General features: G+C 40.9%; 92 protein-coding genes, 1 rRNA gene and 1 other annotated feature (1 of these 94 running past the window's edge). Of the genes, 21 read left to right on the top strand and 72 right to left on the bottom strand.

The genetic code is table 11. From position 1 onward, the window contains the following. The 5 genes from BUF11_RS15005 to BUF11_RS24415 all read right to left on the bottom strand — a co-directional run. A 16S ribosomal RNA gene (locus BUF11_RS15005) occupies nucleotides 1-101 on the bottom strand; the annotation flags it as partial. Nucleotides 102-742: 641 nt separating this feature from the next. Further along, on the bottom strand, nucleotides 743-994 hold the full coding sequence (locus BUF11_RS15010) for a hypothetical protein (protein WP_073589682.1): 252 nt from the start codon (nucleotides 992-994) through the stop codon (nucleotides 743-745). Between the two features lie 38 nt (nucleotides 995-1032). Then, nucleotides 1033-1893: a GNAT family N-acetyltransferase gene (locus BUF11_RS15015; protein WP_084558687.1), complete on the bottom strand. Its 861-nt coding sequence runs from the start codon at nucleotides 1891-1893 to the stop codon at nucleotides 1033-1035. Between the two features lie 602 nt (nucleotides 1894-2495). Further along, nucleotides 2496-2897, bottom strand: a complete 402-nt coding sequence (locus BUF11_RS15020) for a hypothetical protein (protein WP_073589684.1) — start codon at nucleotides 2895-2897, stop codon at nucleotides 2496-2498. Between the two features lie 465 nt (nucleotides 2898-3362). After that, the gene (locus BUF11_RS24415) at nucleotides 3363-3503 is read right to left on the bottom strand and encodes a hypothetical protein (RefSeq protein WP_175562077.1); all 141 of its coding nucleotides are present in this window, start codon (nucleotides 3501-3503) and stop codon (nucleotides 3363-3365) included. A gap of 195 nt (nucleotides 3504-3698) precedes the next feature. Between BUF11_RS24415 and BUF11_RS15025 the strand changes: the two genes are divergently transcribed. Next, nucleotides 3699-4067 carry an SHOCT domain-containing protein gene (locus BUF11_RS15025; RefSeq protein ID WP_073589685.1) on the top strand — a complete coding sequence of 123 codons (369 nt, stop codon included), beginning with the start codon at nucleotides 3699-3701 and terminating at the stop codon, nucleotides 4065-4067. Between the two features lie 84 nt (nucleotides 4068-4151). On the opposite strand, the gene BUF11_RS15030 is transcribed toward BUF11_RS15025, so the two are convergent. The 6 genes from BUF11_RS15030 to BUF11_RS15055 all read right to left on the bottom strand — a co-directional run bounded on the left by BUF11_RS15030 (nucleotide 4152) and on the right by BUF11_RS15055 (nucleotide 9207). Further along, on the bottom strand, nucleotides 4152-4514 hold the full coding sequence (locus tag BUF11_RS15030; protein ID WP_073273854.1) for a type II toxin-antitoxin system PemK/MazF family toxin: 363 nt from the start codon (nucleotides 4512-4514) through the stop codon (nucleotides 4152-4154). 114 nt (nucleotides 4515-4628) lie between these two features. Continuing rightward, on the bottom strand, nucleotides 4629-5825 hold the full coding sequence (gene alr, locus BUF11_RS15035; RefSeq protein ID WP_073589686.1) for an alanine racemase: 1197 nt from the start codon (nucleotides 5823-5825) through the stop codon (nucleotides 4629-4631). A gap of 35 nt (nucleotides 5826-5860) precedes the next feature. Next, complete coding sequence (locus BUF11_RS15040) at nucleotides 5861-7471, bottom strand: bifunctional ADP-dependent NAD(P)H-hydrate dehydratase/NAD(P)H-hydrate epimerase (protein ID WP_073589687.1); 1611 nt, start codon at nucleotides 7469-7471, stop codon at nucleotides 5861-5863. 19 nt (nucleotides 7472-7490) lie between these two features. Further along, on the bottom strand, nucleotides 7491-7856 hold the full coding sequence (gene acpS / locus BUF11_RS15045) for a holo-ACP synthase (protein WP_073589688.1): 366 nt from the start codon (nucleotides 7854-7856) through the stop codon (nucleotides 7491-7493). A 6-nt stretch (nucleotides 7857-7862) separates the two neighbouring features. After that, a complete protein-coding gene (locus BUF11_RS15050) occupies nucleotides 7863-8474 on the bottom strand; it encodes a hypothetical protein (RefSeq protein ID WP_073589935.1) in 612 nt (203 codons plus the stop codon). A 43-nt stretch (nucleotides 8475-8517) separates the two neighbouring features. After that, a complete protein-coding gene (locus BUF11_RS15055; protein WP_073589689.1) occupies nucleotides 8518-9207 on the bottom strand; it encodes a redox-sensing transcriptional repressor Rex in 690 nt (229 codons plus the stop codon). A gap of 268 nt (nucleotides 9208-9475) precedes the next feature. Between BUF11_RS15055 and BUF11_RS15060 the strand changes: the two genes are divergently transcribed. Beyond that, a complete protein-coding gene (locus BUF11_RS15060; RefSeq protein ID WP_073589936.1) occupies nucleotides 9476-11404 on the top strand; it encodes an ABC-F family ATP-binding cassette domain-containing protein in 1929 nt (642 codons plus the stop codon). Nucleotides 11405-11469: 65 nt separating this feature from the next. Here the strand turns inward: BUF11_RS15060 and BUF11_RS15065 are convergent, their stop codons facing one another. From BUF11_RS15065 to BUF11_RS15080, 4 genes are all read right to left on the bottom strand, one after another. Next, nucleotides 11470-12744: a DUF4026 domain-containing protein gene (locus BUF11_RS15065; protein WP_073589690.1), complete on the bottom strand. Its 1275-nt coding sequence runs from the start codon at nucleotides 12742-12744 to the stop codon at nucleotides 11470-11472. 148 nt (nucleotides 12745-12892) lie between these two features. Beyond that, nucleotides 12893-13561: a GntR family transcriptional regulator gene (locus BUF11_RS15070; RefSeq protein ID WP_073589691.1), complete on the bottom strand. Its 669-nt coding sequence runs from the start codon at nucleotides 13559-13561 to the stop codon at nucleotides 12893-12895. A 10-nt stretch (nucleotides 13562-13571) separates the two neighbouring features. After that, nucleotides 13572-14732: an isocitrate/isopropylmalate family dehydrogenase gene (locus tag BUF11_RS15075; protein WP_073589692.1), complete on the bottom strand. Its 1161-nt coding sequence runs from the start codon at nucleotides 14730-14732 to the stop codon at nucleotides 13572-13574. 44 nt (nucleotides 14733-14776) lie between these two features. After that, complete coding sequence (locus BUF11_RS15080) at nucleotides 14777-16150, bottom strand: beta/alpha barrel domain-containing protein (RefSeq protein ID WP_073589693.1); 1374 nt, start codon at nucleotides 16148-16150, stop codon at nucleotides 14777-14779. A gap of 320 nt (nucleotides 16151-16470) precedes the next feature. Here BUF11_RS15080 and arcC point away from each other — a divergent pair, with 320 nt between their 5' ends. Continuing rightward, nucleotides 16471-17403: a carbamate kinase gene (gene arcC / locus BUF11_RS15085; RefSeq protein ID WP_073589694.1), complete on the top strand. Its 933-nt coding sequence runs from the start codon at nucleotides 16471-16473 to the stop codon at nucleotides 17401-17403. An 85-nt stretch (nucleotides 17404-17488) separates the two neighbouring features. Here arcC and BUF11_RS15090 read toward each other — a convergent pair whose 3' ends face one another. Beyond that, a complete protein-coding gene (locus BUF11_RS15090) occupies nucleotides 17489-19282 on the bottom strand; it encodes a heme NO-binding domain-containing protein (protein ID WP_073589695.1) in 1794 nt (597 codons plus the stop codon). 170 nt (nucleotides 19283-19452) lie between these two features. On the opposite strand from BUF11_RS15090, the gene asnB reads away from it, so the two are divergent. After that, nucleotides 19453-21306 carry an asparagine synthase (glutamine-hydrolyzing) gene (asnB, locus tag BUF11_RS15095; protein ID WP_073589696.1) on the top strand — a complete coding sequence of 618 codons (1854 nt, stop codon included), beginning with the start codon at nucleotides 19453-19455 and terminating at the stop codon, nucleotides 21304-21306. A gap of 97 nt (nucleotides 21307-21403) precedes the next feature. Here the strand turns inward: asnB and BUF11_RS15100 are convergent, their stop codons facing one another. The 24 genes from BUF11_RS15100 to BUF11_RS15225 form a co-directional block, all read right to left on the bottom strand. Then, nucleotides 21404-23104: a methyl-accepting chemotaxis protein gene (locus BUF11_RS15100; RefSeq protein WP_073589697.1), complete on the bottom strand. Its 1701-nt coding sequence runs from the start codon at nucleotides 23102-23104 to the stop codon at nucleotides 21404-21406. Between the two features lie 174 nt (nucleotides 23105-23278). Beyond that, nucleotides 23279-24184 (bottom strand): MetQ/NlpA family ABC transporter substrate-binding protein, encoded by a 906-nt coding sequence (locus tag BUF11_RS15105; RefSeq protein ID WP_073589698.1) that lies wholly within the window; start codon nucleotides 24182-24184, stop codon nucleotides 23279-23281. A gap of 2 nt (nucleotides 24185-24186) precedes the next feature. Next, the gene (locus BUF11_RS15110; RefSeq protein ID WP_073589699.1) at nucleotides 24187-24879 is read right to left on the bottom strand and encodes a methionine ABC transporter permease; all 693 of its coding nucleotides are present in this window, start codon (nucleotides 24877-24879) and stop codon (nucleotides 24187-24189) included. Next, nucleotides 24879-25694, bottom strand: coding sequence for a methionine ABC transporter ATP-binding protein (locus BUF11_RS15115; RefSeq protein WP_073589700.1), 816 nt, complete (start codon nucleotides 25692-25694; stop codon nucleotides 24879-24881). The genes BUF11_RS15110 and BUF11_RS15115 overlap by 1 nt, the downstream gene beginning before the upstream one ends. 324 nt (nucleotides 25695-26018) lie before the next feature. Continuing rightward, nucleotides 26019-29555, bottom strand: coding sequence for a pyruvate:ferredoxin (flavodoxin) oxidoreductase (gene nifJ, locus BUF11_RS15120; protein WP_073589701.1), 3537 nt, complete (start codon nucleotides 29553-29555; stop codon nucleotides 26019-26021). Nucleotides 29556-29697: 142 nt separating this feature from the next. Further along, nucleotides 29698-29892 (bottom strand): CDIF630_02480 family spore surface protein, encoded by a 195-nt coding sequence (locus tag BUF11_RS15125; RefSeq protein WP_073589702.1) that lies wholly within the window; start codon nucleotides 29890-29892, stop codon nucleotides 29698-29700. Nucleotides 29893-30116: 224 nt separating this feature from the next. Beyond that, complete coding sequence (locus BUF11_RS15130) at nucleotides 30117-33038, bottom strand: EAL domain-containing protein (protein WP_073589703.1); 2922 nt, start codon at nucleotides 33036-33038, stop codon at nucleotides 30117-30119. A gap of 205 nt (nucleotides 33039-33243) precedes the next feature. After that, on the bottom strand, nucleotides 33244-34002 hold the full coding sequence (locus tag BUF11_RS15135; protein WP_073589704.1) for a tRNA threonylcarbamoyladenosine dehydratase: 759 nt from the start codon (nucleotides 34000-34002) through the stop codon (nucleotides 33244-33246). 67 nt (nucleotides 34003-34069) lie between these two features. Then, on the bottom strand, nucleotides 34070-34708 hold the full coding sequence (locus BUF11_RS15140) for a DUF3793 family protein (RefSeq protein ID WP_073589705.1): 639 nt from the start codon (nucleotides 34706-34708) through the stop codon (nucleotides 34070-34072). 157 nt (nucleotides 34709-34865) lie between these two features. Then, nucleotides 34866-35384 (bottom strand): peptide-methionine (S)-S-oxide reductase MsrA, encoded by a 519-nt coding sequence (gene msrA, locus BUF11_RS15145; protein WP_073589706.1) that lies wholly within the window; start codon nucleotides 35382-35384, stop codon nucleotides 34866-34868. 51 nt (nucleotides 35385-35435) lie between these two features. Beyond that, a complete protein-coding gene (locus BUF11_RS15150; RefSeq protein WP_073589707.1) occupies nucleotides 35436-36113 on the bottom strand; it encodes a GntR family transcriptional regulator in 678 nt (225 codons plus the stop codon). Nucleotides 36114-36123: 10 nt separating this feature from the next. Further along, nucleotides 36124-37731 (bottom strand): mannitol dehydrogenase family protein, encoded by a 1608-nt coding sequence (locus BUF11_RS15155; RefSeq protein WP_073589708.1) that lies wholly within the window; start codon nucleotides 37729-37731, stop codon nucleotides 36124-36126. A gap of 15 nt (nucleotides 37732-37746) precedes the next feature. After that, complete coding sequence (gene uxuA / locus BUF11_RS15160) at nucleotides 37747-38823, bottom strand: mannonate dehydratase (protein ID WP_073589709.1); 1077 nt, start codon at nucleotides 38821-38823, stop codon at nucleotides 37747-37749. A 189-nt stretch (nucleotides 38824-39012) separates the two neighbouring features. After that, nucleotides 39013-40251, bottom strand: coding sequence for an exosporium glycoprotein BclB-related protein (locus BUF11_RS15165; RefSeq protein WP_073589710.1), 1239 nt, complete (start codon nucleotides 40249-40251; stop codon nucleotides 39013-39015). 155 nt (nucleotides 40252-40406) lie between these two features. After that, a complete protein-coding gene (locus BUF11_RS15170) occupies nucleotides 40407-41405 on the bottom strand; it encodes a LacI family DNA-binding transcriptional regulator (RefSeq protein WP_073589711.1) in 999 nt (332 codons plus the stop codon). Nucleotides 41406-41425: 20 nt separating this feature from the next. Then, complete coding sequence (locus BUF11_RS15175) at nucleotides 41426-42286, bottom strand: DMT family transporter (RefSeq protein ID WP_073589712.1); 861 nt, start codon at nucleotides 42284-42286, stop codon at nucleotides 41426-41428. Between the two features lie 74 nt (nucleotides 42287-42360). Then, the gene (locus BUF11_RS15180; protein WP_073589937.1) at nucleotides 42361-44058 is read right to left on the bottom strand and encodes an amylo-alpha-1,6-glucosidase; all 1698 of its coding nucleotides are present in this window, start codon (nucleotides 44056-44058) and stop codon (nucleotides 42361-42363) included. A 94-nt stretch (nucleotides 44059-44152) separates the two neighbouring features. Next, complete coding sequence (locus tag BUF11_RS15185) at nucleotides 44153-47203, bottom strand: glycoside hydrolase family 2 TIM barrel-domain containing protein (protein ID WP_073589938.1); 3051 nt, start codon at nucleotides 47201-47203, stop codon at nucleotides 44153-44155. A gap of 14 nt (nucleotides 47204-47217) precedes the next feature. Then, nucleotides 47218-48039 (bottom strand): carbohydrate ABC transporter permease, encoded by an 822-nt coding sequence (locus BUF11_RS15190; RefSeq protein WP_073589713.1) that lies wholly within the window; start codon nucleotides 48037-48039, stop codon nucleotides 47218-47220. After that, complete coding sequence (locus BUF11_RS15195; protein ID WP_073589714.1) at nucleotides 48036-48941, bottom strand: carbohydrate ABC transporter permease; 906 nt, start codon at nucleotides 48939-48941, stop codon at nucleotides 48036-48038. The genes BUF11_RS15190 and BUF11_RS15195 overlap by 4 nt, the downstream gene beginning before the upstream one ends. 39 nt (nucleotides 48942-48980) lie before the next feature. Continuing rightward, nucleotides 48981-50210 (bottom strand): ABC transporter substrate-binding protein, encoded by a 1230-nt coding sequence (locus tag BUF11_RS15200; RefSeq protein WP_073589715.1) that lies wholly within the window; start codon nucleotides 50208-50210, stop codon nucleotides 48981-48983. Between the two features lie 399 nt (nucleotides 50211-50609). Continuing rightward, entirely contained in the window at nucleotides 50610-52925 is a 2316-nt protein-coding gene (locus BUF11_RS24950; protein WP_139243427.1) for a collagen-like protein, read from the bottom strand. Between the two features lie 147 nt (nucleotides 52926-53072). Next, nucleotides 53073-54839, bottom strand: a complete 1767-nt coding sequence (locus tag BUF11_RS15220) for a methyl-accepting chemotaxis protein (RefSeq protein ID WP_073589716.1) — start codon at nucleotides 54837-54839, stop codon at nucleotides 53073-53075. Between the two features lie 180 nt (nucleotides 54840-55019). Next, complete coding sequence (locus tag BUF11_RS15225) at nucleotides 55020-55433, bottom strand: Hsp20/alpha crystallin family protein (protein WP_073589939.1); 414 nt, start codon at nucleotides 55431-55433, stop codon at nucleotides 55020-55022. 488 nt (nucleotides 55434-55921) lie between these two features. Between BUF11_RS15225 and BUF11_RS15230 the strand changes: the two genes are divergently transcribed. Further along, nucleotides 55922-56878, top strand: coding sequence for a S8 family peptidase (locus BUF11_RS15230; RefSeq protein WP_073589940.1), 957 nt, complete (start codon nucleotides 55922-55924; stop codon nucleotides 56876-56878). Between the two features lie 177 nt (nucleotides 56879-57055). On the opposite strand, the gene BUF11_RS15235 is transcribed toward BUF11_RS15230, so the two are convergent. The 5 genes from BUF11_RS15235 to BUF11_RS15255 form a co-directional block, all read right to left on the bottom strand. Then, on the bottom strand, nucleotides 57056-59383 hold the full coding sequence (locus tag BUF11_RS15235) for a fibronectin type III domain-containing protein (protein WP_073589717.1): 2328 nt from the start codon (nucleotides 59381-59383) through the stop codon (nucleotides 57056-57058). 317 nt (nucleotides 59384-59700) lie between these two features. Further along, the gene (locus BUF11_RS15240) at nucleotides 59701-60255 is read right to left on the bottom strand and encodes a rubrerythrin family protein (protein WP_073589718.1); all 555 of its coding nucleotides are present in this window, start codon (nucleotides 60253-60255) and stop codon (nucleotides 59701-59703) included. A gap of 95 nt (nucleotides 60256-60350) precedes the next feature. Then, the gene (locus BUF11_RS15245; protein WP_073589719.1) at nucleotides 60351-61193 is read right to left on the bottom strand and encodes a 2-oxoacid:ferredoxin oxidoreductase subunit beta; all 843 of its coding nucleotides are present in this window, start codon (nucleotides 61191-61193) and stop codon (nucleotides 60351-60353) included. Between the two features lie 4 nt (nucleotides 61194-61197). Continuing rightward, a complete protein-coding gene (locus BUF11_RS15250) occupies nucleotides 61198-62856 on the bottom strand; it encodes a 2-oxoacid:acceptor oxidoreductase subunit alpha (RefSeq protein WP_073589720.1) in 1659 nt (552 codons plus the stop codon). Between the two features lie 251 nt (nucleotides 62857-63107). Then, a complete protein-coding gene (locus tag BUF11_RS15255) occupies nucleotides 63108-63650 on the bottom strand; it encodes a hydrolase (RefSeq protein WP_073589721.1) in 543 nt (180 codons plus the stop codon). Between the two features lie 308 nt (nucleotides 63651-63958). Between BUF11_RS15255 and BUF11_RS15260 the strand changes: the two genes are divergently transcribed. Then, a complete protein-coding gene (locus tag BUF11_RS15260; RefSeq protein ID WP_073589722.1) occupies nucleotides 63959-64177 on the top strand; it encodes a hypothetical protein in 219 nt (72 codons plus the stop codon). A gap of 164 nt (nucleotides 64178-64341) precedes the next feature. Here the strand turns inward: BUF11_RS15260 and BUF11_RS15265 are convergent, their stop codons facing one another. Further along, nucleotides 64342-64575, bottom strand: coding sequence for a hypothetical protein (locus BUF11_RS15265; protein WP_073589723.1), 234 nt, complete (start codon nucleotides 64573-64575; stop codon nucleotides 64342-64344). Between the two features lie 316 nt (nucleotides 64576-64891). Here BUF11_RS15265 and aroC point away from each other — a divergent pair, with 316 nt between their 5' ends. The 7 genes from aroC to BUF11_RS25225 all read left to right on the top strand — a co-directional run bounded on the left by aroC (nucleotide 64892) and on the right by BUF11_RS25225 (nucleotide 71175). Next, nucleotides 64892-66007 (top strand): chorismate synthase, encoded by a 1116-nt coding sequence (gene aroC, locus BUF11_RS15270; protein WP_073589724.1) that lies wholly within the window; start codon nucleotides 64892-64894, stop codon nucleotides 66005-66007. Next, nucleotides 66007-66540, top strand: coding sequence for a biotin transporter BioY (locus BUF11_RS15275; RefSeq protein ID WP_073589725.1), 534 nt, complete (start codon nucleotides 66007-66009; stop codon nucleotides 66538-66540). The genes aroC and BUF11_RS15275 overlap by 1 nt, the downstream gene beginning before the upstream one ends. A 200-nt stretch (nucleotides 66541-66740) precedes the next feature. Continuing rightward, nucleotides 66741-67280 carry a cupin domain-containing protein gene (locus tag BUF11_RS15280; RefSeq protein ID WP_073589726.1) on the top strand — a complete coding sequence of 180 codons (540 nt, stop codon included), beginning with the start codon at nucleotides 66741-66743 and terminating at the stop codon, nucleotides 67278-67280. Between the two features lie 75 nt (nucleotides 67281-67355). Next, a complete protein-coding gene (gene potA / locus BUF11_RS15285; protein WP_073589727.1) occupies nucleotides 67356-68435 on the top strand; it encodes a spermidine/putrescine ABC transporter ATP-binding protein in 1080 nt (359 codons plus the stop codon). Beyond that, on the top strand, nucleotides 68425-69243 hold the full coding sequence (locus BUF11_RS15290) for an ABC transporter permease (RefSeq protein WP_073589728.1): 819 nt from the start codon (nucleotides 68425-68427) through the stop codon (nucleotides 69241-69243). Before potA ends, BUF11_RS15290 begins: the two co-directional genes overlap by 11 nt. Continuing rightward, nucleotides 69237-70031 carry an ABC transporter permease gene (locus BUF11_RS25220; RefSeq protein WP_073589729.1) on the top strand — a complete coding sequence of 265 codons (795 nt, stop codon included), beginning with the start codon at nucleotides 69237-69239 and terminating at the stop codon, nucleotides 70029-70031. Before BUF11_RS15290 ends, BUF11_RS25220 begins: the two co-directional genes overlap by 7 nt. A 64-nt stretch (nucleotides 70032-70095) precedes the next feature. Beyond that, entirely contained in the window at nucleotides 70096-71175 is a 1080-nt protein-coding gene (locus BUF11_RS25225) for an ABC transporter substrate-binding protein (protein ID WP_073589730.1), read from the top strand. A gap of 70 nt (nucleotides 71176-71245) precedes the next feature. On the opposite strand, the gene BUF11_RS15305 is transcribed toward BUF11_RS25225, so the two are convergent. From BUF11_RS15305 to BUF11_RS15320, 3 genes are all read right to left on the bottom strand, one after another. Then, a complete protein-coding gene (locus tag BUF11_RS15305; RefSeq protein ID WP_073589731.1) occupies nucleotides 71246-72205 on the bottom strand; it encodes a D-2-hydroxyacid dehydrogenase in 960 nt (319 codons plus the stop codon). 27 nt (nucleotides 72206-72232) lie between these two features. Continuing rightward, complete coding sequence (gene trpS, locus BUF11_RS15310; RefSeq protein WP_073589732.1) at nucleotides 72233-73243, bottom strand: tryptophan--tRNA ligase; 1011 nt, start codon at nucleotides 73241-73243, stop codon at nucleotides 72233-72235. A 96-nt stretch (nucleotides 73244-73339) separates the two neighbouring features. Beyond that, nucleotides 73340-73585, bottom strand: a binding site (T-box leader). 63 nt (nucleotides 73586-73648) lie between these two features. Further along, nucleotides 73649-74266: an HAD family hydrolase gene (locus tag BUF11_RS15320; protein WP_073589941.1), complete on the bottom strand. Its 618-nt coding sequence runs from the start codon at nucleotides 74264-74266 to the stop codon at nucleotides 73649-73651. 154 nt (nucleotides 74267-74420) lie between these two features. On the opposite strand from BUF11_RS15320, the gene BUF11_RS15325 reads away from it, so the two are divergent. The 3 genes from BUF11_RS15325 (at nucleotide 74421) to BUF11_RS15335 (ending at nucleotide 76182) form a co-directional block, all read left to right on the top strand. Beyond that, entirely contained in the window at nucleotides 74421-74900 is a 480-nt protein-coding gene (locus BUF11_RS15325) for an S-ribosylhomocysteine lyase (protein WP_073589734.1), read from the top strand. 172 nt (nucleotides 74901-75072) lie between these two features. After that, on the top strand, nucleotides 75073-75879 hold the full coding sequence (locus tag BUF11_RS15330; protein ID WP_073589735.1) for a hypothetical protein: 807 nt from the start codon (nucleotides 75073-75075) through the stop codon (nucleotides 75877-75879). A 24-nt stretch (nucleotides 75880-75903) separates the two neighbouring features. Then, nucleotides 75904-76182, top strand: coding sequence for a hypothetical protein (locus tag BUF11_RS15335; protein WP_084558693.1), 279 nt, complete (start codon nucleotides 75904-75906; stop codon nucleotides 76180-76182). A 319-nt stretch (nucleotides 76183-76501) separates the two neighbouring features. Here BUF11_RS15335 and BUF11_RS15340 read toward each other — a convergent pair whose 3' ends face one another. From BUF11_RS15340 to BUF11_RS15350, 3 genes are all read right to left on the bottom strand, one after another. Continuing rightward, nucleotides 76502-78088: a L,D-transpeptidase family protein gene (locus tag BUF11_RS15340; RefSeq protein ID WP_073589737.1), complete on the bottom strand. Its 1587-nt coding sequence runs from the start codon at nucleotides 78086-78088 to the stop codon at nucleotides 76502-76504. Between the two features lie 108 nt (nucleotides 78089-78196). After that, on the bottom strand, nucleotides 78197-79951 hold the full coding sequence (locus BUF11_RS15345) for an ABC transporter ATP-binding protein (RefSeq protein ID WP_073589738.1): 1755 nt from the start codon (nucleotides 79949-79951) through the stop codon (nucleotides 78197-78199). Beyond that, nucleotides 79948-81765 (bottom strand): ABC transporter ATP-binding protein, encoded by a 1818-nt coding sequence (locus tag BUF11_RS15350; RefSeq protein ID WP_084558714.1) that lies wholly within the window; start codon nucleotides 81763-81765, stop codon nucleotides 79948-79950. Before BUF11_RS15350 ends, BUF11_RS15345 begins: the two co-directional genes overlap by 4 nt. A 276-nt stretch (nucleotides 81766-82041) precedes the next feature. On the opposite strand from BUF11_RS15350, the gene BUF11_RS15355 reads away from it, so the two are divergent. Together BUF11_RS15355 and BUF11_RS15360 are read left to right on the top strand one after the other, a co-directional pair. Further along, entirely contained in the window at nucleotides 82042-84846 is a 2805-nt protein-coding gene (locus BUF11_RS15355) for a cation-translocating P-type ATPase (protein WP_073589739.1), read from the top strand. A 79-nt stretch (nucleotides 84847-84925) separates the two neighbouring features. Further along, nucleotides 84926-85132: a hypothetical protein gene (locus tag BUF11_RS15360; RefSeq protein WP_073589740.1), complete on the top strand. Its 207-nt coding sequence runs from the start codon at nucleotides 84926-84928 to the stop codon at nucleotides 85130-85132. 66 nt (nucleotides 85133-85198) lie between these two features. Here BUF11_RS15360 and eno read toward each other — a convergent pair whose 3' ends face one another. After that, nucleotides 85199-86509 carry a phosphopyruvate hydratase gene (gene eno, locus BUF11_RS15365; RefSeq protein WP_073589943.1) on the bottom strand — a complete coding sequence of 437 codons (1311 nt, stop codon included), beginning with the start codon at nucleotides 86507-86509 and terminating at the stop codon, nucleotides 85199-85201. Nucleotides 86510-86699: 190 nt separating this feature from the next. On the opposite strand from eno, the gene BUF11_RS15370 reads away from it, so the two are divergent. Beyond that, nucleotides 86700-88205 (top strand): carboxypeptidase M32, encoded by a 1506-nt coding sequence (locus tag BUF11_RS15370; protein ID WP_073589741.1) that lies wholly within the window; start codon nucleotides 86700-86702, stop codon nucleotides 88203-88205. A gap of 268 nt (nucleotides 88206-88473) precedes the next feature. After that, nucleotides 88474-89850, top strand: coding sequence for an argininosuccinate lyase (argH, locus tag BUF11_RS15375; protein ID WP_073589742.1), 1377 nt, complete (start codon nucleotides 88474-88476; stop codon nucleotides 89848-89850). A gap of 50 nt (nucleotides 89851-89900) precedes the next feature. Here the strand turns inward: argH and BUF11_RS15380 are convergent, their stop codons facing one another. From BUF11_RS15380 to pgmB, 12 genes are all read right to left on the bottom strand, one after another. Then, nucleotides 89901-90533: an SdpI family protein gene (locus BUF11_RS15380; RefSeq protein WP_073589743.1), complete on the bottom strand. Its 633-nt coding sequence runs from the start codon at nucleotides 90531-90533 to the stop codon at nucleotides 89901-89903. Beyond that, nucleotides 90526-90915, bottom strand: coding sequence for an autorepressor SdpR family transcription factor (locus BUF11_RS15385; protein WP_330393898.1), 390 nt, complete (start codon nucleotides 90913-90915; stop codon nucleotides 90526-90528). The genes BUF11_RS15380 and BUF11_RS15385 overlap by 8 nt, the downstream gene beginning before the upstream one ends. A gap of 5 nt (nucleotides 90916-90920) precedes the next feature. Then, nucleotides 90921-92492 (bottom strand): hypothetical protein, encoded by a 1572-nt coding sequence (locus BUF11_RS15390; RefSeq protein WP_073589744.1) that lies wholly within the window; start codon nucleotides 92490-92492, stop codon nucleotides 90921-90923. A gap of 18 nt (nucleotides 92493-92510) precedes the next feature. Beyond that, the gene (locus tag BUF11_RS15395) at nucleotides 92511-93218 is read right to left on the bottom strand and encodes an ABC transporter ATP-binding protein (protein WP_073589745.1); all 708 of its coding nucleotides are present in this window, start codon (nucleotides 93216-93218) and stop codon (nucleotides 92511-92513) included. A gap of 200 nt (nucleotides 93219-93418) precedes the next feature. After that, nucleotides 93419-94729 carry an LCP family protein gene (locus tag BUF11_RS15400; protein WP_073589746.1) on the bottom strand — a complete coding sequence of 437 codons (1311 nt, stop codon included), beginning with the start codon at nucleotides 94727-94729 and terminating at the stop codon, nucleotides 93419-93421. A gap of 286 nt (nucleotides 94730-95015) precedes the next feature. Continuing rightward, on the bottom strand, nucleotides 95016-95288 hold the full coding sequence (locus BUF11_RS15405) for a metal-sensing transcriptional repressor (RefSeq protein WP_073589747.1): 273 nt from the start codon (nucleotides 95286-95288) through the stop codon (nucleotides 95016-95018). Nucleotides 95289-95306: 18 nt separating this feature from the next. Next, the gene (locus tag BUF11_RS25260; protein WP_073589748.1) at nucleotides 95307-95537 is read right to left on the bottom strand and encodes a heavy-metal-associated domain-containing protein; all 231 of its coding nucleotides are present in this window, start codon (nucleotides 95535-95537) and stop codon (nucleotides 95307-95309) included. Between the two features lie 145 nt (nucleotides 95538-95682). Beyond that, nucleotides 95683-97962: a heavy metal translocating P-type ATPase gene (locus BUF11_RS15415; protein ID WP_073589749.1), complete on the bottom strand. Its 2280-nt coding sequence runs from the start codon at nucleotides 97960-97962 to the stop codon at nucleotides 95683-95685. A 438-nt stretch (nucleotides 97963-98400) separates the two neighbouring features. Next, nucleotides 98401-100461 (bottom strand): methyl-accepting chemotaxis protein, encoded by a 2061-nt coding sequence (locus BUF11_RS15420; RefSeq protein WP_073589750.1) that lies wholly within the window; start codon nucleotides 100459-100461, stop codon nucleotides 98401-98403. Nucleotides 100462-100479: 18 nt separating this feature from the next. Then, nucleotides 100480-101103 (bottom strand): discoidin domain-containing protein, encoded by a 624-nt coding sequence (locus BUF11_RS15425; protein ID WP_073589751.1) that lies wholly within the window; start codon nucleotides 101101-101103, stop codon nucleotides 100480-100482. A 25-nt stretch (nucleotides 101104-101128) separates the two neighbouring features. Then, a complete protein-coding gene (locus BUF11_RS15430) occupies nucleotides 101129-102694 on the bottom strand; it encodes a glycosyl hydrolase family 28 protein (protein ID WP_073589752.1) in 1566 nt (521 codons plus the stop codon). 21 nt (nucleotides 102695-102715) lie between these two features. Continuing rightward, nucleotides 102716-103366 carry a beta-phosphoglucomutase gene (gene pgmB, locus BUF11_RS15435; RefSeq protein WP_139243429.1) on the bottom strand — a complete coding sequence of 217 codons (651 nt, stop codon included), beginning with the start codon at nucleotides 103364-103366 and terminating at the stop codon, nucleotides 102716-102718. Between the two features lie 117 nt (nucleotides 103367-103483). Here pgmB and BUF11_RS15440 point away from each other — a divergent pair, with 117 nt between their 5' ends. Then, nucleotides 103484-104500, top strand: a complete 1017-nt coding sequence (locus BUF11_RS15440; protein ID WP_073589754.1) for a LacI family DNA-binding transcriptional regulator — start codon at nucleotides 103484-103486, stop codon at nucleotides 104498-104500. A 45-nt stretch (nucleotides 104501-104545) separates the two neighbouring features. On the opposite strand, the gene BUF11_RS15445 is transcribed toward BUF11_RS15440, so the two are convergent. The 7 genes from BUF11_RS15445 to BUF11_RS15475 form a co-directional block, all read right to left on the bottom strand. Continuing rightward, nucleotides 104546-106711: a glycosyl hydrolase family 65 protein gene (locus BUF11_RS15445; protein ID WP_073589755.1), complete on the bottom strand. Its 2166-nt coding sequence runs from the start codon at nucleotides 106709-106711 to the stop codon at nucleotides 104546-104548. A gap of 15 nt (nucleotides 106712-106726) precedes the next feature. Then, nucleotides 106727-109021, bottom strand: a complete 2295-nt coding sequence (locus tag BUF11_RS15450; protein ID WP_073589756.1) for a glycoside hydrolase family 65 protein — start codon at nucleotides 109019-109021, stop codon at nucleotides 106727-106729. Between the two features lie 3 nt (nucleotides 109022-109024). Further along, nucleotides 109025-109903, bottom strand: coding sequence for a carbohydrate ABC transporter permease (locus BUF11_RS15455; protein ID WP_073589757.1), 879 nt, complete (start codon nucleotides 109901-109903; stop codon nucleotides 109025-109027). 12 nt (nucleotides 109904-109915) lie between these two features. After that, nucleotides 109916-110833: a carbohydrate ABC transporter permease gene (locus BUF11_RS15460; RefSeq protein WP_242952385.1), complete on the bottom strand. Its 918-nt coding sequence runs from the start codon at nucleotides 110831-110833 to the stop codon at nucleotides 109916-109918. A 92-nt stretch (nucleotides 110834-110925) separates the two neighbouring features. Continuing rightward, on the bottom strand, nucleotides 110926-112395 hold the full coding sequence (locus tag BUF11_RS15465; protein WP_073589758.1) for an ABC transporter substrate-binding protein: 1470 nt from the start codon (nucleotides 112393-112395) through the stop codon (nucleotides 110926-110928). Between the two features lie 257 nt (nucleotides 112396-112652). Beyond that, a complete protein-coding gene (locus BUF11_RS15470) occupies nucleotides 112653-113483 on the bottom strand; it encodes an undecaprenyl-diphosphate phosphatase (RefSeq protein WP_073589759.1) in 831 nt (276 codons plus the stop codon). A 127-nt stretch (nucleotides 113484-113610) separates the two neighbouring features. After that, nucleotides 113611-115343, bottom strand: partial view of a DNA internalization-related competence protein ComEC/Rec2 gene (locus BUF11_RS15475; protein ID WP_073589760.1) — the 3' portion only. 691 nt of this gene lie beyond the right edge of the window; 1733 of the gene's 2424 nt are visible here — the last part of the coding sequence; its start codon lies beyond the right edge, outside the window; it ends in the stop codon at nucleotides 113611-113613.

Genomic DNA, 115343 nt, shown 5'->3' on the forward strand with positions numbered 1-115343 from the left:
AAGTTTCCATCCGAAAACTTCCACTCTTAACTCCGTTCGACTTGCATGTGTTAAGCACGCCGCCAGCGTTCATCCTGAGCCAGGATCAAACTCTCAAATTAAAGTTTAATCATTTCAGAATTAACATTGGCTATTTAGAAGCTTTGGTTTATAACATAAACCAAACTTTAAACAATCGTTAATTTCCGTTAGTCTGTGATGCAAATCACACACTACTTTACTGTTTTTTTAGGTCGTATCATTTCTGATACTGTTCTTTTTCAAAATCCAAAGCCGAAGCTTTCTATTTTGAATGAAATTTTAAAGAAAATTTCAGGGTTGTTTCACTGTTCAGTTATCAAGGTTCTTGTGTTTTGCTGTCGTTTCCGACAACTTTTATATCATATCACATTATTATACATGCGTCAACAACTTTTTATCATTTTTTTATTTAATGCCTTAATATATCATTTAAGATAAAAGCCTCATTAAATACCATATAGCACTTACGTGATATAAGATGTAAGCCTGATGTCCTTACCAATCAACTTCCTAAGTAATCACCTATCATTTCTATATTACATCCTTTATATAACTTTGTTGAAAATACAATTTAATTTATCATCCGTATTAGGATATTACTTTCGACTTTATATAGAATTTCGTATCATTTTTGGTAAGATATTGTATGAAGTAAGCACTCCAAACAGTTGTACTGATTTTCCAGACAATTATTTAAAATACCCGGACTTAAATTTTAATCTCATTCGTATTTTGCTTTGTTATCTTTTTCATTGCCACGTTTAAAGTTTCCTGTTATTTTTGCAAGTATTAATTGAACTTCTTTTAAGTCCACATTTTGTATCCTTGCCAAAAAACGTTCGCTTTCTTTTCCTCTTAATAGGCTGACCTGTTTACCATTCCAATAGATAAGTACCTTTTTATCTTTTGTTATTTTATAAGAAAACGGTTCTTTATCCAAAATATTACGTTTATCTATTTCGCTATTATTCATATTCTTCTTCCTTCATAAAATAAACTAATTGAAAAGATTCATTTTATTATGTAAGCACAATTCACCTGATTTAATTTAAAACCAATGGAATAGTACAAGGATAATGCATTCTGGTTTATTTGATCCACTATGAGATTAAGTCTTTCTTTGTTATAGGAATCAAATGCTTTCTTTATCATGCTGTTAAGAAGTTTTCTTCCGTATCCTTGATGCCTGTATTTTTCTTTTACTGCAAGCACCTCAATTGTTCCATTAGAAGTACCATTATAATTTCTTAATACACAGTAGCCGACTAATTCATTTTCCTTTATGATACAGCATACTTCACGAGACTTTCCCAAAGATTCTATTATTCCCTTGCCGCTTATATATACTCCTGGAAATATTGTATCGTGCAGGTTTATCAGCTGCTCCTTATATTCTTTCGAATATTCTGTGAGTTCCTGGCTTATCTCGCCATTTTTATATTCCTTTTTCTCTATATAAAGTGTATATTCATTACCGGTACTTAAAGCATTTAACTCTTCCATAAAATGAATACACTCTTTATTCTCTGAACCGATATAAAAGGTATATTTATAATCTAAAGGTAACTGATTCCTTAAAAACTGAAATAATTCATGGAAAATACCATTATAAGATTCTGCGGTAAAAGGGCCAATACAATCTACATTTTCCCTCTCTTTATCCACATATCCTCCGATAAAGCCTTTCAATAGATTATCTTGGAAGTAACCTGCATAGATAGAATCGCCTGAATTCATACCATTTTCAAAATCACCTTTTATACTGATACGTTTGCTGGGACAAAATGCAGAAAAATACTCCGGTTCATTATTTTTCAAAAATGCCAAATCCGTCATCTGCTCTAAATCCTCTAATCTGCAGCACCTAATCATATCATTTTCACATCCGTTCCGTTAATATTTTAAAATAAAATTTGATTACCCTATCATAACAGCTATTATATACTCCTTTTTTATTATTAAATAGGTTTAATATGAATATATTAGTTTTCAGTATACTCTGCTGACTAAGTAGAATATTCCAACTCCAAGGATATATATATTTCTTTTTATTTTTATACTTTGTTCAGAATCTCGTCACAAAGTGTACACACTTTTGCTCTATATTAGTAATTGGATAGTGAATAAAAACACTTTCTACTCCCACCCTATTATACGCAAGGAAACGCCTGATATCCGGTCTTTTTAAGACTTGATTTCAGGCGTTTTCTCTTTGTGTTTTTTGAATTTTTTATTTTGATTATTTTTACTGTTGAAGTTATTTAATAAATCCTTTTTACATAAATGCTATGCCTATGTATTTTCAATCGTTTCGTCTGCAATATAATCTATTCTACACATTATACATCTTTCTTTTCTTCATCAAAAAAAAGCAACCGCCTGGAGGGAAGCTGCTATGGTTATAACAGTAATATATTTTTATAAATTAGCATTTTATCTGCTCCTATAAATCTATTATGATAAACATCGAATTATTACCTCGACGTAATTACAGTTGTTATGATGCCTGCTATACTTACTATTACACTAATTGATATGCCAATCCAGAATTTATATTGTTCTAACGTATGTTTGAAAATGTCACTTTTAAAATCATTAATGTTTTTTTCAAGCTCATTAATTTTACAACTTTGTAAATTTATATCATCCTTTATTTCAAGACGCAGCTTGTCAATTTTATCAATAACTTTTTCATAATCATTCATGCCAACACATCCTTTATTATATAATTCCTTGTCACTTATTTCATTAATACTTATCTTATTATTATGTTTTTTCGTTTTTGTACCTTTATTTATTTTTACATCTTCAGGATTATGGTGGTGTTTTTCATAGGCTTTATATTTTTTGGCTAAAGTAGCTTGGGCATAATCCATATGGCAGTTTCCTCCTATTATTTGTTATACAATATATTTCCATTTTTTACTATTTATTCTAGTTTAATATACGCAACTTAATATTAATTGTGCTAGTTTGGAAAATCTTGATTTTTCAAACTAAGATATATTTCATTTCTTCTCTTATGAGTATTGGAAGTCTGTCAACTTTGCCTATTGCAAGAAAGAGTCTGGCTTGCCGGACTCTGGCGCTGATGCGCCGTCACGCAGTGACAACTTCCTTGGCGCATCATGTGCATCCCGACCGTAGGACTTTTTTTATCTTATAGGGCGTTATTTCCTATAAGATAAAAAGAGCATCCCACTATAAGCAGGATGCCCTCATTCACTGTATACGTTTTACAAAACTATCTCTAAGGTCTATCATTCCATTGCCTCAATTAGCATGGCTGGCCAGGCTTTCACCATTAATGATATTTTGATAGTACAAGAACCTTAAATACTCTATTGTTTATAATTCCGGTTTTTATTTATATAAATCTTTAAAGCTACTATAGCAAGAACCAATGCATAAATTACAAGTCCAACAAGAACTGCAATAATGATCAATTGAATAATCCATATACCCAGAATTCCAGTCATCATTCCTTTCCCTCCTTTTTCTTATTTTCACTGCCCTTCTTTCCTTATTATACAGAAAACAGTTTATTTATTCAACTTATAAGCAGATTAACGGTTTTTAATACAATTTTAAGTAGTCTTTTATCGTTTATTATTGTATAATTCATGTAAATGCTTTACAGTTGTTTTGCCGGGAAAATTATTTTATGGAGGATGATTATGAATAGACGCGTACGTGTTAAACCGGGCAAGGGCCAATCACTGGCCGGCTTTTTTATTGGGATTATATTTTGCATGATAGGTCTTTTTATGGCAATACCCACCTTTGGCCCATTTGGATTTCTTTGGACCTTCATAGCTGTTATCATTACTATTACAAATGCATATAATGCCTTTTCTGATAAAGGCGTAGCTTCCCATGAAATAATAATTGATGATATGGAGAATTCCCTTGATTCCTCTGCACGTACATCTGCTAATCTCTCTGTTAAAGACCGTCTGACAGAATTACAGGATCTCTATGATAAAAATTTGATAACTTCCGAAGAGTATCAACAAAAACGTAAGGAAATATTAGACAAACTCTAAAGGGATAATAAAAAACCGCTCTGCATCCTGCAAAGGCAGGCTATACAGAGCGGTTATAATTTTTTGTTTTCTCTTTTTGGTTTTTTATTCAGGTTTGATGTATGTATCCAAAGCAAAACTTATTAATAGCGCTCGATTTATTTTTTTTAGCACGTCTTGGTCCAGATGACATACCTTTTCTTTCAACCTTGATTTGTCAATTGTTCTTACTTGTTCCAGCAAAATAACGGAGTCTTTTATAATTCCATATTTATCCGCATCAATCTCCACATGAGTAGGGAGCTTTGCTTTATTCATTTTTGAAGTTATCGCTGCACAGATCACTGTGGGGCTGTGCTTGTTTCCAGTGTCATTCTGTATTATCAGGACTGGTCTTACTCCTCCCTGTTCAGAGCCTATTACTGGTCTTAAGTCAGCATAAAAGATGTCACCACGTTTAATAATCACTTTTTTCACTCTCCATTTTATGGCTTTAGTCTTATTATTTCCCAATTCTGACCGGTGTATTCCATAAAATATTCTCTTATTGTGATTATTTCTGCTTCTGCTTTCTCCGTTAGATTAAATCCCAATATTCCAAACTTTATTGTTACGGTAATATATACGCGGGATTCGCTTGCCAACATTACAAATAAATTCATAATTAAAAGAATAAGACATATTTGCCACTTCCTCAACCGATATGAACTCATCCTTATCCCTTCCGATTAAGGTTACAGTATCACCTTGATTTACATCCGGAATATTTGTAACGTCTACCATAAATTGATCCATACATACTCTTCCAATAATAGGAGCCGACATGCCATGAATCAAAACTCTCCCCTTAGAAGAAAGCTGCCTCGGATAACCATCCCCATATCCTACCGGTATGGTTGCTATTCTGGTTTTGCCTCCCGTTATATAAGTACTTCCATAGCTAACCCCTACCCCTGCATCAACTTCTTTCACATAGCTGACATGGGATTTGATTTCCATAGCAGGCTTCAGCTCTAATACATCTTTATTGACATCCTCAGAAGGGTACAGCCCATAGGTGGAAATTCCGCTTCTTACCATATCAAGTCTGGCTTCCGGAATATCAATAATGGCAGCACTGTTTGCTATGTGCCTTATAGGTATATTAATTCCTTCTTCCTTCAATTCATCTATAAAATCAAGAAATCTCTTTAACTGCCTGTTGGCTGAAGTCTTATCCGTCTCGTCTGCACAGGCAAAATGAGAGAATATACCTTCTACCTCAATACCCTTTAACTGCGAAATTTCTTTGATTTCCTGTATGCTTTCTTCATCATCAAAGAATCCGATTCTGCTCATACCGGTATCCAGCTTTATATGAATTTTTGCTGTTTTACCCTGGCTTAATGCTTCTTCGGATAAATCCTTTGCTGCACTATATTGGAATATGGTCTGGGTGATGTCATACTCTACCAGCTTCTTATACTGACCCTTAGGTGTATACCCCAGTATCAGAAGCGGCTTATCAATCCCTGCTTTCCTAAGCTCAATACCTTCCTCCAATATTGCAATGCCAAAGCAGTCTACCGCCATATCAGAAAGAGCCTTAGCTATGGGGACTGCGCCATGCCCATATCCATCCGCCTTTAAGATAACCATCAGCTTAGTCTTATCATCCAACAATTTTCTTGTATTGTCTATATTACTGCATATGGCATCTAGATCGATATTTGCTGCCGCTCTGTAATATTTTGAATGAAATTCTTCAATTGAAGTCAAATCGATATTTCCTGCTGTCATATGTTCCTCCATCTACTTCTGCCTACGCAGAATCTTTATTTCCTGCTCATTACTTTCGAAATATAATCGCTTATATCCGTAGCCATCAATGAATACTCTCCCAACTCTTCACAGGCAAAATCCCCTGCCAGACCATGAACATATACTCCAAGTGCTGCTGCCGTATATTCTTCAAGTCCGCCTGCAATCAAGCCTGCTATAACGCCCGTTAATACATCCCCGGAGCCTCCGGTTGCCATTCCGTTATTTCCTGACATATTAATATACTGCTTACCTGCAAAGGCTACTACTGTTCTCGCATCCTTGATTGCATATATCATATGGTTTTCTTCCATGCATTGATTCGCTGTCTTTAATAATTCCTGCTGAATCCTTTCTACTGAAACTGCAAGAAGATAACTTAATTCCTTTAAGTGGGGAGTTATGATTGCCTTATCCGGCAAGATGCTCTTCAAATACCTGATTCTGCCGAATAATAGAACTTCTTCCCTTTTTAAATCTCCGGGAGAAAAATCCTGTTCTTTCTGCAAGGCATTTATTCTTTGTCCTAAGAGCCAGATGGCATCGCCATCAATTATAAGAGGAACATTTACGTTTTCCAAAACCAGTTCCAAAAGCTTTTCTGCTTCTTTCTTTCTTCCAATTCCCGGACCAATTACGAGAACATCCGCCCATGCCAGTTCTTCTTTCAGGGCATCAAGCTGCGGTTTTGTAAGCTCTCCATCGGGATAGGTGCACAGCAAAGCTTCCGGCAAAGCAGTCTGAAGGCTTATGCGGTTCTTTTCATTTGTCATAATCTTAACAAGTCCTGCTCCTGTCTTGTAGGCAGCTTTTGCAGAAAAATAAGCTGCTCCTGACATATTGGCAGAGCCTGCTATCACTAATACTTTTCCGTAACTTCCTTTGTTTGAATATGCCCTCCGGCAGGGAAGCAACTTCAAATCTTCTTTTTCATACGTAAAATATTTTAGATTTATCCCAAGCTTTTCTTCTCCTGCAAAACCTATATCCTCAACGGTTACTTCACCTGCATAGTTACAGCCGGGATACATCACCATTCCTATCTTTTGATATCCAAAGGTGATTGTGCTGTCCGCTATAACAGCTGTTCCCATGGGAAAACCGGAATCACCGGAAAGCCCCGAAGGAATATCCACTGAAAATACTTTCCTTTTAGCTGAAAAATTTATCTTATCAATGATGTCCTTATAGATGCCTGTAACTTCTCTATTCAATCCCACGCCAAAAATAGCATCTATCAGAATCGTACTTTCATCAATAGTATATTCTGCGGAATTCAGATTGCTAATCATCGGCACACCAAAATTCACAGCAATTTCTGACTGCTGACAAAATAAAGCAGATGCTGACTTCTTATCACCTATCACATGGATTTTCACATCATGTCCCTTACAGGAAAGAATCCTTGCCGCAGCGATACCGTCTGCGCCGTTATTTCCCGTCCCGCATATCACAAGAACTTTATTGGTTTTATAGACACTCTCCGATGCTTTTATATATTCTTCCACTGCTTCTGCTACTTTTAAAGCAGCCCGTTCCATCAGTACAATGGCAGGAATCCCCATGTCTTCTATGGTTTTTTTATCAATTTCTTTCATTTCACCTGAACTGACCAGATATTTCATATAAACTCCCATTGCATGCCTATTCTGCGTTCTCTCCAACAACAAAGGCACTGACAAGTTCGCTGGTATTCGTTATTGTTACCAGAATCCTTTTTAAGTCCATCTTATCCGCTAATTCTCTTGCGCCATTATGAAGGTTTACATAAGGCTTTCCTAAATTATCCCGCAATACTTCAATATCCAAAGGGTTAACACCGTAAAAACCTGTTCCAAACATTTTGGATACTGCTTCTTTCACAGCAAAGTTCCCGGCAAGTTTTATCCTATCTTTAGATGCCAGCTCCAGCTCCAAGGATGTATATATTTTCTTTCGAAAAGCTTCTTTTTCACAGGCTTTTATTACCCTTTTTATTTCAATTAAATCTGTGCCGATGCCAATAATCATGGTAAATTATTTTCCTTTTTTGATATCTTCATCCAATTCCTGCAATAAATCCGGTCCCAGCATATCATGCATATAGTTGTATATATCCGTATTTTTCATTTCCATATCCTGCTTTTCCAGGATCTTTACCTTGAGCTGTTCTCTTATGGACTGAATCCATTGATTTATTTCAGCAATTTTTTCTGTATTGTCACTTAACCTTTTATAGCAAATAGCTGTACTTTCTATAATCAATTCCTCATTGGCATCTTTTATCTGATAGGGTAAGTCAATAAGCTGGTTTTCAGCATCCTTTATCTTATCCCCAATTTCTCTGATAAGCCTTTGATTCTGGTCCAGCTTCTTTTCCTTTAATTTACCTTCCTTGGTATCATTAACATCCATATGGGTTATAATTTCACCCATCAGCTGGTTCTTTAATTTTTTTAAATCTTTTAAGTCGTTGGTCAGCTTCCCCTGCTGCTTCATTAACTCATTAAGCTTGCTCTCCAGGACTTTTACCTGTGCAGGCTTATCATAATCCGGGAACAATTGATGCCATCGCTCATCCAGAACTACAATCGGTATTTTTTTTCCCTTAAAAATTTTAGCAAAATCCACTTCTTCTTTTTTTCTCATGTATACTCCCATCACTCCTGCATAGCTTAGACAATGCGGTCAATCACTGTCCATCCTCCGGTGCTGCTGTCCCTGCCTTCCTGTCTTCCTCATCCCCGCTCTCTGTTTCCATATCTTTAAGCGTATAGGATATACGCATCAGACTTTCCGCCAGATGCACGTTTTCTACAATTACATCAGAAGGAAGATTCAAATCCACCGGTGCAAAGTTCCATATTGCCTTGATTCCAAGTTCCGCAACTATCTTTGCCGTCTGAGGAGCCTTTATCTTAGGTATTGTAAGCGCTGCTATATGAACCTTATTTTTCTTCACAAAATCTTCCAGATTGTCCATCAGCTGAATCTCGATACCTCTTATTGATATTCCTTCAAGCCTGGGATTCACATCAAAGATTCCCTTAATATAAAAGCCTCTTCTTTCAAAGTCCGTATAATTTGCCAAAGCCTGTCCCAGATTACCTGCTCCGATTATAATTACATTATACCTTCTGTCAAGCCCCAGTATCTTGGCAATCTCCGAGTACAAATATTCTACGTTATAGCCATACCCCTGCTGCCCGAATCCGCCGAAATTATTTAAATCCTGTCTTATCTGGGAGGCAGTTACGTTCATTCTTTCACTTAACTCCTTCGATGATATACGCACCACGTCGTTTTCCAACAACTCGCCTAAATAGCGGTAATATCTGGGTAAACGCTGTATTACAGCTAATGATATTTCTTTCCCTTGCACTTATAACCCTCCTTTAGATTAATATTATAAAACATTTTGCCCTAAACTGCAAAAATGGCACCTATAAATATATAAAATATTTTATAGGTAACCTGCCGCTTTTCCTATGTTAAAGAGGATATTGAAACTCCATAATTATTCATCCTAATAAGTTATTATATGTGAATGATATTTATTTGTCAAATACTGATTCCCTTTCATTTGCTTGACTTTTTACAGGTGTTCCAGTATCATTCTAAATAGAAATCCAAAGAGAAAGGCAATGAAAATGATTTTAGCATGTAAAAATATTTCCAAAAGCTTTGGAACGGACCAAATTCTTAACAGCATTTCTTTTCATGTCAATGAAAGAGAAAAGGCTGCTGTTATCGGTATAAATGGAGCAGGTAAATCAACCCTTTTTAAAATTATTATGGGAGAGCTTGCACCGGATGATGGAGAAATCGTCTTTGCTAAAGGCTGTACGGTGGGCTATCTTGCACAGCATCAAGGACTGTCTTCTGAAAATTCTATCTATGATGAAATCCTGACAGTAAAAAAAGAAGTTATTGAAATTGAAAACTCCATAAGACAGTTAGAAACCTCCATGAAAGGTGTTTCCGGCAGTCAGTTAGACCAGATGCTCGCAAGCTACACAAGGCTTACTCATGAATTCGAATTAAAAAACGGATATTCTTATAAAAGTGAAGTTGTCGGTATTTTAAAAGGCTTAGGTTTTACGGAAGAAGAATTTTCAAAGCCTGTAACAACCCTTTCCGGCGGTCAAAAGACCCGTGTTGCTCTGGGAAAATTACTCCTTAGCAAGCCGGATTTGATTCTTCTGGATGAGCCTACCAACCATCTTGACATGGAATCCATTGCATGGCTCGAAACTTTCCTTTTGAATTATCCCGGTTCTGTGGTTGTAATTGCCCATGACCGCTATTTTCTCGACAAAGTTGTAACAAAAGTCGTAGAACTGGAACAGGGCAAGGCCATCTCCTATGATGGCAGCTATACGGCTTATGCCGAAAAAAAGGCCATGCTTCGTGATGCTATGTATAAGCATTACTTAAACCAGCAAAGAGAAATCAAGCATCAGGAAGAAGTTATTGCAAAGCTTCGCTCCTTTAACCGGGAAAAATCCATCCGCAGGGCGGAAAGCCGGGAAAAGATGCTTGAAAAAGTGGAAAGGCTGGATAAACCCGTGACATATGAGCCTCAGATGAACATTACATTAGAGCCTCATGTCATAAGCGGAAATGATGTATTAAAGGTGGAAGCCCTGTCAAAATCCTTTGGTAATCTAATGCTATTTAAAGATCTTAACTTCGAGATTAAGCGCAGCGAAAAGGTTGCTATAATCGGCAATAACGGTACCGGTAAGACTACTCTGCTTAAAATCATAAACGAACTGCTTTTTGCTGACTCCGGCAAGGTAACACTTGGCTCTAAAGTCAAAATCGGTTATTACGATCAGGAACATCAGGTGCTGGATTCGGACAAGACTCTTTTTGATGAATTAAGTGACGCTTACCCGGATATGGATAATACCTCCATCCGGAATATACTGGCTGCCTTTCTTTTTACCGGGGATGATGTATTTAAGAGAATCAAGGACATCAGCGGCGGAGAAAAGGGCCGGGTATCTTTGGCAAAGCTGATGCTTTCGGAAGCAAATCTTTTGATACTGGATGAGCCTACCAACCACCTTGATATTACCTCCAAGGAAATTCTTGAGAATGCCATTAACAGTTATACCGGAACCGTACTCTATGTTTCCCATGACCGTTACTTTATCAACAAGACTGCCACCAGAATTATGGACCTTACCGGCAATATCCTGATAAATTATATCGGCGATTATGATTATTACCTTGAGAAGCGCGAAGAGCGTATTGCCCTTGAATTCGGGGGTACAAAAAGTGAAGAAGGTTCAAACAAAGGCGGCAAAGAGACGGACGAATCCATAAATAAGCTTGACTGGAAACAGCAAAAGCAGGAACAGTCTAACATACGCAAGCGCCAGAATGACTTAAAGAAAACCGAGGATGAAATACACCGGCTGGAGCTTCGCAATGAGGAAATTGATATGCTCCTTACACAGGAATCGATTTATACCAACCCGGACGAACTTGTCAGGCTGACTAAGGAAAAGAAAACTATTGAAGCAAGATTGGATGAACTACTGCAAATCTGGGAAGAATTAGCCGAATAAATAAAGGGGTATGGCAGTGAATCTCATACGAGTTCTCTGCCATACCCTTTTTCTTAATATCTTTATTATTGCATTTCAAACAAATAGGCATCATCAGGTGATAATCTGCGTTCAGGGGTAAAGATTAACCAGTCAGTAATATCTTCCATATCATAGGTTCCCACACTTCCCGTATGCATATCTTTTACATAATACGGCTCCTGTGTCAGTTCTCCCGTCACCTTATTTCCATTGAATTCGAGAAGCTCAAACCAAATATGCTCATGAAAATTATCCTCGTTCTGAAATTCCTCATCAACAATCAGGCCGATTTTAACAAGTATATGATTCTCTTCCTGCTCTAATGCTTTCCTGACATAATTGATCCTTTCAATTGCAAGGCTTCGCATTCTGGCTGTTTCGGCATTGGTTATCATATAAATCGGATTATCTTTTAGCACCTCGTCATAAATGGAAACAGGGTTGTACTTTTTCTTTTTATAATCCGCTTCGGTGTGATAGACAAATATTGCACTCGTATAACCGTTATGGCTTTCCTTCCGGTCGTTTTTGCCTCCAAGGATGTCTTCATCATATTCCTTAAGGGCCTCTGCCCAGGGAATCAATGTAATTATCATATAAATATCCTCGGACAGTCTTGCCAGATATAACGGCTCTTTCTCCTTAATGGGTTCTTCTGCTTCCAACAGTCTGTTAGCGGCAGTCTCAATGATATTATAGTGACTGTTATAGGTAATTTTCGTAGAATGAAGCACTTCCAGTTCTGTTATTCCGCAGCGGTTCAGTCCATGAGTGTGAAGCCAAACTTCATCCTCATCTGAAACAGCCTGTACTGTATAGATATACCTTGGGGCCGGTGGCACCTTGGAAGCTGCCGCCATAGCCACCCATCTGCCGGAAAGAATTTTTTCAGAGCTGATATCAAGTAAAGCCAGCATATCCGGTAACATACTATGCATGATCTTTAACTGCAAATGATAGGATTCCAGACTGTTCTCACCAAAAAGCATCTCAACTGTAATACCTGATTCGGCTAACGCAAGCTTTTTCATATCCACATCGGGAAACAGATGCTGCTGCCTGTAGAATTCGGGCAATACAAAGCTGTCGGGGTATAGGAGAAGCTGAAATTCCTGTTCCCTGTATTCTATTACCAGTGACATCTTATAATCTTCTTTCTTACGGGATATAATATGTATCTCCGGCACTGCATCAAGGCGGCTTAAGAGGATTTCCTGATCTTCTATATCCTCCTTTTCCGGAATTGCAAGCATCATGCTTAAATTGTCAGGCTGTATTTTCTTTTCCAGTTTCTTGTTGAATAAATCAAATAATCCCATTCCATGCTCCTTTTCTTTTGTTTCTATATTTGACTATATAACAAGATTATAACAAAAAGAGAGAGGCTGCAACAGCCTCTTCTCTCACTTTTATAATTCATTGCCAGACAGGATTTCCTGCTGAAAGTCTTCCTCGCATATCCTGGAACTACAGCCCTCTTTCACTGATGTTTCGGATTGTACTCATAATATGTTCATGTGCCAGCATCTCTGCTTTTTCGCCGTCCCTCTGGCGGATAGCATCCAATATGGCAGTATGCTCTTTATTGGAATTAGCAGCCCGCATGTCAGAGGCCAGGGTTATCTTCCGGATTCGCTGCACATAGTGGTGAAAATCCGATAAAATGTGGTTTAATATCTTGCTGTTGGATGCCTCATAAATCAGCTGGTGAAATTTATTATCCAATTCCACTATCTGTTCATGATGCTCCTTTTTGGCATGAAATTCAGAAAGATAAACAACCTCCTCCAACGCATCAATCTGCTCCTGGGTTATGTATTCACAAGCCCATTTTGCGCATAGTCCTTCCAGATAAGAACGGATGATATAGATGTCATGGATATCTTTCTCCGAAATCCCGTTAACATAAGCTCCCTTATTCGGTATGATGTTAACAAGTCCCTCCAGCTCCAGCTGCCTTAACGCTTCTCTTACCGGAGTACGGCTGACACCTAATTCCTGTCCAATGGTTGTTTCTTTCAATTCATCATTCTGCTTATATTTACCTGATAATATATCTTCCCTGATTTTTGTAAATACTCTGCCTCGAAGGGAATATTTATCCGTATTGTCGTTATGAACATCTTTTTCGTCCACAAGGTTCCTCCTAAAGCTTTTCAATGGTCTCCATTAGATACTCAGCAAACTCTGCACTGGTTGCACCGGTATTTCTTCCTGTGATAACTAACTTCCTTTCCGTTATAGTACAGATATCAAGAGCTTTGTAGAGCTTATCCGCTTCCTCCTGATAACCGATGTGGGATAACAGCATGGCGCCGGCCCTGATTACACTGCAGGGATCTGCATAAATCTCTCTTCCTTCATCTACCATTCTGGGTGCTGAACCATGAATGGCTTCAAACATCGCATATTCCTTACCGATATTGGCACTTCCTGCTGTTCCGACACCTCCCTGGAATTCAGCCGCCTCATCCGTAAGAATATCCCCGTAAAGATTCGGAAGCACAAGCACCTGAAAATCTCTTCTTCTTTTTTCATCTACCAGCTTGGCAGTCATAATATCAATATACCAGTCATCTGCTTCTATGCCGGGATATTCTTTTGCTATTTCTTTAAATATATCTAAGAACTTGCCGTCTGTCGTCTTAATGATATTTGCCTTGGTTACTGCCGTTACTCTTGTTTTGCCGTTTGCTTTTGCATATTCAAAAGCAGCTCTTATAATTCTTTCTGTTCCCTGGCTGGTTACAAAGGTAAAGTCAACTCCTAAATCTTCTGTGACAGGAAATCCTTTACTGCCCACGGCATAAGCACCCTCCGTATTTTCGCGGAAGAAGGTCCAGTCGATTCCCTGCTCCGGTATACGGACCGGACGCATATTGGCGAACAAATCCAGTTCCTTTCTCATAGCAACATTGGCACTCTCAACATTCGGCCAGGGATCTCCCTTTCTGGGTGTTGTAGTAGGTCCTTTTAATATTACATGGCAGGCCTTTAATTCTGTTAATACATCTTCCGGAATTGCTTTTAAGGTCTCTGCTCTGTGTTCAATTGTTAATCCGTCTATCACTTTAAATGCAACTTTTCCCTTCTTAACTTCCTCCCTTAAGAGAAATTCCAATACTCTCTCTGTCTGACCCGTGATAGCAGGACCTATTCCATCACCGCCGCATACGCCGATAATTATTTGATCCAGTTCTTTATAATTGACAAAATCAGCTTGCTGCTTCATTGCCTCAACACGTGCTAACTGTTCCTCTAAAAGTTTTCCGAATTTTTCTTTTGCTGCCTGTATGTACTCTGTCATTATACACCATGCCTTTCTTCTATTGGTTTTGTAATTTTGTTCCCTTATTTTTCCTTGATCTCATTAATAACTGCTATAAGCTCCTCATCGGTTATAACTGTAACACGTCCGCCGTCATATTCTTTATCAACCCATTCCTTTACTTTAACAACCAACGGATCATTCTTATCGACAGCTTCGCTTCCTTTGAGCCTAAAATAGCTGTTAATCCAGTGAGCAATTCCTGCAAGACCTGATGTATTGGATACTGACACTAATACGGGTCTGTTCAAAAATTTCTCTGTATCAAATATATTATATATTTCTTCATTTTTCAATAGCCCATCCGCATGAATTCCGGCTCGGGTTACGTTGAAGTTCTTTCCGACAAAGGGAGTTCTCTGGGGAATCTTATACCCTATTTCCCTTGTAAAATACTCTGCAAGTTCGGTAATTACCGTTGTATCCATTCCGTCCAGGGTTCCTTTTAGCTGCGCATATTCAAATACCATGGCTTCTAATGGTGTATTCCCGGTACGTTCGCCAATACCAAACAGGGAACAGTTTACCCCACAGGCACCATAGAGCCATGCGGTAGTAGAATTCGTAACTGCCTTATAAAAATCATTGTGCCCATGCCATTCCAGTAACTGTGAAGGGATACCGCCATGGGTGACAAGGCCATAAATAATTCCCTGAACCGATCTTGGAATTACTGCACCTGAAAAATTAACTCCATATCCCATAGTATCACAAGCCCTTATCTTAACCGGAATCTTATACCTTTCTCCCAACTGCATAAGTTCCATGCAAAATGGAATAACAAATCCGTGGATATCCGAACGGGTAATATCCTCTAAGTGGCATCTTGGAGCAACACCTGTTTCAAGACATTCCTGGACAATGTTTAAATAATGGTTCATGGCCTCTCTTCTTGTCATCTTCATCTTATAGAAGATATGATAATCAGAGCAGCTTACCAGGATTCCGGTCTCCTTCATTCCGATATCCTTGACCAATTGGAAATCTTTTTTACTGGCTCTGATCCAAGAGGTGACCTCCGGAAACTGGTAGCCCTTCTCCATGCATTTGTATACTGCATCCCGGTCCTTTTTACTGTAAAGAAAAAATTCACTCTGCCTGATAATTCCTTTCGGTCCTCCAAGCCTGTGAAGATAATCAAATATCGTAACAATCTGTTCTGTAGAATAAGGAGCCCTGGACTGTTGTCCATCGCGGAAGGTAGTATCCGTTATCCATATTTCTTCCGGGAAATTATGAGGTACTATTCTGTCATTGAAAGCTATTTTGGGTATCTCATCATAGGGAAATAAATTCCTGAAAACATTTGGCTGTTCTACATCAACGAGAGTATATAGATGCTCTTCCAGTTGAAGCAGATTATTGTGGCGGTTCATAAATACTTTCCTGTTTTCCATCGCTTCACTCCTCATTCCTTTATATCTTAAGTCATTATTTTGCCTTATTGTATACAATTATACTTGTGTTGTCAAGTACAGATTTTTCAATGCAATTAGATGATGTGTCATCACGTTACCATATTAAACTATCATATTTTTACTCGAAACGCAAGAAATCATTTATTGTAATTTATTATGAATAGTAATAAGTTTTATTAACAGTTCTTTTCGCTTTTCTTTTTTTGGGAAATATAATATAATAAGGGCATCTATCATTTTGCAGAAGCTTAAAAAGACCAGTGCTTCTGCTACTAATTCTTTAGAAAAGAGGTACTGTTATGCCAAAGAAGAGAATAGTCGTTGCCTTGGGCAGAAATGCTTTCGGCGAAACGTTTCCTGAACAGCAGAAGGCAATTAAAAAGGCAGCAGGAGCAATTGCGGATTTGGTTGAAGATAATTATGATATTGTTATAACTCACAGCAATGGTCCCCAGGTGGGCATGCTCCATACTGCCATGACAGAATTTGCGAGGCTGGATAACCACTATACAGTGGCTCCCATGCCTGTATGCAGCTCCCTAAGTCAGGGCTATATGGGATATGACCTTCAGAACATACTCCGTACGGAATTATTAAACAGAGGCCTTTACAAGCCGGTTGCCACCATCATCACACAGGTAAAGGTAGACCCCTTTGACGAAGCCTTTGCAAATCCCACCAAAATCATAGGACGGTACATGTCCGAAGAGGAAGCCGAAAAAGAAAAAAAGAAGGGGAACCATGTTATAAAAGAAGAAAAGGGATACCGCAGAATCATTGCTTCTCCCAAGCCCCTTGAAATCTATGAGATTGATTCCATCAATGCTCTGCTGGCAGCAGGCCAGGTGGTAATTGCGGCAGGCGGCGGGGGCATTCCCGTACTGGAACAGGGTACTGTCTTAAAGGGTGCAAGTGCAGTAATTGAAAAGGATGCCACCAGTGCATTGCTTGCCGAAGCAGTAGGTGCACAGGTGCTTCTGTTCCTGACAGGCGTGGAGAAGGTTTCTTATGCCTATGGCCAGGCGAATGAGCATCCATTGGACACACTGACTGTCTTGGAAGCACAGGAATACATGAAAGATAATATATTTGAAGCAGGTTCCATCCTGCCTAAAGTTGAGGCTTCCGTTAAATTCATATCCGGCGGTGATGACAGAAAAGCTGTCGTTACCCACATCAGCAAAGCTCTCGATGCCATACACGGAAAGACCGGAACCCATTTTATCAAATAACATCTTCAAAACTATATAAAAAAGACCTTAGCATCTTAAGAGACATTCTCTCCTAAAGTGCTAAGGTCTTTTATTAATTCATAATTTATATAATATAGTTGCTTAAATCTTCCTGGAAATTCTGTATCATGGTATCAAATACTGTAATTTGTTCCGTAAGCTTTTTAATCTGCTCTACATAAACGGTTACGTTGGAATTTGCCTCCTGGGTGGATGCGGAATTTTCCTCTGCAATGGCCGCCAGGTTCTGGATACCATCAAAAAGTACGGTTATGTTATCTGCCTCTGATTTTAATTCCGTGGAATTCTTAATGAGAAATTCGGATACCACTTTCAGATTCTGGTTCATCTGGCTGGACTTCATAACGGCATTTGTCAGCTTGGTATTCTCACTTTCCAATACCATGTACTGGGTGTCTATGCCCTCTACCACAACACCGATACTGGAAGCAAAGTTCATAAGGCTTTCGTTTATCTGCTTTACTGCCTGGTTGGTTTCTTCCGAAAGTTTTCTGACCTCTTCTGCTACAACGGTAAAGCCTTTTCCTGCTTCTCCTGCCCTTGCTGCTTCAATAGATGCATTTAAAGCCAGCAGATTTATCTGCTTTGCAATTGCAGCTACAATCAATACGATTTGAGTGATATCATCTGCATTGTTCTTTAAATCCGTACTTTCCTTTTTGATGTTGCTAAAGCTGTATAAAACATTCGTAATCTGTCCAGCCGTAGCCTGTACATTCTCAAAGCTTTCCTCAATACCGGTAACTGCCTCTTCAATCTGTGTTTTATTCTTCTGTCCATCATTGGAAATACCTGTTACATTCTGAACGCTTCCGTCCAGGATGGTTATGGCCTTTGTGGTATCCTCTGCCTGGGTAATGGCAGCCTGTGCAACCTGGTCAAGAACAGCTGTGATATCGTCCGAGGTATTCTTCATGGTTCCGGCAATCTCTGAAACTGACTTATTAAAGGTGTACAATTCGTCTACAATTGCATTAAAGCCAATGAAATCCTTCTGGATATTTCTCTTGATTTCATTTATCTGCTCCATATAGGTTTCATATTCATCCCCTGATTCTAAAACAATGGACTCTACAAATTTACGGCCGCTTAGGTTTTTAAGTTCCTGTATAATCATCTTTTTCGGACGGTTTAAGAGACCACTTGACAATACTGAAATTACGAATGCCACCGCAGCTATTACCACTGTTTTTAGCCAGCCCTCTGATAATAAAAGAGAGGAAGCAGCAACAACTACCGTATTGACAACTGCAGCTTTTGCACCTGTATTTTTTATAAAGCCTAAAGATAGGAGTTTGTTGATACGGTACTTTTTAGTAGACTGGATTTCCTTCTCAAAGGTTATTTTTAACTGTGTTTCTTCTTCCTTCTGATACAGGATTTCAATATTGGCGTTTTCATTAAAATGCTTGATAGCGCCTTGTGTCAAACCAATAAGATAGTCAACCATTCCTCTTTTAGAACGGTATGTAAATAATATTTCATGGGAAGAGATGGGAACTACATCAAGGAGGGGAGGCTTTGCTCCTCGGAAACGCTTCATTACTATTATATGGACATCATTCATAGATTTCAGGAACTGGTAAGCAGATTCATGACGGAAAAATCCCGGGTAGTTCTTGCTGAAGGTTTTTATATTCTCTTCACCCATGGTATTCCAAATTTCTTTTGTTGTTTTGCCTAACTGGTTTCCGATATGATCGACAATTCCTCTTGCTACTCTGTCTTCAACGTCCTCAAAGGGCGTAAATATATGGTCATTCGAAAGGTTAAAATTCTTCAAAGCATTATTTACAACCTCATTGCCATACAATTTTCTGCAGGATTGCACCCAGGATGAAACAACTGTACCTTTCATAAATTTCCTCCTTAAAAAGATATTTTATTCTCAAATATAGCACATTTCCCTATTTTATCCGAATAACTCCTTTCATTATAAAACATCTTTTTCAGAAACACAATATGGCAAAGTATCATACTTTTTTGTTATGCATAGAATAACTATTATGATTAAGGATGGTGGCAAAATTGTGCGGTATAGCAGGTTTTTGCAGCTTCAAGGAGAATTACACCAGCAGATCCGCTAAATGGCAGAATATTCTGGCAAATATGAAAAACTGTATTAAGCACAGGGGTCCTGATGAAGATGGATACATGCTGGATGAACATACCGGTTTTGCCCATGCCAGGCTCTCCATTATCGACCTGACAAACGGCAAACAGCCTATGAGCAGAAAGATTGGGAACCGGTTATATACGATTATATATAACGGTGAACTCTATAATACCGCCGAATTACGGGAGAATTTAGAGCTTAGGGGATGGCGCTTTCAGACCACCAGCGATACAGAGGTTATTTTGGTGGGAATTATTGAGTACGGAAATGACTTTGTAAAGGAATTAAACGGTATCTTTGCATTTGCTATCTGGGACTCCTATAATGAAACCCTAAGCATCTTCAGGGACCGCCTGGGAATAAAACCTCTTTTTTATACCGTAACAAATTCTGTCTGCGTGTTTGGCTCGGAATTAAAAGTGCTCTTTGAATATCCCGGAATAAGCCCCATAGTTGACCGTGACGGTCTTTGTGAGGTATTTGGCCTTGGTCCTGCCAGAACTTATGGAAACGGCGTATTTAAAGACTGCAAAGAAGTCCTTCCGGGCTACTATAATGTGTATACCCGTGACGGCATGAAAATGTACCAATACTGGAAACTGACCAGCAGGCCCCACACGGATTCCTACGAGGAAACCATTGAAAAGACCGCCTTCTTGCTAAAAGATTCCATTATAAGACAGATGGTATCGGATATTCCTATCTGCACCTTTCTCTCCGGCGGTGTTGACAGCAGTATTGTAACCGCAGTCTGTGCCAGTGAGCTTAGTAAAAGAGGGGAAAGACTTAATACCTTCTCCTTCGACTTTGCCGGTAATGATAAATATTTTAAGGCAAATGATTTTCAGCCCTCCAGAGACCGTCCTTATGTAGATTTAATGGTGAAACATTTCAACACTAATCACACTTATTTAGAATGTGATAATATCAAGCTTGCGGATGCCCTGTATAAAGCAGTGGATGCAAAGGATCTGCCCGGTATGGCAGATGTGGATTCCTCCTTGCTGTACTTTTGCAGCGAAGTAAAAAAATATAATAAAGTTACTCTAACCGGTGAATGTGCCGATGAAATCTTTGGCGGGTATCCCTGGTTTCACAGTAAAGAAGCCTTTGAAGCCCATGCCTTTCCCTGGTCCAGAAATATTCTCCCCAGAACGCAGCTATTAAAGGATGACCTTCTGAAGGATCTTAATCTTGAGGATTACATCAATAAAACCTACGAAGCTTCCGTCTCTGAAACTCCAAAACTTTCCTCTGAAAGCCCGGAAGAGAGCAGGCGCAGAGAAATCTCTTATCTTAATATTAAATGGTTTATGGCAACTCTTTTAGACCGCATGGACAGAACCAGTATGTTTTCAGGCCTGGAAGCCAGGGTCCCTTTGGCAGACCATAGAATACTGGATTATGTCTGGAATGTCCCCTGGGATATCAAATGCCGGAATGGCGTAGTAAAGCATCTGCTCCGGGAATCTGCCAAAGGTCTTCTTCCGGATGAAGTACTCTACCGCAAAAAAAGCCCCTATCCCAAAACCTATAATCCCCACTATGAAGGTATCCTTGCTGACCGCCTTGGAGAAATACTAAAAGATCCTTCCTCTCCTATTAACCGGTTAGTCGATAAGCAAAAAATCGCAGACTTTCTCTCCACTCCTTCCGATTATGGAAAGCCCTGGTTTGGCCAGTTAATGGCAGGTCCGCAAATGTTAGCTTATCTTCTGCAGATTAATTATTGGCTTGATAAGTATAAGATTACACTTGCCATTTAAAATACTTAGATTAAAAAGAGCTTCTAAGATTAGAGTGCTGCCGTTTGTTAACACACTCTTTTCTTAGAAGCTTTTTTATTAAAAGCGTTTCATGCCGTTAGGCTTTTACCTTAAAGAAAGCAATTAATTTATTTAAGGTATCTGCGCTTTTCTCATTTAACTTTACCTGCTCTAAAACCTCCGCGGTTTTTTCAGCAATGGAAGAAGATTTTTCAGCAATATCGGAAGCTCCCTTTGCTCCTTCATTGGTCGCCAGTGTTACCTCTTCAATGGCAGTCCTTATATATTGTATGGATTGCTTTAACTTTTCTGTTGTATCTGTTAGCTCTGATACCATCCCTTCGACGGTATTAGCATCCATATCATACTGTTCTCCGATACGGACCGTATTTTCATAGTCCTTGATCACCTGATTATCCACAAAGTTTAAGATATTCTGTGAATCCATTACCAATTCTTCCACCGCATCTGCTACCAGAGAGGAGATTGATTCTATCTTTGAAACAGCTGCCTTGGAATCCTCTGCTAATATACGAATCTGCTCTGCAACAACCGCAAATCCTTTTCCGGCTTCACCTGCTCTGGCAGATTCAATGGATGCATTGAGTGCCAAAAGGTTCGTCTGGGACGTAATGGAGAGAATTGTCTGGGATAAAGACTTGATTTCTTCAATTGCCTTTGTCTTTTCTATGGAATTTCTAAGCTTCTTATTGGCAGCATCATATGCTGTAACTGCTGTCTGCTGGGAGCCTAAAGCCGATCGCTTTAATCCGTCTGCTCTTCCTTTGATCTGCACGGATACCGTAAGGCCATTTTCCAGCTTCTCTGCTACGGAAATAATCTCACCTTCTATATCTCCTGCCGTATTGCTGATTTCCTGAACAGATGCGGCTGTTTCTTCCATTCCTGCTGAGAGTTCCTCTGTTGTGGCAGAAATATTTTCAATATCATCATAAACATTGTTAGCGCTGGTTACCATGCCATCAATGGATTCCTTTATCTTTCTGCTTTCAGTATGAATATTCTCCAATATTTTCAGTATGTTCTGCTGCATACGGGTAAATGAACGGTTGATATCACCGGACTCATCACGCCGCAGCATCTGCTTCTCCGAAAAGATTCCCGTCAGATCGCCTTCTTCTATTTTGGACATGCTTTCTTTGATCTTAGAGAAACTTTTGGATATAAAATGCCCCAATATGTAAGAAACCACAAATCCCGCTACCAGCATTATTCCAAGTATTGCAATGATATGAACTGAACTGCTTAGCAAATGTTTATCGATATCCTTTGTATAAATACCGTTAAACCACATACCAACTACATTGTTATTCTCATCCAGTATAGGTACATAATAGGCATAAGCTTCTTTTTTCAGGATGACTGCTTTATCGGAATATATTTTTTTATCCTTAATTACAGTCTCGGCAACATTATCAGCTGCCTTCGTCCCAACTACCCTGCTGCCGTCAGCATCCTTTATTGTTGTTACCGCCCTGGTATCTCCTGCAAAAAGAGTATACATTACTCCTGTTTCCTGGGATAACTTATCCAGAAGTTCTGTATTGTCATTCATCAGGGTATCTCCCTTATAAATCTTGTCACCATCTGTATGCCACTGCCCCGGTATCTCACTGTCCAAAAGAAGCAGCCCGCTGGCAGAGTTGCTGGCCAGTCTTTCCTTAATCTCCTCCAGTACTACATCCTTAACCGTCATTCGAAAGAAAATACCTACAGTCGCAATAAAGCAAAGTAACACCGCTGCTGCTGCAATTGATATCTTATGTTTTATCTTCATAAACCGTCTACGCTAATATCCTAACGTTTTTCCTTTCATAGATTTTTGCTATGCACCTATTATACCTCGGTACAGGTGACAAAACAATCCTTAAAACGATAAAATGCAGCCGGATTTATGCAAATTCCGACTGCACTGTATATTATCTTAGTATTTCTTTCTTTTCTTCTTTCTTTAAAATACCGGCACTACTGCTCCCTGCCATTTATCCTCAATGAATTTCTTGGTTTCTTCCGAGGTAACCGCTTTGATAAGAGCTTTTGTCTTATCGGATTCTTCATTTCCTTCTTTTACTACGATTACATTTGCATATGTTTTTGCTGCATCTGAGGAAGCATCTTCTACTAACAGGGCATCCGTTGAAGCGGAAAGTCCTTCGCTTAAAGCATAATTTCCGTTAATAACAGCAGCATCCACATCCTGTAATACCTTTGCAGTCTGTGCGGCTTCAATTTCAACAATCTTTAGCTTTTTAGGATTTTCAGTAATATCCTTTATAGTAGCGTCCAGTCCGATATTTTCCTTTAATTTAATAAGACCTGCTTTTTCTAATAAAAGTAAAGCTCTTGCTTCATTAGTGGTATCATTGGGAACTGCAATTTGCGCTCCTTCAGCCAGGGCATCAAGAGTCTTTGTCTTGCCGGGATAAATTCCAAGAGGCTCAAAATGTACGTTTGCCACTGCCTTTAAATGTGTACCGTTCTTGGAATTGAAATCATCAAGATAGGGTACATGCTGGAAGAAGTTAGCATCCAGGCTTCCGTCCTCAGTAGCTACATTAGGCTGTATATAGTCGGTATACTCAACTACCTTAATAGAATATCCCTGTTCTGCAAGAGAATTCTTCACTGCATCGGAATTTAAAATGGTGGCATGAGGTTCAACAGTAGCTCCAACTACTATTTCTGTTAATTCTTTCTGGTCTGCTTTCTGATCATCAGAAGTTGTTTCTTTTGTAGGTTCTGCAGTAGGGGTGCTCTCTGATCCGGCCGTATTATTCTTTGTTCCGCAGCCTGCAAGTAAGGTCCCCACCAATAATAAACTTAATACAGATGCTGCCAGTCTTTTCGCTTTTTTCATAATCAATTCTCTCCTTTTCCTCTTTTATCAATCTTCTTGGACAAAAAATGTCCCATACTTTGGATTATCTGAACCATAATGATGAGCAGAATAATAGTTGCAACCATAACATCTGCCTCATATCTGTAGTAGCCGAATCTTAATGCGATATCTCCTAAGCCTCTTCCTCCTACGGCTCCTGCCATTGCTGTGTATCCTACCAGGGTTATCGTTGCAAGTGAAGCTCCCATAATGAGCGAAGGCAATGCTTCCGGAAGCAGTACTTTGTATATTATCTGCAGGGTGTCAGCTCCCATTGCTTTAGCGGCTTCAATCACACCGGCATCCACCTCTCTTAGGGAATTCTCCACCATTCTTCCTACAAAGGGTGTCGCTGCAATGATAAGAGGTACTGTTGCTGCCTCGGGCCCTATGGTAGTTCCCGCTATTATTCTGGTAACAGGCATAACCGCTACCAATAATATAATAAAGGGAATGGATCTGCCTATATTGATGATAAAGCCTAATATACTGTTAAGTACCGGAAGCGGGCGAATCCCGCCTTTTCTTGTTACTTCTGTCAAAATCCCAATGGGAATACCCATTATGTAAGCTGCTGCCACTGAGGCAAAGACCATAAAAAGAGTATCTAAAATTCCTTGAAAAAGCATACTTCCATAGTCGGAATACAACGTCTTTAGTACCTGAATATCCATTATTCTTCCCCTCCCCCTAATAACTGTGCTACAATTTCCGATGAGGTATCACTAAACACCTCTCTGGTATAACCGGAGGCTACAATCTCTGATTTGTCCAGAACAGCAACTTTGTTGCATATCTTTTGCACCACATTCATTTCATGGGTAATCATAATGATGGTAACTTTAGTCTCCTCATTAATCCTCTTTAGCAGCTTTAGTATGGATTCCGTGGTTCTGCTGTCAAGAGCGGAGGTTGCTTCATCACACAGAAGGATGGAAGGATTTGTAGCAAGTGCTCTTGCAATTGCTACCCTTTGACGCTGTCCGCCGCTTAGTTTGGAAGGATATTCATACTTTTTCTCCTCTAAGTCTACCAGCTTAAGTAATTCATCTACCCGTCTTCCTATTTCTTTTTTCTTAAGGCTCCTCTTCTTAAAAAATCCAAGTTTTTTGTAGTCCTCATCGGATATACCGGGAATCTTATAATCCTTTACCCTTGTTATTTCAAGGCCAAAGGCAATATTTTTGCTTACATTCTTTTGCATCAGCAGATTAAAATTCTGAAAGATCATTCCGATTTGTTTCCGAAGAGAGAGTAACTCCCTGCCTTTTTTCTTAGTTATATCCACTCCTTCAATAAGAATGCTTCCTCTGGTAGGCCTTTCCAGCAGATTCAAGCATCTGATAAAAGTACTTTTACCGGCCCCGCTCATTCCTATTATTCCAAAGATATCTCCATCTTCAATTACCAGATTAACGTCATTTAGAACTGTAAGCTTTTTATTCTTAGCAATTGAAAATTCCTTTGTTAACTGTTTTACTTCAATCATACCTTCACCTGTGTTTTGTTTATTTCATACTTTTTTGATATGATTTGTATGAATAATTTATACTACCTTTCTCTTAATTTGTCAATAGCTTCTTTTTTAATATTCAAAAGTTTTTTTGCATCAATATGCAATAACATATGCAGTTATACTATAGCACCCTGCTCTCTGTCAAGTTCTACTGTAATTTTTACGCAACAATCCCATAGAGGAAACTACTGGAAAGAAAGAGTCAGGCTTTTTATCTTAATAGAACATAATTTCCTAAGATAAAAAAACTGCACCATAATACGGTAATAAACCCGCTATGGTGCAGTAAAACAATAATCAAACTTTAAGGTCTGCCAGGGTCCGGTAAGTCAGATAGCGCTCTCTGGCCTGTTCCTCTGCCTTCTTAAACAAATCTTCCGATTCCTTGGGATAAGCCTTTACAAGGGAACTGTAACGCACCTGCCCCATAAGGAAGTCTCTAAAGTTCCCTGCCGGTTCTTTGGAATCCAGAAGAAAAGGATTCTTACCCTCCTTCTTAAGCTCGGGGTTATAACGGTACAGATGCCAATAGCCTGCCTTTACAGCTTCTTTTACTGTCTCCATGCTCTTACCCATTCCCACCTTTATACCATGGCTGATGCAGGGTGAATAAGCAATGATAATGGAAGGTCCTTTATAGCTTTCTGCTTCCTTTATTGCCTTTAACAGCTGGTTGTTATCCGCATGGATTCCTACCTGGGCAACATAGACATTGCCATAGGTCATCATCATTCTCCCCAAATCCTTTTTACCGGATTTTTTACCGGAGGCTGCGAACTTGGCAACAGCTGCCACCGGAGTAGACTTAGATGCCTGACCGCCGGTATTGGAATAGACTTCGGTGTCAAATACCAATACATTGATATCCTCACCGGAAGACATAACCTGATCAAGTCCGCCATAGCCTATGTCGTATGCCCAGCCGTCACCTCCTACAATCCAATGGGAACGCTTAATCAGATAATCCTTTTTCTCAAGAAGCTCTTCTATCAGCTTTTCTTTTTTCTTATCGGCACTTTTATATCCTGACAGCTCCTTTAAGAGCTTCTCACTGGCAGTTTTGCTGATTTCACCGTCTTCTCTGTAGTGAATCCAGTCATTAATCAATTCCTTGAGATTATCCTCGATACCGGTATCTAAGAGTTCTTTCATCAGACACTCTAGTTTGTTACGGATTTGCTTATTACCCAAATACATACCAAAGCCATATTCCGCATTATCCTCAAAAAGGGAATTGGCCCAGGCCGGTCCTCTTCCTTCTCTGTTTGAAGTGTAGGAGGTACTTGGTGCAGATGCTCCCCAGATAGAAGAACAGCCTGTTGCATTGGCAATCATCATCCTGTCACCAAAGAGCTGTGTAATCAGCTTAATATAAGGAGTTTCACCGCAGCCGGCGCAGGCTCCCGAAAACTCAATCAAGGGCTGCTTGAACTGACTCTCCTTTACGCTGTTTCCCAGAGGAAGGTCACTTTTATGACCCACTTCATAAAAGGCATATTTCCAATTGGGAACCTGTGTCCCTGTCTGGGTGTCAATTGGCTTCATAACCAGGGCCTTCTCTTTTGCAGGACAGATATCCGCACAATTGCCGCATCCGGTACAATCCATGGTACTTACCTGTATACGGAAAGAATAATTCTCCAAGCCTTTTCCCGTTGCCTTAATGGCGGTATAGTCCTTTGGAGCATCCTTCATTTCTTCCTCTGTCATCAAAAAAGGCCTGATAACCGCGTGGGGACAAACCAAAGAACACTGGTTGCATTGGATGCAGTTTTTATCAATCCATTCCGGTACATTAACGGCAATACCACGTTTTTCAAAGGCTGTGGAGCCATTTGGGAAGGTTCCGTCCTCTCTTCCGGCAAATGCACTGACAGGTAAGGCATTCCCTTTCTGCTCCTGCATGGGACGCATAATATCACGTACGAATTCCGGTTCCTTCTCTGCTTCTTCCCTTTCTTCTGCAGCATCCTTCCAGCTCTTTGGTACTTTTACTTCATGAATTCCTAATACTCCTTTATCAATGGCTGCATGGTTCATAGCCACAACCTGTTCTCCTTTTTTACTGTAGGAATAGGCTGCCGCATCCTTTAATTTCTTTACAAATACCTCTTCCGGAAGTATATCGATGAGTTTAAAGAAGGCTCCCTGCATTATCATGTTAATGCGGTTGCCAAGGCCAATTTCCGATGCAATGCTTACCGCGTCAATGGTAAAGAACCTGACTGCCTTTTCCGCCAATACTCTTTTAACTCTGGCAGGCAGCATTTCTTCCAATTCCTCATCCTTCCACCGGCAGTTCAGAACAAATATGCCTCCTGGCTTTAAGTCGCTTAGCATATCATATTTATTGATATAAGACTGGTTATGGCATGCCACATAATCTGCATGGTCTACCAGATAGGTGGATTTTATCGGGGATTTGCCAAATCTTAAATGGGACATGGTAATACCGCCGGATTTTTTGGAATCATAGTCAAAATATGCCTGGGCATTATAATCCGTGGAATTTCCGATTATCATAATTGCCTGTTTGTTGGCTCCCACGGTACCGTCCGAACCCAGTCCCCAGAATTTACAGGACTTTCTTCCTTCCGGTTCTGCCAGGAATTTCGGTATCAGGGGAAGAGAAGTTTCCGTAATATCATCTGTAATACCAATCGTAAAGTGGTCCTTTGGATTTTCTGCCTTCAGGTTTTCAAAAACAGCTGTAATGTCGGCAGGTCCTGTATCCTTCGAGCCAAGACCAAAACGTCCGCCAATAATAAGTGGTTTATCCGGTCTGTCCGAAAAGCTGGCACAGATATCCATATAAAGAGGTTCATAAAGTGCTCCGGGCTCCTTTGTCCTGTCAAGCACCGCAATCTTTTTGACCGATTTCGGGATACAGCCAATTAGATGCTTCATGCTAAAGGGTCTGTAGAGGTGTACTTTCACAAGCCCGTATTTTTCACCTTTACTGTTGTGATAGTCAATCGTCTCTTCTATGGTCTGAGTCACAGAGCCCATGGCAATAATAATACACTCGGCATCTTCCGCCCCATAATAATCAAATAAACCGTATTTACGTCCGGTCAATTTTGCCGTTTTCTCCAGGTATTCTTCTACTACAGGAATCAGATTGTCATAAAAACTATTGCTGGATTCTCTTCCCTGAAAATAAATATCCGGATTCTGGGCTGTTCCTCTGGTAACCGGATGATTGGGGGAGAGAGCCCTTTCCCTGAATTCCTTTAAAGCTTCCATGTCCAGAAGGGAAGCATAATCTTCATACTCCAGCGCTTCCACTTTCTGAATTTCATGTGAGGTCCGAAATCCGTCAAAGAAATGTACAAAGGGCAGCCGTCCCTTAATAGCCGCAAGATGAGCAACCGGTGCCAGGTCAATCACCTCTTGTACGGAGCCGCTTGCCAACATAGCACACCCTGTCTGCCTGACTGCCATAACATCCTGATGGTCTCCAAAAATACTTAAGGCATGGGCTGCCAATGCTCTTGCACTGACATGAAAAACACCGGGGAGTAATTCTCCAGCCGTCTTATACATATTCGGAATCATAAGCAGCAATCCCTGAGACGCCGTAAAGGTTGTTGTCAGGGCACCCGCTTGTAAGGAACCATGAAATGCACCGGCAGCACCTGCTTCCGATTGCATTTCTACTACATTTACATTTTGGCCGAAAATATTTTTTCTTCCCTTTGCCGCCCAATCATCGGTAACTTCCGCCATGTTAGAGGATGGGGTTATGGGATATATTGCCGCTACATCGGTAAAAGCATAGGCTGCATAGGCGGCGGCTGTATTACCGTCCACAGTCATTGATATTTTAGACATTTTTACACCCTTTCTATCTTTCTATTTTTTTCATTTTACATTAGCTCACATTGCATAAATCGTCTGCTTGCAGATGATTTACTGCCTCAAATCAGGGTGTGAAACGTTTTTCATTTCACACTATGCATTATTAACTGCAAATTTATAACTGGCTTCCGTTATCGACCCAATTCTTTGCCTTCCCCACTTCGTATTCCGAAGGGATAGACACATTACTGTCGTCTATTATTTTTTCTTCATTGGCCCAGGCTGCTGTTTCTTCACTGTTTGTGGCTTTTACCTTATCCAATCTTTTATTCTGTAACGAGTTTAAGGCGTCTTTTTTTTTCTCCTGCATAGTTTTCTCCTTTTCCATATTGTGATACAGTTATAAATTAACCAAATTGCTTTAAAATATACAAAGATAACCAATTATAGTTGTTCAGAACAAAGAATCCCGCAAGAGGGCTTTTTATGCAATAGGATGTAATTTCCTATTGCATAAAAAAGCTGCTGCAAAGGTCATGGAAATGATCCTTGCGGCAGCTGATTAACCCACCTGTACAAACTTTATTGTACCTTTTATCCTATAAAATTATGATTATATATTTTTTCAATTTCCTGGCTGGCAAGAGGTTTGCTGAACAGATATCCCTGAATAAGGTCGCAGCCGCCTTCCTTCAGTCTGTGATACTGATAGGTCTCCTCAATGCCCTCTGCCGTTATAATCAGGTCCAGGCTGTGCATAAGACCAATCAGGCTGCTCATCACACTGCTGTTATCCAGATTTATAAATTTCTCACACAAAGACTTATCCAGCTTGATTTTGTCCACAGGAATAAATGTGAGATAATTAAGGGAGGAATACCCCGTTCCAAAATCGTCCATGGCAATCCTTATCCCCAGACTCTTTAACTCATTTAAAAATGCCAGTGTATTTTCCGTCTCTTCCACCAGTATGCTTTCTGTAATTTCAATTTCCACATACCTCGAATCTATCTGGTATTCCTCCAGAGTACTGCTTAGGAAAGAAATATACTCCCTGTCACTAAGCTGCTTCCCTGAAAAATTAATCGCAACCGGTTTTAAGGGATATCCTTCATCCCGCCATTTGGCCATTTGCCTGATGGCTTCCTTGGTTACCCATCTGCCGATTTCAATAATTAATCCGCTCATCTCCGCCACTTCAATAAATTTTGCCGGTGATAAATTCCTGTCCTTTAAGCGAAGAAGTGCCTCGAATTCATCAATCTTTCCCGTAACTACATTTATCTGCGGCTGATATACAAGACGCAAGCCATCTTCTCTTAGAGCATCCCTTAAGATATCCTCAATTTCAGCCCTGCTTCTGATATCCTCCATAATCTTATCACTGTAAAACATATGGCTGCCCTTGCCGTTGTCTTTTACGTAATACATAGCAGTATCCGCATTGATCAACAAACGTTCCATATCAGAACTGTCTTTCGGGAAAACAGTCACTCCAATACTGAACTTCACGAAATGTTCTTTTCCCATAAGCCTTATTGGTTTAGCAAACAGTTCTTTTAATTTTAAAAGATAGCCCTCTGCCAACTGTTCATTTTCAGCACCGGTTATCAGTATTAAAAATTCATCTCCGCCAAAACGGTAGGCCCAGACGTTATCAGTTACAATTGTATTTATGCGTTCTGCAATTGCTGACAGCATCCTGTCTCCATAGAGATGCCCCATGGTATCATTAATAACTTTAAAATTATCAATATCAAGCAGAAGTATGGCACCGCAGGATTTTAGCTCCAATTCTGACTTTATCTTATCCATAAAGCTTACCCTGTTTGGAAGATTTGTCATATAGTCATTGCGGGCCAGATAGTTGATATACTCCTCCTGCTCCTTTATTTTCGTAATATCTATCAGCAACCCGTTAAGTGACATTACAGTCCCTTTTAGGTCATGGATTCCTCTGCCGCTAATCATCACCCATCTTTTTTTATTTTCACTGTTATACAGCATAAGCTCCATATAAATCTTATCAGTCTCGCCCTTAATATACCGTTCATATTGTGACAATATATTATCCCGGTCTTCCTCGCATAAAAACTTTTCAAGGAAAATGTCAATATTCTTTATCTGCGCAAGCTGTGGATTAATACTATTTATAAATTCTTCGGATATCGAAAGGGTTCTTAGGGTAACGTCATATTCCCAGACTGCACTGCCGGTACTTTCAACAGCAATGCTGTACTTCTGATTCAGTATTTCGATATTCTCCATATGCCGCTGGGAAAGATCATACTGTCCTCTTAACTCTTCTTCCGATGCTGTCAGTTCTTCATAAGTCTGAACCAGCTCTTCATGGCTTTCCTGTAATAATTTATCCATTTTTCTTCTTCTGATATTATCCGTACTAAGCAATATGATAACCAGAGTAAAAAGAGAAGCTATCACAATAATATTTGCAGTAAGCACCGGGTGCTGCTCAATAAAAGTAGCATTTTTCCCTATTATTGTGGAGTCCTTGGGAAGACTATGTAATGGTATGTTAAATTTTTTTAAAACCTTATAATCAAAGACATAATAATTGGGACTTTTGTAGATAACCGGAAGTGAGTCAACAGGCGTTCCCTCAAAAACCTTTTTAAGAAGATTTGCCGCTTTTTCACCGGAATGATAATAAGAATGCATTTTCCCGCCCAGTATTCCATTGCCGACCCCACCGACCTCTGCCCGGATAATGGGAATACTGGCCGCTTTGCTTAAGATTGCCGAAGCTTCCGGTATGGTCATATTGGCACCTGTTTTATCCGTATACATACTCAAATATAATAAAATAGTATCCTGCCCCAGCTTGCCAACTTGCTCTCCAACCTCTGCAAAGGTATGCTCTGCTACATTTATCTCTTCAAACGCAAGTTCCGGAAATTCATCCTTTAAAGAAATAAACTGATTTTCATCACCGATTCCTGTTAGCGTATTATCAACAATGGCAACAACCTTTTTTGCTTTTTTATTCAGCTTTAATCCCAGACTGATATTATCCTTAATCGAAAGCTCTTCTACGATTCCTGTTATATTCGTTCTCTCTTCTGCCTCTTTGACTCTGTTCATATCATTGACACCAAAAAAGGTTATGGGAATACCAGAGAACAATTCCTGCTGATAATCCATAACAAATTGCAGTGCATAATCATCACCTACAATAATACCATCATAGGCAGGAAGGTCTTCAATCTTATATTGAAGAAGGTCATGGAACAACTTTCTGCTCTGCTCGGTAACAAAACGCTTGGAATCCATATATTCAAAATCAATACTATATTCCTCTTCCGGGAATATTGAACGGATTCCTTTAATCTGATCGGGAACACTTGGAAAATTTTCATTATAAGAGCTTATAAAAAGTATGTTCTTCCCTTGCCTGTCAGTGGCAGAATATGCAGTTAAACTGCTGTACCCCCAACAAATAATCAGCGTCAGCAGTATACAGACTGTAACGTATAATAGCCGCTTTATCTTATGCATAGATTCCCCTCTATTTATTCCACAAACTGTAATTTTACCTATTATAACACATATTGACTGTTTCTGCTATAGTTTACTGTATTTTTCTCAAGGAGCAAATTTTTATATATGAATTGTTTGTCTTTTTGGTAAATTAAATACAATTCAGACTATTTATTAGAGTAAAAAAACTACAGTAACCAAAACAGCATACTGTAGTTTTTATTTATCGTATTCCTGTTATATCCTTTATTACTTCTCCGGCAATTATAAGCCCGGCCACAGACGGGACAAAGGCATTGCTTCCCGGAATCTGCCTTCTCTCGGTACATTTCCTCTGGGCCCCCGGAGGACAGATGCAGTTGCTTCTGCAGCTGATAGACATATCTTCTAACGGCTTCCTGGCAGGTTCCTTGGAATAAACAACCTTAAGTTTTTTGACTCCTCTAATCTTTAATTCTTTTCTCATAACCTTTGCCAGAGGACATACACTGGTTTTATAGATGTCTGTCACCTCAAACATGGTTGGATCTAATTTATTTCCGGCTCCCATGCAGCTTATAATGGGCACACCGCTGTTATCTGCCCTTAAAACAAGCTCAATCTTGCCGGTTACCGTGTCAATAGCATCAACAATATAGGTGTATTCCGAAAAATCATACTGTTCGGCAACCTCCGGAGTATAAAAGGTCTGATGAGTATTTACTACTGCCTCAGGGTTAATCTCCAGTATCCGTTCCTTCATAACTTCAACCTTATACTTCCCCACAGTCTTTCTGGTAGCAATAATCTGACGATTAATATTTGTCAGGCACACTTTATCATCGTCAAAAAGGTCAAAAATACCTACGCCGCTTCTTGCCAGGGCCTCCGCCGTATAACCTCCGACCCCGCCGATGCCAAAAATCGCAACTCTTGCGTTTTTAAGCCTTTCCATACTGTCTTTGCCAAATAAAAGTTCTGTTCTTGAAAATTGGTTTAACATTTCCTGCTCCGTTCTGCAAAATCATAAAAAATGTCGCCATTCGACCTGAATTATGATAGCATTAAACTTAAGCCCTGTCAATTCCTCCTTTTAATTCCGACAGTGGTCTTCCGGAAAAAAATAATTTCATTGCATCCCCTCGTATTCTGGAAAAGACTGCAAATAGTTTTACTGCTTCTTCTGCATTCCGGTAAACCTTCCAATAGCCGCACAGAATATAATTCTCACCGTTATTTCTGATATACTCCTCCACATCAGCTGCCGGATATCCCAGAATAATACCGATTTCATGAGGAAAATCCTTCGTAAGTCCCAGGTTCTTGTTCCGTTGGTATCTGCCATACCTTTCTTTTAAACACTCTAAAGTTTCCTCCGGATAACAGTCATCAAGCTTGTATCCTTTACCCAGAAACAGAGGATTATCTATATTTCTTAGCAGAACCTCATAAAGCAGCACCTTGTCATATACTATTATATAAATATCATTTTCCCCTTCATAAAGTATACGGTATTGACAGCCAAAACTCTCTATTTCCCTTATAAGTGCCTTAAAAAAATTGTCTCTGCTGTCAATATACCTCTTACGGAAACTAACCAGACTGGACGGCTTCATTTTAACAAGGGTGGGCATACAGCAATTGGCCAGAGTAAAAGCCACATAAGAAGAAGTTCTGTCCTCACCCATAATAAAAATATCTTCGCTCATAAAATTCTCCCTAAGTTGTTTATTGATAACCGTTCTCATATAATTGTATTCTGTAAAGGCTTTTACAGTCAACATCATTTTTGAGAACTATTATCAATACTATAGGATTTGTAACTTTTATGAATTTTATGAAATGAAATATTTTATTATCAAGTCTCTATTTTGTTGCCATTCTCGCCTTTTCAAATTTATCAGGTCTAATATGGCAATAGCCATTCGGATTCTTATCCAGGTACTTTTGATGGTATTCTTCTGCCATGTAATAATTTTTTAAAGGCTGTACTTCAATCGCAATGGGCTTATCATATTTTTTCTGCAATTCTTTAAGGGATTCCCTGATTACCGGCAAATCCTCTTCGTCCACATAATAAATCCCGGTGCGGTACTGGCTTCCTTCGTCTGCTCCCTGCTTATTAACAGAGGTTGGATTTATAACGTCATAATAAAGCTCCAGAATAAATGCCAAATCTATTTTTTCAGGGTCATAAACAACATGAACTGTTTCGGCATGTCCTGTATTGTTATTGCATACTTCCTGGTACGTAGGGTTTTCTGTATTGCCGTTGGCATATCCTACGCTGGTATTTGTTATCCCCTGTATGCCGGAAAGATACTTCTCCGTTCCCCAAAAGCACCCTCCTGCGAGGTATATTTCTTTATTTGATATATCAGCCATAATAACTCCTTCTTTCTGCATTATTTGTAGGCTTTATTATAACACAGAAGATTAACTTTTATAATATTCTCCATAATTCTTCCTCAACGTCTCTTCATCAAGCTCATAACGGGAAAGATGCTTTGTTATGACCTCTCTTGCAGTCTGCTTGTCCCTAAGTTTTATAGCCTCCACCAGGGATTTGTGGTCTTTAAGAATCTTAGAGTCCTTTACTACTGTCAGGCTAAGCCTTCTGACTCTGTCAAAATGAGTCATCATTCCCGTCAGTAAATTATAAGTAAATTGTTTCTTGCATATCTTGAAAAGGATTTCATGGAATTCATTATCCAGCTCAAGAAGCTTATTCTCCCAGTCATTCCCCTGGTATACCTCCTGAAGCCTTATATTTTCTTCCAATGCTTTGATATCCTTTTCTTCGGCCCTGTCACAGGCCTCTTCTGCAATGGCTGCTTCCAGCAAAAGCCTTACAAATCTCGCTTCTTCCACCAGATCATGATTTATCAATGAAATATAACTTCCTTTTTGAGGATATATCTCAACTAAATTTATCTTACTTAATTCAATCAGCGCCTCCCTTACAGGCGTTCTGCTAGTGCCAAGTTCTTTTGCCAATTCATTTTCACTTACCAGGCTGCCCGGAACCAGTTCCAAAGATATAATATTGTGCCGGATAACCCTTAAGGCATATTCCCTTGCCGTTTCTTTTGTGTATCTTTCCAGTATTTCCATTTTCCCTTACCTATTCCTGTCTAAGATATTTTTTCAATGTACTGCGGATGGCATGCTGCCCTTCCTTCATTTCACTAAAATAGCCCTCTATCCGTTCTCCCAGGCCTACCTGATACAGATTAACACCAAAGATATCTTCTCTGCCCAATAATTGCTTTAAAAGGTCATGGACATTTTCCTCTTTTCCAAGCTTAACGCCCTGAAACAGAGGGGTAACGGAAACAAGAACCGGGTCTGCACTTAAGGTAAATGGATTTCCTTCATCGTCAATCCCCATCAGATACCGGCACCAGCCAGCAAGAACCAGCGGGATAAAGGTAAGAGAGGCCGCCTTTTTTTTCTCCCCATATGCCTTGATCGTCTCTCCAAAGCGAATGCCTAATTTTTGCGAAGTATCACAGGCTATTCTTTGGGGTGTATCAGGAATGAACGGATTGGGCAGACGTTTTGTTAAAACTTCTGAAAGAAACTGTTCCGGCCTTATGATGCCCGGATCTTTCACTGCCGGCAGCCCTTCTTCATATCCAATCTTATAGACAAGTGCCTTAAGTTCTTCATCCTTCATTTCTTCACTGATTTTTTGATAGCCTAAAAGGCATCCGAATATGGCAAGAGCCGTATGCAGTGGATTGAGGCAGGTGCACACCTTCATTTTCTCTACCTTATCCACAATATCTCTGGTTGTAAATATGACTCCTTCCATCTCCAAAAATGGCCTTCCGCCGGCAAAATCCTCTTCAATAACAAGGTACTGCGGCTTTTCGGCATTGACAAAAGGGGCACAGTAGGTGTTCCTTTCCGTAGTACAGGCCGCAATATCCTCAACCCCTGTGTTTAACAAATATTCTTCCACTTCTTTTGACGGACGGGGTGTAATTTTATCAATCATAGTCCATGGGTAAGTTACTTTCTGTTTCATATACTCTAAAAATCTGGCATCCACCCTGCCGCTTTCTATCCATTTTTCCGTAAGCAGAAGTACCGCTTCCTTTAATCTTGTCCCATTATGAGAGCAATTGTCCATACTCACAAGCGTCAATGGCAATTCCCCTGCCATAAACCTTTCATAGCAAAGCGCCGTAAGTTTCCCCATATAGCTGACTACCTGAAAGGGTCCATGTTCAAAATCTTCAATAACCTCTTTTGTATATTCCCTGTTCCCGTTAATAAGGCTATAACCCTTTTCTGTTATGGTGAAGGAAGCCATCTTAAGGCTCGGTGCCCGAAAGATTTCCGTTAACCTGGACCAATGTGCTGTATTTGCGGTATCCATGCAAAGAGCCTCTGCCACACTGGCAATGACTGTCTTTTCAATGCTGCCGTCAGGATTTAAGGCTGCAAGAATACTTAAATTATCATGTTGTTTATATATCCTTTCAATGATCTCATAATCAAAGCCTTCCGCTACTATAATACCGGTCTTTTGTACTCCTTTGTTTAAAAGTTTCTGGCAGATGCAGGCAGGAAAGGCCCTGAATATGTTTCCGCCTCCAAAGTGAATCCATTCAGGATTATTTCTGGTTTCAAAATGCATTTCTGCAATGTTAAACCAAGGCAGTTCATAGCCTTTCTCCTTCCATATCCCACTTTGCTTTAATTCTTCAAGGTTAAGTTTCATTTAACTATCCTCCTCTCAAACAGATTCTGATTCTTCTTTTTCTGCTGCTTCAATTAAACCATTCAAATAGCAGGCACCAAGTGCCCTGTCATATAAGCCATAGCCCGGCATGGATTTCTCTCCCCATATGCTTCTTCCGTGGTCAGGACGCACCGGTCCGCAAAAGCCGCTTCCATAGAGGGTTTTTACAATAGCATACATATCGAGAGAGCCGTCTCTTGATAAATGGGCCGCCTCATCAAATTTTCCAGCTGAAAGATGTCTTATGTTCCTTAAATGGGCAAAATGTATTCTTCCCTGTGCTGCCTTAATAATATCACATATATCGTTTTCTCTTTTTGAGCCAAGAGAGCCTGTACACAGAGTAATGCCATTGAATTCACTGTCCACCGCCTTTAGTATACGCAGGATGGATTCCTTTCCGGTTACAATCCTGGGGAGCTTGAATACCGGCCATGCAGGGTCATCCGGATGAATTGCCATATGGATTCCATATTTTTCACAAACCGGCCGGATTGCTTTCAGGAAATATACCAGGTTATGAAACAGTTTCTCATCATCAACCTCCCTGTACTGTTTAAACAGTTCCTTGACCTTCCCAAGCCTCTCTGGCTCCCAGCCGGGTAGAATAAACCCATTGCTTTTCTTTTCGATTGCCCCAAACATTTTTTCAGGGTCAATGGCATCAATGATATCCTGGTCATAGGATAATACGGTGGAACCGTCTTCTCTTTTTTTAGCAAGATCTGAACGGGTCCAATCAAATACCGGCATAAAATTATAGCAAACCATTCTTATGCCGCTCTCTCCCAGGTTTTTCAAGGTTTCTATATAATTATCAATATAATAGTCCCTGCTCTTATCTCCTGTCTTAATTGCGTCATGGATATTAACGCTTTCAATTCCGCTTATCTTTAATCCAATCTCATTAACCTCTGACTGTAGCTTTAAAATCCGCTCCAAAGGCCAGACTTCTCCGGCAGGAATATCATATAATGTCGTTATAACTCCTTCTACTCCCGGTATCTGTCTTATCTGTTCTAATGTAACAGAGTCAAATTTCTTTCCAAACCAGCGTAAAGTCATTTCCATTCCGGCTACCTCCAAATTAATATACTTGTATACTAGTATATGTATTTATTGCCATATTGTCAAATACTTTCTTAATGTATGTTATAATGAAAACATTCATCAATATAAAAGGGATACCTGCCGAAAGAATGCATTGATTCTAACGACAGTATCCCTTTTATATCTGATTAGGAGGCTATAAAATTAATTTTATGAAATGCCAAGCCCTGCACTTGCATAACCTACGATAGTTGTAGCAATTCCTGCACCGGCAACAACAGATGCGGAGAATATGAGCAGTAATCTTGTTTCTGCTGCTACAGGTATAGACAGGCCTGTGGTAATTCCACTGACTCTATCTCCGATAGATATTATACCGGTAAGGGTTGGTGTCAGCTGTACTGTTGCTCCTGGTATAGCAGTAAATTGGTTATTAGAAGATGATGCACTGTACAGCTGTGCGGTAATCTGGACTGTAGTGCCAATCAAGCTGACGCCTGCATCCACACTAAAATATGCTGCCAGAGAGTTTATTGTTCCATCTCTAGGCATTGAAAATGCAAAATCAGTAATATTAGTAGTATCAATTATACCATTAATTATCTGAATTCCTGTAGCTGAATTTCCAAAACCGACTGCTGCTGTGGTACCAATTAATCCACCGAGTATTGTCGTCAATGCAACAACATTACCGGATGCATAAGGTATAATAGTACCTGCTCCTGGAGTACCTGGCGCTCCGGTAGCTCCGGTTGCCCCTGTGGCTCCTGTGGCTCCGGTAGCTCCTGTGGCTCCTGCCGGTCCTGCTGGTCCTGTAGCTCCTGCCGGTCCTTGCGGTCCCTGCGGTCCTGTGGCTCCGGGGGCTCCTGCCGGGCCTGCCGGTCCTGTGGCTCCGGTGGCTCCGGTAGCTCCTGTAGCTCCTGTAGCTCCTGTAGCTCCTGTCGGTCCCTGCGGTCCTGTAGCTCCGGTGGCTCCTGCCGGTCCTTGCGGTCCCTGCGGTCCTGTAGCTCCTGCCGGCCCTGCCGGTCCTGTAGCTCCAGTTGCTCCCGTTGGTCCTGCCGGTCCTATCGGTCCTACTGGTCCTTGTGGTCCTATCGGTCCTACCGGTCCTACCGGTCCTACTGGCCCTGTAGCTCCTGTAGCCCCGGTGGCTCCGGTGGCTCCCTGTGGTCCCTGCGGTCCTATTGGTCCTTGTGGTCCTTGTGGCCCTCGTGGTCCTGTGGCTCCCTGTGGTCCTTGTGGTCCTATTGGTCCCCTAGGTCCGGGCGGTCCAGGAGGTCCGGGCGGTCCGGGCGGGCACGGCGGCGGGCACGGTGGTCTGCATGGATCCGGATTGCAGCAATTTGGCCTTCCAGGGTTCCATGGTCCATAAAGATTTGCGGCACTTACAATCATGTCGTCTTGGCTATCAGTAAAGGATTTGCTTTTTGACGAATCTTTACTATTCATGCAAAAACTCCTCTCCAATGAAATAGGATTTTGAAATCCTACATTATATATATGACAAATTCACTGATATGTTCCTGCTATTCTACACAATTCGCCTTTTCCTAATCTTCCAAATAAAATTTTGCTGATTGTACAAGAAAGCCCCCCAGGAGGCTTTATGCTTCTCTGGGCGGCTTACAGCTTTCTCTCTCTATTAACTTTGTAGGTATAGTAACCATCTTACAAATTTCCCGTTCCGTTTCAATTCGCTCCATCATCAGGGAAACCGCTGTTTCTCCCATAAATTCCATGTATAAGCGTACGGTTGTAAGGGGAGGAACCATATACTTTGTTGTTGCCAAATCATTAAATCCTACGATACTAATATCCTCCGGAACTTTTAACCCCAGCTCATTTGCCGCCTTATAACAGCCGACCGCAAGGGAATCATTTGCAACAAAAACAGCTGTAGGCGGTTCTGTAAGGGCTAAAAGCTCTTTTAGCAAAGTGTATCCAAACTTCGGATTATATTCTCCAATCTTAACATATTCTTCCCGGTAAAGTCCCAGCTCTTTCATGTATCGTTCATAGAGCCTCTTTCTTATATCATCAACACTGTTTCCCTGGGCGTCAGTCTCATGTCCTCCGATAAAAGCAATCTTTCTATGCTGCATGCCGCTTAAGTAATCCAGAACTTTTCTGGTGGCCCGCTCAAAATTTATGACTACCGAATCAAATTTGGATTCATCAGGAGAACTGTCTACAAATACCACAGGCTTATGAAAGCCTTCTATCTTTTTCACCATCTGTCTGTTAAAGGTTCCAAGGCAGATGATGCCATCTACATTTTTTAAGCTTTCTTCTGTATCCTCTGCCGTCACCGTCCGGCGCTTCTGGTTCTTGGAGGCAATTTCCTTCTCAATTGCCACTCTGACATACAGGTAATAGGTATCTGCTAACTCCTCTTCAATGGAGTAGCTGTAGTATACACCAATATTGAGCTTTTTCTTGCGTTTTTTCTTTTCCTTTACAATATAGTCTAATTCTTCCGCGGCCTCAAAAACCTTCTGTTTTGTTTCATCAGGAACATTTAATGTCTCATCGTAGTTTAATACACGTGAAACCGTTGAAATAGATACTCCCGCTTTTTCTGCTATGTCCTTAATTGTTGCCATATATATCACCCCTGATTATTTCATTTTCTTATGAATTTCGGTTTTGTTTCTGCAATAATAACCGCTGCAAGTATCAGCAGGCAGCCGGCAACCATTTTTAGTGTTATCCTTTCATGGACTATCAGAATAGAGAACAGCGTTCCGAATACAGATTCCATGGACAGAATAACGGCAGCTTTGGTTTCAGTCGTATATTTTTGTGCCACCGTTTGCAGGAAAAAGGCTATAGTTGTTGAAAAGACGCCCAGATATATAACACTGATAAGTCCATTGCCGCTCACAGAAAAATTGATACCCTCTACCGGTAATATTACAATAAAAGACAACAAAAATGCAACCAGCATTTGTATGGCAGTAAGTACCAGTACATCATACTTCTGTGCAAATTCTCCGGTATAAAATATATGGAAGGCAAAGCAAAGGGCACAAAGAAGAGTAAGGGCATCCCCAAAGGAAAGGCTTAAATTCCCTCTTAAAGAGAGTATGCCGATTCCTGTAATTGCCATAACGGCACCGGCACTGCTGTAACGATCCACCTTTTTTTTGTTGAGCAGGAAAGCAATAAACGGTACTATCACCACGTTGGTTGCTGTTAAAAAGGCATTCTTGGATGGTGTGGTATATTTTAACCCAAAGGTCTGGGCCACAAAGGCTGTAAATAAAATAATACCAAGAATTGTCCCTGCTATGATTTCCTGTTTTCTAATACCTTTAAACCTTTTAAAGGCAATAGCTCCCATTAGGACAGCTCCAATAAAAAAGCGGATGCATAAAACTTGCAAAGGTGTCATTGTCTCAAGTGCTATATTATTGGCTACAAAGCCGCTGCCCCAGATAATAGCTGTAAGCAGCAGCCCCAAGCTGCCAAGGTGCTTCTTCATTCTAACCTCTTTCCTGAATATCCTATCTCTGATTGGATATTCGTTAATTGGTAGTTGAAAATTTATTTTTCAACCTAACCTCTTTCCTGAATATCCGGATATTCTTTTAGTAATTGCAGAAAAACACAGGAAGTCCAGGAAAAGGCAGGATCATCATAGCCCTTTCCGTTAACCGGATCATAATTTTCCGCCATGAGTCCAATACGTGCAAGCTTTACGAACTTTTCAGCAAGCCGCCTTGCAAACTCTTCATAGCCGTTTTCCCGCAAAGCATCCAGCATAATATACGTAACCGGTGCCCATACAGGTCCAAGCCAATATCCCCCTTCTTTATAGAAGGGACTTGCAAGGCTTTCTGTGCATAATCCGTAAACAGCCTCAAACCTTTCCTCCAAATCCAAAACCATCCGGTCAAGAATTTCTCCCGGCAGACGGTATCCAATAACAACCGGCAGGTACAAAAGCAGGCTGTCTCCCTGTGTGATAGGCTGCCCGGTAGTAACGGAGCGTGCAATGAATTTTCTTCCATTATATAATCTCTTCATCAAAGTGTCAAAGAGCCTGTCTGCAGTTTCTTTAAAATAATTTTTATCTTCTTCCTTACCAAGCTCTGCTGCCATACCGCTTAAAATATCCATCTGCCGAATCAAATAAGCTGTAAGGTCCGGTGCCTCCACCGGTACTCCCTGATGGAACACAGATGCATTATCCCAGCCGGAATCATTTCCGTGATTGTATTCCGGCAGTGCCCCTTCCTGTTTGATACGGCAGTTCACCCAATACTCTGCCACCTTTTTAAAGCTTTCATAGGATTCTGTAATTCTTTCCTTTTCATCAAAGTAGCCGTTATTCTTTCGTATTTTCTGAAAGGTCCAGGCGTGGATGGGAGGCTTGCAGCAGCTGTAGGAATAAAACCTGTCATTTACATAATCGGGATAACAGCCGCTTACATCCTGTATTCCGTAGAAAACTTTCAACTGGCTGTAGGCTAACTCCGGCTGTTCATAGCTTAAAGGCAGTGCTGAAAAGCAATTGTCCCAGCTCCATATATTAAACATCCAGTTCTTGGAGCTGTACATAGAAGGCTCTTTTAGCACTCCTTCCCTGCCTATAAAATTAGTCCAGGAAAGATAACGGGCAAGAGCGGTCTCTTCCTCGTATACTCCCGGGATACCGGGCATGGAATTCTGCCATCTTTTGTACTCCTCCTTAAGACATTCCTGTACCTCTTCAAAAGATGGATACTCCTTCTTCTTCCAAACCGTACGGTAATTCTCAAGGACAATATATCCGGCCTCTTCTTCCGGTGTAAACAGCATCCCGGCTCCTTCTGTCCCTGTCATCTTCCATGTGCCGTAACTCTTTGCATATCCCTCTTCTACTGTAAAGAGGATTCTTCTCTCCTTGGAATATAAGGTATGTTCCCACTTATTTTTGCCGTAAGGAACAAGGCTGTCGTATTTTCCTCCCAGGGCTTTCAGATAAAGGGACATACCGCTAAGCTTTATGTGTACGGTGTTTTCTTTTCCAAACACGATGGACACACTTCTTTTTTCTTCATCCTTCTGCCGGAATATGAGCAGGGTTTCTGTGGCTTCTACTTCAATAGCAGCGTTTTCCGCTTCCGGGAATAGGATCTCATAAATATTGGAGACAGCTTCATCTCCTCCATGAAGATCTCTAAGATACCACCGGCCGCTGCTTTCTTCTTCCGATATGGCAAAGTAAGAGCCAAAGCGGCTGAAGGGAATTTTTCTGATATCAAATTTCATAATAGCTCCCATGGCATAAATCACCTGCTTGCAGATGATTTATTGCCTCAAATCAGGGTGTGAAATGCTTTTTATTTTTCACACTACCTCTCCGTTAAAAGTATATCTTCTTGCTTTCTGCTATCTCATCAAATGCCTTCACCTTAGAGAATTCCAGATGTATCTTAAAATCCTCAAGCGCTGTCCTGTAAGGTTCCAGCTGTTCCTCTCCGCAGCTGTTGCTGCCAAGTCCCGATTGCCTGTAATCTATATTCACAACAACATCATCACTTTTCTCAATACATCCAATATGTGCTGCCTTTTCCAGAGCTTCTTTTGTATAGTCATGTACATTGATGCCCACAGGACCTGCAGCTTTTATTAACAGACCTTCCTTACCGTCCGTTAAACTGAACCACTTGACCTGTTCCCTGTGCCCATTCTCCTGGGGATATGCGTAATCCGTATGGAAGCTGCCGACATTTCCTCTGTAGACCCCCATAAAGGCTGCCTTGGCACTGTCACAGTAATTCTCTTCATAGCCCTTACCATACCAGGCCACTTCCGTAAGCTTTGGCGTATGAAAGACTATTCCGATTCTTGGAAGCATGGAAGGGAATATTTCGCCTTCCTTTCTCACTTCTCCTGTTAGCTTTAATTCTAACTTTCCGTCACTGTGGAGGTGATAGCGGTATATTAAATAGTACCCCCAGGATTGATTTAAGCAGGAGAAATACTTATAGAAAGTTACCACAACATTCTCTTTCTTTTGCTCTATCTGCATGGCCTCTAACTGTTCACTGGACAGTTGAAGAAAATACTTGTTTCTCCAATCCTCTTTCTTGTACATGTCATTATCAATAATAGCTCTGTCAACCGTCAATTCCGGTCCCTTATTAACCAGTTCCCTGCCATATGCCTTGTAGGATACCAATGTTCCGTAAACCGTATTAAATACAACCTCTGTGTTTTCATTCTGAATGACAATCTCTGTTTCACCGGAAACCACGTTAAAACTGTCTTTCTCTGAATATTTACTTCTTTCTTCCAGAAAAACAGGCAGGTGAAACTGCTCTCTTGCTACCAGATGACCGGCTTTGGCATAAGAAGTATCCTCTTTTAATACAAAGATAAGATTCAGGTAATAATCCGTGTTTGGCAAAGGCGTGATTGGACCACAGGAAAGCTTCATTTCCTGCTTTGTTCCCGGCAATACATTTAAGTCCTTCCGCTCTCCTTCAAAAAGCACCTTATCATCATAGCTTATATTCCACTGTAATTCCAGATGTTCAAGGCTTAAGAAATCATAGCAGTTCTCCACCTCAATAAGCCTGTCTTCCCAGCTTTTTAGCACTGCTTTTACCGGAGCAATAACGTGCTTGTATTCCTTCAGGGCAGGGCTTGGAGTACGGTCAGGGAATAGAAGCCCGTCTATGCAGAAACTCCCGTTGGTTGGTGTATCTCCATAATCTCCGCCGTATTTATAATAAATCTCTCCATTATCTCTCCTGGTCTCAATTCCATGGTCAAACCATTCCCATATAAAGCCGCCCTGAAGTCTTTCATATTTCCGGTATACCTGCTGGTACTCGAAAAGTCCTCCCGGACCGTTTCCCATGGAATGACCATATTCACACATGACATGGGGTTTATTCTCCCCCTGGTCTCCTTCGCCTATTTCAATCAGCTTATTTAACCTTGTATACATGGTAGAATACACATCCGTCACTTTTGCTTCTGAATCACCCTCATAGTGTATTAATCTTGTAGGATCCAGTTCCTTTGCAATACGTGCCATCTTCTCAAAATTACAGCCAAAGCTTGATTCATTTCCCAGAGACCACATGATGATACAGGGATGGTTGCGGTCTCTTTCAATCATTCGTTTGACGCGGTCCACATAAGCGTTCTCCCAGGAAGGGTCGTTGCTGATACGGTTATATTCGCCTGAAAGCTCAAAGCCATGGCACTCTAAATCCGCTTCATCTATCACATAAAGTCCATACCGGTCGCAAAGCTCATAAAGGTACTCATTAGCCGGATAATGAGAGCAGCGGATTGCATTGATATTATGCTGCTTCATCAGTAAGATATCAGAGAGCATATTCTCCTTTGTTACTGTCCTGCCGTTTTCCGGGTCAAAATCATGCCTGTTAACACCGTTTAACAGCACTGCCTTTCCGTTTACAGTAAAGGTACTTCCTTTGATTTCAATTTTACGAAAGCCTGCATAAAAAGGTATGGCTTCCTTTAATTCTTCCCCCTGATATCTCATCAGAAGGAAGGTATATCCATAAGGCTTTTCCGCATTCCAGAGCTTAACCTTCTCTACCGGAATATGGATTCCGGTTGTTTCACTTATGTTTGCCAGCGAACCTTCCGAAATAGTCTTCTCTTCTTCATCAAGCAATACCCATTGCAGAGAGGTATCCCCTGAAGGTTTATCCATAAGAACCTTAACTTTAAGAATACCATCTTCATAGGTTTCATTCAAGTCTGTTTCTATATGGCAGTCCCGTATACAGGTATGGCCCATATTGATAAGTTCCACATCCCTGTAAATACCGCTTAACCACCACATATCCTGATCTTCTAAGTAGGTACCGTCACTCCACTGGTACACTCTTACGGTAATCTGGTTCTCTCCTGCCGTTATAATACCTGTCAGGTCGAATTCTGCTGACATCCTGCTGACCTTGCTGTAACCGACATATTGTCCGTTTACCCACAGGTCATAGGCACTTTCTATTCCGTGGAATTTGATAATTGTGCGGTTGTTAAGCCATTCCTCTCCTACTGCAAAGCTTCTTCTGTAAATACCAGTAGGGTTTTTCGTCGGTACATAAGGAGGATTTATGGGGAATAAATACAATACATCGGTATAGTGCATCTGCCCGTAGCCTTTAAGCTGCCAGCAGGAAGGTACCGTTATGGTACCCCATTCCTTTGTATCTGCTTCCGGCTTATAAAAGTCCGAAGGGGAATATTCCGGAGCCTCCAGGTATAAAAAGTCCCAGCTGCCGTTTAAGCTTATTACGTCCCGTTTACTTTTATCCTCCCTTAGAGCTGCTTCATAGGACGGATAGCGGTCAAAGGCCGCATGCCCTAAAAGTCTGTTAATATGCATAACGGTATGGTCTTCCCACCGTTTCTTCTGTCGTTCCATATTGGTTCCTCCTGTCATTTAATCGCTCCGCTCTTACCTTCGACAATGTATTTCTGAGCGGCAATAAATACTAAGACCGGCGGAATTATCATAATAATTGTAATACACATTAAAGGTATAATCTGTGTTTCATGTACCCCTTTAAAGGAAGCCAGTCCTAATGCCAGGGTGTATTTGCTTCTGTCCTGTAAGAAAATCAACGGTCCAAGGTAATCATTCCAAACCGTCAGAATATTTAAGATTCCGATTAATATCAGCTGGGGCTTCATCATTGGCATGAAGATTCTGGAATAGATTTCAAAAGCATTGGCGCCGTCAATTCTGGCTGCCTCTTCAAAATCCTTTGGTATTCCCATTAAAAACTGCCTTAATAAAAAGATGTAGTAGGCTGACCCGAAAAAGGAGGGGACAATCAGGGTCTTTAAGGAGTTAATCCAGCCAAAAGCCTTAAACTCCATGTACATGGGAATCATGGTTACATCCCAGGGAATCATCATGGTTGCTAAAAGTATCATAAACAATATATTTTTAAATCGGAAATTATATCTTGCAAAACCGTAGGCCACCAAAGAGCAGGAAAGTATCTGCCCTATGGTCGTCATAACGGTTACCAGCACGGAATTCATCAAAAAGCGGGTAAATTCCTGTGACTGCCATGCTGTAACAAAGTTGCTGATAAGCCATTTGTCCGGCAGGAACTTGGGAGGATAGCCCTGAGCCTCTGCTTCCGTCTTAAAGGCGGTTAAAATCATCCATAGAAGGGGAAACAGAAAATATACGGCAACAGCGCCTAAAATAACATACATAATTACTTTATATTTTTTTGAAGTCTTCATTTCTTTTTCCCCTCCTTTACTTCCGTTTCATAGAACACCCATGCGGAAGAGGATTTGAACACAATCGATGTCAAAATTAATATTACGATAAACATAACCCATGCATTGGCACTGGCATACCCGAGCTTATGATGCTTAAAGGCGTTGTTATATACGAACATACCATAGAAATAGGTAGACTTAAGGGGTCCTCCTCCCGTTAGCAAAAGCACCAGAGTCAGTTGCTGCAAAGCTGATATTAAAGAGGTTATTACATTAAATAATATGGTTGGCGTTATGATGGGTATGGTAATCTTAAAGAACTGCCCTACATGGCTGGCTCCGTCTAAGGAAGCTGCTTCATATAGATCTATGGGTATGTTCTTGATATCCGTATAGAATATCAGCATCATGGTACCAACGCCCCAGGCACTTGCCAGAACGATTGCAAAGAGTGCCCATGCCGGATCTACAAGCCACTTCGGTCCTTTGATTCCGATAAGGGACAAAAAGTAGTTCAATATCCCGTAATCTCCGTTTAATATCCATCCCCAGATGATGGAAATAGCAACTCCCGATACAACAGCCGGAATGTAATAAATGGTACGGAAAACCGTAACTCCTTTTACAGGCTGTGTGATAAGCATGGCCAGAGCCAATGCTATTATCAGATTAAGGGGCACAAAGATTGCTGCAAATTTCAGTGTGATAGCCAGGGACTTATAAAACTGGGGGTCTTTTGTAAACATTTCAATGTAATTTCCAAAGCCTGCAAAGCTTGGTTTTGATACAATCGACCAGTTAAAGAAGCTCATTACCAGAGATAATAACAGAGGGCCAAGTGTAAAAACCAAAAATCCGACAATCCAGGGCAATATAAATAAATAGGGGGTAGCTTTTCGTAATCTTCCTTTTCTTTTCATGCGTCATTCACCTTTTCCATCAATCGGACCTTTTTGTCCTTACTGTTCTGCCACCTCATCCAGTACTGTTTTGGGGTCATCATATACGGTAGAATTGAAGATCCGCTCAAATGCTGTACTCAAAGCATCCGATATCTCACTCCACTCCTGGGTCTTAAAGGAGGTAGGTGTATATCCTTCACTTTGCTGTAACATGGAATAGAAAACACCTTTTATTGCATCGCTTTCAATACTTTCTGATTGTACCACAGATTTTAAAACCGGTAATTCATATTGAATACGCGCTTTGTTTAAATCTTCGCTGGTCCAGTATTTAATAAATTCCCAGGCAGCATCTTTATTCTTAGAATCCTTTGACATGGCAAGCCCGGAAGAGCTTAATATACTGACAGACGGACTTCCTTCCTTAAACATAGGAATTTGCACAACGCCATAATTCAGTTTCGCATCATTGAAGGAAGAAATCGGCCAGGAACCGTTAATATACATTGCTATCTTACCTGCCAGCATCTCATCTGTGCCGTCTTTATCTGTGGCTACAGCGATGCCTTCCTTCTCCATGTTCTGAAAGGTACTAAGTACCTGAACAGACGCGTCACTGTTTACATAATCTTTCAAATTACCCTTATCATCGGAAAGTGCCGTGCCATTACTCCACAGATACATTTCAAAATCATAGGGATCCGGAACTCGTTTAAAGCCAAACCCGGTGATGTTCTTACTGGTATCGGTAAGCTTCTTAGCAGCATCCGCTAATTCCTTAAACGTCCATTCTGCCGTAGGATAAGCAACTCCTGCTGCATCAAAAATATCTTTGTTATAGTACAAAACATGTGTGGTAAAACCTACCGGAATTCCATAAATGGTATCCCCCATCTTGTTATAGCTCCACAATGTCTCATAGAAATTATCCTTATAAGTCTGTCCTTCCTTCTCAATGTAGGAATCAAGAGGTTCCAGTCCTTCATAATAAGCAGGATAATTCCACATATACATAACGTCCGGTGCATCCTTTGAACCCATGCCCGCTGCTATTTTTGTGTCAAAGTCGCTGCCGTAGGCTTCCAGAGTTACCTTGATATCTTTATGTGCTTCATTGAACTTGTCTACTAGTTTCTGCTGTTCTTCCAGGTCTTTGCTGTTATCCCAGGAAGCAAAACGAATGCTTTTTACTCCGTCCGCATTTTGCTTGTCCGACGCCTTACACCCCATAAGGGAAGCTGCCATAGCAATTACAAGTGCTGTTGCTACAAAAACTTTCTTTTTCATATGAATACCTCCAATAAATTATATGTTTTTGATATTTGTATTATAATATATCCATATAGTAAAAGTCAACTGTTTTACTAAGTAAAATATATTATTTTTACTTAAAATATTTTCCAACTTATCGATTTTAATTATATTATCTCAAAAACATATATATCTTTTTAATTTTTTGAATAGCTATTCTGTTTAAATTGTCTAATTTCCTCATTTCTTCACTTTATTATCTTTTAGTAAAATATCATATTTTACTAATTATAAATTAATACTTCTCCCGTCTATTACAAATTAAGTATACATCCCGGCTGACCTGCTTATACGCCAATATAGGCAATAAACTTTACCCAGGCAAAATACACAACAACAAGGCGTCCTTAAGACCGGGCGCCTTATTGTTAACTATTATGATAATTTTAAAATTGTAAGAGCTGCTACTACGCTGCCTGGTGCAAGATCAGGGAAAGTAATGGAAATAAAAGAATCGTTCGTAACTGTTATAGTAGCCGGTGCGGTAGTTACCTCTACAATTGCAGTGATTTCTACTCTTATCGTTGTAGCTGTATCACCAGTAGTTCCTCCCGGGATTGGTGTTCCATTAAGATTAATGGACACAGATGTGAGAGTTCCTAATACATTTGCTTCAAACGTAATAAGATATGCGCCTGTTTCCGTCAATACCGTATCCGTAGTATTGGGCAATAAAATACCAACAGGCGAACTCGGAACATTTCCGCTATCAAATACAAATTCAGCACCGCCGGCTATGGTTCTGTCAGAATTTGTACTATAACGGAAAACGTAAGAATTGACTCCTGCCGGTCCTGGAGGGCCTTGCGGTCCCTGTGGACCTGCTGGACCTTGCGGACCTGCCGGACCGGGATCTCCCTGCGCGCCTTGCGGGCCTGTGGCTCCTGCCGGGCCTTGGGCTCCTGCCGGACCTGCTTCACCCTGTGGACCTGCCGGGCCTGGGTCTCCCTGCGCGCCTTGCGGGCCTGTGGCTCCTGCCGGACCTTGCGGCCCTGTAGCTCCTGTTGCTCCCGTAGCTCCTGCCGGACCTGGGTCTCCCTGTGGACCTGCTGGACCTGTGGCTCCTGCCGGGCCTTGCGAACCTGCCGGGCCTGCTTCTCCCTGTGGACCTGCCGGACCTGCTTCTCCTTGCGGACCTTGGGGACCTGTGGCTCCTGCCGGCCCTGTGGCTCCAGTTGCTCCCGTGGCTCCTGTTGCTCCTGCCGGCCCTGTTTCACCCTGCGGACCTGCCGGGCCTGTGGCTCCTGCCGGACCTGTGGCTCCAGTTGCTCCCGTTTCTCCCTGCGGACCTGCCGGACCTGCTTCTCCTTGCGGACCTGCCGGACCTATGGCTCCTGCCGGACCTTGTGGACCTGCCGGGCCTGATGCTCCTGTGGCTCCGGTAGCTCCGGTTTCACCTTGCGGGCCTGTAGCTCCTGCCGGACCTTGCGGGCCTGTGGCTCCGGTTGCTCCCGTAGCTCCTGCTGGGCCTTGTTCTCCCTGCGGACCTGCCGGGCCTGTGGCTCCTGCCGAACCTGTAGCTCCAGTTGCTCCCGTTTCTCCCTGCGGACCTGCCGGGCCTGCTTCTCCTTGCGGACCTGCCGGACCTATGGCTCCTGCGGGACCTTGTGGACCTGCCGGGCCTGATGCTCCTGTAGCTCCTGTTTCACCTTGGGGACCTGTGGCTCCTGCCGGGCCTTGCGGACCTGTAGCTCCCGTGGCTCCTGCCGGGCCTGCCGGACCTTGTTCTCCTTGCGGACCTGCCGGGCCTGTGGCTCCTGCCGAACCTGTGGCTCCGGTTGCTCCCGTTTCTCCCTGAGGACCTGCCGGACCTGCTTCTCCTTGCGGACCTGCCGGGCCTATGGCTCCTGCCGGACCTTGTGGACCTGCCGGGCCTGATGCTCCTGTGGCTCCTGTGGCCCCGGTTTCACCTTGCGGGCCTGTGGCTCCTGCCGGACCTTGCGGACCTGTGGCTCCTGTGGCTCCTGCCGGGCCTGCCGGGCCTTGTTCTCCCTGCGGACCTGCCGGGCCTGTAGCTCCTGCCGGACCTGATGCTCCTGTGGCTCCTGTGTTTCCTGTTGGACCTTGTGGCCCCTGCGGACCTGCCGGGCCTGTAGCCCCTGCCGGACCTTGCGAACCTGTGGCTCCCGTTTCTCCTTGCAGACCTGCCGGACCTGCTTCTCCTTGCAGGCCTTGCGGACCTGTGGCTCCTGCCGGACCCTGTGGACCTGCCGGGCCTGCTTCTCCTTGCGGACCTGCCGGACCGGGATCTCCCTGCGGTCCTGTTGCTCCTGCCGGACCTGTGGCGCCTGTTGCTCCTGTCAAACCAATAGGACCTTGTTCTCCTTGGGGACCTGTAGGACCTATCGGACCAGGTGCTCCTGCCGGTCCTGTGGATCCTGTGGCTCCCGTAGCTCCTGCCGGACCTTGCTGACCGGGCGGGCCTGCCGGGCCTGCCGGACCTCTAGGACCCATGGGACCTAACGGGCCTTGAGGGCCTTGAGGACCCTGCGGGCCGGGAGGGCCAGGAGGGCCGGGTTGTGGGCAAGGAGGCGGACAAGGAGGCGGGCAAGAAGGAATCTGTCCACAGCAATCGCCAGGACGGCCTGTATTCCATCCACCGTTTAAACCGGTTGCCGAAACGGTAGATTTATCATCTTTTAGACGCTTACCTGCTTTTCCAGGATCTGATGAATTAAAACCAGCGTTCATGCAAAAAGCTCCTTTCATGAATTCAGGACAAAATATCCTGCACAATAATATAAGGGAAGCTTTTTTTCGCTTCCTACCATATAAATATGATAGATACGCGGTTTTGTGTCTGTTATTTCCTTCTTTTAAAAAATATAATAACAGTATTTAGCTCATGGAATATTCCTTTAAATACCCTTCCAGCTTGTCCGCCTGAATAATAAATTCTTCACTCATAGCAGCACTTTCTTGTGCAGCTGCAGCATTTTTTTCAATGATCGGTGTTATACCTTTAAGAAATACATGGGTATTTTTTAGCTCATTTTCTATTCCACTGGTATTATGGGCCAGCTTTTCCATTACATCGTTGGTCTCTTCTGCCACTTTCACGATCCTTTTAAAATTCCCCGCTGTATTGTCTGCTTGTTCTGCTCCTGACCGAATAGCATTTACGGTACTGTTTATTAAGCCAGAAGTGGATTGCACCGCCTGGCTGCATCTGGCAGCTAATTTTCCGATTTCGGATGCTACTACCCCAAAGCCTTTTCCATTTTCACCTGCCCTGGAAGCTTCTATCGCTGCATTAAGCGCCAAAAGATTGGTCTGTTCCGCTATTTGCTCAATAACGGCAATAATCTGGGATATTTCTTCTGCCTGCTGCTTTATAACCTCCATATCTTCCAACACCCTTTTCATACTGCCATCACCTTCTCTGGCTGCACTTACAGCTGCTTTTGTGAGTTCGCTGACCTGACCGGTCTGCAAAGTATTTGTATTTATCATCTCAACAATCGCTTCAACCTCTCCCATTAAGCTATTTATTCTGTTGTTTTGTTCCACACTTCCATCTGCCACAGTTTTGGCAGTAAGTGCTATCTGGGCAGAACCGGTTGTTATATCCCTTGCAGTCAGAGATATTGCTTCTATCACCTTTTTAAAGGATAGGATTGTATTTTCAAGAGATGTCTTTATCGGCTTAAAATCCCCTTCATAATCAAGGTCTACCAATACGGCAAGATTCTTTTGCTCTAATTGTTTTACTACATAAGTAATATTATTAATGTAGTTATTCAATTTCTCTATTGTTATCATAATCCCCTGACACAGGATTCCCATCTCATCTTTAGAAGTTATGTGCAGCTCCACACCTAAATTACCATCCGCTATCTCTTTCATTACCGTCATGATGCTGTCCACAGGCTTTATAATACTCTTGATTGTTCTTTTCAGTATGTGAATACAACTAAGAGCTCCAACAGCAAACAGCAGCAGGAAAAGACCAATGCTGACTGCAACTTTAATATTGGTGACCTGCATAAAATGCTGTCCGTAGGAAGCGGTGAAATTTTCTAATTCCTCAAATTCTTCCAGCATATGGCTGTGTATGGGGACATAATCATTTTTATAGGTACTGTATATTTTATCCTGGTCAAATACTTTAGCACTCTTTAATATCTCCTGTCTATAGCGGTCCGCTTTTTTAAGTTCCAGCTGCAGGCTTTTTATTGTCTCTTTGTTTTTCCCTTTTTGTAATACAGGAATGGAAGACAGTTGCTTTATGTAGGAATCCAATAAGCCATATTCTGCTTCGGAGCTTTCGATATATTTACTGCACAGATTCTTATTCTTAGTAATATAACTGCGGTAAATGTTGTTTTCTATGTTTTTCATAGAAACCTGCGCCTTTAATATTCTTTCTTCTGTGGTGTAAATCTGAGAATGAAATTCATTGGTCATATTCCTTAATGATATGATATTTACCAGTGATACTGCTACCATTAATAAAACTACTATGCCTATATAACCAAAGATAATCTTAAGTCTCTTTCCTATGGGTAAATCATAAATCTGATTTATCCTATCCTTTATACGAATTCTGCTGCTCTTCCTCTTTTTGGCCATTCTTTGCTTTTTTTCTTTTGTATTATTCTTCATATAGCCTCCATCTTAACCCCGTTTTCTTATTCAGAATTAATCTAACAATTCCCTGTAAATCCTATATGGCCATATTGTAAAGATAATGTAAAAAGGCTGTTCCGATGGAGATAAGGGGCTGCATCTGCAGCTCCTTATCTCATCAAAACAGCCTTTGAATTACCATGCTTTAAGTCATAGTTACTGTATTTCAATTGTTCTGCCACTATCGGTTATGGCATCCGTTTTTGGAAGCGTAACCTCCAGTATACCATTATTATAAGATGCCATTATTCTGTCTTTATCAACTCCTGCTGCAGAAAAAGCTCTCTGGTAGGAACTTAGGTTTCTCTCTCTTCTGATATAATTTCCCTTTTCCTCCTTCACCTCTTCCTGATGATTTGCTTTAATAATCAGCATATCATTTTCAAGGTTGACAGAGATATCTTCCTTCTTAAAGCCCGGAAGCTCTGCCTGTAAGAGATAATGGTCCCCTTTATCAAGCACATCCGTGCTTCCTCTGTCAAAACGGTTAAAAAAATCATCAAAGAAATTGTCAAACAGGTTGCTAAATAAAGCTGGTTTTGTCTGTTCATATAGCATAGGTCTTAACATAAAAATCACTCCTTTTCCTGTAAGGGCCATTCCTTGTGTCGGTCCTCTTGTTTGTTTATTTGTTCTATTTACATTAATTGTTATACAACATATATAACAATTAATCAATAAATAAAAAATAAACATTTTATAAAATAATTGTAAAGTGATATTATGTCTGCAGACCTTTTGGTTTGTCTGGATAGAGGAAAATAGTTTCATGATTTTAAATGATATTTCGCATAAAGACAAGAAGAATCCTCATAAGATTAATAAGACCGAAAGGAAAGAATGGCTGCCATATGAATCAAAAAGAAAAGGTACAGATTATTGTCCGCTGCAGTGATTATGAAAATAACTATAACGAAGTTGCTTCTATGGGTAAGCTAAAATATAAATTGCCTATGATTGATTCTTATGTTATAGAGGTGGAGCCGGATATGCTAAAGAACCTCCAGTCAGAAAATCAATTGTGGAGTTACGAACTGGATACCCATATTACGGCACAGATGAACCGCGTTGCGGATATTATAGATCTGAAATGGGCACATGACAGAAATATTATGGGGGGAAATGTAGGGGTCGCGGTCGTAGATACCGGAATCTGCATGCATAAAGATTTTGTAGAAGGAAAAAACCGCATCAGGGCCTTTTACGATCTGATACACGGACGCATTGAACCCTATGACGATAACGGGCATGGAAGCCATGTATCCGGTATCATTGGCGGAAACGGTTTTCTCTCCGGGGGCAGGTACTGCGGCATTGCCCCAAAATGCGATATTATCAGCATCAAGGTGTTAGATCAAAAGGGTGACGGGAATATATCGGATGTTTTAGCCGGCCTGCAATGGATTATTGATAACAAGGCTAAATATAACATCCGGGTCGTCAACATATCCGTTGGCACCACTACCAAAGATAACGCCGATGAAAATTCTCTGTTAGTAAAAGGTGTTAACGCTGTTTGGGATGCAGGTATTGTCGTCGTAGTTGCTGCCGGTAATAACGGTCCCGGCCCCATGTCCATCTCCACTCCCGGCATCAGCCGAAAAGTAATTACCGTCGGCTCCTCAGACGACCGGATTACCGTGGAGCTTTTCGGCAACAAAACAATGGACTATTCCGGCAGAGGACCTACCGCTTCCTGTGTAAAGAAGCCGGATATCGTAGCTCCCGGTTCCAACATCGTATCCTGCGGCACCATGAAGAATTACCAAAGATACCGCTACAATGTTTTAAATAATCCCAGAAATGATTATTCCAATCTGATGTATACCGTCAAGAGCGGCACCTCCATGGCTACTCCCATTGTGACCGGTGCAATTGCTCTTTTACTTTCTGTGTATCCCTCACTTACCAATAAAGAAGTTAAACTTAAACTAAGGGACTGTGCCATAGACCTTGGCTATCCCTGGGCCAAACAGGGCTGGGGTCTTCTTAACATCCCAAGGCTTCTGCAATAAGAAAGATATGTTTCCTGCTGTAATGAAAGTCCCCTTACAGAAGAAGGAGCTGTCGCTTTAACGATTGATAAATCGTGAAGTGGCAGCTTCCTTTTCCCCAAAAATCCCCTTTCCTTATCTACATTCGGGGGGTTAGAAAAACTTAGACTTTCAATATACTTTTAATTACCATTTTGATTATTTTGTAGATACAGTAATTACCTTACTATAGGCACCATAGGCAATCTTTTTATTACTCGTTTTATATGCTCTAATCTTAAATTTATATGTTGTTCCGGACGCAAGTCCTTTCATTGTACTTGACGTTGTATAATAATTTTTTATTGTTTTTATCTCAATCCATTTTGAGTTTTTATATTGGTAAATTTTATAACCAGTAACGCCAGTCTGCTTTGCCCAGGTAAGTTTCAGGGATGTTTTACTTTTACTGGACAACTTCAGGCCTTTCGTAACAGACGGAGCATTTGTACAAGATATTACAGCACTATATTTTGCTTTAATATTATTTTTAGCCCCTCGTGCTTGAATCTTATAATAATATGTTTTACCGATTGAAATAGATTTATCTGACCATGTTAATTGACTGGCATTTGTAACAGTGCCAACTTTCTTATAGCCACCTGTCTTGCTAGAAGAGCGATAAATATAATATCCATTTGCTCCAGCTACCCTATTCCAATTTAGTTTAATATAAGAATATTTCACGCAATTAGCTTTTACTAATTGAGGAAAGTTTAACACCGGCATATTTGCTGATAATATGTAAGTAGAATTATGACTAATCTCATATTCAGTATAGCCATCGCCAGCACATTCAACGTCTGTATCAAGCACATCAGGAGCTTGATCATAATAAGATAATATCATATCCGATGTGACCTTATATTTTTCCTTTAAAAATTCATTACTTATACGCATCTGAACTTTTCCGGGAAGAACCCCATTCTCAGCATATTGCATACGAAGGATATAATCATCATTTGCACATCCATAATCCGAACCCCTCTTCTTACTGATATTTACATTCAGATTGATAGTCTTACAATTATCCGGATTAATGTCCTTGCCGTTAAATATCCATTGTACATCATTATTCTCAAATACAACTGTTTTATCTTTTCCGGCAATTGCTTGAAAAAGTCTTTTATCTGCTTTATTGTTATTACGAAAATCCAATACTGCAGTCTGCCCTTCATTCATGGAATTAATTGCAAGTACTGCCGCATCAACATTTCCAGTCGCTCCATTATAAGTTATATCGAAAGCGCTGTTAATTGTTATAGTTGGATCTATAAATCCGCTTACCTTTTTTAAATCCTTTCTATCATACGCTACGTCGCTTCCCACAGCTGGAGAAACTTGAATATAATCAATTTTATATTTTCCTTCTCCTTGAAATGGGTCTATGGGAAACTTCAATCTATAGGTTCCGCTCATTATTGGTGTATCCGAGTACCATGATAGGAATACATTTCCTCCTTCTTCATTAATTAATATAATAAATACACAGCTCACACCATATTTACCCGTAGTTATAGTTATAGGAACCTCAAGACAATCCGGTGTTACTATTGTTGTGTTATCAAGATTAATAGACTTAATAGTAGGTGTCGTACTTACTTCATAGTTTGATTTAGTAACAGTAATTTTCTGTGTGAACTTACTCCATTCAGGAGAGTCCGGAGTATACTCTGTATAATTGCCGCCATGATCAGACAAAGTGACCCTTTCAAGTGTATAAGAACCCACTACTAAAGGATCCTGAATCATAGCTATTAGATTATACTTACCAGTATGTAGTTCATTTCCATCAGGGTATATGCTGTAAACCTGCCAGTGTACATAGAAAAGCGCATTTTTTTCATTTCTAAATGATAGAGTAATATCATTTATCCCACTTCCATCATCTATAGTATCAACATTTATGTTAATTAATCCAGTTGAAGAATCAATATTGTCCGCGTTTTCTATAGTCATATTGTTAAGTTTAGGTTCCGTAAAATCTGTAGTTGTTGAATGTGTAACAATTATTTTAGATGTTGAATTTTTTAAACATTCTGCTCCCTTTTGAACGCTGTATTCACTAATATTTCCATTCGCATCAGATAAATAGATATCTTCTAAAAAGTACATCTCCTCATAGAAGAATTTTTCATTAAATGATAAAGTCACCGTTGTCTTTCCCGAATATAATGGATTTATTCCTTCATCTGGTGATGCAAAATACTGTAAAACCCTTATCTTTCCACTTTCTTGCCCTTTAAAATAGATAATTATATTGTTTACGCCTACTCCGTCCTCTTTCAAATCAAAGGTAATTTTCATTCCTTTCTCCGTGTCAATATTATCTGCATTTGAGATTGTTAATCCATTCAGAATTGGCGCCGTTTTATCATATCCTGTATCTGCCTGTACTATAACAGAACTGCTAAAAATTTGTACAACGAAAAGTATTACGATCAATAACATTCCTAATGATTTTTTAAGTATTCTATATGATCTCATAAAATCCCCCTATAAAGTTTATAATTTACTTTCTTAGACACAAACATTTCACACTCTTGAAATGAATGGTCCCTACAATTATAAAACAAACAACTACTGTAAAAAAGAGGATTATTATTCCAATAATTATTTTCACATTAATATTGCTTCAATTAGTCGCGTTGCTCCATCATAAACGCATAATAAATGCATTCCAGTCTTTCCATTTTGAATCTTGTTATGTAGTTTGTTTATGTTTCTCGCCATCGCAAGAATTTTTTTACAGTCAAAAGAAGCTGCGCACTAATACTTAGTGCGACAGCCCCTTCTTTCATTCATTAAAACTTCTTATACATTTCTTTCTTTGCACCGCATACAGGACAGTTATCAGGCGCACCATCCAATATGGTATGTCCGCATATAGGACAGACATAAACTGCTTCTAGTTTAATATCCTGATTGCCTTTTGCCGCATCCTGTGCCTGTTTGAATAATTCCGCATGAATCTTCTCAGCTTCCAGAGCAAAATGGAAGGATCTCTGTGCACCCTTTTCTTCCTGGAACTCTGCTGCATTCAGGTAAACGGGATACATCTGCTCTACCTCATGAAGCTCTCCGTTGATAGCTCCCTGCAGATTGTCTACGGTTTTACCGGTTCCGAATACTGCCCCTGCTACTACGGTAGCATCTGCCGTATTGCCTCCGATTTCCTTGAAATGGTTATTAGCATGTACCCTTTCTGCATAGGCAATCGCCTCAAATAATTTAGCTATGTTAGGAAAACCTTCTTTCTCGGCCATAGTTCCCCAGGTTAAGTACCTCATATGCGCCATGCTCTCTCCGCCATAAGCAGAATGTAGAAAATCACTGGTCATTGCATTTTTAACTGCCATCTTTAACCTCCTATAATAAATTATTTATTTTCAGGGAGGGCAGTGCTTAACAAAACAATCCACACTGCCCTTCCTTACTGACTTCATACGGATTCTTAGATAAAACTTTGAATCAGGTCTTCAAGGACATTCTGATTTTGCTCCTGTTTTATTAAAGTCTTACCTTCTTTTAAGAGTTTATGCTTTCTGTGAAAATCCAGCTTATCCTCACGGTAAAGTATTCCCGTAGGAATCCATTCTTCTTCCATTGCCATAAGTATAGCTGCTTTCTTATCCGCAGGGTCATAATCCTCACTAAGAGGTCTGACAGTATTCTTATAATAAGAAAAAGTATTTATCTTGTTAAAGCTGATACAAGGCTGCATGATATCCACAAACGCATAACCGGGATACAAAATAGCCTCCTTCATCAGGGTTACTAACTGCTTTGCATCTCCGCTGAAGCCTCTTGCAACAAATCCGGCTCCCGCAGCAATTGCCATCAGCACGGGATTTAGCGGTACATTGATACTGCCGCTTGTCTGTACCGGGGTAACATGCCCTTCCTTACTGGTGGGGGATGCCTGCCCTTTCGTAAGCCCGTATATCTGGTTATCATGAACAAAATGGGTAATATTCACATTTCGTCTGATGTTATGGATAAAATGATTTCCGCCTTCACCGTAGGAATCACCGTCACCGGAATCTACGATTACCGTAAGTTTTTCATTTGCAATCTTGGCTGCCACAGCCGCAGGAAGAGCCCTTCCGTGAAGCCCGCAGAAACTGTTTGCGCTGATATACTGCGGTGTCTTGGCCGCCTGGCCGATACCGGCTACCATTAATACATCTCTTGGCTCTTTATCAAGCTCTTCAAGGGCTGTTTTTAAACTGTTTAATATGGCAAAGTTGCCACAGCCGGGGCACCATGCCGTCTCGTAAGTTTGAAATTTACCCATACAGTTAAAAACCTCCTTCCAAAACCTGCTTTACGATTTCCTCTCCGGAAATCTGTCTGCCGTCATATTTTAAAATGCTCCTATTGCAGTCTATGCAGGCCTCTTCTCTTATCAAAGATGCAAGCTGGCCGGTAGCATTTTGTTCCACATTAATCAATATCCTGCCCTTGGCATACTTTTTCAGATGCTTTTTGGGAAGAGGATAAATATCCCCAAAGACAAGGGCACCAAAACTGCCCTTTCCAAGCTTATTTAAAGTAGTAACCGCCTCCGTAATAGGACCATAAGTGGAACCCCAGCCTAATAATAAGACTTTGCAGTCTTCTTCCCCGATAAACTCCGGCTCCTGTAATTCTTCTATCAGTTTATCAAGCTTTCTCATCCTCTTATCCATCATAGCATTACGAACTTCGGCTGACTCCGTGATAAAACCTCTTTCATCATGCTCATCACTGTCTACCGCAACCAAATGCTCTGTTATTCCAGGTATCAGCCTGGGAGAGATACCATCCTCTGTAATCTTATACCGCAGATACTCACCCTCTGCCTCTTCGGCATGTTTTACAAGGGTAATCCCCGATGTATCATAAGGTTTTACGCAGGCGGTTGTATCACCAAGATACTGGTCACTTAAGAGAATGACCGGTATCTGGTACTTTTCAGCCATATTAAGCGCTCTGGCTGTCTGGTAAAAGGCATCCTCCTGATTTCTTAAGGCAATAACCATCCGGGGGAATTCCCCTTGTGCTGCCGATATAACGAACTTCAGATCACTTTGTTCGGTTCTGGTCGGAAGTCCCGTAGCCGGTCCGGGGCGCTGTACATCCACTGCAACCAGAGGAATTTCAGCTATTCCGGAAAATCCAAGTGCCTCAACCTTTAAGCAAAAGCCTCCGCCGCTGGTTCCTGTCATTGCTCTGGCACCTGTATAGGAAGCTCCCAGGGCCATGTTAATAGCAGCAATTTCATCCTCCGCCTGTTCTACTACCACTCCTGCTTCATTCCCTACTCTTGCAAGGTATTCCATAACCGCCGTAGAAGGTGACATAGGATAGGCTGAGTAGAACTTAAGCCCGCCGGCTATTGCACCAAGCCCTAAAGCCTTACTGCCGGATATCAGCATGTAATCCTTAAAAGGTCCGTCAAGATGACTGAATACAGGTGTGACACTGTCATAGCCAATTTGCATGGCTTTTAAGTTGATTTCTAAGAGTTCCTTCCTTATGATTTTTTCCATGACTTCTTCCACATATGTAAACGGTTCGCCAAAAAGCTTTAGCACAGCACCTATGCCTATAATACCGGATACTCTTATATTTCCAAGCTCCTTTGCCTGTTTTTCCATGTCCAGCTTAATTGCTCCGGGTTCTGCATAGGATAAGCCGCTGTCGCAAAGAATAAATCCCTTCTCTGTTAGTTTATGTTTATGCAGATGAATGGTCTCATCATTTAAAGCAATAATGCCATCTATTCTGTCACTATGAGAAGTTATCTTCTCTGTTCCAAAACGGATCATAGAAAAATTGTGGCCGCCGCGTACACGGGACATAAAATCCCTGGTGGTATAGATATAATAACCAGAGTGTTTTAAAAGTTTCTCCAGTATTGCAACAGTGGTGTCAATTCCCTGACCTGCTGCACCGCCAATCAAAATATTGTACATAGTCTTCCTCCTTTTCTAAAATCTTTACACCATTATAACCCTACTCTTTGATAATTTCAATAATGATTATTATTTTTATAATTATTTTATTTTTAATATTCTCTTAATCTGTTAGATTATTAACTTGTATCATGATTATTTTCCAAATAATAACATCAAATACTTGATTCCCCTAAACATTCCATAACGGAATTTTAGGCAATAGGGTCATAATTTATATAAGGTATATGAAAAGCAGGCTTGTAATATTCTTATTTAATTAACCTGGAAATGGCTTTGAAAATATCACTTCCAGCACTGCGGGTCAGCTCAAATAATAACGACTCATAGGTTGCTGTCATTATCCCTTCATAAGCAAATCGTTTCAATGCTTCTTCCCTGTCTTCTTCCTTTCTGGAATCCATACAGTCAGTCACTGCAATAACCTGATAGCCGGCAGCTCTTAAATCCACTGCTGTCTGAAGTACGCAGATATGTGCTTCTATTCCGCAAAGAATTATGTTTTTTCGCTGAAAGTTTTTTATACTTTCCCGGATTTCTTCATTTTCATAGCAGCTAAAAGTTATCTTCTCGTAATAAGAGAAGGGAGTTAAACAGCCTCTGATTTCAGGTACTGTCATGCCAAGGCCCTTTGTATACTGCTGGGTTATCAAAAAAGGAATATTAAGCAATGATAACCCTTCTGTTAAAAGCTTTATATTCCGGACACACTTTGTACTATTTTTCATAACAGGAACCAGCTTTTCCTGTACATCAATAACCAAAACCATAGTATCTTCTGCCTTAATTTTCATATTAACTCCTTTCGTGAATATCAAATCTTTGATTTGATATTCCTGAATACGTAGTTGAAAAAACAGCATTTTTGTTTTTTCAACCTAACCTCTTTTCTGCATATGCAATCTGTGATTGAATATTCCTATATTACCAAATATTATAGCATCTCTAATAAAATGGTACAACGCTAACCTTTTATACTTCCCCTGTACAAGGCATTAACGGTAAATGTCGAAAAAGCTCAACAATTTCTCTCTTAAATATAGGAAATAGGGCAAGCCAGTTTTCATATTATACAGTGTAATAACAAATAGGAGGCTCATACATGAGTGATTTAGCTGCAACAAACTGCGGTGGTGGATGCGGATGTGGTAGTGGCAACAGCGCATGGATTCTAATTCTTCTTTTATGCTGCTGTGGTGGAGGTAACGGATTCTTAGGAGGCGGTTTTAATAACAGTGGATGCGGATGCGGCGGAAACGACGGCTGTGGCTCCATTATCTGGATTATCTTAATCCTTTGCTTATGCGGAAACTCCTTCTAATTGCTACAGTATTAATTAGAAGCTACATCAAACCGGGAAAAAGCTGCCATGTGGCAGCTTTTTTCGGCTTCCCGGAACTGTTATATTTTAATTTGATTCTGGTTATTCTTTAAATTATCTTTGCAACAGCCCCATAAGGACAGGGCTGTTGCATCTTCATCGCTTTATCTCCTGCTCCAATCTCCTCTGGCATTAAGCCTGTTTTGTTTGACTCTTTCATAACAGTCCGGATCTATTTCATAGACCGAATTGCCATCTATAACTAAATCTTTTGAGGACTTTTCAACCCTCTCTCCTTTTTTATCCGCAAAGGAATAATCTGTATTATGATTACCCTCATTCATACTATTTGCTTTTTTATTATCATTCCCTTTATTTGCATAATAATAATTTGGCATAATTACCTCCTTGTAAATTATTCTTAACATAACGCTCATGCATAGGGCGAGCTCACTTGCAGTACTTCCTAAAATAGTACTAACGCCTCAAAATAGCTGGAAAAAGAGTGTATTTAGAACTAACAGACTTATTAGAATAAAAGACGTTAACCTGGTATCCGGGTAAATTATTCTTTCACTATTTCTTTACCAATCATTACAATATATGAATTGTATTTTTAAAATGTCCTCGAAAGATATTGATAAATACTTGGTTTTCTTATATACTAAGGAAAATATTTATGGATATAGCGTTTTATATCGGAAAGAGGTTAATATGGCTGGTTCAACATTTGGCTCCATGTTTCGTATTACAACCTGGGGAGAATCCCATGGTCAGGGAATCGGTGCAGTAATAGACGGATGTCCGGCAGGCCTTGAACTGAATGAGGAAGCGATACAGGTATTTCTCGACAGAAGGCGCCCCGGACAGACAAGATACACCACCCAAAGGAATGAAGCAGATACCGTTAAAATATTATCCGGTGTATTTGAAGGCAGGACTACCGGAACTCCCATTTCTCTGGCTGTTATGAATACCAACCAGATCTCAAAGGATTATTCTGAAATAGCAGGTTATTACCGCCCCGGACATGCTGACTATACTTATGATACAAAGTATGGTTTTCGGGATTACAGAGGCGGAGGCAGGTCTTCCGGAAGAGAGACTATCGGAAGGGTAGCCGCCGGCGCCATTGCCTCTTCCATCCTAAAGGAACTCGGCATCAATGTTTGCGCTTACACAAAGTCAATTGGTAATATAACCATTGACTATGCAAAATGCAATAAGGATAATATCTTTAAGAGCCCCTTCTATATGCCTGATATGGAGGCTTCTGCCGCTGCCGAAACACTGATGCAGGAAAAAATCAAAGAACTTAATTCCGTTGGCGGTGTGATTGAGTGTATTATTTCAGGGGTTCCGGCAGGTGTGGGGGAACCGGTCTTTGATAAGCTGGATGCCAACCTGGGCAAGGCTGTACTTTCCATTGGTGCCGTTAAGGGAATTGAATTTGGTTCCGGCTTTCTGGCTGCTGAAAAGACAGGCATAGAAAATAATGATCCCTTTCTGTACGCAGCTGATGGAAAGGTAACCAAACTAAGCAATCATGCCGGCGGAATCTTAGGCGGAATCAGTGACGGCTCCGAGATTGTTTTCCGGGCTGCCGTAAAACCCACTGCTTCTATTGCCATGAACCAAAGAACCATTAATAAAGCAGGCGAAAATATCGATATCAAAATCAAAGGACGCCATGATCCGGTTATTGTTCCAAGAGCCGTTGTAGTGGTTGAGGCAATGGCAGCTATAACCTTAGTGGACATGCTTTTTGTGAGCATGACCTCTAAGATGGATTCTATTATCAAATTTTTTCAGAAAGAACAGGGTGACTGATGAAACAAAAATTCTTTACAACTCAGGAAATGGTTAAAATCGCACTTTTTACTGCTGTTTTATCCGTATTATCACAGATTTCTTTTATGCTCCCGGGAGGAATTCCCATGACCATGCAGACCTTTGGAATTGTCTTAATCGGCACCATTCTGGGCAAAAAATCCGGATTTTCCTCTGTGCTGTTATATCTTTTAATGGGACTTGTAGGTATCCCTGTCTTCGCCAATTTCGGAGGCGGACTGGATTCCCTGGTTGGCCCCACCGGCGGTTATCTGATTGGATTTCTTCCTATGGTATATCTTACAGGCTTAGGCAGTAAAAAATCCTATTATGCCGATGTTTTCTTTAGCATCTGCGGATTACTGGTATGCCACCTCCTTGGATTGTTAGGATATTACCGTGTAACCGGTGCATGGCTTTTACCTTCCGTACCTTTGATGCTTGCTAAGGATCTTGTCACAACAGTACTTGCAATTACTATTGGCAGAGAGGTATATAAAATACTTGCAAATCTATCTTTAAACCGTTATTAAATTTAATGTACAAAGGGGGCTTTTACAGCCCCTTTTCTTTTTATTTACAGCACTTTCTGCGTCCTATTCATTTTCCTGTATAAAAATAAATAAATCATTGACATAGGACTAATTCCGTGTATAATAAGTGATGTGCTGTTTAGCAACACTAAACTTTGAGTTTAATGTCATTAAGTTTGTTATTCAGGAAAGAGGTATATATGAAAATTGGTGGAAAGATCAAGGAACTTCGTGTACAGAAGAATTTGACCCAGGAAGAGCTTGCAGACAGAGCCGAGCTTTCCAAAGGTTTCATCTCCCAGGTGGAAAGAGACTTAACAAGCCCCTCCATTGCTACCTTAGTAGATATCCTGCAATGCCTTGGCACCAATCTGGAGGAATTCTTTTCAGATACTTCTACCGAACAGGTGGTATTTAAAAAAACAGACTATTTTGAAAAGTATGATTCCGAATTAAAGAACAATATCCAATGGATCATACCCAATGCTCAAAAGAATATGCTGGAACCTATTTTGCTTACCTTAGAACCTGGCGGCTCTACCTATCCTGATAACCCTCATGAAGGGGAAGAATTCGGATATGTCTTAAGCGGCAGTATCATTCTTCACATCGGGAATAAGACCTTTAAGGCAAAAAAAGGAGAGTCCTTTTATTATAAAGCTGGTAAAAACCACTATATAACTGCTTCTGATAAGCAGGGTGCCAGCTTGCTGTGGATATCCACACCCCCAAGCTTTTAATTTATATAATTATAACCGGCAGGCGGTTTAATAGCACCTGACGATTTTTTCATGATTACATAGGAGGATTTTGCAATGGCTGGCGGTAAGCTGATTGATTTAATGGGAATTACGAAAAAATTTGGCGACAATGTCGTTTTGGATAATCTGGATTTATATATTAAGGAAAATGAATTTTTGACCCTTCTCGGTCCCAGCGGCTGCGGAAAAACTACTACCCTTCGCATTATCGGCGGCTTTGAAAATCCTGACAGTGGCAAGGTGATCTTTGACGGAAAAGATGTTACAAAGCTCCCTCCCAATGAAAGGCCGTTAAATACCGTATTTCAAAAGTACGCTCTTTTTCCTCATATGAGCATTGCTGAAAATATTGCCTTTGGATTAAAGATTAAGAAAAAAAGCAAAACCTATATACAGGATAAAATAAAATATGCCCTGAAACTTGTCAATCTGGAAGGCTTTGAAAACCGCAGCCCTGATTCCTTAAGCGGAGGACAGCAGCAGCGTATTGCAATCGCCAGAGCCATTGTAAACGAACCGAAGGTACTTTTACTGGACGAACCCCTGGGAGCCTTGGATCTTAAGCTTCGCCAGGATATGCAGTATGAGCTTATCCGCCTAAAAAATGAACTTGGAATTACTTTTATCTACGTAACCCATGACCAGGAAGAGGCCCTTACTATGTCCGACACCATCGTTGTCATGAATCAGGGTTATATCCAACAGGTGGGAACCCCGGAAATGATATACAATGAACCTAAGAATGCCTTCGTAGCTGACTTTATCGGTGAGAGCAATATCATTCCATCCACTATGCTGGAGGATGGGCTTGTCAGTATTCTCGGCACGAAGTTCGCCTGTGTAGATAAAGACTTTGGGAAGAACCAGCCTGTGGATGTGGTAATAAGACCGGAAGATATTGACCTTATAAAGGAGGAGGAATCTGCCCTTAACGGTGTGGTCACTTCTCTGATATTTAAAGGTGTACATTACGAAATGGAAGTACTTGCCGGCGGTCATGAATGGCTGGTGCACAGTACTGACCTCTTCCCCGTAGGAAGCAAGGTAGGTATTAAGGTGGATCCCTTTGATATTCACATTATGAACAAACCCCAATCAGAGGATGAGGAGGCTGCGACACCGGATGAATACTAAGAAATGGCTTTCCTATCCCTACACTATTTGGATGGGCATATTTGTTATCATTCCGCTCTTTATCATAATATACTATGGCTTCACTGCCGAGGGGGGCGGCTTCACCCTAAGTAACATTTCCCTGATAACAGACCCTATTAATCTGGCATCCCTATGGCTTTCCTTAGAGCTGTCCTTAGTCAGTACTGCAATTTGCTTACTATTAGCCTATCCGCTGTCCTTAATTCTTCACGGTATGAAGCTAAAGAATAATTCCTTTATTATTATGATATTTATTCTTCCCATGTGGATGAACTTTCTTCTAAGAACACTGGCGTGGCAGAACATTCTGGAAAAGACGGGTGTTATCAATACCTTTCTTAAGCTCTTGCACCTGCCTGCCCTTGATTTAATCAATACTCCCGGAGCTATCATATTCGGTATGGTTTATAATTTTCTGCCCTTTATGATACTTCCCATTTATAATTCGCTGTCAAAAATAAGTGATGATTACATAAATGCCGCCAGGGATTTAGGTGCAAATTCCCTTTTAACCTTTTTAAAGGTTATCCTTCCCCTGTCCCTGCCCGGTGTAGTAAGCGGTATTACGATGGTGTTTGTACCGTCCTTAACCACTTTCGTTATATCGGATATTTTAGGCGGCAGCAAGGTAGTCTTAATCGGAAATATCATTGAGCAGCAATTTAAGACTGTGAACAACTGGCATACGGGTTCAGGCCTGTCTTTGGTTCTGATGGTATTTATCCTGTTCAGTATGGCTATCCTTACCAAATACGACAAGGAATCGGAGGGTAAGAACATATGGTAAAGAAATTTTTTTCCCGTTTTTATTTGGGATTAATTCTGCTGTTTTTATATGCTCCCATCTTTATCCTTATTATACTGTCCTTTAATAAATCCAAGTCCCGCTCCAGATGGGGAGGCTTTACCTTTACCTGGTATCATAACCTCTTCCAGGATGAAGCGATTATGGAGGCACTTAGAAACACTTTGATTATTGCTTTACTGGCGGCAATCATCGCTTCCGTTATCGGTACCTGTGCCTGCCTTGCCATCAGCAACATGAAAAAGATTCCACGAGGCATTCTTCTTGGAATCTCCAATGTTCCTATGATGAATGCGGATATTGTAACGGGTATCTCCCTGATGCTGCTATTTATAGCATTAAATTACCCCTTAAGCTTTTCCAGTATATTAATGTCCCATATAACCTTTAATATACCCTATGTTATCTTAAGTGTCATGCCAAGGCTTACCAGACAGAATGCCATTATATATGAGGCCGCCAGGGATTTAGGTGCTACAAAATCCTATGCCTTTTTTAAGATCATACTGCCGGATATTTTCCCAGGTATTCTTTCCGGCTTTCTGCTGGCCTTTACCATGTCACTGGATGACTTTGTTATCACTTATTTTACCAAAGGGGCAGGTTTTGACACACTCTCCACTATTATCTATACGGAGGTCAGAAAAGGAATCAAACCTGAGATGTATGCCCTTTCCACACTTCTATTTATCAGTATCCTGATTCTTTTGGTGCTGATCAACCGGAAGAAGGATAAGGAACATGGTGAAAAGCCCTTAAGGAATGCCTGAAGATGACAATTTAAAGATATAGAATATCAAATCAAAGATTGATATTTACGAAAGGAGTAAAACAATGAAAAGAATAACCGCACTGCTGCTCCTATGCAGTCTTATCCTAACCAGCACTGGAGTTGTTACCGGCTGTTCCAAAAGTAATTCTCCAAAGCTTTTGGTTTATAACTGGGGAGAATATATTGATCCCGAGGTGGAAAAACTCTTTGAAAAGGAAACCGGAATCAACGTGGTTATGAGTTACTACGAACAAAACGAAGATATGTATCCCATTATTGCAACCGGTTCACAAAAGTATGATGTCGTATGTCCTTCGGACTATATGGTTGAAAAGATGATTGGTGAGGGACTTCTTGCCAAGATTGATTATAACAATATTCCAAATATTAAGAATATCGACCCTTCTTATTTAAAAAGTGCGGAACAATTCGATCCCGGTAACCAGTACAGCGTGCCTTACTGTTGGGGTACTGTAGGAATCCTGTACAATAAAACTATGATTAAAGAACCCATAGACAGCTGGGGTGCATTATTTGATAAGGATTTCATTGAGAAAAATGGCTATGCCGGTGATATCTTAATGATTAACAGCGTAAGAGATGCTTTTGCCATTGCTCTAAGCTACCTTGGTTACTCTATTAATTCTACCGATGAAGCTCAAATAGACGAAGCGAAGAAGCTTTTACAGGAACAAAAGCCTCTTGTAGATGCTTATGTGGTAGATCAGGTAAGGGATAAGATGATCGGCGGCGAAAGTCCTATTGGAGTTATTTATTCCGGAGAGGCTATCTTTACCCGGAGAGAAAATCCCGACCTGGAATATGTCGTTCCGAAGGAAGGCTCTAATGTCTGGATAGACGGATGGGTAATCCCTAAAAATGCTCCCAATAAGGAGTATGCGGAAAAATGGATTAATTTCATGTGTGATCCTGAAATTGCCCTTAAGAATTTTAACTATATCACCTACTCTACCCCCAATAAGGCTGCCAGAGAGTTAATTACAGATGAAGATATCAAGAACAGCCCTATTGCTTTTCCCGGTCAGGATGTCTTAGATCGCTGCACCACCTACCATTATCTTGGTGAAAAAATGGATGCTCTCTATATCAAGAAATGGAATGAAGTAAAGTCCGTACAGTAGCAAGTAATCAAAACCCGAAGGCGGTATGTTCTCTGCAAATGAGTACATACCGCCTTTCCTGTTCACTGCTTTATTTTATTACACGGTTTCTCTCTTCTCCCTTTAAGAAGGCTTTCATATTCTCAAAGACCTCAGCTACACATCTTTTTCTTGCTTCTACTGTAGCCCAGGCAATATGAGGAGTAATTATCAGACGTTTGCTGTCCTGAATCTGCAATAAGGGATTCTCTGCCGACATAGGCTCCTGTCTTAACACATCAAGCCCCGCTCCGGCAATCCAGCCTTCCGATAAGGCTTTGTATAAAGCCTCTTCCCCAATAATGGGCCCCCTGCCAAGGTTTAGAAGGATGGCCGTAGATTTCATCTCCCGAAAGGCTTCTTCTCCGATAAGATTCCTTGTATCGTCATTTAAAGGAGCATGTATGGAGATAATATCTGATTCTCTTAATAAGGTATCAAAATCTACCCTGGTGTAATCTTCATTCTGATTTTTTCCGGAGGTAGAATAATAGATTATCTGACAGCCAAAGGCTTTCGCTATGCCTGCAACCCCTTTTCCGATATCTCCAAGGCCTATAATTCCCCAGGTCTTTCCCGACAGCTCATTGAATTTTTCATCAAAGCAGCTGAAAATATCGCTTTTTACATAGCCGCCGGATTTTACAAAGGCATCATAGTGGCTTAGCTTCTCATAAAGGTAGAAAAACAATGCAAAGGTATGCTGGACAACCGACTGGGTTGAGTAACCCTTTACATTTGCTACTGCTATCCCCCTCCTGTTCACATAAGGAAAATCCACCATATTGGTGCCGGTGCCCGTAATGCAGATAAGCTTTAGGTTTTCTGCCTCTTTAAGGTTTTCTTCATCCATGGGTACCTTATTCATTACCAGGATATCCGCTTCCTTTATTCGCTCTTTGTTCTTGCGGACATCACCCTTATTATATTTTATGACCTCTCCCAATGCATCAAATATGGATAAATCCACATCATCCCCCAGGGAATCTGTTTCTAAGAAAATTATTTTCATAAACGCCTATCCTTTTATTTTTCTGTCTTAACGTATTCTCTCCGGAAGCCCTATCTTTTTCTGTACCTTCCTAAGAGTCTTGGTTGCAAAATAGGTGGCTTTTTCAGCGTTATCTTTTATGATGCCGTCTACGTAAGCTTTATCCTTTGTAAGTTCCTCCATCCTCTCATGAATAGGACGCAGGACACCATTTACCGATTCTCCTACTGCCAGTTTAAAATCACCATAACCCCTGCCGTCAAATTCTCTCTCAACTTCAGCCGGTGTCTTGTCAGTAACAGCAGAATAGATATCAATCAGATTCTTGATTCCAGGTTTTTCATCCGCATACCGGATTTCATTCTCTGAATCTGTCACTGCTCTTTTGAACTTACGGATAACCGTATCCGCATCATCCATCAGATAAATCGTAGCATTGACATTCTCATCGGACTTGGACATCTTCTTATCCGGCTCCTGCAAACTCATGATTTTTGCCCCAACCTTTCCGATATAAGGCTCCGGTATGGTAAATACATCCCCGTATATACCGTTAAAGCGCTCTGCAATATCCCTGGTTATTTCCAGATGCTGCTTCTGGTCAATTCCCACAGGAACTACATCTGTCTGGAACAAAAGGATATCTGCTGCCATAAGTACCGGATAGGTAAAAAGACCGGCATTGATATTGTCCGTATGCTTTGCTGCCTTATCCTTAAACTGGGTCATACGGTTTAACTCTCCCATATAGGTAAAGCAGTTTAATATCCAGCTAAGCTCTGCGTGCCCGGATACATGAGACTGGTAATAGATGCAGTTCTTTACCGGGTCTAAGCCGGCAGCAATATAGAGACTTAAAAGAGTTCTGGCCCTTTTTCTTAACTCTGCCGGGTCCTGCCTTATCGTGAGGGAATGAAGATCCACCACACAGTAAAAGCATTGGTATGCCTCATCATTATTTAATGCAACCCAATTCTTTAATGCTCCCATATAATTACCCAGGGTGATATTCCCTGTTGCCTGCATTCCGCTGAATAATACTTTCTTTCCGTCTAACATAATTTATCTCCTTCCGTGAATATCAAACTTTATTGAAAAATAAATTTCCTCAACATAAAAAGGACCTCTGCCACAGCATATTACTAGTGTAATATCTACTGGGACAAAAGTCATAACTTCTGCGGTGCCACCCGGCTTGGCGTAAAACGCCCTCTTAATTTCATATACAAAATATATGCTCCGCTGATAACGGATGAAGCTCCCGTCGGGCATTACTTGGGATTTCCCTTTCCTCCCGAGCCTATAAGTCCATTCATTCAGAATCCGCTGCCGGCTTGCACCTTTTTACCAGCTCTCTGTAAGCAGATCAATCTGACTACTACTCTTAATCATCGGCATTTCTATTTTTCTTTTCTGCCTTAAGTATACCCATTCTGTCAATAGAAGTCAACAATAAAGTATTCGTCAAAAAGTCAGGAGTTCCGGGAAGCTGTCAATGGCCCGCTCATAGCCCTCTACCTTCCCAAAGCCGTATCTTGCGTAGATGAACGGTACTTTTGCCTTAGCAGCTGCTAAGAAATCTCCCATTGTATCTCCTACATAGACCGGATCCTTTAAATCATTTCTCTTAGCGACGTTTCCTATATTTTCAGCCTTTAACTGTCCACTTCTGCCCGGGTACTCAAAATCCGTAAAAACATCCCATAATCCGTGGGCGTTTAAGAAGCACTGGATATAACCCTCTTCGCAATTGCTGACTATAAAAAGCTTATATCTTTTCTTTAATTCCTTTAGCGTTTCAATAAGCCCCGGATAAAGAATTCCTCCATCTTTTTCAAGATATGGGCATTGTCTTATTACACTTTCTCTCATAATAGCAAGAGCCGTTTCTTTTCTGGCACTCGGCAGCAGTCTGACTGCTATTTCTTCCAGAGGTAATCCATAAAGAGCCTTTAGATTATCTGCGGTAACAGTATCCTTCACTTCACTATACTTCTTTGCTTCATCTGCCCATACTACTGCCGCCCCATCCGTTGCGTCCCACAAGGTCCCGTCTAAATCAAAAATTATGCTGTCCCACATAATGCCCTCCTTTGCCTTTTTATTATATCCCATATCCCCTTTTGCGTATACTATTTTTTTCTTTTACACTCCCCTTTGATATGCTATAATATTCATGACATTAAGTCTTTACTGATAAAGCATAACATAATATAAGAACCCGAAAGGAGAAAAAATGGAACAGATTGCAAGCTTTACAATTGATCATCTAAGGCTGCTGCCAGGTATTTATGTATCAAGAAAGGATATGGCTGGTTCTGAAACCCTTACCACCTTTGATATCCGAATGACAAGGCCGAATTATGAACCTGTTATGAATACAGCCGAAATTCATACCATCGAGCATCTTGCCGCAACCTTTTTAAGAAACCACCCTCAATTTTCTGACAAGACGATTTATTTTGGCCCTATGGGCTGCCGTACCGGATTTTATCTTATTCTTGCCGGCGATTACAAGTCCAGTGAGGTCGTTCCACTCATCACCGAGATGTATGAATTTATCCGGGATTTTACCGGAGAGGTCCCTGGTGCTGCCGCTGTTAACTGCGGTAATTATCTTGACATGAACCTTTCTATGGCCAAATATCTGGCAGATAAATTTCTTAGAGAAGTTCTCACCGGTATTGATGAAACCCGTCTGACATATCCTGTATAGGAATAAAACACTTTTATCCCTGTTAAGGGACATTCTAAACGAGAAAAAGATTCTGTAACAAACTGTTGCGGAATCTTTTTATTGCCTTTTTTCTGACAGCTTGTCACTCCTATTGGTTATATTTTTTTCTTCCCCGAATATAGTATAATGATAAACCAGAAAGGTCACAACCATGGAAGATAACGGTATTCCAAATTCCTCCGGCAAAGGAGAGGAAAATGAAATAAATAATCCAGACACAGCAAATGGATCTTCTCCCCCCCCTGCGGACAATAACACAGAAAATACATATGGGGATTTTGGTACCGGTAATTGGAGCAATGGAGACTCTTATGGATATCCCCACGGTGCCACAATAACCAGTGATTACGGATATACCTATGGGGCAGAGGATATGAATAACTCCGGTTACTCTTATAATACAGATAATACATCCAGCTATGAGTCTGCCGGAAATAGTAAAAGCTCTGATAGTTCTGATACTTCCAGTGAAGCTTCTTCTGAAAATCCCCTAAAGCACATGGTTGATATCATGAAAGCAGCTCTCCCGCACCTGGATGGCCGGACACAGGAATCTGCCAGCTTGATTATTAAAACCTCCGAGCTTATGGATACCTTACAAACTGTCAAAAATGATGATCGCGTGTCCGCCTCTGGCTTGAATATGCAAAGTATTGATATAGAAGCTTTGTTAAACAGTATCCGTAATGTCTGCTATGCCAAAGAAAAACAAATCATTGATAATATACTTAACTTTTTAAGAATGAAAAATATGTTTGAAACCTACTCTTCTCTGTCAAACATGATGGCTTTCCAGCAAAGTACCGGAGAAAACCAGGAAAACAGTAAGGAAAACAGCGGCACCGGCGGCACCGGATTTAGTCCGGACATGATGGAAATTTTAAGCTCTATGCTGACACCGGAGCAAAAAAGCACCTTCGATAACTTTTCAATGATGTTTAATATGATGCAGGAATAATTATTTTGTGGAATGGAGGCAGCTATGAATAACTTTTCGTGGATGAATCACCCGGCAATGAAGAATATTGATGCCAGAAAGCTTGCAATCCTTGTGGAATTGGCAAATGAAGCTGAAGGGAAATCGCAGGATAAGGTACTACCCCTGCTGATGACAGCAAATGCCAAGCTTAAGTCAATGAACTTAACCTTTACAAAGGAAGAAAATGATTTACTGGTAGACATCCTGACAAAGGATATGTCTCCTGCTGATAGGCAGAAGGTTGAAATGATTAAAAAGATGGCTAAATCACCAAGATCATAGTGTGAATTATTGAAAAGCATAATTCACACAAATGCCTGCGAAATCCTCGGCACAAACTTGAGGTGTATTGAGGAAGGCATGGCTGTTAGTGTGAAATAGAAAACATTTCACACCCTGATTTGAGGCAGTAAATCATCTGCAAGCAGACGATTTATGCCATGGGAGCTAGTGTGAAAAATGAATTTTTCAACTACGTATTCAGGAATATCAAATCAAAGATTTGATATTCACGAAAGGGGTTAAAATGATAAGGGCTGCCGCCAAACAGCAAATAGCTTTCAGCTATATGACTGTTCTGCGGCAGCCCTTCTTCTATCTTCTACTGTCCGTTCTGACCCGTCTGGCTGTGTTCTCCGGTATTGTCTGAACTTTGCGTATAATAACAGGTTACAGAAATTTCCTTGCCATCCTGTCCTGCAATGGTATAAGTTATCTCATAGTTTTTATTGTCACCAGTCCAAATACCCACTGTTATAAGTTCCGTACAGTCTGTATTATCACTGGCAAATGCATGAATTCCTGACAATGCGAACACATCATCCATTTCCGTATCCTTTGGTACATCATACCGGTTTTGGACTCCTTCTATGCGCACGCTGTCAAAATAAGTGTACTGTACCGTTTCCTTTGTGACATTTCCTGCTTTATCAGATACCTTGTAATGAATCAGAAATGCATAGTCTTCTCTTGGTTCTACCGTTATTTTCACATCAGCGGCAGTCAGTTCTGAATAGTCATCCTGTACCGCTATATCTTCCCTTGCTAACTTAAGGATTCCCTCTTTTCCTGCCAGCAGCTGTTCCTTGGTAATGCTTTTAAAAGAGGCGCCTTCTAAAACAGGCGGAGCCGTGTCAACCAGGACTGTCGCTGCTGCCTTGCCTATCTTGTTATTTTCAGCTTTTACACTGTATTTTAGGCTGTATTCGTTCGCATTGACCTTGTTTATTACAACCTGGATATCTTTACTCGAAAGCTTTTTCGTGGAGAGATACGCCGATATTCCCTTGAGGGCATAGGCTTTGTCAATTACGGCAGCCTTTCCCACAACACTGTCCGCCACTCCTTTTATAACAGGTGCACTCTTACACTGCTTCACTGTAATAGTTACTGTTTTGCTTGTCTTTTTCCCCAGTGTGTCATTCACTGAATAAGTAATTTTATAACTTCCGGCTGTAAAGCTGTCAACTTTCCCGGAAGCTTTTATGTTCTTTGTAATATCAAGCCCGGTAGAAGATACTGCCTTAACTCCCGCATACAAATCCACCTTAGAGCCCCACTCCACCGATTTACTTCCGGCACCTTTTAAAGTGGGCAGTTTTTGCAGATAGGGATTATTTTTGCTGGGGTCCGTGGGGTCCCAGCCCGAACCTGCATATAGTTTTACTGCTTCCGGCTTGCCAAGGGGTCCCGGATCTTTTCCATTATATATTTCTACACTTGTACCAAGGGGGCAATTATCATATATCCATTTGGCATCCTCTACCGTCAGCCTTACACAGCCATGGGATGCTGTAGTTCCAAGCTTATTATACTGCCTCTCGGACAGTGTGGAGGCATCCATCTTGTAATACCAGACGGAATGAAATAGGATTCCTTTTACAATTCTGGTAGAGTACTGTCCCCAAACATCTCCCATCAGCAGCTTCCAACGGTATTTGGCAGGTGTTTGAAAGACCCCCAGGGGTGTATCCACACCAACTGAGCACACCATAGCTTTTACCGGTACCGTATAATATCCCTTCTCATCCTTTCCGTAAACTGTAACACAGTTTTGCTGTTTATTTACTTTAATATAGTATGGTTTATTTATCTCTGCTTCTGTCCTTACCGGAGAAAAAAAACTTATCATTAGTGCGGCAATGCTTAAGAGCATAATCTTTTGTAGCATTTTTTTTGAACGTATCATTGATTACTCCTTGCAGCTATTATGCTTTCCATATTTTGTCTCATTTTTTAGTACTGTAACCATAAGCAAATTTTGTGTTAATCTTATGGCAAAACTGTTTCAAATCTATTAAGACGAAAATTGGGAATGGTACAGCGTATAATAAAAGCCTTTTTTACGAAGCAGTTCCTTGTGGTCACCCTGTTCGACGATATTGCCGTTTTTTAATACCAGGATAGTATCTGCCTCCTTTATAGTGGAAAGTCTGTGGGCTATTACAAAGCTGGTTCTCCCCTTCATCATTTTTAAGAAAGCCTCCTGTATCTTTATCTCTGTTCGGGTGTCAATGCTGCTGGTCGCTTCATCTAATATCAGCATGGGAGGATCCATTATTAAAACTCTGGCTATGGTAAGCAATTGCTTCTGTCCCTGGGAAAGATTCCTTCCGTCTTCCTCTATTATGGTATCGTATCCATCCCTAAGCCTCATAATAAATCCATGGGCTTTTACGGCTTTGGCCGCATTTACAATTTCTTCCCTTGATACCTCTTTCCTTCCGTATGCTATGTTCTCAGCAACGGTTCCGCTGATAAGCCAGCTCTCCTGAAGTACCATTCCTATGCTTTTCCTTAACTCATCTTTCCTGACATGAAGGATGTCCTTATCATCAATGAGTATATGCCCGCCATCAAGCTCATAGAATCTCATTAAAAGATTTACAAGGGTTGTTTTACCGGAGCCGGTAGGCCCTACAATTGCTATGGTACTCCCCTTTTTTACTTTCAGGTTAAAGTTCTCTATTAAGGGAAGCTCCTTCTTGTAAGAAAAATATACATTACAAAATTCCACATTCCCCTGGCATTCTGCTAATTCCTCAAAGGGCTCTGCCCTGTCAAGCTCCTCCTCTTCATCCAGAAGGGCAAATACTCTTTCTGCCGAAGCAAAGGCTGCCTGAATCTGGGAAGCTACCGCTGTAATTTCATTGATTGGCTTGGCAAACTGATTGGAATAGGTGAGAAAGCTTGCAATATTGCCGACAGAAAGCCTTCCTGCCAGGCTTAAAATACCTCCCGCTACCGTGACCAGTACATATGCAATGTTGTTAACGAGTCTTGTGGTAGGATTGGTAAGGGAGGAATACCATTGGGCCTTCTGCCCTGCACGGTAAAGCTTTTCATTCTGCTCTTTAAAATGCGCCGCCACCTTCTCTTCATAGCCAAAGGCCATTACAAGCTTTTGGTTTTCTATGATTTCCTCTGCATAACCATTCAGTTCCCCTGTAAGGCTTGACTGCATGCGAAACATCCTTCTGGAATGCTTTGCTATAAAGGAAGCCAGAAAGAAGCACAGAGGTGTCACAAGGATTACCCCAAGAGTTATCAGCGGACTTATTATCATCATAAATACAAAACTTCCCGTTATAATAACCACCGAGGACATTATCTGTGTAATTCCCTGAAAGATTCCATCAGATATGGAATCAATATCATTGGTCAGCCTGCTGATAATATCACCGTGGGGATGCCTGTCAAAGTAGCTGACCGGCAATTTGTTAAGCTTACAAAAAGCATCCCCCCGCAGCTCTCTTACGGTATTATTGGAAGCCTTATTGCTAAGAACTGACATAAACCACTGAAAGAGGCTGCTAACCAGATAAAGTAGCAGCATCAGAAGCAATAGAGTACGAAGTGCCGGAAAGTCAACCTTTCCTGCTCCTGCTATTTTGTCAATTGCTTTTCCCATTAACAAAGGCGTAAACACTCCCATGGTATTTCCAATCACTGAAAAAAGGAAGGCTGTTAAAAGCAGCTTCTTGCTCTTCCCAATATATACCCACAGCCTTTTACCGGTTGTTTTTTTCCTGTCATCCTTTTTACTTCTCATAGCTGCCCCCCTTCTTCCCTGGTTTCATGAAGCTGCTGGGAATGGCATATTTCTTCGTAAACCTCACAATTCCTAAGGAGCTCCTCATGAGTACCAATACCTGCTATCTCTCCTTCATTTAAAACCATTATCTGGTCACAGTTTTGTAAAGTACTGGCTCTTTGGGAAATAAGAAAAACTGTCATTCCTTCTGTCTTTTCCTTAAGTGCCTTTCTTAAGGCGGCATCTGTTGCAAAATCAAGGGCATTAAAGCTGTCATCTAAAATCAGTATTTCCGGTTTTCTTACCAAGGCTCTGGCTATGGCCAATCTTTGCCTTTGCCCTCCTGATACATTTACTCCGCCTCTTCTTATGGGTGCATCATAGCCTTCTGTCTGGGAATTTATGAATTCATCTGCCTGTGCAATGGCTGCTGCTTCCTTTAGCTCTATAAGGGTGCTCTCTTCCTTTCCCCATCTTAGGTTTTCTGCGATTGTACCGGTTATCAGAACAGACCTTTGAGGAACCATACCAATTTTTGCCCTTAGCTCTGAAAGCTCATATTCCTTCACATCCCTGCCGGATACTTTTACAGAACCAAGCAAAGAATCATAAAACCTTGGAATCAAATTCACTACAGAGGATTTTCCGGAACCCGTACCGCCGATAATACCAAAGGTTTCTCCCCTCATCACCTGAAAGGATATGTTATTTAAAGCATACCTGCTTGTTTCTTTTATATTATCGTTATCCTCCTTATATGCAAAGAAAACTCCGTCGAATTCTACAGCAGGTGTCTTTTCATCGTATACTGCCTCTTTTGTACTGCCTTCCTTAGGACTTTTAATACTTGTCCTGGTACTTAATACTTCGCTGATTCTCCCGGCACTGGTATAGGCTTTTGTAAAAATAACCAGCAGGTTTGATATTACAATCAACGCTGCAAGTATCTGCGTGACATATCCTACTATGGCAATTACTTCTCCGGTTTCCATCAGTCCCTTATCCACCCTGACGGCTCCCAGCCAAATAATCGCTGCGATTGCAATATTTAATATCAGCGTAGTCAGAGGATTCAGCATTGCTGAAATCTTCCCTACCTTAACGGAATTCAGAGCATATTCATCATTTATCCTGTTAAACTTATTCTCCTCCTTTAAGGTTCCTGCAAATGCCCTGATAACTCTTACCCCGCTTAGATTTTCTCTTACGCTTAGGGATATTTCATCCAGTTTCTTTTGTACGTTTCCATATAGGGGGATTGATTTTCTCATGGTATAATACAAAACCGCAACAAAGACCGGGAGGATGAGAAGGAGTATAAGGGACAGCTGTACATCCAGCAGAAAGGACATAATAAGACCGCCTATGCAAAGAAAGGGCGCACGGATAACCAGTCTTATAAACATGGCGACTGCCAGCTGCACCTGGTTTACATCGTTGGTTATACGGTTGACCAGAGAAGCCGTCCCAAACTTATCCTGTTCCCTTCCTGACAGGGTTTCCATATGCCTGAACAGTTCATTTCTGATATCCGTTCCGACTCCCTGGGATACCAGGGAAGCACTGTATTGGCATACCAAGGCGCATATGACCCCTACTACGGCTGTCACCAGCATAATGATTCCTATTTTATAAACATAATCCCTGTCCCCGTTCTTTATACCCACATCAATTACCTTTGACATAAGAAACGGCAGAAATAGTTCCAGTATTGCTTCCATCAGTTTAAACGCCGGTCCTATTACCAGAAGCTTTTTATACGGCTTTAAAAAAATCCCTATATTTCCTATATTGAAATATTTTTGTTTTACCCGAAAATGCTTTTTTTTCATGTGAAAACGCTTTCCTTTCACTTTTTGGCTCAATGTTTTGCCTGCTTCTAACTGAATGCAGACTTTCTGAAACAAACATGTTCTAAATTATACCACTGTTTGTCACACTTGTTAATAGCTGTGTGGTATTTAATTAGTTCCTGCGCTTTACTGCTCTATATGAAATAAAAAGGAAGAGCCCGTCATATAATTAACTTGACATAGATGTTTCATGAAAATAGAGAAAGGAGCAAAATCCCCACACATTGGAATTGGGATATGCAATAGGTGTTATAAATGACCAATTGGCACAGTATTACAAAGGAAGAAGCTCTGCGGGAACTGGACTCTGCACTTACAGGATTGACGAAAAAGGAAGCGGCAAAGCGGCAGAGAAAATATGGGTTTAACCTGCTTGAAACCAAGAAAAAAACGCCTTTATTCTTGAGGTTTATCAGCCAATTCAAGGATTTTATGATATTGACGTTGATTTTTGCCGCTCTGGTTTCCTTTTTTGTTTCCTTTTTACACGGAGAATTGGATTTTGTAGAGCCTGCAATTATAATTCTTATCATCACATTAAATGCTGTCCTGGGAGTTTTACAGGAAAGCAAGGCCGAAAAATCTCTGGAAGCCCTTCAAAAAATGTCCGCACCTGCTGCTCTGGTTATGCGGGAAGGTGTGATTGAGAATATAGATGCCAAGGAATTGGTTCCCGGTGATATTATATATCTCGAAACGGGGCATTTTGTACCTGCTGATGCAAGACTTCTGACTGCAGTTAATTTAAAAATTGACGAAGCTTCCCTGACCGGTGAATCCCACCCAATAGAAAAGGACTCTGATACCGTATTAAAAGAAAATATCCTGCCGGCAGAACGTATCAACATGGTGGCCGCTACCGGAATCGTAACCTACGGCCGGGGTACGGCCATGGTAACAGCAACGGGGATGCATACAGAGGTCGGGCATATAGCCAGACTGATTATGGAAGATGAAACTCCCATGACCCCCCTGCAAAAAAGGCTGGCTGCTACCGGCAAAGTACTGGGTATTGCTGCCCTTATTATCTGTATTATTATCTTTTTAATCGGTATCTTAAAAAACCGGCCTATATTTGAGATGTTTATGACCGCAGTAAGCCTTGCCGTGGCTGCCATACCGGAGGGACTTCCTGCCATTGTTACCATTATGCTCTCCCTTGGCGTACAAAGAATGGCAAAGAAAAACGCCGTCATAAGAAAGCTTCCTGCTGTTGAAACCCTTGGAAGCGCTACCGTTATCTGTTCCGATAAGACCGGTACCCTGACCCAGAACAAAATGACAGTAACGGAAATTTGCTCCAGTAAAGGAAAAGAAGCTCCTGACGGCAGTACCGGAAAGCTTCTTCTTACCCTCGCAAGCCTGTGTAACGATGCCATACTGCAGACATCCGGAAAAAGAAAGCACCAGACAGTATCTGCTACCGGTGAGCCTACGGAAAATGCCCTGATAATGGCTGCCTACCAGGTAGGACTAAACAAACCCCAGCTTGATTTATTACATCCCAGAATATATGAAATTCCCTTTGATTCAGCCAGAAAGCAAATGACTACCATACATAGGCTGCCCGACGGCGGTTACCGGCAGATTACAAAAGGAGCTTTTGATATACTGCTGTCCGAGTGCACAAATGTTTACCGCGGAAACAGAGATACTCCCATTACCCATACTCTTAGAGAGCAGCTGATACGTCTGAACGAGGGAATGACAGCCAAAGCACTGCGTGTTATCGCCGTAGCCTACAAAGACTATTCAGCTGACAGCTCCTTTCCTGCCAGGCTAAAGAATAATAACGGAACACAAAAAGACAGGACAGCACGCCTGGAGCAGGGGCTGACACTGGCAGGCCTGATTGGAATGATCGATCCGCCAAGACCTGAGGTTCGTGAGGCGGTCCTGACCTGCCAGATGGCCGGTATCACACCTGTTATGATAACCGGAGACCATGTTTCGACGGCCTGTGCCATTGCAAAAGAGCTTGGAATATTAACGAAAGAATCTTCTATGGCAGAGCTTCGTGCAGCAGAAATCACAAGCGGTCATTCCACTTACAACTCTTCCATCCCACAGGCCATGACAGGAGCAGAGTTATCACAGATAACCCAGGAGGAACTGGTGGAAAGAATCAAGAATTACAGGGTATTTGCGAGAGTTTCACCGGAACACAAGGTTCGGATTGTGAAAGCCTTACAGGCAAGAGGTGAAGTGGTTGCCATGACTGGGGACGGAGTAAACGATGCTCCTGCCCTAAAGGCCGCCGATATCGGCTGTGCCATGGGAATTACCGGAACTGATGTAGCCAAAAACGCAGCCGATATGATACTGACAGATGACAATTTTGCCACAATTGTAGCCGCCGTGAAGGAAGGCAGAGGCATCTATGATAATATTAAAAAAGCGGTTCATTTTCTCCTTTCCTGTAATATAGGAGAAATACTGACCATCTTTGTTGCCATCATTTTTGGTCTTCCCTCGCCTTTAATTGCCGTCCAGCTTCTATGGGTAAATCTGGTGACGGATTCATTACCTGCTATTTCCCTGGGAGTAGACCCTCCTGATAAGGATATTATGAAAAAGAAGCCAAATTCTCCTGACAAGGGTATGTTCTCTGACGGTCTGACTGTTAAGATCATCACAGAAGGAATTTTAATTGGTTCTCTGGCGCTCTTAGCTTTTATTATCGGCATCCGGTTCTTTGACAGTGCCGCACTGCCGGGAGATTTAACCAGAAACTCAAGAACAGTAGAACTTGCAGCACTTACAACGCCCTATATCGGAAGAACCATGGCATTTGCAGTTTTAAGCCTCTCTCAGCTGTTCCATTCTTTTAATATGAGAAGCGAGCATTCCATTACTAAAATCGGGCTGTTTACGAACATCAAGCTTGTGCTTTCCTTTATTGTATGCGCTTTCCTGCAAGTAATTGTAATATCCGTAAAGCCTCTGGCCGATATCTTTAAGGTTGTACCCTTAACACCTGCCCAGTGGTCCATCGTATTGGTTCTTTCCTTCCTGCCGATTGTTGTAGTAGAGCTTCAAAAGAGCAAAAGAAATAAATAATTGAAAAAATCCTCTGATATGAGTATAATAATATTATTATAGAAAACAAAACGCACCAGAGAGAAAGAAGAGGATATTTATGGATGTATACGAGCTTCGGAAAAAAAGGGATTTAGCTCCGTACAATGAAAGCATGCAGAATATTTCCGCAATCTATGATCATCTAGGCTATACTATGGATATTAACTTATGCCCCAAAGAAAACCATAAGCTGGTCAGTGGGAATATTATTAAGGGCTTCCGCTGTATTATAAGCAATGTATTCACCGTCCCTTTAAAGCAATGAACCGACAAAGGGCATCCTCCCTATCTGGATATTGGAGGATGCCCTTTAAAGTCGTTTTTTAAGTTCTTATTTTATCTGAAAGCAGTTTTTCCCAAGGTATACCGCACTGTCCCCTAACTGTTCTTCAATTCTTAAAAGCCTGTTGTATTTTGCCACACGGTCGCTTCTTGACGGTGCTCCTGTCTTAATCTGCCCTGCATTGGTAGCAACTGCAATATCTGCAAGTGTCACATCCTCTGTCTCTCCTGACCTATGGGAGACAATTGCCGTCCATTTATTATTTTTCGCCATTTCAATTGCCTCTAAGGTCTCTGTCAGCGTACCTATCTGATTGAACTTAATCAGGACAGAATTGGAAACACCAAGCTCAATTCCTTTCTTAATCCTTTTGGTATTCGTTACAAATAAATCATCTCCCACTAACTGAATTCTGCTTCCAAGCCTATTAGTGAGCTTTTCCCAGCCTGCAAAATCTTCCTCGGCAAGACCGTCTTCGATGGACATTACCGGATACCTGCTGCATAAATCTTCAAGATAGGCAATCATATCCTCTACGCTCTTGTATTCTCCGGCTTTCCAGAACAGGTACTCACCTTCTCTGCCGGCCTTTTTTGCTTCCTCATACATTTCCGTTGAGGCTACATCCATGGCAATGCCAAAATCCTTTCCCGGTTCAAAGCCTGCTTCTCCTACTGCTCTTACGATATACTCAAGTGCTTCCTCGTCACTATTAAACTTCGGTGCAAATCCGCCTTCATCTCCTACGGCCGTAACATACCCGTCACCCTTTAACAGCTTTTTCAAGGTATGAAATACTGTTGTACTCCATTCCAGCCCTTCGGAAAAGCACTTCGCACCAATGGGCATAATCATAAATTCCTGGATGTTAAGACTGGAATCCGCATGCTTGCCGCCATTTATAATATTCATCATGGGAACCGGCAGAACCTTTGCATTCACGCCACCGATATACTGGTACAGAGGAAGATGTATGGCTTCGGCGGCTGCCTTTGCTGTTGCCAGCGAGGCTCCAAGAATTGCATTGGCTCCCAGCTTTCCTTTATTTTCTGTTCCGTCTGCTTCAATCATTTTCTTGTCAATTTCCACCTGGTTTAAGGCATTAAGTCCAACAATTTCCTTTGCAATCACCTTGTTGACATTTTCCACGGCCTTTTTCACACCATTGCCAAGGTATCTCTTCTTGTCATTGTCCCTTAACTCCACCGCCTCAAAAGCTCCTGTAGAGGCTCCGGAAGGCACTGCCGCCCGTCCAAGGCTTCCGTCCGCCAGTAACACTTCAACCTCCACAGTCGGATTCCCTCTGGAATCCAAAATCTCTCTTCCTGTTACCTTTTCAATCTCAAAATGCTTCTTCATAGTCAAATCTCCTTCTGGTATAACCCTATATTTCAATTTAAAAAACAATTTCTGATAAGATATATTATAGGCAATCCCTTTGCAGGTATTCATAAAGGTTAAACTGTTCTTATTGATACCTTCTTAGGGTTGCTGAATGCTCCCTTCCTATGATATACTGGAAAAAAATAATAAATAAAGGAGATGCTTTATGAGCAAAAACTATGATAAATTATGTGAATATATTGAAAAGATTATTTCCTTTCGGGAAGCAATAACCTTATTCGAATGGGATAATGAAACCCTTGCCCCGGAAGCTGCGGCAGAAAATACTTCTAAGGCAGTCGGGGTTATCTCCGGTGAATATTTTAAAGCTTTTATAAACGATGAAGTCAAAGAGCTTCTGGTTACCTTATCCAGTGAAGAGGAGCAGAAAAATCTTGATTTTAACCAAAAGTCCATTATCAAAAACATGAAAAAATCCTACGAACAGATGGAATCTATTCCTCCCGAAGAATACAGGGCCTACAGTGAATTAATTGTAAAGTCCACCGGTATTTGGGCCAGGGCAAAAGGCAATAAATCCTTTGAAGAATTTGCTCCCACACTGGAAGAAATAATAAGCTACCAGAAAAAATTTGCTAACTACCGTAAAAAAGAAGGACAAAAGGCTTATGATATCCTTTTAAGCGATTTTGAAGAAGACTTTTCCATGGAAAAATTAGACATCTTTTTTGATAAGATAAAAGCCTCTCTTGTGCCTTTGTTAAAGCAAGTTACAGAGAAGAAGGATATGATTGATAAGTCCTACAATTATCAGACCTTTGACAAAGAGAAGCAGTTAGACTTTGCAAAGTTTATCGCAGCTTATGTAGGTTTTGACTTTACCAAGGGCGTTCTTGCAGAAAGTGCCCATCCCTTTACCACGAATCTTCATAACAAAGATGTAAGAATCACCACCCATATTTATCCCGATAACTTGGAAAGCTCCATCTTTTCCGTAATCCACGAGAGCGGACACGCCATCTATGAAATGAATGTTGATGATGCTATCACTCTTACTCCGGCAGGCGGCGGCAGTTCCATGGGAGTTCATGAATCCCAGTCCCGTTTCTTTGAAAATATGCTTGGTAGAAGTGAATCCTTCTGGATTCCGGTTTATCCGAAATTAGCCGCGTACTTTCCTGAACAGTTAAAGGACGTTTCCCTCTCACAGTTTATAGCGGGAATTAATAAAGCAGCACCTGGCTTAATCCGCACGGAAGCGGATGAACTCTCCTATTCCCTTCACGTAATCATCCGTTATGAAATTGAAAAGATGATTTTTGAAGAAAATGTACCCGTAAAAGACCTTCCTGCCATATGGAACCGCAAATACAAAGAATATTTAGGAATTGAACCCGGGAATGATGCAGAAGGCATCTTACAGGATATCCATTGGGCCTGCGGTAACGTCGGATATTTCCCTTCCTACGCTTTAGGAAGTGCCATTGCCGCACAGATTTACAGCTATATGGAACAGGCAATTCCGGTTGAAGAACATTTAAAACAGGGTAACTTAACTCCTATTGTAGATTTCTTAAAAGAACACATCCATAAATATGGTGCTACCAAAAACACTTCCGAACTTCTAAACGAAATGATGAAGGAAGACTTAAATGCTGATTATTATATTACCTATCTGACAGATAAATATACAAAACTTTATAACCTTTAATATGAATTAAACCCATAAAAAGCACCGGAAAGCTGAATCTGATTCATTCCGGTGCTTTTCTGATTAAATTCATATCAAATATATTCTTGTATATTTATAATATATATTGTATAATTAGTTAATTTCAAAGTCATATATTTCCCATGCATACCGTAAGCCTGCTTGTGGTATTGCTTAAATAAACCGCGGCTAATAAAAGAAATGAACGGATAACGTAAAATATCAGGAATATCAGATCAAAAATTTGACATTCAGAAAAGAGGTTAAAATGAAGCTATGGGGCGGACGTTTTACAAAGGAAACCAATGAATTAGTCCATAATTTTAATGCATCCCTTTCCTTTGACAGTAAATTTTATCAGGAAGACATTGAAGGGAGCATCGCCCATGTAACCATGCTGGCAGAGCAGGGAATCCTAGAAAAAGAAGAATGCAGCCTGCTGGTTAAGGAATTAAATCATATTAAGTCTGAACTTACAGAAGGCAAGCTCCAATTTGATGAGGCCAAGGAGGATATTCACAGCTTTGTAGAATCAATTCTCATTGAAAGAACAGGTAATACCGGAAAGAAACTGCACACAGGAAGAAGCCGCAACGACCAGGTTGCCCTTGATATGAAGCTTTATACCAGAAAGGAGCTTATCAGTATCAGAGAGCTTCTAAAGGATTTGCTAAACCTTCTTCTAAAGCTTATGAAGGAGCATCTTGATACCTATATGCCTGGCTTCACCCATCTGCAAAAAGCCCAGCCGCTCACTCTCTCCCACCATCTGGGCGCTTATTTCGAAATGTTTAAAAGGGATTATGAAAGATTGAGTGATGCCCTTGAGAGACTTAATTATTCTCCCCTTGGTGCTGGTGCCCTTGCAGGAACCACCTATCCTCTTGACAGAGAATATACCGCAAGTCTGCTTGGATTTTACGGTGCTACCAATAACAGCATGGATTCCGTCTCCGACAGGGATTATCTCCTTGAAAGTTTAAGTGACTTTTCCATTATCATGATGCATTTAAGCCGTTTCTGTGAAGAAATCATTATCTGGAATACCAATGAATATCAATTCGTAGAATTGGACGATGCCTATTCCACCGGCAGCAGCATCATGCCCCAGAAGAAAAACCCTGATATTGCAGAATTAATCAGAGGAAAGACAGGCCGTGTATACGGTTCCCTGGTTTCCCTTCTTACCACTATGAAAGGCCTTCCTTTAGCTTACAACAAAGATATGCAGGAAGACAAAGAATTGACCTTTGATGCCATGGATACCATAAAGGGATGCCTTAAGCTCTTTACGGATATGCTTTCTACCACAGCCTTTAACAAGGAAAAAATGGCGGCCAGTGCAAAGGGCGGCTTTACCAATGCAACCGATGCTGCCGATTATCTGGTAAACCACGGAGTTCCTTTCCGTGATGCCCATGGAATCATCGGGCAGTTAGTAATCTATTGTATCGGAAAAGGTGCTGCTTTGGATGATTTAAGCCTGGAAGAATTTAAGGCTGTTTCTCCTGTATTCGAATCTGATATCTATGAGGCCATTTCCCTTAAAACCTGTGTAGAAAAACGGGGTACCAAGGGGGCTCCCGGTACCGTGGCAATGCTGGAAGCAATTAAGCATTGTGAAGCCTGGTTAACGAATTTATAATAATAAAAAAGAAGGCAGCTTTCATGCTCCTTCTTTTCTATTTCTGACCGTTATTTGTGGTCTCTTTTGTAAAGAATATACGAATATACATTGATTGCTATAACACCTGCCAGCAATAATCCAAATACAACCTGGCTGTAAGTTCTTTCCTTTATGACACCAATAGGAAGCATTAAAATTCCAAGAGCTATAAAGAAATACCCACCTGCTTTATGGGTCTTTCGCCAAACGCTGTCATCGGATAAGGTCCAGGGATTCTTAATACCCATAAAGAAGTTATTCTTGACTTTGGGAAGATAATTACCAATAACTAGAAAGGCAATTCCAAGACCTGCCGGAACAAACAGTTTAAAATCCAAATCCACCTTTAAGGCAGCCACCACCGTAACCCAGGTAAAAAATATAGTCAAAACAACAATTGAGGCTCTGATAATCCCATAGGTTTTTGGATCATAATTTTTTCTTCTTGGGTCTATGTCTTTTAAAATATAAAAAAATCCATTTAATATAGCTGGCAGTGCGCCTATCAGAAACATAAACCTCTTATCTGCATAACCATTGGCTTCCCAATTACTATCCCAGTGTATCGGAACTGTCTGCGGCAGTTTCCTATACACAATTAAAATACCAATATAGGATAACAGCGTTGCTATCCATAAGATAATATGTGTCCTCTTACTCATCCTGTTTCTCTCCTTGTCCGCCTTTTAGCATTTTGTCTTGCTCTTCTTTTTCTTCCTCGCTCTTTGTTATATCAAAAAACCATCGGACCACATCCTGAAACACCGTAGTATTTAAGGTATATACAATATTCTGCCCTTTCCTCTCATCACTGATTAAATCTGCATTTTTAAGAATTGCCAGATGATGGCTGATGGAGGGCTTGCTGATATTAAAATAATCCGCAATTTCACCTGCGTTCATGTCTTTTTTTGATAATAATTCAAGTATCTTACGCCTTGTAGGATCGGATAAGGCTTTAAATACATCGTTCACACTAGCTCCTTTCTCGTGCATACCGCCTGCCTGCCAGTAATTACTTGTAATCTGCACGGTACTGCCCATTTACCTTAAAAGGCTCCGAATCTTTTCTCTCCTGTCTTTCGGAGAAACAGATAAAGAATAGCAGTTATTGCTGCTAACAGTACTGTTCCGATAAGCAGAGCTGCAAAACCTGTAACTGCCGGCAATATACTCTTTACTGCTACCCGAAGCATTGCTGCCACGAATCCGGTAAATATGGAAGCAAGCACTGCCATACTCTGCTTTATAACCGTAATCTCCGAACTCCAGTCAAACTTCGGCAAAAGCAGGTTGAATAACAAACCGGAAATTGAAGTATAGAAGCTTATACTAACTCCAAATGCCACAATACTAATAAACTCCATAAAGTCAAGTCCGAAACCGACATCCAGCAAAAGAGAATCTATTAGTACCAATGGCACAGTCATAACTAGATTAACCGCTATCTTGCTGCGAAATATCATACCTGCCGATAAAGGCAGTGACTTCATAAGCCAGAGGTTTTTCCCCTCCAGGGATATGGAACTGGCACTGATACAGGTCATTGCCACGCTAAAGGCTACAAACTCCGGTAAGAACTGCTTGATTACTTCTGCTGCATTTGGCACTTTAAGGAGCTTGGTCAAAAAATCCGGCGGCAGAAACAGGGAAGCCACGCTAAAAACAGTCAGTAATACCATCCCAAATCCGGTATTGACTACATAATTAACAGATGAAAAATACCGCTTTACTTCTTTCGTATACAAAGCTAAAAAAGGAGAACCAGCCTGAGCCTTTAATGCCTTCTTCTTTCTGCTTCCGGTCTTTTTACTTAGCGCTGTATTAAGGGCTATAAATCTCTTCCCTGTCACTCCTGCGAAAATCCCAAAGCTTCCAAGGGATATCAGGATGTATATCACTATGGATAAGATTTTCTTTCCCCACACTGCCCTTTTGTAAAGAGCTGCTATAGGATATATTCGTGACACACTTTCAAAAGTTCCCATGCCGCCAAAATAAGGAACTGCCATAAAGATAAGCAGTACGGTAAATATGAAAATAATATTTATCAGCTTGCTGCTTCGGAACCTGGAAGCTATAAAAGCTATCAGTACTCCTGCCATGGCTGCCAACGTTACAGGAAATAAGGGAAGCAGCAGCATTCCTGCCAGATTTATCAATAATGCTGCAATATCCCATCCTGTAATCAGACTATAGGATATTCCCGCGGGAATCATAATAATAACAGCAGCGGGAAGATTAATAAGATACAAAAGCAATAATCTGCCTGTCACAACAGTAGTGAATTTTAAAGGCAATGATAAAAGAAAATCAAAGTCTTTAAAATCAAATATAATTCCTCTGATTTTATATACAGTGGTAAAAAATATGGCAACAGAAGCAACCCCCGCTGCCAGCTCTATAAGCATATCTGCTCTTCCTATTGACTCCAATCCTTTACCAATGCCATAACTGTAGACAAAGGATACAGCCAAAAGGAATACCGTAAATGCTGACAGAAGTACCTTTGATATGCTGTTACTTAACAGCTTCTTTTTCCCTTTCTTTAGAAAGGGCAGGTCAAACACCGCCGGAAACTGGACTTTTATGAGCCGGATAAGCATATTCCATTCTTTCATGATAACCTCTTTCCTCTTCTATTCCCTGGTCAGTTCCAAAAATACATCCTCAAGGCTTTGATTGCCTTTTACCTTTTCGGTCTCTCCCGATTCAATCAGTTTACCGCCTTTAATTACAGCTATCTTATTACACAGCTTTTCAGCCACCTCTAAAACGTGGGTAGAAAAGAATATGGCACTGCCTTCGCTGCACATTTCCTTCATAAGGTTCTTTAAGGTATGGGCGGCCTTAGGGTCTAATCCCATAAAAGGTTCATCTAAAAGCAGCAGTTTAGGCTTATGAAGAAAAGCAGACATAAGCACTAACTTTTGCTTCATACCATGGGAATAGGTACCGACAGGCTCTGATAAAGCAGAGAGCATCTCAAACTCATTCCCGAACCTTTCTATACAGGGAATTCTTTCATTCTTTTCTACTTCATAAATATCTCCAATAAATTTCAGGAATTCCATTCCCGTTAAATGCTCATAGATATCCGGATTATCCGGGATATAAGCCATCTTTTTCTTGCAGCTTAACGCATCCTTCTTAATTGAAACCCCATCAATAATAATATCTCCCTCTTCAAAATCCAAAATTCCCGAAACTGCTTTTAAGGTCGTAGTTTTGCCTGCACCGTTGTGGCCAATAAAGCCATATATATCACCGGACTTCACTTCCAGGGAAAGGTTATCCACAGCCTTTTTCCCTTCGTAGCTTTTACTGAAATTAATAATTTGAAGCATTCCTGCAACTTCTCCTTTCAAGTAGATAGATATTTAGATAATTATCTAAGTATCTATCCGCATAATACTACTTATATGCTCTGTTGTCAACTTGATTTTTTAATGCTGCCAACCGGTTTATCCCCACAAAAAAACCCTTACTTATTGCAATGAAAGATTTCGCTTTTAGCAATAAGTAAGGGTGCCTTTATTAGAATATTCTATTGTCCTGATGAAGGTTCGTCCGTCGGTGTTACCGTCACATCACTTGCAACTGCCTCGCCGCTTCCATATATGAAATTATGGATTTCTGTTCTGGTTGCATCCCAATCGGTGGGTACTAATACATCCTGATTGTATTTTCCGATTCGTACCTTTATAGAGCCGTAACTTCCGTCAGAAGGTATCCTGTAATTCTGCAGTTCTTTGAGATTCATACTTGCTCCCCACTGCATGTAATTGTTAAAATCGGAATTATTGATGTCCGTTTTAATCTCAACCTTGGTAAGCACATCATTCATAAATAAGCCTAACTGAATCAGATTCTTACTCTTTAACTTATCAAATATAGCATTTAAAACAACTCTCTGTCTTTGGGTTCTTCCAAAGTCATTGTTTTCTGTTCCCGTTGATACCTTACGTACCCTGCAGTAGCCAAGTGCCTGGTTGCCGTTCATAAGCTGGCTGCCTTCATGAACACGACGGTTAGACGGATCAGAGATATAATTCGTAGTATTCAGATAGTTTGCTTCCGTTGACGTAAGTGAAACTTCCACACCGCCCACCAAATCCACAATCTGTTCAAAAGCAGAAAAATTAACCATCATATATCCATCGATATCTATTCCAAAATTTTGTTTCAGCGTTTGATATAAAAGGTCAACACCGCCTAATGCATAGGCCGCATTCAATTTATTATTATCATGCCCCGGTATTTCCACATACAAGTCACGCATGATGGAAGTCAGTTTCACGGTTTTATCCTTTGTATTCATAGAAGCTACAATCATAGAGTCTGTATTGGAAGCTCCGCCGATTTCTTCCACACCAATAAGCAGAACATTTATAACATCCTTTGCAGGCTGTGCAGGAGTGGGCGTAACACTTACATTATTGTTTGTTTCCTGCCCGTTTGGGTTATTCCCCTTATCGTAATCAAGCTTATTGTAAATATAGTTTCCTGCCAGCGTAAACAATAGCTTTTGACCTGCCGGCGTAAATACCAGCAATGCAAGTAACAGCATTAATCCGGAAAACACAATCGTAAATATCTTTAATCCCTTTGGCATCTTTTTCTTCTTATTTGATTCATTTATTGTATCCGTATTATTATCCTCCAACTCAGAGCTAATCTGTTGTGCTAAAGAAGCATTCACTTCCTGCATGAAATTGTCATCCTCACCGCTATAACTGTTGATGCCCTTCCCTAAATCCCCTGTATAAGAAGTCCAGTCATTGTTACTGCTTTGCGGATTTGTACCCCCGAGGGAATTCTTCTTCCCCTCATTACCTTCTTTATCCTGATTATCCATCCCTACGCTCCTATATAATCCATAATTATACTATGTTTCCATTAAAAAGAAAACAAATTGTTAAATTTTTTTATGTTTTGCGTTAAATCTCGAACAATTATATCACAGCTTTTTGTCAAATGAAAAGTGTATTTTTTAAAATTAAGAATAACTTAATGAATCTATATTATAATTTGTTATTTTTGCGGTTATAATTCAGGAGTTCATTGTCAGAATACCAAAAGACTGCCAGCAAAATACTTCACCAGCAGTCTTTTATTTGCTTTTTCGAGCTATTAATACTGGATTATTTTGTAAGCTTATCCAGCAATTTCACAATTTCTTCGATTTTATCAGCCTTGTCTTCTTCACTTCCCCGTTCAAAGCTATCCTTTACACAGCTTTTTAAATGCGACTGAATGATTTCATTATTGATTTTTTGAAGAATTGCCTGGGTAGCCGATATCTGATTGGAAATATCAATGCAGTATCTGTCTTCCTCTACCATTTTTAACAGTCCGTCCAACTGCCCTCTGGCTGTTTTCAACAGACGCGTGATTTTCTCTTTATCTGCTTTCATGCTACTCTCTTTCCTCGCTTATTTTCCAAAAAGTCCCTTCTTTTCTGCAATCGATACAACTTCATATCCTGCTTCCGTAACAGCATTAATAAATACATCATCGTTGATATCAGCAGAATATTCAATCACAGCTTCCTTTTTACCAAGATTTACTTTCGCTTTTACTCCATTAATAGTACTTAAAGCCTTTTCTACACTGGCCTGGCAATGTCCGCAGGACATACCTTCAATTTTCATTACTTTTTTCATATTCACACCATTCCATGCCGCAGAATTTTTTGCAGAAAATTCTGCGGCATTGCCATTCTTAATGGCATCCTTTCTGTTTTATATTTTCTTTCAGCCTTCTGTCTGTTGCTGTGTTAAGGCTTATTTTTATGATTCAATTTATTCTTTACAGCGTTTTGTATTTTGGCTTAAAGAAACGGAGCCTAAGTGCATTCGTCACTACGCATACAGAGCTTAAACTCATTGCAGCGGCTGCAAACATGGGATTTAATTTCCAATTGAGTATACCATAAAATACGCCGGCTGCCAATGGAATCCCGATAGTATTATAAAAGAAAGCCCAGAAGAGATTCTCTTTGATATTTCGTATGGTTGCCTTACTAAGGGTAATAGCCGTAACCGCATCCAGCAAATCACTCTTCATAAGCACAATATCGGCGGATTCAATGGCAATATCTGTTCCGGCTCCAATGGCAATTCCCACATCTGCTCTTGCAAGAGCAGGTGCATCATTTATTCCGTCTCCAATCATGGCTACCTTCTTACCTGCCTGCTGCAGCTTTCTTACTTCACTTTCCTTATCCTGCGGCAGCACTTCCGCTATTACCTTATCTATCTGAAGCTGGCGCCTGATTGCTTGGGCTGTCTTTTTATTATCCCCTGTCAGCATAACAACGTCAATACCAAGACTCTTTAATTCCTTAATAGCAGCCATGCTGGTAGGCTTAACTACATCTGCTACGGCTATCACACCTAAAAACTTTTTGCCCTTTGCAAAGAACAAAGGCGTCTTACCGTCTTCTGCCAGGTCTTCTGCTGCCTTAAGAAGCTTTGTAACATCAATTCCCTGCTCTTTCATCATATAGCTGTTTCCGGAATAATAGCTTTCGTCCTTGTCTTTTGCAATGATTCCTCTTCCGGATATTGCCTGAAATTCTGTAACAGCAAGGGGAAGAATCTTTTTTTCGTCTGCCTTTTCCAGAATTGCTTCCGCTAAGGGATGTTCCGAAGGCTTTTCAATGGTGGCTGCTGTTTTTAACAGCTCTTCTTCACTGACACCTTCTGCTGTTAAAATATCCGTCACCTTTGGCTTACCTTCTGTGATAGTTCCTGTCTTATCAAGAATTACCGTATTGATCTTATGGGCTATCTCAAGAGCTTCCGCCGACTTGATTAATATACCGTTGCTTGCTCCCTTTCCCGTTCCTACCATAATTGCAACCGGTGTGGCAAGCCCCAATGCACAAGGGCAGGAAATCACAAGCACCGCTATGCCTATGGAAAGTGCAAATTCAAAGGTCTCTCCCGTAAGCAGCCAAATCACCGTTGCCAATACTGCTATAGTTATAACCACCGGTACAAATACACCGCTGATTTTATCCGCAAGCTTTGCAATTGGTGCCTTAGAGGTATTGGCATCCTCCACAAGCTGTATAATCTGGGAAAGAGTAGTATCATCTCCCACCTTTTCCGCACGGAACAAAAAGAATCCTGTTTTATTAATCGTCGCTCCCATGACTTTGTCTCCTGCACTCTTTTCCACCGGAATGCTCTCACCGGTCAATGCGGATTGATCCACAGCCGTGTTGCCCTCTGTGATTACTCCATCCACCGGAATACTCTGTCCGGGACGGACTGCCAGGATATCTCCGATTACGACTTCTTCGATCGGAATTTCTGTTTCTTTCCCATCTCTTACCACCACAGCGGTCTTTGGAGATAGATCCATAAGCTTACTGATTGCTTCCGAGGTCTTTCCTTTTGATCTGGCTTCTAAAAATTTACCCAGGGTTATAAGCGTTAATATGGTAGCCGCCGATTCAAAATAAAGATCCATGGAATACTGCATTACCACATCCATATCCATAACCCCAAGTCCATAGCCAATTCGAAAAATTGCAAAAATACCATAGCATATGGCAGCACCGGAACCTATGGCAATCAGGGAATCCATATTGGGATGTCCCTTAAAGAGTGTCTTAAAGCCCATCTGGTAATATTTGCGGTTCGTATAGACAATGGGCAGAGTCAGCAAAAATTGCAGAAAAGCGAAGGTTACAGAATTCTTTTCACCATGAAGAAATGCAGGTAACGGAAACTTAAGCATATGTCCCATTGCAATGTATAATAACGGTATCAGAAAACAGAAAGAGATCAGGATTCTCTGCTTCATTTCCTTTAATTCCGTCTGTACCTTATTCTCTGCTGTTTCACTGCTCTTTGCTTCTTTTCCTTTCACAAAAACAGAAGCATGATAGCCTGCATTTTCTACAGCCTGAATTATCGTATTCTGGCCGGTAACTTCCCCGTCATACTCTACTAACATACTGTTGCCAAGCAGATTCACAACAACAGAATCCACACCTTTCACATTCTTAACGCCTTTCTCAACAGCTGCAGAGCAGGCAGAACAGGTCATTCCAGTAACAGAAAATTTCTGATTCATTGTGTCCCCCTTTCATAAATATCACAAAACTAATATCCCCAATTTTCCGGGAAAGCATAAATAGAAATATGATACCTTGTGTTTCATTACCACACCCCCGTGGGGTGTCTATAATATTAAAATACACCTTCTCTTTCCTCCTGTCAAGTCTGAATTTAATATACATGCATTTCGCAATCTACACGAAACTGCCCAAATAGAAAGTGAAAAATGCTTTCTATTTTTCACACTAGCTCCCATGCCTTCCTCAATACACCTCAAGTTTGTGCCGAGGATTTCGCAGGCATAAACTTGCGTATGAATTATGCTTTTCAATAATTCACACTATCCTCGAACTGCCAAAAGCCCCATGGATTTCTGCATGCTATATCAGAAATTCATAGGGCTGCCGGTAATCAGGAGCTGTTTCTTTTACAGGCCGTATGTTTAACCAAATTCTCAGGAATGGATTTTAAACATCTTAACAGAGCTTTCCATGTTTTCTGTCTCCTGGTTCAATTCTTCCACTGCCTTATTCAGCTCTTCTACTGCCAAAAGCTGGTGCTCTGCCGTTGTACCTAATTGTGCAGAGGCAGCAGAGGTTTCTTCAAGGGTTGCCGATATACTCTCAATAGCCGAAAGGGTTTCGTTCTTTAACTCACCAATACGCCCAAGCCCTGATATAATCTCATTTAAACTTTCTGTCAGCCTGGATACATGGGTATTGATACCGTTAAAGGCCTCCAGCGTCCCATTTAAGGTATTTTCCTGCTTTGTTACGATATCATTTGCCTTTGTCGCCACTGTGGCGGTCTCCTGGGTACTCTGCCTGATCCGTGCCACAATTTCTCCGATTCTTCCTGCCTCCCCTGAGGACTGCTCGGAGAGCTTTCTTATCTCGTCAGCCACAACGGAAAAACCTTTTCCATAAGTACCTGCTCTGGCAGCTTCAATGGATGCGTTTAAGGAGAGAAGCCTCGTCTGTTCCGCAATCTCATTGATTGCTTCTACGATTTCTATAATAGCATCGGACTGTTTTTCGAGATTCAGGATATTGCTGATAACTGCCTGGGTGATGTCCGAAGTATCCTTTTGCTTACTGTTTAGCTCCTCTATATTCTTTAAGCCCCTGCTTAAAGTAATGTTGGTATTTTCTGCAATGGTCCGGATATTACCGGCATTTTCTTCCTGGGTACCGATATGCTCTGCCAGTTCGGACATACCGTTAAAGCAACTCTCGGCATCTCTTGCAAGAGAGGAAATTCCCTGGTCTATTTCCGTAACGGTCATGGCAATATCCTTTGAAGCATTGACCAATAATTCCGAAGTACCTGATACTTTCACAGACATGCCTGCCGTCTGCTTGCTGATACCAAATATATTCTGAATCAGGTCATGCATTCCTTCAAACATGGCATTGATACTCTTTGCCAGCAGGTTGAATTCATCCTTTCTTTTCAGATGGATCTGCTGCCTTAAATCCCCGGTTGCAGCAGCATCCAAAACCCTGTTGGTTTTACAGATGGCAGAGCTGATGCCGCCGGATATAGATATTCCGATAACAAGGGCAATTATTACTGCCAATGCCATAATTACCATGGTTATCACCTTGACCGCATTTGCCTGGGCTGTAACCAGGGAATCCGGAATTAAGGCAAATGTCACGGAACCGTTCAGCGCTGATTTTGCATATACAAAGAGATAGTCTTCCCCATTATATACCACATACTTTGCATTGGATGACTGTTTCTCCTTCCGCATTTCCTTGTAGAAGGACGTATCCGTAATGGCTGTTTTTCCTTTTTCTTCTTCACTTAAGACAGCTTTACCATCGGCAGTAACATATCCGCTAAGGCTCCCCTTTCCAAAGCTTGACTCTGCAAAAATTTGTGTAAAAAAGCTCTTTTTTACATCGACCGCTACATAACCAATCTGCTTATACCCGGTATTGGTTATTCTTTTAATGTAGCTGATACCATAATCAGAAGATTTGATTTTTAAAGTCTCATCCAGAAAAGGATGGCTTCCGGTCCAATTCTTCTCTTTCCCGCCATCCGTTAAAAGAGCATAATCATCCGATGCTGTAAAATCCGTATAAAAGCTGTCCTTTAGAGTTCCCGCCGATGAAACAGGATGCCCGTAACCTGCAAATACAGAGATATTAGATATTGATTTATCGGCTGCCGCGGCGGCCAGTATCTTTTTTTGTACTTCCTTATACCGGCTGATTTCTTCTGTGGGTTTATCAGAGTAATACTTGGAATAGTACCTCTGAGTAGTTTCATCTGAAATGATATCAATTGCTTTACTTGATATATTGGTAAGTCCAAGGTCAAAATACTCCCCCATCATATTCAGACTTACTTTACTGGAATTCACATAGTTTGCTACCATTCCCTTAGATGCTAAAAAATAACTTACCACTCCCAATAGAATAATAAACGAGGTGGGTATCAGAAATGCACCGATTAAGCGAAATCTGATACTGTAACCTGTTTTGATTTTCCTTTGTGCTTTCACTTTAACCCCTTTCCACCGTTACTTCTGGTAAACCTCAAACTCCGCTACCTGACCGCCGCCGGCTCCGGAATTCTCTGTAAATACCAGCTGCACATATCTGGCCTCGGTATCATCAAAAAGCAGCTGTACTTCATTGCCCGTATCCGGATCGAAGGTATATTGCCTGCTTTCGATAAAGGGCGTAAAGTTCACTCCATCATCGCTAAGATTTACTGCAAAGGTCTGGGTTCTCTTTCCCCATATGGCCATAGGGCTTAAAGCAGCCCTTATTGCATGGAACTTTTGCTTGCTCTCTAAGTCTACCGTAAGGTAATTGGGATAATCTGATTTCCCTTCCCAGTAGGATACTCCAAGAGCAACTCCGTCGGTTACCTTTCTTGGTGTGTAAACATCTGCAAAGCTGCTTGCCGTTACTTTCTTCTTCAATGCGATATTAGTGCCTTCCGGCAGTACCAGCTTATATTCTTTTTTCTTAAAGTCCGGATGCTCCATACTCTCTGCCTGATCCGGCGTACTTATAACCGTTACATTGCCGGCCTCAATATTCTTAGGCGGTTCCTTTATTTTTCCCGGTGCATATCCGATAAGATATATATTGGCTGCCAATAAAAGTACAATGATGATGGGACGTACTATTTTCATCTGACTATCCTCCTTTATAAACTTTCTATTTAATGGCTATATTTTCAGTCGTATCAGGATCAACCTCGAATTTTCCCTGATCAAGGCCGGTTATCTTCTCTCCCAGAATTTCCAGATTACTGATGGTAATATTCTTAATCTTATGTGCTTCATCAAAGCCTTCAATTCTTGACGGACTGAATTTACCGGAAAGCACTTTTACATTATCAATGGTTACCCCATCGATCTGTCCCCTTTCCTTGGTGGAGGTCCAGTTAGAGGTCTTCGGTATATGAAGGTCAATAAGGTAAGGCATCTCATCCCCATCCCCTGAACCCATCTGGGCATTTTCAACCGTTATGTTTTTAAAGGTTATGTCCTTTACGGTTGCATCATCGGCATTATGTACGGATATTACCGGCTTGTGGAAGTTATTTAGTACGGTAATATCTTCAAAGCTTATATTGGATATGGATACATCCTTTTGCTGTCCCTTATTGGTTTCGTAGCCAATTTCCATGGATTGGGCAAAGTCCGTCCAGAGCTGCATATTTTTAAAAGATATATCCGAAGAACTGCCTTCATAATTCTTAATAACCAGGGAGTCATCCCAGCTTCTTACAAAGCAGTCAGATACCTGGTAATTGGTGCAGGACTGTAAGGTGATGCCATCACCGTTGGGCCTTGAGGATATAATACGTATTCCATCAATCACACCGTTTGTTGAACTTTTGGCAGAGCATACCCATGCATTGGGATTTAATACGATAATATCCTTTAGGGTAACACCATCACAATCATCAAATTTAAGGGGAACATAAGCAGTCTTACCCATCCAGCCTTCAAAGCCGGACCCGTCAAGAATTCCTCTTCCTTCCACCTTAATATTCTTTGCGTAATTAGAATTGATAATGCCATGTACAACGGCACCGCCTGCCAGGTACAGTGTCTGATTGTTTTCTAACACAATATTTTCAATATTCCACTCACCAGGTCCGATATATTTTACAGTATCGCTGCTCTTAGTGGGTGCATCCGTATCAATGGGATTTGCAAAGATATGAAGAGCACGTTCCGGCGAATCGTTAAATGTTACGGTATAATTATCCGGTTTCGTAATGGTAAAGGTTATTGTTTTGGCTGCGGTATCTACTTCAGGCTTGATACTATAGCTTAAGGGGCTTACCTTTACTGATTTTAAGTCCATATTTGGTACACTAACCTCAATTTTTGCAACACTCTCAAAGTCAAAGTAAGTAATAGGAGTTCTTGACTGAGGCGGCATATAGTCCGGATACCAGGCTCTGTTATGATTTACGTTGGTATCATATACATAACAGTCATAGCCGTCTACTTTGACCTTTGTGTCTGTGCAATGCAATAAGGCAAAGTTTCTTTCCTTCTCACTGGCACTTGCCAGGTCATCCGCTGTCTCATCTTTTAGAGACTTTGGACCGTCATACAGCACCAGCTTGGACCCTTCGTAACTTATCATTTTACTGACCTCTTCTGTTCTGTCCCTTAAGTGTTTTCCCGCTGCCGCTGCAGTTATAACAAGCGCGAGAATTGCAAACCACTCAACCACTATAATTGCTTTTTTCTTACCTTTCATGTAAATACCCTCCTCCATTCCTTATGACTCTAAGATAGTCTTCCAGTCAATGTCTGCCTCAAGACCCGGCGCTTCATAATCCGCACGGAGCTGTTCATATTCGGTCCCAACTCCAAGGGTTTTCATATGTGCTGCCTTTCCTGCCACTATTCCGGCAAAAGAATCCTCGACTACAAGGCATTCTTCATATTTAAGTCCCAGCTTATTAGCTGCTACCTCAAATACTTCCGGGTCCGGTTTTGACTTTGTTATATCCAGCCCGCAGCTTACCTTATCGACATATTCCATGAGCCCGGTTTTTGTTAAGATGATCGGCGCATTTTTGCTTACTGAACCGATTCCTATCAGAATCCCCTTATTCCTTAACATTTTCAGGCACTCCACTACTCCCGGAAGTATGGCGCTCTCATTAAGTTCCGTAAGAAGCTCTTTATAGAAATTATTCTTCCGCTCTGCCAGTTCCTCCTTTTCTGCCACTGTATAAATCCTGCTGCCCTTGCTAAGAACCACCTCCAATGATTCCATTCTGCTTACACCTTTTTGCTTTTTGTTATCTTCTTTTGAAAATTTATCTATACCAAGCTCTTCGGCTAACATTTTCCATGCTTTAAAGTGCATTTCGTCCGTTGAAACCAAAACCCCATCCAAGTCAAAAATTACTCCTTTTATCATGATCTCATCTCCTTTGAATTTATTGCTGCTTTTTTAATCTGTACATTTTCCCCTGGTTATGTTAAACTATTTACACTTAAGTTTAACATTAAACCCGCTAAAGAAAGGAACATTCAAATGACCACCATTAAGGATATTGCACAAGCCGTAGGGGTAAGCTGTACTACTGTCTCCAATGTGATCCACGGAAAGACAGGCCGCGTATCAGCAGAAACTATTACCCGCATTAACGAAGCTATAGATAAACTGGGTTATGTTCCGAATATGTCCGCACGCTCCCTGGTGTCCAGTTCTTCCAAAGTTATTGGAATGATCAGCCACCTTACTTCAAATAAAAAGGAAAGTATTGTAGAAGACCCCTTCCACTCCGCCTTTATTGGTTCTATTGAAAAAACCTTAAGGGAAAACGGCTACTATTTAATGCTTCGTACAGTAGAAACTACATCTGACTTGATAAACTTTTTGCACAACTGGAATGTGGACGGCCTTTTCTGTACCGGTGTATTCCAGGATGAATTTTTTGAAGCCCTGACAAGTCTTAAAATTCCTGTAGTATTAATTGATAGCTATGTATCCCATCCTAATATCTGCAATGTAGGCTTGGAGGATTATGACGGCGGCTATACTGCAACCAGGTATTTACTGGATAAGGGCCACGAAAATATTGCTTTCGCTTCACCCAGCATTAAAGAAAAGGGCGTTGTTTATGAACGTTTTCAGGGATATAAGAATGCCTTAAAGGAAGCCGGCGTTCCCTTCCGCCAGAATATTGTATTCGAGCAGGAGCTTGACACGGCTACCACCATTGCCCTGGGTACAAAACTTGCGGCAAGAAAGGATATAACCGCAGTCTTTGCCACCGCTGATATCCTGGCTGCCGGTATTATGGCAGGTCTTAAACAGGCAGGCAAAAAAGTCCCGGAAGATATATCCATTATAGGTTTTGATGATATTAACCTGTGCCAGTTAACCTGTCCGACACTCACCACAATTCATCAGGATGCGCCCTTAAAGGGAAAATTGGCTGTTTATTTCCTAATGGACAAGCTGGACAATAAGCCCATTCCCAACAGGGAAATTATTCTTCCTATTCATCTTGTGGAACGTCAAAGTGTAAAATCACTTTTTAATTAGTCAGAAGGGGATGTCAATTTATTCATCCCCTTTTCTTTTTCTAATTCAATTTATCTTCTCTACCCTGGCTTCTTCTTTTGTTATAGTTACCTGATGCAATTCTCCCAGATAATAAACCTTAAAGCTTAATTTGCTCCATCCATCAGGCAGTTTTGACTCTGCTTTTAAAGTCCCATTTTCAATATGGAGTCCTCCAAATCCTTCCACTGCGGTCATATAAGCTCCTCCGCTGGCAGCCGGATGCGTACCTCCTATATAAATCAGTCCTGCCCACTGCTTTCCTCCATCCACTAAATCTGCCTTTGCAGACTTAATAAAGAAAGGATAAGCTTTCTCTGCCATATCACACTTACAGGCAAGCATGGAATACATGCAGGCACTTAAAGAAGAACCATGCTCTGTTCTCGGCTCATAATAAGCCCAGTTCTTATAAAGGGTATCCTTATCGTATTCCCCGGAAAAGAGGTTAACCATGGTTACCACATCCGCCTGTTTGATTACCTTGGTATGGGAAGCGACACCATAAGCTCCTCCCCAATATTCCTTTTCATGCAGAAGTCTTGATTTGACCTCTGAAACCGTAACTTCCTCCAATTGTTCATATCCGTCAAACTGTTCAATAACTCCTGTTTCTTTATCCGGTGAAGGGATATATAAATGCTCTGCTGCATCTTTAAACTTATTATAAAGTTCTTTATAGAGGACACTATCCTGCTCTGTATAATTTTCCAATATATTTACAGCCGAATCGAATGTAAGCTTAGCCATCCGGTTGGTATAGGCATTATTATTCACTCTTTCATGGTATTCATCAGGTCCGATAACATCCCACAATTCATAGCAGTCTTTATTTACTCGCTTTACTAAAAGACTGTAGTAGAATTTGGCACATTCAATGATTACCTCTGCACCGCCTTCTTTCAGTAAATCATCTTTACCCGTAAACTGTACATAACGCATAATGCCATAAGCAACTGCTGCTGAAATGTGTATCTGCTTATCTTTAAAATAAGTGCGCATGGGACGTCCGGTAAATACATCCGTTACGTTGTAATCCGAACAGGCATCAAAGCCGCCCTCCTGGCTCTCCCAGGCATAGAAGGCTCCGTTAAAACCATAGCCTTTTGCTTTCTTTTTTGCACCTTCCAAGGTGTCGATACGGTATTTTAACAGTGTTTTTGCAACCTCCGGCTCCGTAAAGAGAAAGAAGTCCAGCATAAACATTTCCGTATCCCAAAATACCGCTCCCTTATAGGTCTGACCGGAAAGCCCTCTTGCTGCAATGGACAGGCTCTTTGAATGTCTGGGGGCAATGCTGTGAAGATGATATAAGGAATAATTAAGTGATTCCATGGCTTCATCGTCTCCTTCAATCAGAACCTCCGATACATTCCACACCTCTTCCCACTTGCTGCAATGCTTTGCGTACAGGCTTTCATAGCCCTTAGACTTTGCCTGGACTGCAAGGGCTTTTGCCTCTTCCTTATAGCCTTGCAAATCCTTACTGGTGTATACGCTGATATACTTATAGAAGGTATATTCTTCCCCTGCCTTAACCGTAAGCTTCAGATGTCTGACAATCTTTCTGCCGGCACTTTCTGTCACTTCTTCTGCCGCAAAGGCAGCATCAAAACTTTCGCAAACTACAACTTCATCTTTATTTTCATGGGTGATTCCAAGGGCACATATAACCTCTTCCTCGGTACCGGTTTCTACCTTGTCATAATGGGGCCCGTTAATATCCCAGACATCTCCGTCTATTCCCGTGAGCACCTCAAGACTGCCGTCAAAGGAAGGTGTTATTTTAACCTTCAGGCAAATGAGGTGTTTTTCATCCATACTGGCAAAGCGCTGTGTTTCAAGAAGTACTTTGCCCTTTACCGTCTGAAAAGCAGTCTCTCTGTGAAAGATTCCATGCCTGAAATCCAGGGTCATCTTATGGGAAAGACATTCTTTTTCCGGCAGGGCATATTCCTCACCCGCTGCAAGGATTCTGGTAAAAAGACCGTTAGGGGCATTAAGAGGTTCCCTCCAGCCGTTTCCTACCTGGTCATAGATACCGGAAAGGTTAATAGCCGGGAACTGTTCCCTCTTAAACTCTTCCAAGGTTCCTCTGATACCCATATAGCCATTGCCGGTTAAGAACTTATTCCCAAGACCTGTCGCTTTTTCTTCATCAAATCCATTTTCTTCAATCTTCCAGTTAACCATAAGTTAATTCCTTTCCTAACGGGAGATAGGAATCACTAATTCTTCCTTCCCTAAAGTATATGGCTTTCCATAAATCAGAACCGGTATGCCTGCCCCCTTCTTGGAGGTGATTTTTACATTCTTTCCATCTACTCTGACGAAAAGAACGTCCTCTTTAAAATGAATCTTGAAGGAATAGCCTTTCCATTCCTTCGGAAGAGAAGGAGCAAAGGAAAGTTCTTTCCCGTCAGACCTCATACCGCCAAATCCATAGACGATGTTCATCCAGGCTGCTGCAATAGACGTAGTATGAAGTCCCTCGCCTGTGTTTCTGTTATAGTTATCCATATCCATTCTGGTGGCAAATCCAAAGAACTTATAAGCCTCCTCTTCCTTTCCTATCTGTGAAGCCAGGATAGAGTGAACAGAGGGTGAAAGAGAACTCTCATGGATACATCTGGGCTCATAATATTCATAATTACTTCTTAGCTGTTCCTCTGTAAAATCGCTGTTATACATCAGCATAAACATCAAAACATCCGGCTGCTTTAACATGTCGTTGCGGTATATTCTGTCATAGGTCCAGTGATGGTATAAAGGGAATTCCTCTATGGGTATTTCATCAATATCTACATGAGGCAGGTTAAAATATCCTTCATGCTGCTCAAATACACCGGTTTCCTTTTCATAAGGAATATACATATGTTCTGCAATACTTCGGAAATACTTTACTTCCTCTGCCGTAAGTCCCCGTTCTTTTATAACCTCCTGATACCTGTCCGGAGCTTTTTCTGAACACCTGTTTAAAACATCAAGGGTATATTCCAGCGTCTTCTTTCCAAGATAATTGGTATAGCAATTATTGTTAACCATCATCTGGAATTCATCAGGACCCATTACACCATAAAAGCCATAACGTGTCTTATCCGCACTCCAGTCTCCTCTTGTTGCAAGCATTCTGCTAAGCTCAATCAAGATAGGAAGTCCCATGTTAAAGAGAAATTCCTCATCTCCGGTTATGTTCTCGTAATGCCAGTACCCATAAGCAACTGCCGTAGAAGCCTGCAGCTGTAAGCTGGCATGCTGCCACAAGGAACAGCACTCTCTTCCCGTGATGGTAGCAATGGGATAAAAAGCACCCTTGCAATCCAATTCTTTTGCTCTTTCCATTGCCTCGGTAAGTGTCAGGTAACGGAATTCAAGCAGATGTTTGGCTGCTTCCGTATTATTAAAGATGTAAAAGGGCAGACAGTAGGCTTCCGTGTCCCAGAAAGTATTTCCGCTGTAAGCTTCTCCGGTTAAACCCTTTGCACCAATAATGGTTCCCTTGTCGGCACCGTGATAGGTCTGGTGCATCTGGAAGATACAATATCGGATACCCTGTTGGTTTAATTCGTCTCCGTCAATTGCAATGTCAGAATCCTCCCAGGTGTTTTTCCACCAGTTAAGGGTATCTTCCTTTAATTTCTCATAACTTAACGCTCTTAATACCTTAAAGTTTTCCTGGCACTTCTTATCAAAAGCTTCCTTATCTTCTTTGCCTGTACCTTTACGGCTGATATTCCTTATAATTTTAGTAAACTCTAAGGTCTTTCCTTCTTCTGCTGCCAGCACAAACCTTCTTACTAACTTCTTTTCTTCCCTGCAGTCAGACTTACTACTGTAATCACACTGAAACAGACAACTTACCAAAAGAGCCTGGTCCGTACTGACAGTGCTTCCCAACATGCTGATAGCAGTATCCTCTGATGCAATATCAACTACATTCCACATACTTTTACCAGTCATATGATGAATCTGTGTAAAATCAATACCGGAAGAGAGTATTATCCCGCCTGTAAAATCAACAGGTGTTATCTTAATCCTTTGAACGGCAGCCTCTGCCTCTTTCATGGATAAAAAGCGTTCAAATTCCAGCTTAATTTTCTTGCCGCTCCTTAAATTCCATGTATAGCTTCTGGTTAAAATACCGCTCTTTAAATCCAGCACTCTCTCAAAATCTTCAAATGCACTGGTATTAAGGTCCGCACTCTCACCGTCTGCTTCAATCCTTGTATATAACCAGTCTGCGGAATTCACGATAAATTCTGTTCTGTCTATAATTCCCTTATAACCGGATTTCTCTAATTCTGCCGCTTCGTATATCCCATTGAAGTAATTGCCTATCAGGCTGTCTCCGGAATATCCTTCCTCAAAACTGCCTCTGGTTCCCATGTATTCATTCCCTAGGGAAAACACAGATTCAGAAACCTTTGCATATTCTTTGTTAAAGCCCTTTTCAATAATCTTCCACGGGTCTAATTTATAATAAATATCTGCTGATTTTGCCATACTCTACCCCTTTAATGCTCCTGCTGCTGCGCCTTCTGTAATTTGTTTTTGGAAAATAGTAAATAAAATGATAGGAGGTATAATTGAAAAAGCTACCGCTCTTAGAACTTCTACATCTGTTGCAGTGGAGGTTCTAAACAGAAATAAGCGAACCATAACCGTTTCCTTCCCTGAACCGTTTAATACCAGATAAGGCAAGAGGAAATCGGACCAGGCAGCATTAATTGCAAATATAACCACTACCATAACGATGGACTTTGACAGAGGAAGTACGATTCTGGCAAAGGTCTTTAGATATCCGCATCCGTCTAACTTGGCTGCCTCAATCAATTCCTTGGGCAGACCTTCAAAAAACTGCTTGAATAATATTACATAAAATGCATTGGCACCAAAGGAAAGCCACAGCGGTAAAAAGGACTGGTTTAATCCTATTCTGTTAATGTTTACGAATAACGCTACAACACTTGTTGTTGCAGGAATCAGCAAACTCCACATAACCAGGCCAAACACTATCTTATGTCCCTTTGGTTTTAAAATTCCAATAACGTATGCTATCAGTCCGTTAAATACGACCGCACATACAACGCTGCCTACAACGGATATGGAGGAGTTAATATAATACTTTGCAAATTTCAAATCTCCCCATGTCTTTATATAAGTGTCAAGATCAAAGCTTGAAGGCAATATGGTTGCGCTTCTTCTGAATTCCCGGATATCCTTAAAACTTGCAAGGAATACCCATACAGGAGGAAACAGGGATACTATGATAATAGCAAAGCAGATGATATAAATTGCAATAAGTAATATTTTGGTGCGTTTGGAATGAAGGTCATAAAAACGGACAACTCCGTCTTCTTTTTTTCTGTAATTATCAAAGAACATTCAAACACCCCCTTAATTTTCTTTGGAAGCGGTAATTTTAAAATACAAACCGCTTAATATAATTAGCACGATACTCATCATAACGGACAATGCTGCTGCCATCGGATAGTTGTAATCCCTGAAAGCGTAATTATACACTAACTGCATAATAGAAATACTTGCATTGTTTGGTCCGCCGTTTGTCATAACCAAAGGTTCGTAGATTATCTGGAACACAGAGATTATTTGCAGGATAAGTAAAGTCTTGCCCAGAGAAAAGATGCTGGGGACTGTAATGTATCGCATTCTGCTTAAGATACCCGCGCCGTCTATGGTTGCTGCTTCGTAAAGCTCGGGATTAATATTTGATATACCTGCCATGTAAATTAAGGCAGTGGAACCTGCACCTTTCCAGGTCATTGCAAGCACAATAAGGGGAATGGTCCATTTGGGATTGGTGAGCCATATCTGAGGCGCTACACCGATTTTATCCAGTAATATGTTTAAAACGCCGGTATTTCCGGGACGGAAAAAGAAACCCCACATAAGTACTGTAGCAAGTCCCGGCATAATATTGGGGAAGTATACCCCTACTCTAAAAAAGCTTCTGAAATGAGTTGTTTCTGTTATCAGCACTGCTATGATAATGGGAACTAAGAATCCAATAATCAAAGACCATAAAATATATACAAATGTGTTGGAAAATGCCGCAAGGAAATCCGGGTGCTTTAGTACTTTCATATAATTGCTGAAGCCTACAAATTTTTCTAAGCGAATTCCTTTTGCGGTATAAAGGGAGAGTCGGATACTTTCAACCAATGGCTCCCACACAAAAAATGCAAATAACAGGAGTGTCGGCAGCATGATAAGCCATCCTGTTAAATCTTTTCTCTTCATCCTACTAGTAGTTCTCGGTGTCCTATTTGCTAAGTCATTTTTCGTTTCAGCCAATTTTCCTGCCCTCCTTGTAATTCAATCTGTCTTATCAGAGTTGATGGGCATCTCACCTAAGATCCCCATCAACTCGTGTAACTATTTATTTATTATTTGTTTACATTTTCATCAAGAAGTTTCTGATAGTTATCGTTAGCTGTCTTCATAAGAGATGCAACATCTGCCTTCTTGTCAGTAATAACTGCCTGAAGAACTTTTGTAAGTTCAGCATATAAATCCTGTGCAGAACCGGGTTCTTCCAATCTTAAATTACCATCTGCCTTAATGATGTTAAAGTAATCATTGTAAAGATTCATATCAACATTACTGTACTCTTTTTGAACTGCACTTTCAGCATCAAGAACTTTCTGGTCAACCCAGCAAGGGAAACGAGGAATTACAGGTACGCCGTTGTCATTCTTGTTCTGAGCATCAGCCTTCATACCAGCAATAGCATCATCGGTAGCAACGGGAGCTTTACCCATAACTTCCAGATAGTCAAGAGCTGCATTAATCTGATCAGGAGTAGCATCCTTAGAGAACATGTAAGGAGTACCGCCGGATAAGGAATACTGTCCGCCAGGACCTGCAGGCATGGGTACTAAAGATAATTTGTCAACAGGAAGACCATTAACCTGTGTAGGTTGGTTAACAGCGTCGTTAGCTGCAATATACATAGCTGCTGTGCTTGTTCCTAAGTTTACAAAACCAGTTCCCCAATCTTCGTTGGTAGGATCGGGAGTAAGCACATCATAATCCCATTTTAAGGATTTAACATATTCCATTGCTTTGATTGCTTCAGGTGTATTTACGTTAGCAACGAATTTGCCGTCTTTTTCAAGAGTTAAGGTTGCACCAAATGCCCAGGCAATATTGCTGAAATGCCAGCCGCCTGCATTATCCTTAGCTAAAAGGCAAAGACCGGCCTGACCTGTCTTATCTTTGATAGTTTTAGCTGTCTGTGCAAGTTCATCCCATGTCTTAGGATATTTAGGGTATCCGTTTGCATCAACTAAACCGGCATCTTCAAAAAGTTCAACGTTCACCATCAGGCCAAGAGCATACCCGTCACGAGGAATACCATATATCTTGCCATCCTTGGAAAGCAGGTTAAGAATAGAAGGATTCATTGCTGTATCCCAGCCTCTTGCTTTTAATTCATCAGTAATATCAGCTACGAAACCACCGTTGATTAACTTCTGAGGTTCTGTATACCATGTTTCGAAGATGGTAGGAAGATTGCCTGATTCTGCAAGAGAAACGAATGTATCTGTTGCATATTTATAATGATCAGGAACTACTTCTACATTAGGATGTGTCTCATTAAAAGTCTTTACATATCCTTCATGAAGCTTAATATCATCCGGTAATGTATCTTCAGGCCAGATACCAAGCTTTAACTGGAATTTCTCAGCAGGAGTGTCTGTTGCTGCTTCCGTAGGAGTTGCCTCTTCTGTTGTTGCCGGTGTGTCATTTTTACTTGTATTTGCTGTGTTGTTATCCTTCTTGCAGCCAACAAGCATGGTTGCGATCAATAGGAAGCACATAAGCATACTAACAAGTCTTTTCGTTTTTTTCATAAATCTTCCCCTTCCTTTCAAATAAGTCCTTATATAGTTTTACGTTAAACTACTGATATGTATTTGTGATGTATTGTTCGTTTAACGTTAAACTAATTATAGCAGTTGTGTAATTTGTTGTCAATAGGTTTTAAATATATTTTTCTATTGTACATATTGTTGGTGAGGGTATAAGTCAATATTACAACAAAAGGGAATAATACCATATTCTGGCATACTCCCTTTTTATAAAACATCTCAATTTATAATCCTGCCGGTTAATGTACTGCCAGGAAATATATCACAACCAGGATTCCCAATACAATACGGTAAATACCGAATGCCTTAAAATCATGTTTCTTAATATATCCCATAAGAAACTTAATAGCCAGTATAGAAACTACAAAAGCGCTTAACATGCCAAGTATCAGAACCAGGACATCGTTTGCGGTGTAATTTAGTCCAAATTTCATCATCTTAATAAGGCTTGCTCCAAACATGACCGGAATTGCCAAAAAGAAGGTGAATTCTGCCGCAACCCCTCTGGATACGCCAATTAATATAGCTCCAAGTATGGTAGCCCCCGATCTGGAGGTTCCAGGAATCAGGGAAAGTACCTGGAAGATACCGATAATAATGGCTGTCTGGTAAGTAATTTGTGAAAGACTGGTTATTCTAAAATGTCCCTTTTTATTGCGGTTTTCAATAAGAATAAAAAGAATACCATAAACAATCAGTGTTATTGCTACTGTTATGTAATTATAAAACGCCGCATCGATCTTGTCATCATAAAGTATTCCGATAACTCCCGCAGGAATCACCGCAACAATTATTTTAAACCACATATTCATAATATCCCCTTTTACAAAGGGTTTATTTTTATCCTTCAGCTGAAAGGGAAAGATTTTATTCCAGTAGAGAACAAGAACTGCAAGTATTGCCCCAAGCTGTATAACCACCCTGAACATTTCCATAAATTTCTCGCTGACATTTAAGGGCATCAGCTCTTCCACCAATATCATATGTCCCGTGCTGCTGATGGGAAGCCATTCTGTAATACCTTCCACGATTCCGTAAAAAATAACCTTCAAAATTTCAATAAAATTCATTCCTTTACCTTGCCTTCCTCCTCATTTGGTTTATTATAGTGCACACCATTCCGTATGGCAGTCTGCTATATTATAGCATACATTTATGCTTCCTAACAGGGCTCATGTGAAAATTAAGAAACAATTTTCACTTTTTCATTTTTATTCTTATTCTATTTCCGTCCGTTATTACAGTAATAGCTCCACTCTCTGTCGTTTGAAGAATTGTGCTTTTGCATTCCATAAGGCGGTTTATGGTTTCCTTATGAGGATGTCCGTAAGAATTGCCGGCTCCGCAGGAAATAATGGCAAAGCCAGGCGATACGGCATTCAAAAATTCATCCCCTGTTGAGTATTTTGACCCATGATGAGCCACCTTTAGGATATCATACTGCTGCCCTGCTTCTTTTATGCTCTTTGTAATCTGCTCTTCTCCCATCCCTTCCAGGTCCCCTGTAAGCAAGAGGTCAAACTCCAGATAATGCAGTCCCAAAACAATAGAGTGGCTATTTGTATCAGAAAATGCCCCCGGTAATTCAGAAGCTTTCTTATCCGGCCAAAGACAGGAAAGGTATACGCTGCCTCTGCTGATATAATCTCCTGCGTTAAGCACAGATACCAGGGTATCTTTTTCTCCGGCTGCCCGTATAAGATTCTGATAAGCGTCTTCCTCCAGTGGAACACCCGGAAGTATCAGATTCTTTATTCTGATATCTCCCTTATAGTCCTTTTGCATCAATTCGAGGATACCGGAATAGTGATCGCTGTCTCCATGAGTAACAATAGCATAATCAATCTCATTTATCCCCTGGAATTTTAGAAATGGCTCCAGCCTGTATTTTCCAAGATTCTTTACGTCAGAGCTTCCTCCGTCCACGAGAATAGTGGTATTATCAGGCAGTTTTAAGAATATCCCATCTCCCTGTCCCACATCCAAAAAGGTCACTTCCAGATTATTTTCTTTTACCGGTGACAGCAGAAGAGCAAATGAAAATAATAACAACAGACTTATCCGTCTTCCCCTCTTCCGGTTACACTGTACAAAGAAAAAGAGAGTCGTATAAAAGGTGAAAATCACAAGAATATCCGGTCTCCCCGTAAGGATGCTTTTATATGGCAGACCGGAACCTACCAGACAGACTGCTTCATAAAATTCCAGAATATAGTTTACGCTGCCCATTAAAAAGATTCCTAAGGGCACACAAAAGCAGCCTGCCAGAACGGAGATAAAGGCCAGTATTGTTAACAAAGAGGATAATGGGATGATTAAAAGATTTATAAAAGGTGAATAGACCGGTATCTCATAAAAATACCACAATAGGATAGGAAGAAGAATTAGTTGGACCCCTGCGCTTGCAAGAAATGTCTGCAATAACATCTTATTATACTGTTTTATTATTTCAATCAGCTTTCTCTTTACATCAGGAGCTGTTTTATGCTTCGATTCTGGTTTTTGAAGCTTCTCTTTTTTCCCGGATAACGCCTTTTGCAGTGCAGGATATACCGCACCTATTCCGATAACAGCACCAAAGGAAAGAAGAAAGCCGGCTCCGGTGATTTCAAGAGGCCTTTGCAGCAGAATAATAAGAGCACTAAAAGCAGTACCAGAGAGCAGATCATAAGTTCTTCCCGCCAGAACTGCTGCCATATATACACTCATCATAACCACAGCCCTGTTGGTGGATACACCATAGCCGGTCAGCACCCCGTAGGAATATAAGAAGAGATGGGTTAATAACGTAGATGGAAGAAGAGGCATATGAAGCCGCCTGAATATCTTGTACAAGGTAAGCCCCAGGAGGGATATATGTAAGCCTGATATGGCGAGGATATGGGTTATGCCATTTTCTCTGTATAATTCCTTTATACCGGCATCCAGAT

The organism is Anaerocolumna xylanovorans DSM 12503 (assembly GCF_900143645.1).
In the GTDB taxonomy this organism is placed as follows: Bacteria; Bacillota; Clostridia; order Lachnospirales; family Lachnospiraceae; genus Anaerocolumna; species Anaerocolumna xylanovorans.

Coding starts and splice junctions, on each gene's coding strand:
- BUF11_RS15010 (WP_073589682.1), bottom strand. CDS start 994: ATGAATAATAGCGAAATAGATAAACGTAATATTTTGGATAAAGAACCG.
- BUF11_RS15015 (WP_084558687.1), bottom strand. CDS start 1,893: ATGATTAGGTGCTGCAGATTAGAGGATTTAGAGCAGATGACGGATTTG.
- BUF11_RS15020 (WP_073589684.1), bottom strand. CDS start 2,897: ATGGATTATGCCCAAGCTACTTTAGCCAAAAAATATAAAGCCTATGAA.
- BUF11_RS24415 (WP_175562077.1), bottom strand. CDS start 3,503: ATGATGACTGGAATTCTGGGTATATGGATTATTCAATTGATCATTATT.
- BUF11_RS15025 (WP_073589685.1), top strand. CDS start 3,699: ATGAATAGACGCGTACGTGTTAAACCGGGCAAGGGCCAATCACTGGCC.
- alr (WP_073589686.1), bottom strand. CDS start 5,825: ATGACAGCAGGAAATATCGATTTGACTTCAATTGAAGAATTTCATTCA.
- BUF11_RS15040 (WP_073589687.1), bottom strand. CDS start 7,471: ATGAAATATCTGGTCAGTTCAGGTGAAATGAAAGAAATTGATAAAAAA.
- acpS (WP_073589688.1), bottom strand. CDS start 7,856: ATGATTATTGGCATCGGCACAGATTTAATTGAAATAAAAAGGGTAATA.
- BUF11_RS15050 (WP_073589935.1), bottom strand. CDS start 8,474: ATGAGAAAAAAAGAAGAAGTGGATTTTGCTAAAATTTTTAAGGGAAAA.
- BUF11_RS15060 (WP_073589936.1), top strand. CDS start 9,476: ATGATTTTAGCATGTAAAAATATTTCCAAAAGCTTTGGAACGGACCAA.
- BUF11_RS15065 (WP_073589690.1), bottom strand. CDS start 12,744: ATGGGATTATTTGATTTATTCAACAAGAAACTGGAAAAGAAAATACAG.
- BUF11_RS15075 (WP_073589692.1), bottom strand. CDS start 14,732: ATGACAGAGTACATACAGGCAGCAAAAGAAAAATTCGGAAAACTTTTA.
- BUF11_RS15080 (WP_073589693.1), bottom strand. CDS start 16,150: ATGGAAAACAGGAAAGTATTTATGAACCGCCACAATAATCTGCTTCAA.
- arcC (WP_073589694.1), top strand. CDS start 16,471: ATGCCAAAGAAGAGAATAGTCGTTGCCTTGGGCAGAAATGCTTTCGGC.
- BUF11_RS15090 (WP_073589695.1), bottom strand. CDS start 19,282: ATGAAAGGTACAGTTGTTTCATCCTGGGTGCAATCCTGCAGAAAATTG.
- BUF11_RS15100 (WP_073589697.1), bottom strand. CDS start 23,104: ATGAAGATAAAACATAAGATATCAATTGCAGCAGCAGCGGTGTTACTT.
- BUF11_RS15105 (WP_073589698.1), bottom strand. CDS start 24,184: ATGAAAAAAGCGAAAAGACTGGCAGCATCTGTATTAAGTTTATTATTG.
- BUF11_RS15110 (WP_073589699.1), bottom strand. CDS start 24,879: ATGGATATTCAGGTACTAAAGACGTTGTATTCCGACTATGGAAGTATG.
- BUF11_RS15115 (WP_073589700.1), bottom strand. CDS start 25,694: ATGATTGAAGTAAAACAGTTAACAAAGGAATTTTCAATTGCTAAGAAT.
- nifJ (WP_073589701.1), bottom strand. CDS start 29,555: ATGTCTAAAATATCAATGACTGTGGACGGTAATACAGCCGCCGCCTAT.
- BUF11_RS15125 (WP_073589702.1), bottom strand. CDS start 29,892: ATGCAGGAGAAAAAAAAAGACGCCTTAAACTCGTTACAGAATAAAAGA.
- BUF11_RS15130 (WP_073589703.1), bottom strand. CDS start 33,038: ATGCATAAGATAAAGCGGCTATTATACGTTACAGTCTGTATACTGCTG.
- BUF11_RS15135 (WP_073589704.1), bottom strand. CDS start 34,002: ATGTTAAACCAATTTTCAAGAACAGAACTTTTATTTGGCAAAGACAGT.
- BUF11_RS15140 (WP_073589705.1), bottom strand. CDS start 34,708: ATGAGCGAAGATATTTTTATTATGGGTGAGGACAGAACTTCTTCTTAT.
- msrA (WP_073589706.1), bottom strand. CDS start 35,384: ATGGCTGATATATCAAATAAAGAAATATACCTCGCAGGAGGGTGCTTT.
- BUF11_RS15150 (WP_073589707.1), bottom strand. CDS start 36,113: ATGGAAATACTGGAAAGATACACAAAAGAAACGGCAAGGGAATATGCC.
- BUF11_RS15155 (WP_073589708.1), bottom strand. CDS start 37,731: ATGAAACTTAACCTTGAAGAATTAAAGCAAAGTGGGATATGGAAGGAG.
- uxuA (WP_073589709.1), bottom strand. CDS start 38,823: ATGGAAATGACTTTACGCTGGTTTGGAAAGAAATTTGACTCTGTTACA.
- BUF11_RS15165 (WP_073589710.1), bottom strand. CDS start 40,251: ATGAATAGTAAAGATTCGTCAAAAAGCAAATCCTTTACTGATAGCCAA.
- BUF11_RS15170 (WP_073589711.1), bottom strand. CDS start 41,405: ATGGCAACAATTAAGGACATAGCAGAAAAAGCGGGAGTATCTATTTCA.
- BUF11_RS15175 (WP_073589712.1), bottom strand. CDS start 42,286: ATGAAGAAGCACCTTGGCAGCTTGGGGCTGCTGCTTACAGCTATTATC.
- BUF11_RS15180 (WP_073589937.1), bottom strand. CDS start 44,058: ATGAAATTTGATATCAGAAAAATTCCCTTCAGCCGCTTTGGCTCTTAC.
- BUF11_RS15185 (WP_073589938.1), bottom strand. CDS start 47,203: ATGGAACGACAGAAGAAACGGTGGGAAGACCATACCGTTATGCATATT.
- BUF11_RS15190 (WP_073589713.1), bottom strand. CDS start 48,039: ATGAAGACTTCAAAAAAATATAAAGTAATTATGTATGTTATTTTAGGC.
- BUF11_RS15195 (WP_073589714.1), bottom strand. CDS start 48,941: ATGAAAAGAAAAGGAAGATTACGAAAAGCTACCCCCTATTTATTTATA.
- BUF11_RS15200 (WP_073589715.1), bottom strand. CDS start 50,210: ATGAAAAAGAAAGTTTTTGTAGCAACAGCACTTGTAATTGCTATGGCA.
- BUF11_RS24950 (WP_139243427.1), bottom strand. CDS start 52,925: ATGAACGCTGGTTTTAATTCATCAGATCCTGGAAAAGCAGGTAAGCGT.
- BUF11_RS15220 (WP_073589716.1), bottom strand. CDS start 54,839: ATGAAGAATAATACAAAAGAAAAAAAGCAAAGAATGGCCAAAAAGAGG.
- BUF11_RS15225 (WP_073589939.1), bottom strand. CDS start 55,433: ATGTTAAGACCTATGCTATATGAACAGACAAAACCAGCTTTATTTAGC.
- BUF11_RS15230 (WP_073589940.1), top strand. CDS start 55,922: ATGAACCGCGTTGCGGATATTATAGATCTGAAATGGGCACATGACAGA.
- BUF11_RS15235 (WP_073589717.1), bottom strand. CDS start 59,383: ATGAGATCATATAGAATACTTAAAAAATCATTAGGAATGTTATTGATC.
- BUF11_RS15240 (WP_073589718.1), bottom strand. CDS start 60,255: ATGGCAGTTAAAAATGCAATGACCAGTGATTTTCTACATTCTGCTTAT.
- BUF11_RS15245 (WP_073589719.1), bottom strand. CDS start 61,193: ATGGGTAAATTTCAAACTTACGAGACGGCATGGTGCCCCGGCTGTGGC.
- BUF11_RS15250 (WP_073589720.1), bottom strand. CDS start 62,856: ATGTACAATATTTTGATTGGCGGTGCAGCAGGTCAGGGAATTGACACC.
- BUF11_RS15255 (WP_073589721.1), bottom strand. CDS start 63,650: ATGAAAATTAAGGCAGAAGATACTATGGTTTTGGTTATTGATGTACAG.
- BUF11_RS15260 (WP_073589722.1), top strand. CDS start 63,959: ATGAGTGATTTAGCTGCAACAAACTGCGGTGGTGGATGCGGATGTGGT.
- BUF11_RS15265 (WP_073589723.1), bottom strand. CDS start 64,575: ATGCCAAATTATTATTATGCAAATAAAGGGAATGATAATAAAAAAGCA.
- aroC (WP_073589724.1), top strand. CDS start 64,892: ATGGCTGGTTCAACATTTGGCTCCATGTTTCGTATTACAACCTGGGGA.
- BUF11_RS15275 (WP_073589725.1), top strand. CDS start 66,007: ATGAAACAAAAATTCTTTACAACTCAGGAAATGGTTAAAATCGCACTT.
- BUF11_RS15280 (WP_073589726.1), top strand. CDS start 66,741: ATGAAAATTGGTGGAAAGATCAAGGAACTTCGTGTACAGAAGAATTTG.
- potA (WP_073589727.1), top strand. CDS start 67,356: ATGGCTGGCGGTAAGCTGATTGATTTAATGGGAATTACGAAAAAATTT.
- BUF11_RS15290 (WP_073589728.1), top strand. CDS start 68,425: ATGAATACTAAGAAATGGCTTTCCTATCCCTACACTATTTGGATGGGC.
- BUF11_RS25220 (WP_073589729.1), top strand. CDS start 69,237: ATGGTAAAGAAATTTTTTTCCCGTTTTTATTTGGGATTAATTCTGCTG.
- BUF11_RS25225 (WP_073589730.1), top strand. CDS start 70,096: ATGAAAAGAATAACCGCACTGCTGCTCCTATGCAGTCTTATCCTAACC.
- BUF11_RS15305 (WP_073589731.1), bottom strand. CDS start 72,205: ATGAAAATAATTTTCTTAGAAACAGATTCCCTGGGGGATGATGTGGAT.
- trpS (WP_073589732.1), bottom strand. CDS start 73,243: ATGTTAGACGGAAAGAAAGTATTATTCAGCGGAATGCAGGCAACAGGG.
- BUF11_RS15320 (WP_073589941.1), bottom strand. CDS start 74,266: ATGTGGGACAGCATAATTTTTGATTTAGACGGGACCTTGTGGGACGCA.
- BUF11_RS15325 (WP_073589734.1), top strand. CDS start 74,421: ATGGAACAGATTGCAAGCTTTACAATTGATCATCTAAGGCTGCTGCCA.
- BUF11_RS15330 (WP_073589735.1), top strand. CDS start 75,073: ATGGAAGATAACGGTATTCCAAATTCCTCCGGCAAAGGAGAGGAAAAT.
- BUF11_RS15335 (WP_084558693.1), top strand. CDS start 75,904: ATGAATAACTTTTCGTGGATGAATCACCCGGCAATGAAGAATATTGAT.
- BUF11_RS15340 (WP_073589737.1), bottom strand. CDS start 78,088: ATGATACGTTCAAAAAAAATGCTACAAAAGATTATGCTCTTAAGCATT.
- BUF11_RS15345 (WP_073589738.1), bottom strand. CDS start 79,951: ATGAGAAGTAAAAAGGATGACAGGAAAAAAACAACCGGTAAAAGGCTG.
- BUF11_RS15350 (WP_084558714.1), bottom strand. CDS start 81,765: ATGAAAAAAAAGCATTTTCGGGTAAAACAAAAATATTTCAATATAGGA.
- BUF11_RS15355 (WP_073589739.1), top strand. CDS start 82,042: ATGACCAATTGGCACAGTATTACAAAGGAAGAAGCTCTGCGGGAACTG.
- BUF11_RS15360 (WP_073589740.1), top strand. CDS start 84,926: ATGGATGTATACGAGCTTCGGAAAAAAAGGGATTTAGCTCCGTACAAT.
- eno (WP_073589943.1), bottom strand. CDS start 86,509: ATGAAGAAGCATTTTGAGATTGAAAAGGTAACAGGAAGAGAGATTTTG.
- BUF11_RS15370 (WP_073589741.1), top strand. CDS start 86,700: ATGAGCAAAAACTATGATAAATTATGTGAATATATTGAAAAGATTATT.
- argH (WP_073589742.1), top strand. CDS start 88,474: ATGAAGCTATGGGGCGGACGTTTTACAAAGGAAACCAATGAATTAGTC.
- BUF11_RS15380 (WP_073589743.1), bottom strand. CDS start 90,533: ATGAGTAAGAGGACACATATTATCTTATGGATAGCAACGCTGTTATCC.
- BUF11_RS15385 (WP_330393898.1), bottom strand. CDS start 90,915: ATGGGCAGTACCGTGCAGATTACAAGTAATTACTGGCAGGCAGGCGGT.
- BUF11_RS15390 (WP_073589744.1), bottom strand. CDS start 92,492: ATGAAAGAATGGAATATGCTTATCCGGCTCATAAAAGTCCAGTTTCCG.
- BUF11_RS15395 (WP_073589745.1), bottom strand. CDS start 93,218: ATGCTTCAAATTATTAATTTCAGTAAAAGCTACGAAGGGAAAAAGGCT.
- BUF11_RS15400 (WP_073589746.1), bottom strand. CDS start 94,729: ATGGATAATCAGGATAAAGAAGGTAATGAGGGGAAGAAGAATTCCCTC.
- BUF11_RS15405 (WP_073589747.1), bottom strand. CDS start 95,288: ATGAAAGCAGATAAAGAGAAAATCACGCGTCTGTTGAAAACAGCCAGA.
- BUF11_RS25260 (WP_073589748.1), bottom strand. CDS start 95,537: ATGAAAAAAGTAATGAAAATTGAAGGTATGTCCTGCGGACATTGCCAG.
- BUF11_RS15415 (WP_073589749.1), bottom strand. CDS start 97,962: ATGAATCAGAAATTTTCTGTTACTGGAATGACCTGTTCTGCCTGCTCT.
- BUF11_RS15425 (WP_073589751.1), bottom strand. CDS start 101,103: ATGAAAATAGTACGTCCCATCATCATTGTACTTTTATTGGCAGCCAAT.
- BUF11_RS15430 (WP_073589752.1), bottom strand. CDS start 102,694: ATGAAAGGTAAGAAAAAAGCAATTATAGTGGTTGAGTGGTTTGCAATT.
- pgmB (WP_139243429.1), bottom strand. CDS start 103,366: ATGATAAAAGGAGTAATTTTTGACTTGGATGGGGTTTTGGTTTCAACG.
- BUF11_RS15440 (WP_073589754.1), top strand. CDS start 103,484: ATGACCACCATTAAGGATATTGCACAAGCCGTAGGGGTAAGCTGTACT.
- BUF11_RS15445 (WP_073589755.1), bottom strand. CDS start 106,711: ATGGTTAACTGGAAGATTGAAGAAAATGGATTTGATGAAGAAAAAGCG.
- BUF11_RS15450 (WP_073589756.1), bottom strand. CDS start 109,021: ATGGCAAAATCAGCAGATATTTATTATAAATTAGACCCGTGGAAGATT.
- BUF11_RS15455 (WP_073589757.1), bottom strand. CDS start 109,903: ATGTTCTTTGATAATTACAGAAAAAAAGAAGACGGAGTTGTCCGTTTT.
- BUF11_RS15465 (WP_073589758.1), bottom strand. CDS start 112,395: ATGAAAAAAACGAAAAGACTTGTTAGTATGCTTATGTGCTTCCTATTG.
- BUF11_RS15470 (WP_073589759.1), bottom strand. CDS start 113,483: ATGAATTTTATTGAAATTTTGAAGGTTATTTTTTACGGAATCGTGGAA.